This window comes from Geomonas sp. Red32 (assembly GCF_023652955.1).
Classification (GTDB): Bacteria; Desulfobacterota; Desulfuromonadia; order Geobacterales; family Geobacteraceae; genus Geomonas.
In genome coordinates, this window is the sequence record NZ_JAKLOY010000006.1 from 230686 (window position 1) to 338972 (window position 108287).

The window sequence follows — 108287 nt, forward strand, 5'->3', positions numbered from 1 at the left end:
CTATCCCTTGGCCTTCCTCTCCGGGTTCATGTTCCTCGGCATCATCTACCTCGAACGCTACGAGAGCCGGAACTGGTGCCGGAACCTCTGCCCGCTGGGGACCCTGCTCGGGCTTTTCGGCCGCTTCTCCATCTTCAGGAGGAGCCCTTCTTCCCTGTGTGATGACTGCAAGGCCTGCCGGGCCGTCTGCCCTTGCGCCTTCGAAGGGGAACTCCTGGAGCCGGACAACTGTCTTCTCTGCATGAAGTGCCAACAGGGGTGCCGTCAGCATCGGGTCTCTTTCGATCTTGCTCTGCCGGTTCCCGGACACGGGCCGTACCTTCCCGAGCGGCGGGTCCTCCTGGGTGGGCTTTTGTCGGGCTTTCTGCTGGCGGGAAGCTTCCGGTTCCGCAAACCGGAGGCCCAGGCCCGCCTGCTCCGTCCGCCGGGGACCGGGAGCGAGGACGAGTTCCTCAAGAAGTGTGTCCGCTGCGGCGAGTGCATGAAGGTCTGCCTTACCGGAGCCCTTTATCCAGCTGTGGCCCAAGGGGGGGTGGAGGCCGTTTTCACCCCGGTGGTCACCCCGCGCCTTGGCTACTGCGAGTACAACTGCAACCTTTGCGGCCAGGTTTGCCCGACCGCCGCCATCCCTTCGCTCCCCATCGAGGAAAAGCGGCGAGCCGTGATCGGCAAGGCGGTGCTGGATAAGAACCACTGCCTCCCCTATGCCAAGAAGACGAACTGCATCGTCTGTGAAGAGCATTGCCCCTTCCCCGAGAAGGCGATCAAGTCCGAGGAGGTCGAGGAGATCGACCGGCACGGCAACAAGATCAAGATCCTCCGCCCGTACGTGGTCGATGAACTCTGCAACGGCTGCGGGATCTGCGAGAACGTCTGCCCGCTGGAAGGGAAGTCCGGCATCGAGGTCTTCGCGGTCAAGGACAAGAGCCCGTTGAAGGCGGTGGCGATGGCTCCTGCGGATGACCAGCCTTCAGACCCCGGTGCGGGGGACGGGAGTGACCCGTACGGCGGTACCAGTGCAGGAAAGGTCGGTGATCCGTACGGTGGTGGCTCAGGGAAAGAGAGTGACGTGAATCGTCGGGCGGGTGCCGGGGACGGGAGTGACCCTTATGGCGGAGCCGGTGCGGGGAAGGAGTCTGATCCTTACCGCGGGGGAGCAGGGGAGGGGGGCGATCCTTATGGTGGAGCCGGTACCGGGGTTGGGCAGGAAGTGAAGTCTCCCGCCAGAAAGAAAGACGCCGGCCGGGGAGCCTCGGGTGACGCCCCGGCCGGCGCAGGTAACCGGCGTAAAGGGAATGATGGTGGCAAAGAGGTGTGGGAAGGGGAGAATCCTTACCGCTAATCCTCCGGCGGCTGGGACCCTGCCAGTTTGATCCCGTGGCGGGCCTGTTCCAGCGATTCGATAAGGCTGGCGTTGTCCACCGCCGCCTTACCGAAAATCGGGGTAAGGGCATCGATCAGTGCCGGGTTGAAGTTGCGGTCGAGCGCTTCGCAAATTTGCCGGATGTCGAACTGGTAGGCCCGCCAGTTATCCCTGATATCCCAGGCCTGGCCGTCGATCACGTTGTAGAAATTCCCCAGCCTCGCCGGCCGGGTCTGCACCGCGGGGGCGGCCCCGGGCAGCGGGCACTTCGCGCTGTTCACCTCGGGTTCCACCAGGTACCCCTCGCCTCGATAATGAATTCCCTCGGCATGTGTCACCAGGTTCTTTCCTTTCACTTCCATGTTGGCCGCTTCACCGCAGAAAACCTTATACGCCTGCGGGATGTCATGATCGGGTGCGAAGTACAGGTCGTGGAGTGCCCATTCCGTCGCCGCCGCCTGCTCCTCCGCGGCACGGTAGTCGTCCTGGACCTGGAGAAGGGTGGCGGTCGGGGCGCTGCTCCAGGATTTTCCAAAGAGCGTGCAGCCGTTGAAGAGGGTGATGGAGAGGAGAAGTAACGCCAGGTAAGGTAGGTATTTTAGAGATGACATTGGCAACCTCTAATTTGGTGGGATAGGGAAAGAATATAATCGGAGGACGTTCTGTCAATTGCCACCTCTGGTTGTTCGCTTACCCCTCCCCTTGAAACGCGAAACTTTCCTCGATTTGGTACTATGTTGGTATCGCAGTCTCGCCCGTCCCATTAAGCTGGTGCCTCACCGGCTGCTGCTTGCGGGATGAGGCTCACATTCAGGAGGTGGAAGATGAAAAAGTGGTTGTTTGCCCTGTTCCTGGTGCTCGTTGCCCAGGGCGTGGAGGCTAAGATGATTACCAAGACTATTGAGTACCGGCAGGGGGATACTCCGCTGGAGGGATACCTCGCCTATGACGACTCCTTCAAAGGAAAACGCCCGGGTGTGCTGGTGATTCATGAGTGGACCGGGGTGACCTCGTACGAGAAAGGGCGCTGCGAGCAACTGGCCAGGCTCGGTTACGTTGCCTTCGCCGCCGACATCTACGGCAAGGGAGTGCGCCCGGCCAATCCCCAGGAGGCCGCCAAGGAGGCCGGGAAGTACCGCGGCGAGGACCGTTCGCTGATCCGGGCGCGTGCCGCGGCGGGGCTTGAAAAGCTCACGAGCTTTCCGAACGTGAATCCGAAGAAGCTCGCGGCAATGGGATACTGCTTCGGTGGGACCGCCGCACTGGAACTCGCCCGCAGCGGGGCCAATGTGCTCGGCACCGTGAGCTTCCACGGCGGGCTCGATACCCCGAATCCCTCCGACGCCAGGAACATCAAGGGTAGGATCCTGGCCCTCCACGGAGGGGACGATACCTTCGTGCCGCCGGCCCAGGTGGCCGCCTTCCAGAAGGAGATGCGGGACGCCAAGGTAGACTGGCAGATGAATATCTACGGCGGCGCCGTCCACAGCTTCACCAATCCCAAGTCCGGCAACGACCCCTCCAAAGGGGTGGCCTACAACGAGAAGGCCGACCACCGCTCGTGGGAGGCGATGAGGCTGTTCTTTAAGGAGATCTTCAAGTAGGGCGTTATAATGCCCCCTCCCCCTGAGGGAGGGGGCGAGGGGGTGGGGGAGGCGTCAATGGAGTGATGTAGCCGGCAGGGCAAAAATCCCCCCTGTCCCCCCTTCGCAAAGGGGGGGACCTGCTGCTGGCCTTCTTTGACAGCCGGCCTCCCCCTCACCCTGGCCCCCCATTTCCACGGGGGAGGGGACCATGAACCCATCCTTTCCTCCCTCCTCCCATCCCCCCGCCATCGTTGACTTTCCCGACTCGATCTGTTACAGAAGTTGCTTTGGACTTCCCCCCCCCTGCATTAGGAACCCATGGACCAGTTTTTCTTCAAGCTTTCGATCATGCTGGTGCCCGCGCTGATGGCCATCACCTGCCACGAGGTGTCCCACGGATGGGTCGCCGACCGGTTGGGGGACCACACCGCCCGCAGCATGGGACGGCTGACCCTCAACCCGCTTCGGCACATCGACCTCTTCGGGACGCTGATGATCTTCATCGTCGGTATCGGATGGGCGAAGCCGGTGCCGGTCGATTACCGGAACCTCAAGAGGCCCAAGACCGACATGGTCTGGGTGGCCGCCGCCGGTCCGGTCACCAACTTCCTGCTGGCCACCGTCTCCGCCTTCGCCATGCGATTGATGATCCAGGCGGGAAGCGGCATCCCCGACGGGACCACGCTGGCCATGGTGGCCGATCCCATCACCCTGATGCTGGCCTTCTCGGTCTACATCAACCTGCTGCTCGGGATCTTCAACCTGATCCCCCTGCCCCCCCTCGACGGCGGCAGGGTGGCGGTAGGCCTTCTTCCCTACCGGCTCTCCCTCGGGCTGGCGAGGCTGGAGCCTTTCGGGATGATCATCATCATCGCCCTGGTCTTTTTGACCCGGATCTTCGATTACGTGATCTTCCCGGCCCTCAACTTTGGCGTTCATCTTCTGGCCGGAGCCGACAGCGGCCTCGTCTTCAACGTCACCCGCCTCATGATGCGGTGATGGATACTGAAAAGGAGCTTCAACCCATGAGCAACAATCGAATCGTCAGCGGCATGAGACCCACCGGTAAACTGCACCTTGGACACTACCACGGGGTGCTTTCCAACTGGCTGGAGTTGCAGAAGAACTTCCAGTGCTTCTTCTTCGCCGCCGACTGGCATTCGCTCACCACCGAATACGCCAACACCGACGGGATCAAGGAAAGCATCCGCGAGATGGTGCTCGACTGGCTCGCCTTCGGGATCGATCCCGAGCAGAGCGTGATCTTCGAGCAGAGCCAGGTTCCCCAGCATGCCGAATTGAACCTGATCCTCGGCATGATCACCCCGGTCTCCTGGCTGGAGCGGAACCCGACCTACAAGGAGATGCAGGAGAACCTCACCACCAAGGACCTCTCCACCTTCGGTTTCCTCGGCTATCCGGTGCTCATGGCCTCGGACATCATCCTCTACAAGGCTGCCCGCGTGCCGGTCGGGCAGGACCAGGTCCCCCACCTGGAGATCACCAGGGAGATTGCCCGCCGCTTCAACCATCTCTACCAGCCGGTCTTCCCCGAGCCGGCGGCGCTGCTCACCGAGACCCCGAAGGTGCTCGGCCTCGACGGCCGCAAGATGAGCAAGTCCTACAACAACGCCATCTTCCTCTCCGAAGATGCCGACACGACCAGGAAGAAGGTCCTCTCGATGGTGACCGACACCCAGCGCATCTACAAGAAAGACCCGGGCGAACCGGACCGCTGCGTCGCCTTCAACCTGCACTCCCTCTATGTGCCGCAGGAGAAACGGGACGAGATCGTGGTGGCCTGCCGCTCCGCCCAGTTAGGGTGCGTCGACTGCAAGAAGATCCTTGCCGACTGCATGGTCGAGACCCTGGCCCCGTTCCGTGCCAAGCGCGAGGAACTGGCCGCCGACGAAGGTCTGGTCGATAACGTTCTTGCCGAGGGATCGAAGAAGGCCGAGGTGGTGGCCCGCGAAACCATGAACGAGGTGCGCGCCGCGCTCAAGGTCTAGGATTCGATGCAAGACACCCTCTTCACCGAGGCGATGGAAAACGCCTACCAGGTACAGATCGAGCAGTTCGAGGGACCCCTCGATCTGCTCCTCCACCTCATCAAGAAGAACGAGGTGGACATCTACAACATCCCCATCGCGGCCATCACCAGGCAGTACCTGGAGTACATGGAGCTTTTGAAGGAGTTGAACCTGGACATCGCCGGGGAGTTCCTGGTGATGGCGGCCACTCTTCTGCAGATCAAGTCCCGCATGCTGTTGCCGGTGGAGCGCGACGACGAGGAGGCCGAGGTCGAGGACCCGCGCGCCGAGCTGGTGCGGAGGCTCCTCGAATACCAGCGCTACCGGGAAGCGGGCTCCGACCTGGTGGCCCGCGATCTTCTTGGGCGCGACGTCTTCGCAAGAAAGTTCGCCTCGTCCGAGCTTGCCGAGATGGCACCCGAAGAGGAACCCGCCGACGTCGAACTCTTCGAGCTGATCGAGGCCTTCCGGAAGGTGCTCTCCCGGGTCTCGGTGGATTCCTTCCACAATGTGGGCGCCGACGGGATCAGTATCGCCGACCGGATCAGCGAGGTCCTTTCGCTGTTGCACGAGAAGCGGACCCTTCGTTTCGACGACCTCTTCCACGACGGCATGAATCGCGACCTCCTGGTGGTCACCTTTCTCTCCATGCTGGAGCTGTGCAAATTGAAACTGATCAGGATCGTCCAGGTGGAAAGCCTCGGCGCCATCTGGCTCACCGCCACCTCCGAAGAGGGTGCGGTGCCGGAAAACGCCGATATTGAGAGCGATTTCGAAGGGGAGGCGTCGGTTGGCGGGTAAGTCGCTTAAAGCCATTGTGGAAAGTCTCTTGTTCGTGCACGAACAGCCCCTGTCGCTGGACCGGCTGGCCCTCATCCTCGAGGAGTTCGAGCGGGCCGACATCCGCCAGGCCCTGGAAGAGCTGGTCGCCGATTACGAGGGGAGCGAACGCGGGATCGTGCTGGTCCAGGTGGCCGGCGGCTATCAGCTTCGCACCCGTCCCGAGCAGGCCGACTACCTCCGTAGGCTCAACAAGACCAAGGGGGTGAAGTTCAGCCAGTCCGCCCTGGAGACCCTCGCCATCATCGCCTACCGCCAGCCGGTCACCCGCGCGGAGATCGAGTACCTGAGAGGGGTCGACTCCGGCGGGGTCCTCAAGAACCTGCTGGAGAAGAAACTCCTGAAGATCCTCGGCAAGAAGGACGTGCCGGGAAAGCCTCTCATCTACGGAACCAGCAAGGAATTCCTCGAGCTCTTCGACTTGAAGGACCTTTCCTCGCTCCCCACCCTGAAGGAGATCCAGGAGCTCGCCCCTCCCGATCCCTTCGCCGACCAGCCCGCCCTTCCGCTCGCCGCCGAGGAAACCTGAAGCCGACGGGCTCTGTGCTAAACTATCGATGTGGCTTGTCCCCCCCGGCATGATTCGTGCCGGTTGGTGAACGGCGGGCCCGAGGAGGGATGCATGGTACGTCAGCCGGCAGTGGCAGGAAAGTTCTACACGAATGAACCGGACCAGCTGAGAAAAGAGCTCCGTTCCATGGTGGTGGAGGGAGAACAAGGACGCGCGCTTGGCATCGTGGCGCCGCATGCCGGATACGTCTACTCCGGGATGGTGGCGGGCCGGGTCTACGGGGCCATCCGGGTTCCCGACGCGGTGATCCTCCTCGGCCCCAACCACACCGGGATGGGGTACCCCGCCGCCATCTCGCCTCTCGGGGAATGGCTGACCCCGCTCGGTGCGGTTCCGGTCAACGCCGCCCTTTGCGAGCTGGTGGTGAAGCATGCCCCCAAAGTGCGCGAGGACGCTACCGCCCACCGGTTCGAGCATTCGCTCGAGGTCCAGGTCCCCTTCCTGCAGTACCGCAATCCCAACGTCACCATTACCCCGATCTGCCTCTCCTATCTCCCCTTCGAGACCGTCACCGAGATCGGTGAGGGGCTCGCCCGCGCCATCACCGAGTACGGGAAAGAGGTGCTGATCGTGGCGAGCTCCGATATGACCCATTACGAGTCGGCCCAGACCGCGCGCGCCAAGGATGAGGCGGCCCTCGCCGAGCTGACCGCGCTGAACCCCCAGGGGCTCCTTGCCGTCTGCCGCGACCGGGACATCACGATGTGCGGGGTGATGCCCGCCGCCGTCATGCTGACCGCCGCCAACCAGTTGGGCGCCCGCCAGAGCTGGGTGATCAGCTACTCCAACTCCGGCGAGGTGAACGGCGACCTGAAAAGGGTGGTCGGTTACGCGGCCGTCGCGGTGAGCTGATGGATGTCATCACCACCCATGTCAACGCCGATTTCGATTGCGTGGGCTCCATGGTGGCCGCCAAGCGCCTCTACCCCGATGCCGCCCTGGTCTTCTCCGGCTCCCAGGAGAAGGGGGTGCGCGAATTCTTCCAGAAGCAGCCCCCCGACCAGCTGAACTTCCTCCGCCTGAAGGACCTCGATTTCACCACCGTCACTCGTCTGATCGTGGTCGATTGCCAGCACTCGTCCCGCATCTCCCGCTTCGGCGAACTGGCCAAGGGGGGAGCGGTCGAGCTCGTCGTCTACGACCACCACCCGTCCAGTTCCGGCGACCTCTCCCCCACCGGCGGGGAGATCCGTCCCTGCGGCTCCACCACGACCATCCTCACCGCGCACCTGCGCGCGCAAGGAATCCGCCTCACCCCCTACGAGGCGACCCTCATGATGCTCGGCATCCACGAGGATACCGGCAACCTCACCTTCCCCAATACCACCGCCGAGGACTACCAGGCAGCGAGCTGGCTCCTGGAGCAGGGGGCGAACCTCAACGAGGTGGCGGACTCGATCGGCAAGGAGCTGACCGTCGAGCAGGTTTCCCTTTTGAACGACCTCCTTCTCTCCCTGAAGACCACCTCGCTTAAGGGGGTGGACGTGTCGGTTGCCCACGCTTCGGTCGACCGCTACGTGGGGGACATCGCCGGGCTCGCCCACATGATCCGGGACATGGAGAACCTGCAGGCCCTCTTCTTGGTAGTCTCCATGGCGGACCGGGTCTTCGTGATCGCCCGGAGCCGGGTGCCGGAGGTGAGGGTAGGGGAGATCCTCAAGGATCTCGGCGGGGGAGGGCACGCCACCGCGGCCTCGGCCACCATCCGCGGACTTACCCTCATCCAGGTGCTCCAGCAGCTGGACGCCGTGCTCAAAAAAAAGGTCGATCCGAGGCGCTCCGCCCGCGACATCATGTCCTCGCCGGTCAAGACCCTCCCTCCCGGCTGCACCATCGCCGAAGCCCAGGAACGGCTGGTCCGCTACAACGTGAGCGCCATGCCGGTCGTCGACGACGGCAAAGTGGCCGGCATCATCTCCCGCAAGATCGTCGAGAAGGCCCTCTACCACGACCTGGGCCAGGTGCCGATCTCCGACTACATGCACTCCGAGTTCTACTCGGCCACTCCCGACACCCCGATCTCCGATCTCCAGACCTCCATGGTGGGGGGCGACGCCCGCCTGATCCCGGTCCTCACCGGGGAAGAGCTGGTGGGGGTGGTCACCCGCACCGACCTCTTGCGCTACTCTCTCTCCGGCGACGACATCTACGACCTCGCCCGCGATGCCAGCCTGGTCAAGAGCCGCGAGGTCGAAGGGCTCATGAAGAGATACCTCTCCCCGCGCTCGGTGCAGGTGCTGCGCGACCTGGGGCGGGTGGGCGATTCGCTGGAGGTGGAGGTCTACGCGGTGGGAGGCTTCGTGCGCGATCTCCTTTTGGGGAGCCAGAACATGGATGTCGACGTCACCGTGGACGGCGACGGCATCCTCTTCGCCGAGAGCTTCGCCTCCCGCTTCGGTTGCCGGGTCAAGAGCCACCAGAAGTTCCACACCGCGGTCATCGTCTTCCCCGACGGCTTCAAGGTCGACGTCGCCAGCACCCGGCTCGAATACTACGTTTCGCCCGGGGCGCTCCCCACCGTGGAACACTCCTCCCTGAAGACGGACCTCTACCGGAGGGACTTCACCGTCAACACGCTGGCCATCAAGCTCAACGACGAGGAGTTCGGGCACCTGGTCGACTACTTCGGCGCCTACCGCGACCTGCAGGCCAAGGTGATCCGCGTCCTCCACAACCTTTCCTTTGTGGAGGACCCGACGCGGGTCTTTAGGGCCATCCGCTTCGAGCAGCGACTCGGTTTCAAGATCGCCAAGCACACCGAGGACCTGATCAAGAACGCCGTGAAGATGGATTTCCTGGAGAAGCTCGGCGGCCGGCGCCTCTTGGCCGAGCTCGTTCAGATCCTCAGGGAGAAGGAACCGCTGCGCGGCATCCAACGGATGGCCTCGCTCGGGCTCTTCCGTTTCATCCACCCGAGCCTCGAGCTGACCGAGCCGCTGGAGGCGCTTCTCGAGGAGGTTCGCTACGTGGTCTCCTGGTACCAGCTCCTTTACCTGGAGCGCCCCTTCGAACAGTGGGCGGTCTACTTCCTCGCCCTGTGCGATCCGCTGAGCGACGAGGAGTTCACCGCCTCCTGCCTGAGACTCGCTGTCAATGAGCACCAGCGGGAGAAGCTCGCCACCGCGCGCAGGCAGGGGCACGAACTGGTGGCGGCCCTGGAAAAGCGCTTCCTCGAACAGGGGAGGGTGGAGAACGCCGACATCTACTTCTTCCTCCGGGCGCTCCCGGTCGAGGAGCTCCTCTACCTGATGGCCAAGAGCGGGAACCCCGAGGTGAAGAAGTGGATCTCCCTCTACTTCACCAAGCTCCAGCTGGTCAAGACCCAGATCGACGGCGGCGACCTCAAGAAGCTCGGCGGCCGTCCCGGTCCGCGTTTCCGCGAGGTTTTGGACGCCGTCCTGCACGCCCGTCTCAATGGTACGGTGGGAACCAAAGGGGAAGAGCTGGTAATGGCCAGGGATCTTTTGCAGGAGGTGTAGCTTTTTTGCTACATGCTGGTCATTTCGCGCACCCCCCGTAACTACCCGAAAGACGGTCATTTGCCGTAATTTGTCAGTGTAACTGCTGCAAAATTGTCACATCCCCCCTTTCTCTCCTCGTAACCATTAGAGTCCTCCATCCCGCTAAGTAATGATTCCAGCAGGTTTTACGAGTTACGCGACTCTTTCGCCATTATGGCCCGGGATTTGCTAATGGAATGGGCAGATCACCTGGTTATGAGAGGACGTCCCATGCTGACGATTAAACGAATCCTGGTTTCGATGCTTCTAGTGGCCACCCTTGCTACCCCGGCGCTGGCCGAGCAGCAGGAAAACGCCTTCAAAACCGTCTTCCAGGATGCCTTCTACGGCGGCCTCTCCGGGGCCCTGGTGGGTGCGGCGCTGCTCGCCTTCACCAAGCAGCCCGGCAAACACCTCGACTACATGGGGTACGGCGGGGCCGGCGGCGTGCTGGTGGGCGCCACCTACGGCATCGTCAGCGTTTCCCGCTCCCTGGCCGAAATCGAAAACGGCCGGGTGAAGTTCGCCATGCCGAGCCTCATGCCGGAGTTGAGGGAAGGAACCAGGGGAACCTCCTCCGTGATGGTTACCGCCCAGCTTATCCGCGGCAGGTTCTGATCGCGCCGCGTTTTTCCCAATGCAGATGAGGGGGCCCTTCGGCCCCCTTTTTTTTTGCCCCGCCCCTCCGCTCCCCTCATGAGATCGCTCACCTTGCCTTGCTGATGCCGCTGGTATACACTTTGATCGTTCCAAAAGTGTTCTCATGGGTACGGGGGTACAGCTTGACGCATAAGGAAGATCGGCAGGACCTGCTGACCTATACCAACTCTCTTTTGACCTGGGTCAGCGGCAGGGGAAGAATCCTCATCGTGGTGCACGATAATCCGGATCCCGATTCGCTCGCCTCCGCTATGGCACTTCGTCACCTCTTCGCGGTCCGCTTGAGCCGCGAGGCGGTGATCGCCTTCTCCGGCATGATCGGCCGCAGCGAAAACCTGGCCATGGCCAAGCTCCTCCAGATCCCTCTTACACCCTTCCCGCTGATCGACCTCAAGATGTTCCAGGTGATCTGCCTTTTGGACAGCCAGCCCCTGACCGGCAACAACTCGCTCCCTCCCGAGGCCCGCGTCGACGTGGTCATCGACCATCACCCGATGCGGGAAGCGAGCACCCACTGCCGCTGGGTCGACATCCGCCCTGAGTACGGGACCACCGCCACCATCCTCTACGACTACCTGAAGGTCCAGGGGGTCTCGCTGGGGACCAAGCTCGCGACCGCACTCTTCTACGCCATCAAGTCCGAGACCCAGGATCTCGGGCGCGAGGCCACCCGTACCGACCGGGACGCCTATCTCGAACTTTTTCCCCTGGCCAACAAGACTCTTTTGAACAGCATCACCCATCCCAGGCTCCCCAAGGAGTACTTCATCGCCCTGCATAACGCCCTCGAGAACGCCGTCGTCTACGGCACGGTCGCGATCGCCAACTTGCAGAAGGTCCAGTTCCCCGAGGTGGTGGCCGAACTCGCCGACCTGATCCTGCGGCTGGAAGGGGTGGAGGTGGTGCTTTGCATGGGGCAGTACAACAACGAGATGGTGCTCTCCATCCGGACCTCCAGCGAGGAGATCAACGCGGGCGAATTGATCCGGGCCATCGTGGCCGGGGTGGGAAGCGCCGGCGGCCACGGCATGATGGCAGGCGGCAAGGTCGACAATGTCGACGAATCGGCAGCCGAAATCTCGCGGGTGGAAAAACTCCTCACCGAGCGGCTCCTGGTCCGGCTCGGGGTTTCCTCTGCCTCCTACGAACCGCTCGCTCCGCAGTCCTAATTAGTCATGTCTTTTCTTCATGAAAGGGTTGCCAAAGCCTTTCTAAAGTGCTAGAAATTACCCCATGTCGCTCTTCCTGGATAACGCAGCAACCTCGTATCCCAAGCCGGAAACGGTATACCGGGCGATCGACGCTGCCATGAGGGAGATCGGCGTCGCCCCTGGGAGAGGAGGGTACCGGCAGTCGCTGACCGCTGCCCGCACGGTGTTCGAAACCCGCTCGACCCTGGCTGACTTCTTCGGAGTCCCGGACTCGTCCCGTCTCGTTTTCACCCACAGCGCTACCGAATCCCTCAACATCGCCGTCAGCGGTCTCCTGAAGCCCGGAGACCACGTGGTCACCACCAGCATGGAGCACAACGCCCTGGTGCGTCCGCTCCACCTGTTGCGCGGCCGCGGCGTCGAGGTTACCTTCGTGCAGGCCGACCGCGAGGGGAGGGTCTCCGAGCGGGAGATCGCCGCCGCCATGAGGCCCGGCACCCGGCTGGTGGCGGTGACCCACTGCTCGAACGTGAGCGGCACCATCCAGCCGGTCGGAGAGATCGGCAAGGTGGCCCGGCAGGGGGGAGCCGTCTTCCTGGTCGACGCCGCCCAGAGCGCCGGTTACCTCCCGATCGACGTCATCGAACTCGGCATCGATCTTCTGGCCGCCCCGGGACACAAAGGTCTCTTCGGCCCCCCCGGCACCGGCATCCTCGCCATCGGGGAGGGAATCGAGCTGGAGCCGCTCTTGGTCGGGGGCACCGGCGGCAACGCGAGCAGTCTGGAGCAGCCCGAGATCCTTCCCGAGCGCTTCGAAAGCGGGACCCTCAACACCCCCGCCCTGGCCGGTCTCAAGGCGGGCGTCGACTTCATCCGGGAGACCGGGCTGGAGGTCATCCGTGCCAAGGAGAAGCTGCTGGTAGGCATGCTCCTGGAAGGGCTTTCCGCCATGGAGGAGGCCGTCATCTACGGCCCCCGGGGCAACGATCACGGAGGGGCGGTCTCCTTCAACCTCGGCGGGCGCGACGCCTCCGAGGTCGCCTTCCTGCTCGACGCCGAGTACGGCATCGCCGTCCGCGCCGGGCTCCACTGCGCTCCCGAGGCCCATCGGACCCTGGGGAGCTACCCCGGCGGCACCGTGAGGGTGAGCCCCGGGTTCTTCAACACCGAGGAGGATATCGCCTTTTTCCTCCAATCGTTAGCTGGCCTGGCCCGTTCCTGACCGGCTGCGGACTTTTAAAACTAATTTCGAATCGTGGGCTTGATCCCCGCGATGGAGGCATACTACGCTGGCACACGCACTAACTGGCAGGCAGGGATTGACGGCGGCATCCATTCAAACCGAAGGCGCACCCGAGGTGGAGATGAAAAAGATCTACGTGCTGGACACCAACGTTCTGCTTTACGATCCGCAGGCCCTGACGAGATTCGAGGACAACGCGATCATCATCCCCATTACGGTGATCGAGGAAATCGACCGGTTCAAGAAGGACATGAACGAGACCGGCCGCAACGCCCGCCATGTCTCCAGGCTCATGGACTCCCTGCGCCAGGAGGGGTCTCTCTCCAAGGGGCTTCCGCTCGAAAACGGCGGCTGCATCCGGATCGAGATCTACGAAGAGCACGTGATGAAACGGCTTCCCCCTGAGCTTCGCCAGGAGCGCGGGGACAACCGGATCCTCGCGGTGGCGGTCGATCTCATGGAGACCGAGAAGGACCCGGTCATCCTGGTGACCAAGGACGTCAACCTGAGGATTAAGGCCGATGCCCTGGGACTCAAGGCCGAAGACTACGAGTCCGACAAGGTCGCCATCGAAGACCTTTACTCGGGTATGGCCAGCATCGACGTGGCCGCCGGCCAGATCGACACCTTCTATTCCCAGGGGTGGCTGGACCTCGAAGCGGGGCTCCTCCCGAACCAGTACATTACCCTGACCGAGTCCGGGAGCGAGTCGCACTCGGCCGTCGGGCGCTACGACGCCAATGCCCGGCGCATGGTTCCGCTCACCGCCATCGTCAAGGAGGGGGTCTGGAGCGTCTTCCCGAGAAACCGCGAGCAGTCCTTCGCCCTCGACGCCCTTTTGGACGACAACGTGAAGATCGTCACCCTGGTCGGCAAGGCAGGCACCGGCAAGACCCTCTTGGCCATCGCCGCCGGGCTTCAGAAGACCGCCGAGGAGAACGTCTACAACCGTCTGCTGGTCTCCCGCCCGGTCTTCCCGATGGGGCGCGACCTCGGTTTTCTCCCGGGGGACATCGAGGAGAAGCTCTCCCCGTGGATGCAGCCGATCTTCGACAACGTCGAGCTCCTTCTGAGCGGCCACGAAGGTGAGAGGCGCCACAACAAGGGATACAAGGAGCTGATGGCGATGGGGATCCTCGAGATCGAGCCGCTCACCTACATCCGCGGCCGTTCCATCCCGAACCAGTACCTGATCGTCGACGAGGCGCAGAACCTCACCCCCCACGAGATCAAGACCATCGTGACCCGCGCGGGCGAGGGGACCAAGGTCGTTTTGACCGGCGACCCGTACCAGATCGACAACCCGTACGTGGACGCCGAGAGCAACGGCCTCACCTACGTGGTCGAGCGTCTCAAGGGTGAGGCCATCTCGAGCCACATCACCATGATGAAGGGTGAGCGTTCCGAGCTGGCCGAGTTGGCCGCCAACCTCCTGTAGCAACCGGCAACGGCATAGCAGCTCCCGGTCCCGGGCTTGTCCCGGGACCGGGGTTTCTCTTTTTAAGCCCCATGACTTCCGACGGGCACTGCCTCAGTGCCCTTTGTTTTTTTTATGCTACTTCTCTCTCTCGAATCGTCGTGTGACGAAACCGCCGCCGCGGTGGTAAAAGACGGCCGCACCATCCTCTCCAGCGTGGTCGCCTCCCAGATCGCCGTACACGCCGAGTACGGCGGCGTGGTGCCGGAGATCGCCTCGCGCCAGCACCTCGAGGCGGTCTCGCTCGTGGTCGAACAGGCCCTGGATAAGGCCGGCGTGGCCCCGTCGCAGCTCGAGGGGATCGCGGTGACCCAGGGGCCGGGGCTCGCCGGTGCGCTGCTGGTCGGGATCTCCGCCGCCAAGGGGCTTTCCTTGGGGCTCGGCGTCCCGCTGGTTGGCGTCAACCACATCGAGGGGCACCTGTTGGCCGTCTTTCTCGAACAGCCGGTCGAGTTTCCCTTCATTGCCCTGGCCGTCTCCGGGGGGCATTCGCACCTGTACCGGGTGGACGGAGTCGGGCGCTACACGACGCTCGGCCAGACGGTGGACGATGCTGCCGGGGAGGCGTTCGACAAGGTCGCCAAGCTGATCGGTCTACCCTATCCGGGTGGCGTGGCCATCGACCGGTTGGCTGCGGAAGGCGATCCCAAGGCGATCAAGTTCCCCCGCCCGCTTTTACACGACGGCACCTTCAACTTCAGCTTCTCGGGCCTGAAGACCGCAGTCCTCACTCACCTTCAAAAGCATCCGGAAGCGCGCGGCGCCGGGCTCAACGATCTGGCCGCCTCCTTCCAGGAAGCGGTCTGCGAAGTGCTGACCAAGAAGACCGCCGCTGCGGTGGCGGCTACCGGGATCAAGCGGCTGGTGGTGGCGGGCGGGGTCGCCTGCAACAGCGGGCTCCGGCGCTCCATGCGGCTCTTCGCCGACAAGAACGGGGTCGAACTCTCCATCGCCAAGCCGGCCCTTTGTGCCGACAACGCCGCGATGATCGCGGTCCCCGGCGATTTTTACCTGCAACATGGCATAACGAGCGGTTTCGACCTCGATGCCTTACCGGTGTGGCCGCTCGACCGGCTGGCCGCCAGACTTGGGGAGGTCCGCTAAATGGACGGCATGCGCGCCAAGAAGGCGCTGGGACAGAACTTCCTGGTGGACAGCAGCGTTTTGACCCGCATCGTTTCCTGCGTGGCTCCCACCCCGGACGACTGCATCCTGGAGGTCGGTCCGGGACGCGGAGCGCTCACCAGGCTGCTCGCCGAGAGCGGGGCCCGGCTCGTCGCGGTCGAATGGGACCGGGACCTGATTCCCATCCTGAACGCCGAGTTCGGCGAAAACGGCCAGGTAGAGATCGGCCACGGCGACATCCTGAGGGTCGATCTTCCGCTGCTCCTCGGCTCGCGCGCGCCGGGGAAGAAGTGGAAGGTGGCGGCCAATCTCCCCTATAACATCTCCTCGCAGGTGCTCTTCCGCTTTCTGGAGTGTTACCAGCTCTTCGACAAGCTGGTGCTGATGCTCCAGAAGGAGGTCGGTGACCGGCTGGCGGCGCCTCCCAACTGCAAGGATTACGGGGCGCTCACCGTGCTGCTGCGGCTCAACTTCGACATCCAGCGCGAATTCATCGTAAAGCCCGGCTGTTTCCGCCCGATTCCCAAGGTGGACTCCGCGGTGCTGAGCTTCGTCCCGCTTCCCGCTCCCCGGGCCGAGGTGGGGGACCACCGGATCTTCACCCGCCTGGTCAAGGGGGCCTTCAATCAGCGGAGAAAGACCCTTTCCAACGCCTTGAAAGCGGCCGGTTTCGCCGAGGATCCGGAGCGGTTGCAGCAGGCACTCTCTTTGAGCGGCATCGACGGCGGACGCCGCGGAGAGACTCTGTCACTGGAGGAGTTCGCCGCGCTATCTCGGGAGCTTTCCGCCGGGAAAAGGCTGGCATAACTCCGGCCGTTTGTGGTATATAAAAACGCTAATCTTTCCCTGGAGGGTCACCGTATGAAGATCTGTGTCATTGGTTCCGGCTATGTTGGTCTGGTGGCCGGTACCTGTTTTGCCGAGAGCGGCAACCATGTTATCTGTGTCGACGTTGACGAGGAAAAGATCGAAGGTTTAAAGCGCGGTGTGATCCCCATCTATGAGCCCGGCCTGAAGGAGATGGTGCTCAGAAACTGCGAGGAGGGGAGGCTCACCTTTACCACCGACCTGGCCTATGCCGTCAAAGAGTCGCTGGTCAACTTCATCGCGGTCGGTACCCCGCCGGGCGCCGACGGCTCGGCCGATCTCCAGTACGTCATCTCGGTGGCCCGCTCCATCGGCCGTCACATGGACAGCTTCAAGATCGTCGTCGACAAGTCGACCGTGCCGGTCGGGACCGCCGACAAGGTCCGCCAGGCGGTGGCCGAGGAGCTCGACCAGCGCGGCGTCCAGATCGAGTTCGACGTGGTCTCCAACCCCGAGTTCCTCAAGGAAGGGGCGGCCATCGACGACTTCATGAGACCGGACCGGGTAGTGATCGGCACCGACAACGTGCGGACCGCCGAGATCATGAAAGAGCTCTACTCCGCCTTCATGCGCAAGTCCAACCGCCTGCTGGTGATGGACATCCGGAGCGCGGAGATGACCAAGTACGCCGCCAACGCCATGCTGGCCACCCGCATCACCTTCATGAACCAGATCGCCAACCTCTGCGAGATGATGGGGGCGGACGTCATGGCGGTCCGCGAGGGGATCGGCTCCGACTCTCGTATCGGCTACGACTTCCTCTTCCCCGGGGTCGGCTATGGCGGCTCCTGCTTTCCGAAGGACGTCAAGGCCCTGGTGAAGACCGCCGAGGAGTGCGAGTACGACTTCGTCCTCTTGAAGGCGGTGGAGACCGCCAACGAGCGGCAGAAGCGGGTCCTTTCCGAGAAGATCCTTCGCCGTCTGGGCGACGGCAAGGAAAAGCCTTTGGCGGGGAAATCCGTCGCCGTCTGGGGCCTTTCTTTCAAGCCGCGCACCGACGACATGAGGGAGGCTCCCTCCCTTACCATCATCAACCACCTCCTCGAACTGGGCGCCTCGGTCAGCGCCCACGACCCGGAGGCGATGACGGAGGCGAAGAAGCACTTCGGCAACCGGATCAACTACTGCGCGCAGTACGACGCCTTGAATAACGCCGACGCGCTGGTGATCATCACCGAGTGGAACGAGTACCGCAACCCCGACTTCGACCGGATCAAGTCTTCCCTGGTCAACCCGTTGATCTTCGACGGCCGTAACCTCTACGGCCCCGAGCGGATGAGGGCGTCCGGGATCGAGTACCATCCCATCGGCCGTAACGGCGGCGCTTGCTGCGAGATGGAGTAAGGGCCGCGATCGGCTGTCAATTCGGGGAGGTTACATGCGCATCCTAGTCACCGGCGGTGCCGGTTTCATCGGCTCCCACCTCTGCGAGCGATTGCTGGGGGAGGGGCACGACGTCATCTGCCTGGATAACTTTTTCACCGGGAGCAAGCGGAACATCGCCGGCTTGCTCGACCACCGGTCGTTCGAGCTCATCCGCCACGACGTCACCCAGCCGATCCTCTTGGAAGTGGACCGCATCTACAACCTGGCCTGCCCGGCCTCGCCGATCCACTACCAGTACAACCCGGTCAAGACCACCAAGACCAGCGTGATGGGGGCCATCAACATGCTCGGCCTCGCCAAGAGGGTGAGGGCCAGGATCCTCCAGGCCTCCACCTCCGAGGTGTACGGCGACCCGCAGGTCCATCCGCAGACCGAGGGCTACTGGGGCAACGTGAACCCGCTCGGCGTGCGGAGCTGCTACGACGAGGGGAAGCGGGTGGCCGAGACCCTCATGATGGATTACCACCGGCAGAACAAGGTCGACATCCGGATCGTCAGGATCTTCAACACCTACGGGCCGAAGATGGCCGAGAACGACGGCCGGGTGGTCTCCAACTTCATCCTGCAGGCTCTGAAGGGGGAGGACATCACCGTCTACGGTCAGGGGGAGCAGACCCGCTCCTTCTGCTTCGTCACCGACCTGGTGGAGGGGCTCGCCAGGATGATGAGCTGCCCGGACTTCATCGGGCCGGTCAACCTCGGCAACCCCTGCGAGACCACCATCCTGGAGTTCGCCCAGAAGATCATCGCCCTCACCGGTTCGCGCTCCCGCATCGTCCATAAGCCGTTGCCGGCCGACGACCCGAAGCAGCGCCAACCGGACATCTCGCTCGCCAAGGAGAAACTTGGCTGGGAGCCTAAAATCCCGGTCGAGGACGGACTGAAGAAGACCATCGAGTATTTTGACGGGATACTTTCCCTAGGTTAGTGCATGCAGAAAAGGCTGTTCCTTACACCGCTGGCGATAATCGTCTTCATCCTTTACTTCACCGTTTTCGGTGACCGCGGTCTCTTGCGGATTAACCACCTGCACCGCGACCGCGACGACATGCAGAAACGGCTGGCGGAGCTCAAGGATGAGAACGACAGGCTGAAGAGAGAGATCGCCGCCCTGCAGTCCGACCGGCGCTACCTGGAGAGCATCGCCCGGCGCGACTTCGGCCTCGTGCGGGGTAACGAGGTGATCTACCAGTTCCCGTCCAAGGACGGCACCGATCACCCGATCGCGAAGCAGCCTGCGGGTACCGCTCCCCAGGCTGCACCGGCGGCAGGGGGGAAGGCCCCGGGTAAGGCGGCGGCTCCGGCCAAGGCGGACCCTGCCAAGTCGAATTGATTGTTGTGACAGTTTTACCCCATCCTCACCCCGTCCCTCCTCTTGAAGGGGAGGGGGAGCCGGGAAACGGGTGCCGGGTCGTAAAAAAACAGAAATAACCTGATTGCAAGAAAAGGGGGATGGATATGAAGGAGCAGCTGCGCGCATGCATCCTGAAGGGAATCGAGGGGTGTTTCGCCGACGGCACGCTCACCTCGGGAGTGGTTCCGGCCATTAATATCGAAAAGCCGGCTCACCAGGAGCACGGGGATTTTGCCTCCAACGTCGCCATGCAGATGGCCAAGGCGGAAAGAAAGGCGCCGCGGGCTATCGCCGAGATTATCGTCAACAAGCTCGCCGGCAGCTCCGACCTCATCAAATCGCTCGAGGTGGCCGGCCCCGGCTTCATCAACTTCTTTGTCAAGGACGACGCCTGGCGGATGATCCTCCAGGATATCGATCAGGCCGGGGAGCAGTACGGCAAGAGCAAGGTGGGCGCCGGCCGCAAGGTCCAGGTTGAGTTCGTCAGCGCCAACCCGACCGGCCCTCTGCACATCGGTCACGGCAGGGGTGCCGCCACCGGCGATGCCGTCGCCTCCCTTTTGCTGGCCGCCGGGTTCGACGTCCAGAAAGAGTACTACATCAACGACGCCGGCAACCAGATGAACACCCTCGGCCTCTCCGGTCTTCTCCGTTACAAGGAGCTCCTCGGCGAAAAGATCGAATTCCCCGAGAACTGCTACCAGGGCGGGTACATGAAGGACATCGCCCGCGAGGTGATCACCAAGCACGGCGACCGCTTCCTCAATGTTTCCCAGGAGGAGGGGGTGGCCTTCTTTGCCAAGTTCGGCGGCGACGTGATCCTCAAGGGGATCGACGAGGACCTCCAGGACTTCGGCGTCCGCTTCGACAACTGGTTCTCCGAGCAATCGCTCTTCGACCAGGGGAAGGTCGATTCGGCGGTCAAGGAGATGCAGGAGAAGGGGCTCATCTACGAGCAGGACGGGGCGCTCTGGTTCAAGACCACCGACTACGGCGACGACAAGGACCGCGTAGTGGTGAGGAGCAACGGGGTCACCACCTACTTTGCCTCCGACATCGCCTACCACCGCGACAAGTTCGCCCGCGGCTTCGACTGGGTGATCGACGTCTGGGGCGCCGACCACCACGGCTACGTGCCGAGGCTCAAAGGGGTGGTGCAGGGGCTTGGCCGCAAGGCCGACGATCTCGGCATCATCCTGGTCCAGCTGGTGGCGCTTCTTCGTGACGGCGTGCCGGTCGCCATGTCCACCCGCAGCGGCGAGTTCGTGACCCTCAAGGAGGTCGTGGACGAGGTCGGCCGTGACGCCGCCCGCTTCTTCTTCCTCATGCGCCGCTCCGACAGCCAGCTCGACTTCGATCTCGAGCTCGCCAAGCGCCAGAGTGCCGACAACCCGGTCTACTACGTCCAGTACGCCCACGCGAGGATCAAGAGCATCTTCGAAACCGCCCGCGAGCGCGGCGTGGCTCCCGACTTCTCGGGAGGGGTCAACCTGCAGCTCCTCGAAAGTGCGGACGACCTCGCGCTGGTCAAGAAGCTCTCCCTGTTCCCCGAGACCCTGGAATCCGCCGCAGTCAACTTCGAACCGCACCGGATCACCTACTTCCTCCAGGACCTGGCGGGCGAGTTCCACAGCTTCTACAACAAGAGCCGGGTGATCATCCCGGAGGAACCGGAGCTCACCAGGGCCCGCCTGTTCCTGCTGCACTGCGCGGCCATCACCCTGAAAAACGCACTGACCGTGCTCGGTATCTCGGCTCCCGAGAGGATGTAGGCGGAGGTGGCCATGGTCATCGATTACAGCGAAAAGCGCCCAGGCGGCGTACGCGAGGGTGGGGAACGCCGCCCCGTGCAGAAAAACCGGCCCCGCAAGGAACCGGGCGGGCTCTTCGCGCTGATCGCGGTGGCGGTGCTGGCGGTAACCTTCGGTGCCGGGGTTTTTACCGGGTGGCTCTTGTTCAAGGGACGCAAGCCGCAGATGGTCCAGGCGGCACCGCCGGCGGTTAAGACGGTCGAGCCTACGCCGGCCGCTCCGCCTCCCCAGACGCCCGCTCCCGACACTCCGCTCACCTTCTACAAGACGCTTCCCGCCGGGGGTAAGGCACCGATGGGATCCGGCCTCAACCTTAAGAGCCCGGAGGCCCCCGCGCCGGCCAGCCGTCTGCCGCAGCCCGCCGGGAATGCCGCCGCACCGGCGGCCACCGCCCCGGCCGCCCCCGCTCCCCCCGTGGCACCCGCTGCCTCCGCTCCTACTGCGGGAGCGCCCGGCAAGGAGGAAGGGCAGGCGCACTTCGTGGTCCAGATCGCTTCCTACCGCAGTAAACAGGAGGCGGATGCCGCCCAGACCCAGCTGGGCTCCAAGGGGGTCGCCGCCTACGTGGTCGAATCGAAGGTCGCCGGAAAAGGCGTCTGGTACCGGGTGCGGATAGGCCACCGTCTCAGTAAAGCCGAAGCCGAATCCATTGCCGCCAAAAACGGGAAAGGATCCCTCGTTCTCCCCGAGTAGCCAAAGGACCTTCCCGCCCCTTTTAGGGAGAGGGTGCTAAAGGGCGGGTGAGGGTGGGCTTGATGCGATTCCCGACTCCGATGTTATAGTTTTCCATTAACGGAGGCTAACATGGAGATCAGGCCAAAGCTGGGCGAAATATTCGTGGAGAGCGGGATCCTGAGCCAGAGGACAGTGGACAGGATGCTGCAGGTTTCGAAGCGGCTCAACAAGCGTTTCGGGATCCTCCTGGAAGAGCTGGAACTGGTAACCGCCGACGAGCTGGCGGGTGCGCTTGCCAACCAGCATGCCTGCCGGGTCGCCAGCAACTTCGTCGGGATCTCGTTCCCCGCCGATCTGCTGGCCACCATCCCGGTGGAAATGGCGATGGAGAACTATCTCTTCCCGCTGAAGCTGGAACAGAACCGGCTGGCGCTGGCCATCGCCGATCCGACCGAGATGCGGGTGGTCAGGTACCTCTCGGTGGAGCGGGGTTTGAGCATCACCCCGTTCGTCGCCACCCGGCGGGAGATCTATACCGCCATCTGCAGGAACTACCTGAAGAAGGAAGTCCGCCCTTCGTCGGGAAAGACCGTGCTGATGGTGGAAGGGGACGAGCAGGTCGGCAGCGTCATCGCCCAGTGTCTCGGCAAAAACGGCTGCCGCGTGCTGCGTGCCCGTGACAGCCGCGAGGCGTACCAGGCGGTATTGACCGACAAGCCGCAGGCGGTGATCACCGACCAGGAACTGGCCGAGCTTCATGGCTGCGGTTTCCTCGACGCCCTGCGCGCCATGCCTGAGTTGAACCAGATCCCGATCCTGCTGGTGGCCGACCCGCTGGAAAGCGACCTCGAGTTGAAAGCGTTCGAACGCGGTTTCTTCGACGTCATCCCGAGGCCGGTACACGAAGCAACCCTGGTGGCCCGCGTGAAACGGGCGCTGCAGTTTCATCAGAAGAATCTCCGGATGATCTGAGTCCGTAAGCCGCCGGAATCCCTGGTAACCCAATCGACCCTCCAGCGTTTCGGCTCGACGCCGCGCTGGAGGTATTTGTTTTTCGGAGGTGGCATAATGTGCGCCGTCATGACCGTTAAGTGTCCGCATTGCCGGAAAGAGGCTTCCCTGCAGGACAACCCCTACCGGCCTTTCTGTTCCAAACGCTGCAAAATGATCGACCTCGGCACCTGGGCCAACGAAGGATACCGGATCCCCGGAGAGAAGGCCCCGGAGGAGGAGCCGGAAGACGAGGAGTAGCCACCCTAAAACCTTCCTCAACCGGCCTTCGGCCACCCTCTCCCAAAGGGGCGAGGGATAGAGGATTCGTAGTCCCGAACCATTCAATGAACCCTGAAAGGAGCGTTTCATGTCACAAGTCCGTCTTCGTTTCGCCCCCAGCCCGACCGGCTACCTCCACGTGGGGGGTGCCCGCACCGCCCTCTTCAACTGGCTTTTGGCCAGGAAGCAGCAGGGGCGCTTCATCCTCAGGATCGAGGATACCGACGTGGCCCGCTCCACCCAGGAGTCGGTGGACGCCATTCTCGAGGGGATGACCTGGCTGGGACTGGACTGGGATGAGGGCCCCTTCTACCAGTCGGAAAATTTCCCGCTCTACAAGGAGTATGTCCAGAAGCTACTGGATGCCGGCAAGGCCTACAAATGCTACTGCTCGGCCGAGGAGCTGGAGGCCAAGAGGGAGAAGGCGATGAAGGAGGGGGGGAAGCCGAAGTACGACGGCACCTGCCGCAACCTCCCTCCCCAGGAGGACGACGGCCGCCCCTACGTGGTCCGCTTCAAGGCGCCGCAGGAAGGGACCACCTCCTGGGTCGACCTCATCAAGGGTAAGATCTCCTTCGAAAACGTCGAGCTCGACGACCTGATCATCCAGCGCACCGACGGCACCCCGACCTACAACTTCGTGGTGGTCATCGACGACGCTACCATGAACATCACCACCGTCATCCGCGGCGACGACCACGTCAACAATACCCCGCGCCAGATCCTCCTCTACGAGGCGCTCGGGGTGCCGGTCCCGACCTTCGCCCACGTCCCGATGATACTCGGGGCGGACAAGGCGCGTCTCTCCAAGCGCCACGGCGCCACCAGCGTCATGGCCTACCGCGACATGGGCTTTCTCCCGGAGGCGATGGTCAACTACCTGGTAAGGCTCGGGTGGAGCTTCGGCGACGAGGAGATCTTCTCCCTGGAAGACCTGACCCAGAAGTTCTCCATCGAGAGCGTCGGGCGCTCCGCCTCCGTCTTCAATCCGGACAAGCTTCTCTGGCTGAACGCCCACTACATCAAGACCGGCGATCCGGTACGCCTGGCCGGCCTGGTAACGCCGTTTTTGAAGGAGCGCGGGGTTGACTCGGAAAAGGGACCCGGCCTGGTGGCGGTGGTCAAGACTCTCCAGGAGCGGGCGAAGACCATGCTGGAGCTCGCCGACGGAGCGGTGTTCTACTATAAGGACGGCTTCGAGTACGACGAGAAGGGGGCGGCCAAGAACTTCAACCCGGAGACCCCGGCGCTCCTCGAACTGCTGAACGCCAAGCTGGAAGGGCTCGCCACGCTGGATATGGAGAGTGTGGAAGGGGTGTTCAAGGGGATCTGCGAGGAGAAGGGGATCAAGCTCGGCCAGATCGGACCGGCCGTGAGGCTCGCGCTCTCAGGAACGACGGCATCTCCGGGAATCTACGAGATGATCGTGACCCTCGGCATGGCCGAGACCAGGAAGCGGATCGAACGGGCCATGGCCTGGATCCGGCGGTAAAAGAAAAGGGGAGGGCGAAAGCCCTCCCCTTCATCATTTGGATAAAAGGAGACCCGCGAAGGTAATCCCGCGCGGGTCATGGCACTGCAAACGTAGGCGCTTAATTAGGCAACGATAGCGTTGACCGGGCAGGTATCTACGCAGGCACCGCAGTCGATGCAGGTATCGGCATTGATGACCCTCTTGTCGCCAGCCTCAGAAATGGCGTTGACCGGGCAGGAGTCCTCGCAAGCAGCGCAGTTGATGCACTCATCAGTAATTTTGTGGGCCAAAGTATTCACCTCCTTTTGGGTATTTAGCGTGTAAACGCTAAGTTTTCGGGAGAACCTAGCATACCCGATTCAAAAAGTCCACCACTAAAGCTGACGGCTAAAATCCCCCTTGGCTCAGAGAAAAATGTTGAACTGTCGACCACTCTCCTGTATATATAAAAAAAGGTTTTATTTGTGATGGTTTTGCTGTCGACCAGGCAAACTATAATCTCAACGGGGGTCAATGTCTGATGGACATCTTGGCATTAAACTGCGGAAGTTCTTCTGTAAAATACCAGTTGTTTGATTGGGATAAAAAAGTGGTTGTTGCCAAGGGAATGGTGGAGAGGGTCGTTGTCGGCGACTCCTTTATCCTCCACGAGGTCCCTGGCCGGGAGACTTACCGCGAGAATTCCGACTGCCCGGACCATACGGTCGCCGTCGATCTCATCCTCAGGACCCTGACCTCTCCGACTCACGGCGTTCTCAAGGATATCAAGCAGATCTCCGCCGTCGGCCATCGCGTCGTGCATGGCGGGGAGAAGTTCACCTGCTCCGTGCTGATCGACAAAGAGGTGCTCGACGCGGTCACCGAGGTACAGCACCTCGCCCCGCTGCACAATCCCCCCAACATCGCTGGGATCATGGGTGCCCTGGAAGTTCTTCCGGACGTGCCGCAGGTCGCCATCTTCGATACCGCGTTCCATCAGACCATGCCGGAACACGCCTTCCTCTATCCGCTTCCCTACGAATGGTACGAGAAATACGGCGTCCGCCGTTACGGATTCCACGGCACTTCGCACCTTTACGTCTCCAAGCGCGCCGCTGCGCTGCTCGGGAAACCGGCCAATGAGTGCAACCTGATCACCATGCACATCGGCAACGGTGTGTCCCACTGTGCTATCAAGAACGGGGTTTCCGTAGACACCACCATGGGGCTCACGCCGCTGGAAGGCGCCATGATGGGTACCCGCTGCGGCGACATCGATCCTGCCATCCCGGCCTTCATGATGCAGAAGGAGAACCTCTCCGCCAAGGAGATCGACTCCATCCTCAACAAGAAGAGCGGCGTGCTCGGTATCACCGGCCGCTTTACCGACCGTCGCGACGTCATCGAGAACGCCGAAGCCGGTGACCGTCTTTGCGCCCTTGCCCTCGACATCGAGGCCTACCGGCTCAAGAAGTACATCGGGACCTACATGGCGGCCATCGGCAAGCTCGACGCCGTCATCTTCACCGCCGGCGTGGGTGAGATGGGGGCTCCGATCCGCGAGAGGGCGCTGCAGGGGCTCGATCATCTCGGCATCAAGCTCGACAAGGCGAGAAATGCCAGCGCCATGACCCGCAAGCGGGAGACCCTGATCACCACCGACGATTCGCCGGTCAAGGTGTACGTCATCCCGACCGACGAGGAGCTGGTCTTCACCGAGGACGTGGCCGCCATCCTGGACGGCACCTACACCGACCACATGCACTTCGAATACAGCTTTTCCAAACCCGAATTCGTCAGGAAGTAGGGGAGGGGAGCAAGCAGTGAAAAAGGCCGGTGGGGATATCTCGCCGGCCTTTTTTTGTCCGTTGGTCAGGTTATCGGACCCGGCGCAAGAAAGGCCGGCGGGGTTACCCCTGCCGGCCTTTGCTCTGCTCGTGTTGGTGAGGGTGGGGGGAGCGGTCTGCTACCCCTGGGCCTGCACCGCCGTGATGGCTGTCACGTCGACGATGTCCTGGACGGAGCAGCCGCGGGAGAGGTCGTTGACCGGCTTGCCGAGACCCTGGATGACCGGGCCGATGGCGGCGGCGCCGGCCAAGCGCTCGACCAGCTTGTACGCGATGTTGCCGGCGTCGAGGTCCGGGAAGACGAGGACGTTGGCCTGGCCTGCGACCGGGCTCCCCGGGGCCTTCTTGCCGCCCACGGCGGGAATCAGCGCGGCGTCGGCCTGCAGTTCGCCGTCGATGTTGAGGTTGGGATCCATCCCCTTGGCGATCTCGAGGGCCTTGAGGACCTTGTCGGCATCGGCGTGCTTGGCGCTTCCCTTGGTGGAGAAGGAGAGCATGGCGACCCGGGCGGGAACGTCGAGGAACGCGGTGCAGTTCTTGGCGGTTGCCACGGCGATCTCGGCCAGCGCCTGGGCGTCCGGGTTCGGGTTCACGGCGCAGTCGGCAAAGAGGATGACGCCGTTCTCGCCGAACTGCGGGGTCTTGGTGGCCATCAGGAAGAAGGAGGAGACGGTCTTGATGCCGGGTGCCGGGCCGACGGTCTGGAAGGCCGCCCTCAGCACGTCGCCGGTGGTGCCGGTGGCGCCGGCCACTTCACCGTCGGCGTCGCCTTCGCGTACCATCATGCCGGCGAAATAGAGGTTATCGGCGGCGGTCAGCAGTTCGCGTGCCTGCTCGGCGGTCAGCCCCTTGGACTTCCGCAGCTCGACCAGTTTCTCGATGTAGCCGTTTAGCTTGGAGGAGGTGGCCGGTTCGACGATCTCGACGCCGGCGGGGTTGATACCCTTCGCGGCGCAGGCCGCTTTCAGGGTTTCGGGGTTGCCTAGAAGTATAATTTTTGCCAAACCTTGTTCGACAATCTGCTGGGCAGCAAAAAGCATTCTCTCGTCGTAACTTTCCGGCAGCACTACGGTTTTAAGCTGTTTCCGAGCCTTGTCTTTGATCAGCTCTATCAACGACATATATCCCCTCCGCTTGGATTTAAAACCACGTTCCGGTTATAACCTACCAACCTGTTCCGGTCAACAGAAAAGGGTCAGCTCCCGCACTCGGCGGGGTCTCCCTGGATCTTGTCGACCGCATGGGGAATCGCCGCCCAGACGAATCCGAGGCACTCGGTGGCCCCTTTTGGGCTCCCCGGAAGGTTGACGATCAGGGTGGTTTTCCGGATGCCGGCCACCGCCCGCGAAATGATGGCGTGGGGGGTCTTTTTGAGGCTCTCCATCCGCATGACCTCGCCGAAGCCGGGGAGGATGCGGTCGAGGATCCGCTCGGTGGATTCGGGGGTTACGTCTCTGGGGGATACCCCGGTCCCGCCGGTGGTAAGGATGAGTTGGTAGCGTCCGGAATCGGCCCATCCGGTGAGGCGCTCGGAGATGAGCTCGGATTCGTCCGGGATCACCTCCACGGTGGCGACCGTCACCCCCCGCTCCTCCAGCCAGAGCTTGAGCGCGGGTCCGCTTCCGTCCAGGCGCTCACCGGTGGAGCAGCGGTCGCTTAAGGTAAGGATGGCAGCTATCATGATCTTCTCCTTCGGGGAGCACCTCCCCGGATCTTCACTCCGTGGAACGTTGGTATACGCCGCTCTTGCCACCTTCCTTGTAGAGGAGGGCGATATCCGAGATGACGATCCCCTTGTCGGTCCCTTTGCACATGTCGTAGACGGTGAGAGCGGCTACGGTGGCGGAGGTCATGGCCTCCATCTCCACGCCGGTCCGCTCGAAGGCCCTGACCGTGGCCTTGACCTCGATCCTCCCCGCCTCGGCGTCCAGGGAAAAGTCGATGGCCGCGTGATGGATGGCGAGCGGGTGGGAGAGGGGGATCAGCTCCGGAGTCTTCTTGGCGGCCGCGATCCCCGCGATGCGGGCGACCCCCAGAACGTCTCCTTTGGCGACCCTCCCTTCCACGATGGAACGGACCGTCTCCGGTTTAAGGGTGAGGACGGCACCGGCCACCGCGGTACGCATGGTGGGCGTCTTGGCGCTGACGTCGACCATGATGGCGTTTCCTGCTTCGTCGAAATGATTGAAGGACATCTAACTCTCCATGTCGAGTGAGTTGTCGAGGAGGTGAAGATCAACCTCCTCGCCGGCGGTGAAGTCGGTCCGCTCCGCCGGAAGGAGCGCCAGTGCGTTGCACCGGAGCATGGTCTTGATGGTTCCGCTTTTCTGGCTTCCCGCCGTGGTGGCGAGGTAGCGGCCGTTTTCCACGGTGACCGCCACCCGGAGAAAGTGCAGGGTTCCCGGCTTCATGCGCACCGGTTCCGATAGAAATCCCTTCACTCTCCGGCGAAACGGCTTGCCATGGCCGAGCATCTTCAAAAGGGCCGGCCGGACGAACTCCTCGAAGGTGATCATGGTGGCCACCGGGTTGCCGGGGAGGGAGAAGACCGGGACGGCCTCTTTGGTGCCGAAGGCCATCGGCCCTCCGGGCTTCACGCCTACCTTCCAGATTTCCTCCACCACACCAAGCTTCTTGAGGGCGGAGCGCACCAGGTCGCGGTCGCCGGCGGAAACTCCCGCCGAGGTGATGAGGACGTCGGCCTTCAGCCCCTCGGCCAAAAGATCGAGATGGCTCTCCATGGTATCGCGGGCGATCCCGAGCAGCAGGGGCTCGGCGCCGCAGAGCCGTACCGCCGCCGCCACTGCCAGGATGTTGCTGTTGATGATCTGGCCGTAGGCAGGCTGGGTCCCCAGTTCGACGAGTTCGTCGCCGGTGGAGATGATGGCCACCCTGGGGCGGCGGTAGACCGGGACCATGGCCGCCGAGAAGGAGGCCAGAAGGCTCACCTGGGGCGGGCCGATTACCGTCCCTGCCGTAATGGCGTTGCTGCCGGCTGCCACGTCCTCGCCCCGGACCCTGACGTTGGCCCCCTTGACGCAGCCCCTCAGAAGCGTAACCACTCCCTCACCGGAGTGAGTTTCTTCATGGGGGACGACCGAGTCGGCGCCGGGCGGGATAGGCGCTCCCGTCATGATGCGCGCGGCGCACCCGTTTTCCAGGGGAGCTCCCGGAGTCACCCCGGCAGGAAGGAATGAGGTCACCTTGAGCGTGGTGCCGGGAGCGCACTCCTCGGCCCTGACCGCGAAGCCGTCCATGGCGGAATTGTCCCAGGCTGGAATGTCCCACGGAGCGGTAAAATCGGCGGCCAGGATCCTTCCCACCGCATCCATCAGCGGGACGCGCTCCACTCCGATGGGAGCTACCTTGGACAGGATGGTCGCCCTGGCTTCTTCGTAGGTACTCATGGAATCCCTGTGCTTTGCCCCTTCACTCTCACGAGGAATGGGGGCGAATGGTATCATCGGAAAGGGATAGCACACCGGATGGGATTAGACAATTACTTTGCCCTCAATGATTATTGCTCGCACATGATATCTCCATTGCCTCGCTGGACAGAAAAAGGTATCTTTGAGAACGAATTTCTTCATCCCCGCGGATCTGTCTCCAGCAGGATCATCTTCATGGCTCTTATAGATACCTTCGGCAGGCGCATCAACTACCTCCGCCTCTCCGTCACCGATCGCTGCAATTTCAGATGCACGTATTGCATGCCGGCCGGTGGCGTCGAAAAGCTTTCCCACTGCGACATCCTTTCCTATGCCGATCTTTTGAGGATCTCCACCCAGGCGGTGGCGGCCGGCATAGAGAAAATCCGGGTTACCGGCGGCGAGCCGCTGGTGAGAAAGGGAATCGTCCAATTCCTCGCCCTTTTGTCCCAGTTGCCGGGTCTTAAGGAGCTGGTGCTGACCACGAACGGTCTGCTCCTCCCCGAAATGGCCCAGGGGCTTTGGGATGCCGGGGTCCAGCGGCTCAACATAAGCCTCGATTCCTTGAATCCCGAGACCTTTGCCAGGGTCACCCGCGGCGGCGATCTGCAAAGGGTCCTCGACGGGATTAGGGTGGCCGAAGAGGTGGGCTTCCCCCCCCACAAGATCAACGTGGTGGTCATGCGCGGGGTAAACGACAACGAGATCCTCGATTTCGCCCGGCTGACCCTCGAGCGCCCCTACTCGGTTCGCTTCATCGAGTACATGCCGACCTCGGGGGATGGCGACTGGCGCGAGCTCTGCGTGCCGGGGAGCGAGATCATCGAACGGATCAGCCGGGAGTACCCGATCGAGGAAGGGGGAAGTTCCGCGCGTTCCGGTCCCTCCAGGAACTTCCGCGTGGTCGGTGGAAAGGGATCGCTTGGGATCATCACCCCCATGACCGGACATTTCTGCGATGCCTGCAACCGCCTCCGGGTGACCGCGTCGGGTATGGCCAAGAGTTGCCTCTTCTCGGGGAGCGGCGTCGATCTGCGCCCCTTCCTCGCCACCGGCGACGATGCCATCCTGCAGGCGGAGATCCGGCGGATCGTGGCAGGGAAGCCGGGACGCCACCAGATGGCGGAGAAGGGGGAGGACCCGGCCCCGTTCGCCATGTCAGGGGTCGGAGGGTAGGCCGGTGTGCAGCCTGATAAGACGGTAAGACGGTAAGACGGTAAACAGGTGGGCGGTAAGCCGCCGGTGCCGAGAAACAAACCAAGGAGCATCCAGATGAAAGGTAAAGTGCTGGCGGTCAATGTCAGCGTCAATAAAGGGGAGCGGAAGACTCCCGTGGCGGAAGTAACCCTCCGGGAGGAGCACGGCATCGTCGGTGACGCCCATGCTGGCGATTGGCATCGCCAGGTGAGCCTGCTCGCCATGGAGAGCATCGAGAAGATGAAGGCGCTCGGCCTCCAGGTGGGGGAGGGGGACTTCGCCGAAAACATCACCACCGAAGGGGTGGACCTGGTGCATCTCCCGCTGGGGACCCGTCTCACCCTCGGCGAGACCTTGCTGGAAGTGACCCAGATCGGCAAGGAATGTCATACCCGCTGCGCTATCTACTACCAGGCTGGCGACTGCGTCATGCCCAAGGAAGGGATCTTCGCCCGCGTCATCACCGGCGGCGTGGTCCGTCCGGGCGACGATGTGGTGGTTCAGTAAGGTAATCTTCGAAAGGAGGGGAAATGGAAAAGATCGTGATGATAACCGGCGCCTCGTCCGGTTTCGGGGCCGCCTGCGCCCGGGCCTTTGCCAAGGCCGGGTGCCGCCTGGTGCTCGCCGCCCGGCGCATGGAGATGCTGGAGCGGCTCAAAGAGGAACTGGGGCCTGAGGTGCCGGTCCACCTGGTCAAACTCGATGTCCGCAATAGAGACGCGGTTGAGACGGCCTTTGCCGGACTTCCCGGGGACTACCGGGAGATCGATCTCCTCGTCAACAACGCCGGTCTCGCCCTCGGTCTCGAACGGGCACAGGAGGCATCGCTCGACGACTGGGACGACATGGTGGACACCAACAACAAGGGGCTCATATATTGCACCCGTGCGGTCCTGCCGGGCATGGTGGCCCGTAACCGTGGCCATATCGTGAACATCGGGTCGGTGGCCGGCAACTGGCCCTATCCCGGGGGCAACGTCTACGGCGCCACCAAGGCCTTCGTGCAGCAGTTTTCCCGCAACCTGCGGGCCGACCTGCTCGGGACCGCGGTGAGGGTGACCAATATCGAGCCGGGGATGGCGGAAACCGAATTCTCCACGGTCCGCTTCAAGGGGGACGAGCAAAAGGCCCATCGGGTGTACCTAGGTACCGAGCCGCTCTTGGCTGAGGATGTGGCGGATATCGTGGTGTGGGTCTCGTCGATGCCGGGGCGGGTCAACATCAACAGCATCGAGGTCATGTCGGTCAACCAAGCCTGGGGGCCACTGGCCGTGCATCGCCACGAAGGATAGACAAAGGTCCTTCTGGGACTCCGGGGACTCCTGGAATTCAGGTCCCCCCCCTTGTCAAAGGGGGGACAGGGGGGATTTGCCCCTCGCGGATCCAGAAGCAAATCCCCCTAAATCCCCCTTTAACAAGGGGGATTTTTTTATTCCGATACCCCAAACAAAAGCCCCCTCCCGGGGGAGGGGGCCATCTCGAGCCTATGCCGGTCACCGGTTAGTGGTGAGAGGACTTGCTGCCATGCGAGGATTTGCCCTGGCTCTGGCTCTGGCTGCGGCTCTGGCTTTGGCTGGAGCTTGATCTGCTTGAGCTGGAGCGGCTTTTGGATTCCTCTTCCTGGGGCTCGAAGCTTTTCATGACGTCAGCCATGCTGTTGTACTCTTTTTCCGGCATTTTCTGAATTTCGTCTATCACGACCTTCTCGGCGTGCAGTTGTTGGGCGTGTTTGATCAGGTCCTGCTTTTCGGCCGGGAAGTCGATCCCTTTAAGGTGTTTGGTCACATTGGCCGACGAAGCACCAGTTTCTCTTGTTGCCATAAGAACCTCCTTTTACTTCTCTCCAGCTTTTGCTTCCTATTTAATTGTAAGCTGCATATATTCTGCCAGCAATTGAAAAACTAACATACTTCCATAGTTGCGGCATTATAATTAGCCTCTTGCTCTCTCTCCCATAATGATCATCCTTTTAACAAAGTACTGCCAAAAGCTCCCCTGGTTACCTGAACTCTAACGAAACCACCAGCATGGCTGCCAAGCCTACCACCAGCCAGACGACGTAGTCGCCGATGTAGCCGGAGTGGATGGCCCGCAGCAGGCCGGTCAGCCGTTTCGCCGCCCCCTTGACTCCCCGTGCCCAGGGCTCCGGTACCGGGTACCTGTGGACCATGAAGGCTCCCTCCTGCCGCCGCCCGGCCAGGTGGAGGATGAGCGTCTTCAGCAGGAGCCAGCTCTCCGACAGCATCGCCACCGGTATCCGCCAGAGAAGGAGCAGCCATACCGGCTTGATGAGCACCGTCCTCTTGAACCGCCCGCCGAGGAGCCGGACCAGTAAGAGCGAGGCCGTAGCCGCCACGGCACCGACCACCGCCTCGCTCACGTTGACCTTCCCCGCCAGCGCATCAGCTTTCCCTCCTCGTCTTCAACCAGCAGCGCAAGGTTTCCGCCACGCTCCAGGCCTGGGCGATGCATCCGCGGGGGTCGTAGGGGGATTCGGCGTCGCAGATCTCGCTGATGGAGCCGACGCATTGCTCTCCCAGTTGGGTGGCGAGCCCCTCGAGAAAGCCGCGGGCGTCGGCGGCCCGGCCGGGATTGAGCCTCAGCCAGGCGTCCACGAAGGGGCCGATGAGCCAGGGCCAGACGGTCCCCTGGTGGTAGGCGGCGTCGCGCGCCCGGATGTCGCCCGTATAGGTCGCCTTGTAGTCCGGGTGCCCCGGCGCGAGCGTCCTCAAGCCGACCGGGGTGAGGAGCCGCTCTTCTACGATCTTCATTACCGGCTCCCATCTCTCCCGTTCCAGTACCGGGTGGTCGAGCGAGATCGAGAAGAGCTGGTTGGGGCGGCAGGAGGCGTCGTCACCCGCTTCCCCGTCGACCACGTCATAGAGATAGCCCCCCTCGCCATACCAGAAACGTTCGTTGAAGGAGCGGTAGCACTGCTCGGCAAAGCCCCCGAGCTGCTGCGAGTAGGGGAGATCCTCCTCGGCAACCCACCCCTGCAGCAACCTCAGGGCGTTGTACCAGAGGGCGTTGATCTCCACCGCTTTGCCCCGGCGCGGCGTCACCACCCAATCGCCGACCTTGGCGTCCATCCAGGTGAGCTGGTACCCCTTGGCCCCCTGCCTGAGGAGGCCGTCCTTGGGATCCACCCCGATGCCGAAGAGGGTCCCCGCCAGGTGGCGGTCGACGATCTGCCGCATCTGGGGAAGGATCAGCCTCAAGGTCGCCCTGTCCCCGGTCACCTCCAGGTAGCGGTGCAGGGCGTGAAAGAACCAGAGGCTTGCGTCGGCGGTATGGTAGAGCCCCTCGCTTTGCCCTTCGGGGAAGAGGTTGGGGATCAGGCCGTCCCTGACATAGTGGGCGAAGGTGCGCAGGATCCAGCCGGCTTCGTGATGGCGGCCGGTGGCGAGGGTGAGCCCCTCCAGCGAGATCATGGTGTCGCGCCCCCAGTCGGTGAACCAGTGGTAGCCGGCGATGACCGTGCAGACCTCGTCCCCCATGGCGTGGGCCCGGACGGCGTCCTCGAGCCGGCCGGCCGGGGAGATGATGAACTGGTCGGCGGCCAGTACCAGCTCGGCCGGTACGCCGTCGAGGGCGTCCTGGGTTGCGGCCGTGAGGAGGCGGCGGCGCTCCCTCTCGGTCATCAGGGCCTCGGCCGGGGAGAGGGCGCGGATGGTCTCCCAGCTCTCGGTGGAGGCGGTCAGGGCGGCGTCCTGCCCGGGGGCAAGGTCGACCGCGAAATAGCCGGGGCTCCAGAGGCTGCCGACCGACTCGTAGCCGCGGGCGTCCTCCAGCGAATAGAAGACGTTGGAGGTGTTGCGCTCCTCCAGGGTGAAGGTTCCCCTTCCTCCCGTGATGACCAGGCGGAGCTGGGGAGCGTTGGGGCCCGAGGAGATCTGGTAGCGGTTCTCCACCGCCGAGAAGATGTAGGGGTGCTCTTCCTTCAGGTCGACCGGGGAGTCGTGGGGGCGAAAATGCAGGGAGGGCTGGAGCTTCAGGCGTACCTTTCCCTCTCCCTCCACCATCCGGTAGATGAGGTGGGCGGTGTTCTGCCGGTGGGCGAGGACCAGCTGGCGTTCGATGACCGTGCCGCCGATCTGGTAGCGCCAGATGGGAAGCCCGTCCTCCAGGCGGAAGCCGGCCAGGTGCTCCATGCCGTGGAACTCCAGGGCGCCCCCTTCTTTCTGCAGCCCGCCCAGGAGGGTGGCGCTGCCGTCGGGAAACCTGATCACCTCGGTCACCCGATTGAGGACCACGATGCGGCCCAGCGGGGCAGGGTAGGCGGCGATCAGCCAGCCGTGGTAGCGCCTGGTGAGCGCCCCGCAGACGGTCCCGGTGGCGTAGCCTCCCAGCCCGTTGGTCACCAGCCACTCGAGCTCCATGAGCTGGCGGTTCCTCTTCTTGTTCTCTTGGTCGAGGACGATCTCCCGGGTCACGGTGGTCATTTCGCTTCTCCCTCCGGCACCTGCTTAAGCACCACGGCAGCGTTGCCTTGAACGATCCAGAAACGGTCGGTATCGAGTTCCGCCGGGGTACCCGATCCCCCGTATTCGATCCGTTCGCTGGTCCAAAGCACTTCCCACCGGCACCCTTCCGGCGGGGCCAGCATCGGCTCGGGAGCCGGGGCGAGATGGAGCTCGCGCCCCAGGTTGAAGAGGAGGAGCCGGTACTCGTCCTTCAACTGGTAGCGGAGCAGGAAGGCGGCTCTCCCGAGCACCGCCCCCTCGATGAAGGCGTTGTATCCCTCACTGAAGACAGTGTCGCTCTTTCTGAGCCGGATCAGGTCCCGGTAGAGCGCAAAGACCTTGACGTTGCGGGCCCGCTCGGAAAGGTCGAGCCGGGACTGCTCGAAGGTCGACTGGTCGTACGGCTTGTCGATCGCCTCGATGATGTGGGGATTGTCGATATTGGTGAACTGCTTGAGGAATTCGATGCGGCCGATGTGTACCTGCTCGGAGATCTCTGGGCTCAGGTCGGCGAAGTACTGGAAGGGGTTCGAGGCGGAAAACTCCTGTCCCTGGAAGATGAGGGGCGTCTGCGGGGAGAGAAGGAGCAAGGTGGCCACCGCCCGCAGCGCGCCGGGATTGGTGAGGGTGTGAATCCTCGCCCCCCAGGCGGAGTTGCCGATCTGGTCGTGGTTCTGGATGTAGTGGACGAACCGGTTTCTCCCTTTCCCCGCCGTCGGCGAACCGCGGCGCTTCCCCTGCCAGTAGAAGCGTTGTCCCTGGTAGAGGTACCCCCACTTGATGCTGGAGACCAGTTCCTGGGGGGAGCCCAGGTACTCCATGTAATAGGCGTCGTGGTAGCCGGTCAGGGCGACGTGGGCGGCATGGTGGAAGTCGTCGTTCCAGACGGCGTCCATCCCGAAGCCACCCTGGCCGGCGGGGAGGAGGCAGCGCCGGTCCTGGGGCTCGTTCTCCGCGAACATGAGAACCTTCCTTTTGTCGGCCGCCGCCCTTGCGGCATCGGTGATGTCGCCCAGGATGTGACGGGGGGAGCGGTCCAGGATGGAATGGGTGGAGTCGAAGCGCAGACCGTCGAAATGGTACTCGTTCATCCAGTAGGCGCCGTTGGCGACGAAGTATTCCCTCACCGGGCCGCAGTTGTTTTCGTCGAAGTTGATGGCCCGCCCCCAGCCGCTCTCCTCGGGGCTGTAGTAGTCGTGGGAGAATTTCTCGAGGTAGTTTCCCTCCGGACCGAAGTGGTTGTAGACCACGTCCAGCACCACCCCGAGTCCCACCTGGTGGGCGCGGTCGACGAAGCGCTTGAGGTCTTCGGGTGCGCCGTAGTTGCGGCAGGGAGCGAAGTGGTTGACGCCGTCGTAGCCCCAGCCGAACCTCCCGGGGAAGTCGGCGACCGGCATGATCTCCACCAGCGTAACCCCGAGGTCGAGCAGGGCGGGGAACTGTTCCATGGCGGCCGCCCAGGTGCCTTCCCTGGTGAAGGTCCCGGTGTGGATCTCGTAAATGACGTGCCCGTCGAGCGGTATCCCTTTCCACTTGGCGTCCGTCCACTCGAACCCGGAAGGGTCGATCACCATGGAGGGGCCGTGGGGCCCTTCGGGCTGGTAGCGGGAGGCGGGGCAGGGGAAGCTCTCGCCGCCGTCCAGACGGTAGCGGTAGAGCGAGCCGCTCCGCGCCTGGCCGGTTACCCCTGAAAAGTATCCCCCCTTCTCCGGCTTGAGGTCGACGGCCGCCATCTCCGGATGGTTCTCTTGCTCACCCAGGATGACCGCCTCCACCTTGCGGCAGTTCGGCGCCCACACCCGGAAACTGACCCCTTCCGGTACGATTTCGGCCCCGACCGGATATCTCCTCGCCGTCCCCTGTGCCTTCGGCATGCACTACCTCTCTCCTGAAATTAATAGCAATTAAGGTAGCATACTTTCCCTGTTTGAAAACCTGGCGGCCGGATCCCCGGAGGCGACCGCCAGGCCACCCACTGGGGAGGCCAGCGATGGTAACTCCTTACTAAGACAAAATATTTTCAGAGGCACATTTGACAGCAAAGTCGCCGCTGCTAATATTTAGAAATTATTAATTTAAATAAAAATTAATCATATTCATTAGGGACTGCGGCGGCCTAAGTGATGGATTTGAGGAGGGTTGCGTACTGATATCCGGTGGGGCGGATTCATTGGATCGCATCTGGCCGACGAACTGCTCCGTCACGGCCGGCAAATCGAGAGCGCTACCGGGTTGGAGGCTATCTGATGGGAGAGACCATGCAGGCTGCGGTGATCGCCGCTCCCGGCCAGGCGGGAGTTTTGGAAGTCCCCCGGCCGGCCGCGGGAGTAGGGGAAGTGGTGGTGCGTCTGGAAGGGTGCGGCGTCTGCGCGTCCAACCTGCCGCTTTGGCAGGGAAGGCCCTGGTTCAGCTACCCGGCGCTCCCCGGCGCCCCCGGCCACGAAGGATGGGGGCGGGTGCAGGAAGTGGGGGAGGGAGTCACCGGATTCTCCGCGGGGGACCGGGTCACCTTCCTTTCCTACAACGCCTACGCCGAGTTCGACAAAGTACCGGGTAACTCCCTGGTCAAACTCCCCGCCTCGCTGGACGGGATCCCCTTCCCGGGTGAGCCGGTCGGCTGCGCCCTCAACGTGTTCCGCAGAAGCGACATCGAGGCGGGGCAGGTCGTGGCGGTGATCGGCGCCGGTTTCCTCGGTGCCATCGTCACCTCCCTGGCCCAGTCCCGGGGCGCTCGGGTGATCGCCATCTCCCGCCGAGCTTCCTCCCTTGAAATTGCCCGCCGCTACGGCGCCTGGGAAACCGTCCCGCTCGACGACCACCAGACGGTCCTGGACCGGGTCCGCGAGCTGACCGGCGGCAAGTGGTGCGACCGGGTGGTCGAGGCGACCGGCTATCAGTGGCCGCTCGACCTGGCTGGGGAGCTGGTCAAGGAGCGGGGGAAGGTCATCATCGCCGGCTTTCACCAGGACGGTGCCCGCCAGGTCAACATCCAGCTCTGGAACTGGAAGGGGATCGACGTCATCAACGCACACGAGCGGGAGGCCAAGGTCTACCTGGAGGGGATCCGGCGCGGCATCGCCGCCGTGGAGAGCGGCCTTTTCCAGGTCAACGACCTGATGACCCACGCCTTTAGCCTGGACGAGCTGGCGCAGGCCTACCAGGCGCTCGAGCAGCGACCCGACGGCTTCATCAAGGGGATGATTCTGCTTTGACCGGTGAAGATGGAGCAAGAGGAGGGAATCCCGTCATGCAAACCACCACGAAACAACGACTGCGTGGTCCGGCTCGCCTGCTCCTGGAACATCTCCGCCGGGCAGGATGCCGTCATCGAGACGACCTTTTACGGAACGAAAGGGGGAGCCTCCTTCCGCAATGTGGAGGGAAGGGGGCGGTGGCCTGGGCCGGCAGGCTCGGTAAGGACGGTCCGGGCTTCGATCCCGAGGGGGAAAAGCTCGTCCGGGTGACGGAATTGCTCGATGCCGCCTACGGAAGGTAGATTGCCATGACGATGCCCTTGATCCACGTAGACAACCATACGGCGCTGGAGCCGCTTCCCAGGCGGATCCTGATGACCACCGACGCCATCGGCGGGGTCTGGACCTATGCGCTCGACCTCTGCCGGGGGCTCGCCGAGTATGGTGTCGAGGTCGCGCTGGCTACCATGGGGCAGCCGCTCACCGTACCGCAGCGGCGGGAGGCTGCCGACGAGGAGAACATCACCCTCTACGAGAGCTGCTTCCGCCTGGAGTGGATGGACGATCCCTGGGACGACGTCCGCCAGAGCGGGGAGTGGCTTCTTTCCCTGGAGGCCAAACTCCGGCCCGATCTGGTCCATCTCAACGGCTACGCCCATGCCGCGCTTCCCTGGTCCGCCCCCTGCCTGGTGGTCGGCCATTCCTGCGTCCTTTCCTGGTGGGAGGCGGTTCACCACGAGGAGCCTCCAGCGACCCTCGATCCCTACCGCCAATCGGTGGTCCGGGGGCTGGCCGGGGCAGACCTGGTGGTGGCCCCGTCGTCCTCCATGCTGCAGGCGCTCGGAAGGATCTACCGGCCGCTTCCCAACTGCCGGGTGATTTACAACGCCCGCGGCCGGACCCGTTTTACACCGGGCAGGAAGAAGGAGTTCATCCTCTCGGTCGGGAGACTGTGGGACGACGCCAAGAACATCGGTACGCTCGCCAGGACCGCCTACCGGCTGCCGTGGCCGATCTACGTGGCCGGAGAGCAGAAGCACCCCGGTGGCGGCACTGCCGCCTTTGACGGTGTCAACCGGCTCGGCTTTCTCTCCCCCGAGGCGCTCGCCCCATGGTACTCGGCGGCCGCCGTCTACGCGCTCCCCGCGCGCTACGAGCCGTTCGGGCTCACCGTGCTGGAGGCCGCCCTTTCCGGCTGCGCCCTGGTCCTCGGGGATATTCCGACCTTCCGGGAACTCTGGGACGATGCCGCCCTCTTTGTCGATCCCGAGGACGAGGAAGAGCTCGCCCGGGAACTCCGCACCCTCTGCATGGATTCCACCCGGCTTTCCGACTTCCGCGAACGGGCCCTGCTCCGGAGCCGCTCCTTCAGCCTTGGCAAGATGACCGCCGGCTACCTGGCCGCCTACCGCGATCTCGAGCCGAGGCGGCAGATCGATCTCGACCAGGAGACTTAGGCGTCGTGAAAACAGGCGGCAACCCCATGCGGATCGCGCTGTTTTACCACTCCATTCTCTCCGACTGGAACCACGGAAACGCCCATTTCCTGGGGGAGTGGTCACCGAGCTCATGAGTCGGGGGCACCACGTCCAGGTATACGAGCCGAAAAACGGCTGGAGTTACACGAACCTGATGGCGGAGCGGGGACCCGGCGCGCTGAAGGAGTTCAGGAACGTGTACCCGGGGCTCACGGTGACCTGGTACGAGCCGGAAAAGCTCAACCCCGGCGCGGTCACCGAGGGATGCGACCTGGTGCTCGTGCACGAATGGAACGAGCCCGGCCTGGTGGCGAGGCTCGGGAGGTATCCGCGAGCTCTACCTGGCCCACGGATGGGCCCGGCGGGTCTGGGTATGGCACGAGGCGGCCGACGTCCGGGTTTTCCACCCGCTGGCCCCGGAGGAACAGGAAGCCGACGTGGTCTGGGTGGGGAACAGGGGAGACGAGGAGCGCAGCGAAGAAATCATGGAGTTTTTCGTCGATCCGGTGGCGAGGCTTCGCCTGAAAGGATCGGTGTACGGGGTCAGGTACCCCGGAAGGCGTCTTCTGGGATGTCGACGCCCCCGCCACCCTGGAGCGGATAGGGGGAACAGCAAAGACCCCTTCAGGAGATTGATCTCCAAGTACGACCTGGTCCTTACCTACGGCGGCGGGCTCCCCATCGTGCGGGCCTACTGCGGGTTCGGGGCCCGGGCCTGCGTTCCCATCTACATGCACGGTCCGGCCCCTTCAAACGGGGGCGAAGGCCGGATTAGGAAAGGTTGGGATGCCGTTATGCCATTCAATGTCATTGATCGGGGGACCCCATGAACATCGTCGTCTTCGGGTTGTCCATCACCTCATCCTGGGGAAACGGGCACGCCACCACCTACCGCGGTCTTTTGCGGGAGATGGCCGGACGCGGTCACAGCATCCTCTTCCTCGAGCGCGACGCGCCCTGGTACGCGCGTAACCGCGACCTACCCGAACCGGGATTCTGCCGTACCGTCCTCTACCAGTCGCTCCCCGAGATGATGAGCGAGTTCGGCCGGGAGGTCCGCGAGGCCGACTGCGTGATCGTCGGCTCCTACGTCAAGGAAGGGGTGGAAATCGGTAAGTGGGTCACCGGTGAGGCCAAAGGGATCACCGCCTTTTACGATATCGACACCCCCGTGACGCTGGCCGATCTCCAGGACGGCACCTGCGCCTATCTCACTGCCGATCTGATCCCGCGCTACCGGCTCTACCTTTCCTTCACCGGCGGACCGACCCTCCGGGTGCTGGAGCGGCAGTTCGGCTCGCCGATGGCCCGTCCCCTGTACTGCTCGGTCGATCCCGATCTCCATTACCCGCTGGTGGAAAAGCCCACCTGGGACCTCGGTTATCTCGGAACCTATTCGAACGACCGGCAGCCTAGCCTGGAAAGGCTCCTCTGCAAGCCTGCCACCCGGTGGCCCAAGGGACGCTTCGTGGTGGCCGGTGCGCAGTACCCGGCCGAGATCCGGTGGCCTGCCAACACGGATCGGATTGAGCATCTGGCCCCCGATCACCACCGCGGCTTTTACTGCTCCCAGCGCTTCACCCTCAACCTGACAAGAAGGGCGATGCGGCGGGCCGGTTACTCCCCGAGCGTCCGGCTCTTCGAGGCGGGTGCCTGCGGCGTGCCGGTGATCAGCGACCCTTGGCCGGGGTTAGATGAATTTTTCACTCCGGGGAAGGAGATCCTGGTGGCGACCGAGGCGGACCAGGTACTGGAGATCCTCCGCTCGTACCCTGACGAGATCCGGCGGACGATGGGTGAGCGCGCACGCACCCGCACCCTGCAGGAACATACGGCATCCCGGCGTGCCGAGGAACTGGAAGGGTATCTGCTGTCGGCCTGAGAGCCGGCACGCGAGGCAGGGATGGTGAAGAGATGAACGATCGGCTACAGAGCGAGATCCAGGAACTCTCCCCTGGTTCCACAACCGAAAACCGCTTTGCCGGCGCCCCGCCAACTGGTGGATCGCCAACCACGCCGGGGAGGAGGCGATGCTCCGCTCGGCTGGTTTCCTGATCACCGGTCATTCCGGTGACGAGATCTACCTTTGCGAGCCCCACCCCGATTCCCCCTCCTGCATTGCCACCTGGAACCGCGAAGAGTATCTCTCAGCAGCTCATGTGACTGAACCTGAGTGATATTCCGCACTTTTTGGCGATTTGACCCACATCTCTTTTTGCTCATCAGCGGTCCCTATGCTATACATATCCCCCAAGAGAGGAGGCCCATGACGTCGATCGGGGTATCACTCTCATATCTATGTCTGGAGGAGGGTCAATGAGCCTATCTCGAAGAATACTGTCTACACTTTCCGCACTGCTGATCCTGTCGGTAATGTCAGTTCTGCCTGCCCTTGCCGCGGACAAGCACCCCACGTTGATTCTGGCCACCACTACCAGTACCCAGGACTCCGGTCTCCTGGACGTACTGGTCCCCATGTTCGAAAAACAGACCGGTTACTTCGTGAAAACCATCTCGGTCGGCAGCGGTCAGGCGATGAAGATGGGGGAGCGTGGCGAGGCCGACGTGCTCCTCGTGCATTCTCCCGAGGCGGAGAAAACCTTTATGGCCCAAGGGTTCGGCAGTGACCGTAAGCTCGTGATGCACAACGACTTCCTGATCCTCGGCCCCAAGAAGGACCCCGCCGGTATCGCCAAGTCCAAGACCGCCGCCGAGGCGTTCCAGAAGATCGCCAAGAGCGGTGCCCTCTTTCTTTCCCGTGGGGACAACTCCGGTACCCACGCCAAGGAGAAGGCACTTTGGAAGACCGCCGGCATCAACCCGGAGGGGCAGAAGTGGTACCAGCAGACCGGTCTCGGAATGGGCGACACCTTGAACGTGGCGGCCGAGAAGGGGGGATACCTGCTGGCGGATCGCGGCACCTACCTGGCGCTGAACAAGAAGCGGCACCTCGGCCTGGAGATCCTCGTGGCCGGCGAGCCGAAACTGCTCAACATCTACCACGTCATCGTGGTGAATCCCGCCAAGTGGCCTAAGGTCAACAATGCGGGGGCCAAGGCTTTTTCGGATTTCATCGTCTCGCCCAGGGTGCAGGCGATGATTTCCCGTTACGGCGTGAAGGAGTTCCGTGCTCCACTCTTCTTCTCTGACGCAGGGAAGAAACCGGAGGCACTGGGCCTCTAGATGGATCTTATCCGGGACGGTTTCATCACGGCCTTTCGGCTCCTTTTCTCGCTGGACGAGGAGGTGCTGGGGATCGCCCTCCTTTCCTTGAAGGTGTCGGGGCTCGCCACCCTGATCAGCATCGTGATCGGGATCGGCATGGGGACCGTCGTCGCCCTCACCAGTTTCCCGGGGAAGAAGATCCTCGTCAGTCTGGTCAATACCGGAATGGGCCTGCCACCCGTGGTGGTGGGCCTTTTCGTCTCCATCCTGCTCTGGCGTAACGGCCCCTTGGGCTCGCTGGAGCTTCTCTACACCCCCACCGCCATGGTCATCGCCCAGTCCGTCATCGCCACCCCCATCGTCATGGGGATCACCATCGGTGCCATGCAGCATCTTCCCCCCGGTCTCCGCCTGCAGATCCTCGCCATGGGGGCGACCCGCACCCAGATGGTCGCCATGCTGATCAGGGAGGCGAGGCTTCCCCTCATGGCCGGCGTCATGGCTGGTTTCGGCGGCGTCATCTCCGAGGTCGGGGCCTCGATCATGGTCGGCGGCAACGTCAAGGGATACACCCGGGTGCTGACCACAGCGACCGTGATGGAGACCGGCCGGGGGAACTTCGACATCGCCATCGCCTTGTCGGTCATCCTCCTGGTCTTCTGCTTCGCCATCAACTACGTTCTGACCTGGATCCAGCAGAGGGAGCGGCCGCGATGACCACGGGCGCGACCCTTTTGGAAATCTCCGGCCTCAAGGTGGACCGGGGTGGCGTCCAGGTGCTGGATGTGGCCGGTTTCTCCCTGAGAGAGAACGAGTTCGTCTCCCTCATCGGCCCCAACGGTGCCGGGAAATCGACCCTCCTCCTCACCCTGATGGGACTGCTGAAGGCGGGGGAGGGGAGCATCTCCTACCGCGGGCGCCACGTGGGCGCCGGCCGCGACTGGCTGGACGTGCGGCGCAAGATGTCCATGGTGCTCCAGGAGCCGCTCCTCTTCGACACCACCGTCTACGACAACGTGGCCAGCGGCCTCAAGATCCGCGGGCTCTCCCGCACCGAAACAGCGGGACGGGTGGCCAAGTGGCTGGAGCGTTTCGGCCTGGCCGGGATGGCCGGACGGTCGGCACGGAGGCTTTCGGGAGGGGAGGCGAGGAGGGTGAGCCTGGCCCGCGCCTTTGCTACCGAGCCGGAGATCATCTTCTTTGACGAGCCGTTCTCCAACCTCGATGCTCCCACCCGGCAAGCCCTCACCGAGGACATGGACCGGATACTGCGGGATGCTTCCATGGCGGCGGTGCTGGTCACCCACGACCAGTCCGAGGCGCTCAGGATGTCCACCCGGATCGTCGTCATGAACGGCGGGGAGATCATCCAGTCCGGGTCGCCGGCCGCGGTCATGAATGCACCGGTCAACGAATTCGTCGCCAACTTCGTCGGCATGGAAACCATTCTCGAGGGGGAGGTGGTGGCCAACGTCGCCCAGCAGGTGACTGCGGCAGTGGCCGGGGTAGAGATCGACGCGGTAGGCCCCTACCAGCCCGGCGAAGCGATCTACTGCTGCATCCGTCCCGAGAACGTCACCATCGCCCTCAGGACTCCCTCCGGTCCCACCAGCGCCAGGAATCTCTTTCCCGCCAAGGTCATCGAAATCTCCTCTCTCGGCCCCTTTCTGAAAGTCCGCCTCGACTGCGGCTTCCCGCTGACCTCCTACGTGACCAGGGAGTCATTTACCACCCTGGAGCTGTATGTAGATAAGGAAGTCTTCGCCTCCTTCAAGGCCACCTCCGTTCACCTCATCTCCCAGAGGCGGAACTGATTCCCACGAACATACTTTCTCTTTGCCGTCTCTGTCACAACCTTCCCCTTCAGCCATAGTGTGGTAAATTGGTTTACGTTAATTGTGTAGCTGTGTCTGCCGGGACGCCGCCTCAGTCATCCTGGCTGTACGTGGAGGTGCTCGTGAACAAGGAACGGGGATGGTTTGAAAGTATCCGGGGGAGGGTAGGCGTACATCCTCGTGTGCCTGCTTCGGCGCCTTCCTTCGTCCGCGCGCTCTATCAACGGCACCGGAAGGGGCATCACAGCTCTCCCGTTGCCGACCGCGTGCTCTTTTCGGGCAGGCTGCAATGGGCCTCCTTCTTCCCGCGGCCCGCTCCGGGCCATCCGGTCAAGCCTTACCTCGAGAGGCCGATGGCGGCGGAAAAGGTCTTCAGGCACCTGCTGGAGCTCGACCGCCGCCTGAGCTGGGCGGCTGAGCGCGGGGCGAGGGGAGGGGGGGACGCTATTGGCGGGATGAAGGGGACGAGGGGGCAAGCCGCGCAGAGCCCGCGGCCGCCATTCTCCGCTCATGACGCCGATCTCCGGGGAAGGGTGGTCGAGGTGATGAGGCTCGCCATCGACCTATGGGCGGAATCGACCGGGAGCACCAGGGCCGAGCTCGCCCGTAAAAGCGGCCAGTGGTCGGTCTACGTCAACGAGGATGGGTGGGAGCGGACCCAGGGGCTCGACCGCTACCTCGACACGATCACCCTCCCGCCGCACCCGAGGATCCGGAAAGTCCTCTCTACCGCCGACTTCGTCGCCGCCAGCTGTCTTGCCCCGGTCCACCTCCGGGACCGTTTGCAGGATTCACTGGCCGGTCTGCGCGACGCCTGTTCGTCCTGCGCCTGAGACCCCCTCCTCGTTCACACTGCTGCTGCGGCGTGCCAGCCGTCTTTCATTAGGCTTCCGGCTACGCAGGCACCTTCGTATCCATCCCCCACCTGCCGATCCAACCTCCTGGATTCTTAGATACCTTTTCCAAACTCGCCTTCGCCTGGCATTTCAATCGTAACAGTTATAACGGTAAAGCTTCATTGGTTTCTATTAATAGCCGTTTAAACTTTTGCGAAGGAAGGAGCCGCCCCGGTATCCCGGTCTCGGCCCCTGCACCCCTCGATATCACCCCTGATGAGGCACGTCTGGAAGGAGGAAACATGTTCAAGCGAACAGTCGTACTGCTTTGTCTGCTGCTTTGGCCGGTGATCGCCAACGCATGGACCGTGACGTTCACCGTCAACGACCCGGTGCAGGGAGCCCTGTCTGGGAGTCTGAGCCAGGAAGTTGCCAACCAGGGCTCCACCACCCAGGTAACCGCCACAGCCAGTCCCAACTACCACTTCGTCGATTTCACCGGTACCGGTTTCACCACCACCAACACCAATCCGCTCATCATCACCAACGTCACCTCCAACCTCAACATTTCGGCGAACTTCGCCCCCGACCGTTACGACGTCATCACCCACGGGCTTCTCGACGTGCAGGACTTCAAGGGTGGCGCCTCCCACTCGGTGGTCCTCAAAAACGACGGGACGGTCATCGCCTGGGGGGGAGGCGACGGCCAGAGCAACATCAACGGCGATACTTCGGTGAAGAGTATTGCGGCCGGCGTCTACCATTCGCTTGCCGCGAGGACCAACGATACCCTGGCGGTTTCCGGGAACTGGTACGACAACACCAATGCCGCTACGCCGGTGACCGTAACACCGGCTGTGACGGCATTCATCACCGCGAATAACGGGGTCAAGGCACTGGCCGGAGGTTACGGGCACTCGGTCATCCTTTCCAACAACGGCACCGTCTTCGTTTGGGGCAACAACGACTACTACACCCAGCTCGACTTTCCCGCCGCATTGAGCGGGGCGACCATCACCGCCATTGCCGCGGGCCATAACCACACCCTGGCGCTCACCTCCGACGGGCACGTCATCGCCTGGGGGATGAACGACGTCGGGCAGTCCACGGTTCCCGACGGCCTGTCGGGAGTAGTTGCCATCGATGCCAAGGCCTATCATTCGGTGGCCCTCAAAAGTGACGGGACGGTGGTCTGCTGGGGCGCCAACGAGGCCGGACAGAGCACCATCCCGAACGGCCTCACCGGCGTCGCCGCCATCGCGGCCGGCGGACATCACACCATCGCCCTCACGCTGAACGGCACCATCGTCACCTGGGGGGACAACAGCCACGGGCAGCTCAACACGCCAAACGGGCTCAACGGCATCACCGCTATCGCAGGCGGTACCTATTTCACCCTGGCGAAAAAGGGGAACGTGGCCCTGATCGGGTGGGGGAACAATGCTTCCGACCAGTGCAACGTCCCTGTTACCGCCTACCTCGGCGTGACCGGAGGTATCCTGACCTGCGATCCGGGTACCGTCGACTACCTCGGCAGCTCCACCTGCAGCATCGCCCCTGCAGGGACCTACGGGCTCTCCAGCCTCTATATCAACGGCATCGATTCTCTCGCGGGGGTGATTTCCGCTCCGACCCTCGGGAAGAATCCTTCCTTCGTCCTCACCAACATCCCGGAATTCCGGACCATCACCGGGGTCTACTCGACCGCACCGGGTGCGCCATCCATCGCCTCGGTCGCCGCAGCAAACGGGCAGGCGACCGTCACCCTCAACCCGGGCCCCGACGGCGGCAGTCCGGTCACCCGGTACACGGTCTCCACCACCCCGCTGGGCGGGGTAGACGGCTCGGCGGCCACGGCCACCACCCGGCTCATTACCGGCCTCAACAAGGGGACCCCGTACACCTTCACCGCCTACGCCACCAACATGGTTGGGGACAGCGCCTCGACGACTTCGGGGACCTTCACTCCGATCGGTACGGCAACCATCCAGCTCGGGAACCTTACCCAGACCTACAACGGGAACGCCCGGACGGTCACCGCCACCACCACCCCGTCCGGCCTCTCGACCTCGATCACCTACAACGGCTCCACCACCGCTCCAGTCAATGTGGGGACCTATGCCGTGGCGGCCACCATCACCACGACCGGCTATACCGGGAGCGCAACCGGCAGCCTGGCCGTCAATCAGGCCAGCCAGTCCATTACCGTGACCACGCCCGCACCCGGCACCGCCCAGTACAACAGCACCTTCCCGGTCGCCGCCACCTCGAGCTCCTCGCTGCCGGTGGCCATCACCGCTACCGGGGCGTGCCAGCTCGCCAGCGGCGGTTCGGCGGCCGCGGTCCTCCGCGTCACCGCCTCCAGCGGAACCTGCACGGTTCACTTCAACCAGGCCGGGAACACCAACTACCTTGCGGCCACCGAGGCCACCTCCAGCGCCACCGCGGCCATCGCCTCGCAAACCATCACCTTCGGCACCCTTTCCGACCGCACCTTCGGCGCCGCTCCCTTTACCGTCAGTGCCACCTCCTCCTCCTCCCTCACCGTCGGCTTTGCCAGCCTGACTACCTCGGTCTGCACGGTTTCCGGAACCACCGTCACCCTGACCGGGGTCGGCACCTGCACCATCCAGGCCTCCCAGGGGGGGAATACCAACTATGCCGCGGCGACCTCGATCAACCAGTCGTTCCAGGTAGCCTCGGGGCCGCTGGATCATTTCCTGGTCACGGCCAGCGGTCCGCAGACGGCAGGGACTCCCTTCAGCATCACCGTGACCGCCCAGGATTCGGGAAACCATACCGTGACCGGGTTTAGCAGCAGCGTCAACCTGACGGCCACCGCTGGGCTGGTGACACCTGCCACCATCGGTCCCTTCGTTAACGGCACCTGGACCGGCAACGTCATGGTGACCACCGCCGGAACCGCCAAGACCATCACCGCTACCAGCGCCGGCAGCGGCCAGACCGGGACCAGCCAGCCCTTCACCGTCCAGGCAGGGACCGCTACCGGCTTCTCCGTCCAGTGCCCGGCCAGCGCTGCTGCCGGGGCCCCGTTCACCGTGACCGTCGTGGCCAAGGACGCCTACGACAACGTGGCGACTGGGTACCAGGGGACCGTCCGTTTCGCCTGTAGCGACCAGAAAAGCGGGGTTATTCTTCCGGCCGATTACAGCTTCCTCCCCGGGGATAACGGCAGCCACAGCTTCTCTTCGGGCGCCGCTCTGCAAACCGCCGGCCACCAGACGGTAGATGCCAGCGACTCCACCGCCGGGATCACCGCCACCAGCAACACCATCACCATCAACCCCGCGGGCGCGGCCAGGCTGCTCGTGGCGGGACCGGCTACCGCTACGGCGGGCGCACCCCTTTCGGTGACGGTGACGGTTAAGGACGGCTACGACAACACCATCGCCGATTACGCCGGTACCGTTCACCTTTCCTCTACCGACGGCAGGTCGGTACTTCCGGCCGATTACACCTTCACCACCGGCGGATCCACCACCGACAACGGCGTCCATACCTTCACCGACCTGGTCACTCTCAAGAGTTCGGGTGCCCAGACGGTTACCGCAACCGATACCGCAGCCGGTACGGTCGAAGGGGCCAGCGGCAGCGTGACCGTTTCGCCGGCCGCTCCCGCCGCCCTCGAGTTCGTCCAGCAACCGGCCACCGTCACCGCGGGTGCGCCGATCGCTCCTGCCGTCAGCGTCCGGGTGGTGGACCAGTATGGCAATACCGTGCCCGGCAGCACTGTCCCGGTGACCGTAGCGATCGCCAACGATCCGGCTGGCGGAGTTCTCGCGGGGACCACCGTCCAAGATGCAGCGGCGGGGATCGCCACCTTCGGCGACCTCAGCATCAACCGGAACGGCTCCGGTTACACGCTGGCCGCCACCGCCGATTCGCTCGCCCCGGCAACCAGTGCCAGCTTCGACGTCACCGTGGGGGCACTCGATCACTTCGACGTATCGACGGTGGGGACCGGGACGGCCGGAACCCCGTTCGCACTGACGGTTACCGCCAAGGACGCCTCCGGCAACACCATCCCCGACTTTACCGGCACCGCCTCGCTCGCCGTCTCGGGCGGATCAAGCATCGCTCCGGCAACTACCTCCGCCTTCACGGCCGGTGTCTGGAGCGGTGAAGTGAGCGTCCTCACCTCCGGCACCGGCCGGACCATCACGGCCACCAACAGCCTGGGGAGCCAATCCGGGACCAGCAACGCCTTCGACGTCGTCAAGGCGGCTCAAAGCATCCAGATCGCCACAGCTGCTCCGGCCACAGCCGCCTTCCAGGAATCCTTCACCACCACGGCGAACGCCACGTCCGGCCTTCCGGTAGCCATCAGCGCTTCCGGGGCCTGCAGCGGGGCGGGGAGCGGCAGCGCCGTTATCACCATGACCAGCGGAAGCGGAACCTGCAGCATCAGCTACCTTCAGGACGGAAATGCCGACTTCGAGGCCGCCACTGTGGCGAGCAGTTCCTCCACCGCCACCAGGCTTTCGCAGGGAATTACCGTCACCACGACTGCCCCGGTCTCAGCCGGCTTCGGCACGAGCTTCACGGTGGCGGCCACCGCCCCGGGTGGGGCGGTAACCTACGTAGCGGCGGGCGGCTGCACCGGCAGCGGGGCCACCTTCACCATGACCAGCGGCACCACGCCGTGCACGGTCACCTACGAGCAGGCGGGGAATCTCGATTACCAGGCCGCGCCCCCTGTCACTTCGAGCACCGCGGCGGTTAAGGCAGACCAAGTCATCACCGTCACCACCGCGGCTCCTTCCAGGACGGCACTGGGGTCGAGTTTCACCGTGGCAGCCACCGCTCCCGGCGGGGCGGTCTCCTTCGCCAGCGCCGGGGGGTGCACCAACAACGGCGCCACCTTCACCATGACCAGCGCAACTACCGCCTGTACCGTCACCTTCGGCCAGACGGGGAATAACGACTATGCGGCCGCTCCGCAGTACGCCGCCGAGACCGCGGCCACCCCGGCCGTCCCGGGGAGCCCGGCCATGGGTGCCGCCACTGCCGTTAACGGGCAGGCCTCCTGTTCGTTCGCCGCCCCCGCCTTCGACGGCGGCAGCGCGATCACGACCTACACGGTGACCTCCACTCCAGGAAACCTGACCGCCACCGGGACCGGTTCTCCCATCGTTGTCACCGGGCTCACCAACGGTACGGCCTACACCTTCACCGTCCACGCCACCAACAGTGCCGGGAAGGGGAGTGAATCCAACGCCTCGGCCTCGGTCACCCCTCTTCCCAACGGCGATATCAACGGGGACGGCGTGGTCGATATCCGCGACGCCCAGCTGGCACTCAAGGCCGCGGCCGGCGTACCGTCAGTCACCCCGGCGATGATCGCCCGGGCCGACGTTGCTCCGCTCGCCGGTGGCATCCCGCACGGCGACGGGAGAATCGACGTTGGCGACGTCACCGTCATCCTGCGGCGGGCGGTCGGGCTGGTGACTTGGTGATGGTAACGATAACGGAAAATATCCCACAGCAAGGAGCTAACACTATGACAAGACTACTGTACGCGTTGATCGGATGCCTTTTGCTAGCCCTGGCCGGTTGCGGTGGTGGCGGTAGTGGTAGCGGTGGCGGGACAACCTCCACGGTGTCGGGTACCGCATCCAAAGGATTGATCAGAAACGGTACTGTGACCATCTACGCCCTCAACCCGGACGGTACGCAGGGGGGGCAACTGGCCACGGCGGACACCGACTCCAACGGCCACTACAGCGCCACCTTGACCAACTACAGCGGGCCCATCCTCGCCGTCGCCTACGGGAGCTACGTCGACGAGGCAACCGGCCAGACCGTGACCCTTACCGCGGCCAACCCGCTGAGGGCGGCGCTGCCGTCGGCCAGCGGCACGGTCTCGCTTCCCATCACCGGCCTCACCGAGCTCGCCGTTCGCCAGGCTGGAACACTGACCCCCGCGCACATCACCGACGCCAATGCGGTGATCAGCTCGGTCTTCAAGGTCGACATCCTCGCCACCTCCCCGGTAGATGCGACCCCCTCAGCACTCGGCGCGGCTGGCGTCACCGCCGGGCAGCGGGATTACACCCTTGCGCTGGCCGCCCTGTCCCAACTCGCCAGCACGAGCTCCGGGGGGACGCCGGGACAAAAACTCGAAGCGGCCCTTGCCACCATCTCGCAAGGGATCACCAGCAGCAACATCAGCAGCCAGACGGCTTCCACCTTCGTAAACGCCCTGGACAGCTACCTTTCGACTAACGGCGGGGTCAACGACGTTGTGACCAGCCACGGCGGAAGCGCCTTGGTAAGCGTGGGAAGCCGCAGGGCGGTGCTCACGGTGGCGGTTTCCGGTGCCGGCCCCGGGATAAACGGTGCCGAATTCAACATGAGCTTTCCCGCCGGGGTCACCGTGAAGTCGCAGAGCGACGGGCTGACCGATAACTGCGTGCTGGGAGCCACCGCGGGCACCTCCGGAGCCCTTCTCGCCGGCAGCTTTACTGCAGCCTCCGGAAGCACTCCCGGGGTCCTCCGGGTGGTGCTGGTTTCGGCCACACCGGTGATCGACGGCACCATCCTGGTCATCAATGCGGATGTCGCCGATGGACTCACCCCGGCCATGGCGGATTTCCCCATCTCCTTCGTCTCAGTGGTAGGGGCTGACGGAGCTCCGGTCAACGGTGCCACGGTGGCAGTGACCGGGGTCAGCGTCCAGTAACTCGAACTATTCATACTCTTTGCGCTCTCCCCCGATTCCCTCAACAACGACCGGCTACCCAGGCAGGAGCGTCTTCTCCGGCGCTCCCGCCTGGTAGCCCTCTGTCGCACATGACAGCGGCGAAGCCCGGCTCTCTTAAAGGAGGTGGCAATGCCTCGGAACCTGGTCGTCTTACTGCTAGCTTTTTGCCTATTTATGCCCGGTGTCAGCCGGGGAGATGTCCTTACCTATTCGGCGGACCCCAACGGCAGTGTCAGCGGGCCCACACCACAGGCGGCCGCCAGCGGAGAACTGGCCCAACCGGTCACCGCCTTGCCGGTCACGGCCGGCTACCGCTTTTACAATTGGACCTGGCCCAGCTTGACCGGTGACGGGACCATTTTCGGAACGACAGAAAACCCCGTGGTATTCAGGGCGGACGGTGCGGACCATGAGCTGTTGGCGAATTTCGTCGCCGATACCCCCATCAAGGTCCGTGTCAAGATGTCCTCACAGATCCTGAAACAGATTGCCGGTGGGGCGACGTTCACCGTGGTGTTGACGGACGACACTGCAAAGGCCTTCGGGTTCGACACGGACCTCAATTATTACGGCGACAACGCGACTAACTGGGGATCCGTCGAAACGATAGGGGCGGGGCCTACCTGTGCGGTCTTCTCCAAGCTCGACCATTCGTTCCGCGCATCAGGCAGGTGGCGCGACCCGGCCACGAACACGATGGTGGTGCTCCCCGATCCCGCAGATTACCAGGCCTTTTCAACCACCCATGGCGGGACGAAAAAGTTCGCGGTCGGGTCGGGGCACCTCGCCGCCCTCATGAACGACGGCACGCTTTACTTCATGAACGTGGACAACACGTACGGCCAGGGGGAACAGCCACCGGAGCTGAGTGGCGAAACCGTCACCGACGTGGCTGCGGGAGATTATTTCACCGTCGCGCTGACCGCCAGCAACAAGCTCATAGCCTGGGGTAAGAACGACCATGGACAACTCTCCCTCACCGCGGACGGGATAGCCGCGTCTGGGCTGGCCGGAGTGACGGTCACTTCTGCGGGAACCACGGCCAAACCGGTCATGGTGACCGAGGGGCTTCCAACCCTTTCCAAAGTGGAAGCGAGATCGTCCCACACGGTTGTGCTGACCGGGGACGGCAGGGTCCTTTGCTGGGGAGCCAACGAGTATGGCCAGAGCACTCCTCCGGCCGGATTGGGGCCGGTGACCCAGATCGCTGCCGGCAGTCATCACACGGTAGCTCTTTTGGCCGACGGGACCGTTGCCGGTTGGGGTGACAACAAGTACGGGCAGATTGCCTTTCCGGCGCTGGAGGGGATAACCCTGATCGGAGCGGGCATGGACCACACCTTCGTCTCCAGGTGGGATCGAGCGATGGCCGGATTCGGACGCAATCAGTACCGCCAAATTTCGCCCCCCGAGGTGTTCTTCGAAAGTACCACCTACATGAGCTGTACGCCGGACACGGTGAGTTACAACGGGAGTACGGTCTGCACCATCCTCGATCTCAATCCCGCTAACAACCCCAGGAGCATGTTTGCCAACGGCGTCCCGATCAACATGGCGGGCAATTCTTTGACCCTCGACCACATAACCGGCGACCAGACCATCATCGTTATGGTCTCTACCGTTCCGGCTCCGCCGGTCGGCGTGACCGCGGTGAAAGGGGTCCGGAGTGCCATGGTGTCGTTCACCCCTTCCCCGCGCGATACCGGGGGGACTATCGGTTACACCGTGACGTCCAAACCGGCCGGCGGGACCGACACCGCTGCAGACACTACCTCCACCAACCATTACATAACCAACCTGACCAACGGTACCCCGTACACGTTCACGGTGGTGGCCCGCAATATAAACGGCACCGGTCTCCCTTCGTTTCCTTCAAACCCGGTGATCCCCCAGGGTGATCAGGCCATCACGGTGACCCAGTCCCCCGCCAGCGCCGTTTACGGGGACAGTTTCACGGTGGCCGGGACCGCCCCCGGCGGAACGGTGGTCTACGCCACCTCCGGGGGGTGCACCAACGTGGGGGCCACCGTTACCATGACCAGCGGGACCACCCCCTGCACCGTCTACTTCGACCAGCCCGGAGGGGGAGCCTACAACCCGGCCGTGCAGGCAACGAGAACGGTGACCGCGGTCAAGGCCGATCAGTCGCTTAATATCTACCAGCCGGCACCTCTCAGCGCGCCGTTCGCCACCTCCTTCTCGACCTGCGCGTCGGCTCCTGGCGGGGCAGTAACCTATGCAGGCGCCGGGGGGTGCAGCAACTTCTCCGGGACCTTTACCATGACCAGCGGCAGTACCGCCTGCTCGATCACCTACGCCCAGGCGGGTAACGATAACTACAATCCGGTCCAGCAGACGGCCTCGGTGCCAACCTCCAAGATCGCCCAGATCCTCACCGTTACCGGCGCTCCTCCCGGTTCCGCGGCCTACGGCACCTCCTTCACGGTGGCGGCCTCGGCCCCGGGTGGCGATCTCGCATACAGCGCCTCGGGAGGTTGCAGCAACAACGGCGGGACCTTTACCATGACCAGCGGGATCGGCGACTGCACCGTCAGGATCGACCAGGGCGGAAACGGCAATTACCTGCCGCTGTCCCGAACCTTCACGGTGACCGCGAACCGGGCGGCCCAGAACTTCACCGTGGTCGATCCGGCGCCACAACAGGCGGTGTACGGTACGAGTTTCCCGGTCAGCGCGACGGCTCCGGGCGGGGCGGTCACCTACAGCAGCGCCGGCGGCTGCACGAACAACGCCGGGATCTTCACCATGACGAGCGGCACCACCTCCTGCACGGTCCGCTTCGACCAGGCGGGTAACCAGAACTACCTGGCCGGTTCGTCCAACATCACGGTAACCGCGGGCAAGGCAGGGCAGGCCATCGCGGTCTCCACTGCGGCCCCGGCCACCGCGGTGTATGGGGACAGCTTCACCGTGGCCGCCTCGGCGCCTGGCGGGGCCGTCTCCTTTAGCAGTTCGGGGGGGTGCAGCAACAACGGGGCGCTCTTCACCATGACGAGCGGTACCACCCCCTGTACGGTCCGGTTCGACCAGGCGGGCGACGCGGACTACGGCGCCGCAGTGAGAATCACCTCCACCACCACGGCAGCCAGGGCCGATCAGTCAATCACGGTCACCACCGCCGCGCCGGTGACCGCTCAATTTGGCATCGGCTTCAACGTGGCGGCGACCGCCCCGGCGGGAAACGTCACCTTCGGCAGCTCCGGCGGGTGCTCGAATGCTGCGGGGATTTACACCATGACGAGCGGGAGCTCCTCCTGCACCGTCACCATCGACCAGCCGGGGGACGCCAACTACTACCCGGCGGTCCGGAAAACCTCGGTCACTGCCGCCACCAAGGCTCCCCAGGGGATCACCGTCACCGCGCCGGCTCCTTCTTCCGCCCCGTTCGGATCGGCCTTCACGGTGGCGGCCACCGCCCCTGGCGGCGGGGTCACTTACAGCGCGGCGGGGGGGTGCAGCAACAGCGGCGCAACCTTCACCATGACGAGCGGATCCGATCCCTGCACGGTCTACTTTGACCAGACCGGCTCGGCGGACTACGGCGCCGTCAGGGAAAGCCTGGTCACCACCGCGGCCAAGGGATCCCAGGCCATCACCGTGGTGACTCCGGCCCCGGCCAGCGCCGCGTACGGGGCGAGCTTTACGGTGGCCGCCAACTCTCCGCTGGGGACGGTGACCTATTCCAGCGGCGGTGGATGCAGCAACAATGGCGCCGTCTTCACCATGACCAGTGGGACCTTGCCCTGCACGGTCCGCTACGATCAGGCGGCGGGAGGTAACTATCTGGCCGCGCCCCAAGCCACCTCAACCACCACCGCGGCTAAGGCGGCGCAGGCGATCTCGGTCGCTACCGCCGCACCGGCCACGGCCGCCTTCGGGTCGAGCTTCACGGTGGCGGCCAGCGCGCCGGGAGGGACGGTCGGCTACAGCAGCGCGGGTGGGTGTAGCAACAGCGGGGCGGTCTTTACCATGACGAGCGGCACCACGCCCTGCACGGTGCGCTACGACCAGCCGGGGAGTGCCAACTATGCAGCGGCGAGCCAGGTCTCCTCGACGACGGTGGCCACCAAGGCGGCCCAGTCGATCGCGGTAAACACCCCGGCACCCGTATCCGGGACGGCTGGGGCGTCCTTCACGGTCGCAGCGAGCGCACCGGGTGGGACGGTGGGCTTTGCCACCTCCGGCGGGTGCACCAACAGCGGAGCTACCGTCACCATCACCAGCACGGTCCCCTGCACCGTCACCTACTCGCAAGAGGGAAGTGCCAATTACAGTGCCGCTAACCCGGTAAGCTCGGTCACCAACTCCGGCAAAGCCGACCAGGCGATTACCGTGACAACTCCGCCCCCCGCCGTGGCCCCGTACGGCACAAGCTTCACGGTGGCTGCCACCGCACCGGGAGGCCCCGTCGTGTACAGCAGCTCCGGCGGGTGTACCAACTCCGGCGGGACCTTCAGCGTCATCGACGCCGGTACCCCCTGCCTGGTGATCTTCGACCAGGAAGGGAATGCCACCACCAATCCGGCCGTCCGGGTTACCAGTAGCACCTCGACCCAGAAGGCCGATCAGGCCATAACCATCGTGACACCGGCTCCGGCGGCCGCGCAGTACGGAGCGAGCTTTACGGTGGCCGCCACCGCCCCGGGTGGCCAGGTGGTCTACGGAAGTTCCGGCGGGTGCAGCAACAGCGGCCCCACCTACACGGTGACCAGCGGCACCGCCCCCTGCACCGTCCTCTTCGACCGCCCCGCGAGCACCAACTACGACGCGGCGCCCCAAAAGAGCTCGGAGGCCGCCGCCGCGAAGGCCGATCAGACCATAACCATTACCAATCCGGCACCGGTATCCGCCGCCTTCGGAGCGACCTTCACGGTGGGTGCCACCGCGCCCCGGGGGGCCGTCGTCTATGGAAGCCAAGGCGGCTGCACCAATGCGGGGGCGACTTTCACCATGACCAGCGGATCGCTCCCCTGCACTGTCCTCTACGACCAGTCGGGCGATGGCGATTATGCCCCCGCTCCCAGGCGGAGCTCGACCACCGCCGCCGCCAGGGTGGAGCAGGCCATCACCGTTACTTCCCCGGCACCGGCGTCCGCACTCTTCGGAGGGACCTTCACCGTTGCCGCCACCGCCCCCGGCGGCCAGGTCACCTACGGGAGCTCGGGGGGGTGCACCAACAACGGCGGCGTGTTCACCGTGACCAGTACGTCGGCCCCCTGCACGGTCACCTTCGACCAGGCTGGAGACGGCAATTACGCTCCCGCCCCCCGCAAGACCACCGGTACTTCCACGGTTCCGGCCCTGCCGGGCTCACCGGTGCTCGGTGTCGTCTCGGCGGTCAACGGCGAGGCGGCCGTCAACTTCTCAGCGCCGGATTTCGACGGCGGGAGCGGGATCACCGGCTACACGGTCACTGCCAACCCGGGCAACATCACTGCCACCGGCAGCGGCAACCGGATTACGGTAAGCGGGCTCACTAACGGCACTGCCTACACCTTCACGGTCAGGGCCAGTAACAGCGCAGGCACCGGTGGAGTATCTGCGGTGTCGGCACCGTATACCCCGTATCCCAACGGGGACGTCAACGGCGACGGGGTGGTCGATCTGGCCGACGTCCTGCTGGCCCTGAAAATGGCGGTAGGGGGGACGCCATCCTCTTCAGGGCACCTTGCGCGTGGAGACGTGGGGCCCCTAGCGGCCGGAAAACCTCACTGCGACGGGAAGATCGATATCGGCGATGTGACTGTTTTGCTAAGAAAAACGGTGGGTCTGGTGAGCTGGTAAGACGGTAAGCAGGTAAGCAGGTAAGAGGCGAGTGATTCAAAAAAAGGGAGATGGGCGTGTTGCCCATCTCCCTTTTCTATTGCGGTCAGGGGAGGGGAGTGACCGGTTCGCCCGGTACCACGTACCGCACGTAGGCATCCCGCAACCGCAGAAGATGCTTGCGGATGTACGGTTCGCTCAGGCGGTCGCGGTTGAAGAAGAGATTCTCGGTGCTGAAGGGGGGCTCCAGCCGGGCTCCGATCGAGGTGCCGAGCCAGTTGAGGCTGTTCTTCTTGGCGATCGACGTCTCCTGCGAATAGGTCCAGTCGTCTGTTCCGCGCAGCTGCACCAGCCCCGGCTTCATATCCTTTCTGAAGGTGAGGGGAAGGTCGAACTGGATGCCGGCCGCCTGGTGGTTTCTGTTGTCGGTGGCGACGGCGTTTTTGTAAAAGACCGTGAGCGAGGTGTCGCCCCAGAAGCGCTTGATCTCGAAGGTGGCTCCCCGGTCCTGGGTCATGAACTTCCCTGCGGTGCCCTGGAGGTAGAGATCGAGGGGGGTGTAGAGATAGCGGTAGCTTGCCAGGTACTCCTGTTTCTTGTCCTGTTTGTCCTGTCCGGTCGTATAGACGTGGAGGAGCCGGAAGCGGTGGGTGCCGTCGCCGGGTGCCCAACTGACCTCGTTGGCGGTGCCGTAGCTTTCGGTAGTGACGAGGCCGGCTCCCAGCATCATCATGACCGTGTCGGCGGGTTTGATCGCCTGCAGCACCATGACGCGCTCGACGCCTGCGCTGTTGCGGTCGGAACGGAAGGCCTTGCCGTCATCGAAGTTCCGGGACCAGGTCACCGGGATGTCCGCCCGCATGTCCAGGAAGGCGCCTTTCCAAAGGTTCACGTAGAAGTCGGGTTTTACTGAGATGAGGTAGTCGTAGACACCGACTTCGGTGCCGACGTAGGCCTTGAGCCCGGGATAGACCCAGAGCGAGGTGGTCAGGTAGGAGCTGTTGCCGCCGCCTGAGACGAAGGTGAAGCCCGTGGTATCGGCTACTTCCCGGGAGATCTTCAGGTTGTCCTGGAGCCTTTCCAGGTTGCTGGCGTCCTGGAAGAAAGCGCGCAGTACGGGGATGGGGGCCTCGATCTGGAGGACGGAGATGCCCTTTTTCCGCTCCACCATCCGCACGGTCTCGAAGGGTGCCGGGGCGTCCAACTGCACGTACCCCATGACCACACCCATGGCGTCCAGCTCGTTGTGGTCGTAACGGGCGTTCTCGTACTCGACCAAAAGCAGCGTGCCGAGGTAACCGACCCTGACGTTCTGGAAGCCGTCACCGGTCAGGCTTTTCACCAGCCGCTCGAGACCGGCAGCGTCCGCCGGGGTGGGAGCCGCTTTTACTGCCGCGGGAATGGCAGGCGAGGGGGCCTCAGTCTGCTTCCCATCCGGGGCCGGGGTGGGGACGGGGATCGGTTTGGTGTAGTTGTGGTCCAGCCCGAGCGGGAGTTGCAGGCCGGCGGCGAATTCAGGGTGCAGCGGTTCGTGGTCGAGCGAGCTCTTGACGGTTAGATGGATGTGGGCGGGAAAGCCGAACACGCTTGGGGAGATGAGCCTGACGCCGACGTTCTTTTCGGTGGTGTCGTCCTCAGCGAGAAGGTAGAGCCAATCGGCTGCCTTGAATTCCACGCCGCCGAAGGTCCCTTTCATGCGGTCGGGCCCGGTTCCGTATCCCAGGCTGAAGCGGAACCTCCAGAGCTCCTCGCTGGCGACCGCGTACTTGGTCTTCAAAAAGGAAGCGTTGTGTCCGCCGTAGACGTCCTGGATGCCGACGGCGAAAGTCGGGATGTAGGGTCCGCGGGGGATGAAGGGGATGCGGAGCTTTGCGTTGCCGGAAAGGTCGCGGCCGTTGCCGTAGGGACGGGCGTCGAAGAAGCGTCCGCTCAATTCGACGCCGTCGTAGATCCCCAGGGCGAGGTTGACGCTGTCCTCGGAGGTTATCCGGTAGCGCCGCTCGGGTTCCTTCTGGTTCGAGTACGTCAGGTAGATGGTCCCTTCGTCAATGGTCTCGGCATTGGGGGTGTTGAGTAGGCCGGTGAACCCCTGGAGGGAGAGGGCGTTATGAAAGTCTGAGCCCCAGGACAGTGAAGGGAGCAGGAGCAGGAGAACGAGCGGAATGCATCTCAACAGCATGGACATAATCGGTACCTGGCGCGACTGGTCTGATCGGAAGGATCGGGAGGGGAGAAGGGGGACAATGTTTCACTAAAGGGCGGCCAATAATAGTAGTAGGGTAGGATTTCGTCAACTAAATATTCATTAAGATTAACACCTTCCGCGGGCTGGAGGGGGCGGCCAGGTGAGGCAGGAAGAGGCAGGAAGAGGCAGGAAGAGGTGGGGAAGGAGGTGGGGAAGGAGGTGGGGAAGGAGGTGGGGAAGGAGGAGGGGAAGAGGAGGGGAAGAGGAGGGGAAGAGGAGGGGAAGAGGAGGGGAAGAGGAGGGGAAGAGGAGGGGAAGAGGAGGGGAAGAGGAGGGGAAGAGGAGGGGAAGAGGAGGGGAAGAGGAGGGGAAGGCCGCTGTTCAATAAAGGGTACGAGCTGTTCAGGGGACGGTACCGCGGATAATGATTTTCAACTCCTGGAAGGAGGCGGATAGTTGGATATTGCACAGCCATTTTAGCGACTTATAAAATAATCCGTATCCGGCAAAAAGTGGATAACTTCTTGAAAGTTCATGATTAAGACAACCAAAAGGGGGCCTTGATCATGGCTAAGATAGAAAAAATAGTAACCTCGATGGCGGCAGCTTTTGCGATCTCGATCGCGGTGCTGGGAACTCCGGCGGGGGCCGTCGCAGGGGAAACATCGGTATATATTAAATCGGGCTGGTACAACTGGCGGGAGACCCTTAATGGCAGTTCCTTTGTCAAGGAAAGCGGACTCATGCACGGGGTGGGGGCGGTCAGGAAAGATACCTTCGAACCGGTCACCCTGCGGGAGAACCTGGAACTTTGGGGGGGCAACCTGGACTACGACGGGCACGACATCACCGGCACGGTCCCCTTGAAGTCCGACACCTCCTACCTGGGAACCCGCGAGGAAGTGGCGCTCTCCCTGCCGGTGGCGGTGGGAGGGGGCGTAACGGTAGAGCCCTTTGCCGGTCTTGGACACAAGTTCTGGATCAGGACCCGTTCGAGCGAGGACTGGAACACCTTCTACTCAAAGGTAGGGCTGGGCGGCGAGGTGGTCGCCAGGGATCTCAGGATCTTCGCCAAGGGTGGGGCGCTCATTCCGATCTATACCCGGACCCACGTGACACTCAGCGATGCCGGTTACCAGGACGTCGTCACCGAGCCCCGGTCCCAGCCCTCAGCCTTCGTCGAGGGAGGCGTAAAAGCGGGATCCTTCGTGTTGAGCGTGGAGTACGAAGGGATGAATTTCGGAGAATCCTCGCGGGTGCCGACCCACTCCCTCGCTTCGGGGCAGGGGGCGGCAATCGTCAACGGTTTCGCCTTCCAGCCGAAATCCCACTCCGATTTCGTTTCCTTCAAGCTCGCCTACCAATTTTAGGTGCCGATGCGAATCATTCTCTGGCAAAAGGCAAACTGCCGCCGGTCTTTCGGGCGGCAGTTTGCCTTTTCTACTGAAGGATAGTCTGGACCACCAGCGCTAGTGTCAGCACGATCATTACTATCACCGTGATCCAGGCTATGATGTTGAAGCTCTTTGAGTTTACATACTCTCCCATGAGTTCCGTCTTGTTGACTAGGATCAGCATGAAGATCAGTACGAACGGTAACAAGGCACCGTTGACCACCTGGGAGAGCAGCATGATGGCGATCAGTGGAGCGTTGGGGATCAGGATGATTAAGGCGCCGAGCACGATCAGGCCGGTGTAGAGCCACATGAACTGCGGCGCGCTCTTGAAGTCGTGGTCGACCCCCGATTCCCATCCCATCGCCTCGCAGACATAGTAGGCCGTAGCCAAGGGCAAGATGGAGGCAGCAAAGAGGGACGCATTGGCGAGTCCGATGGCGAAAAGCGCAGATGCGTACTTGCCCGCCAACGGAGCCAGCGCCACGGCGGCATCCTTCGCGTCTTCGATGTGGACCCCCTTCACGAACATGGTGGCGCCGCAGGCGACGATGATAAAGAAGGCGACGACGTCGGTCATGATGCACCCTACGATGACGTCCAGGCGGGAGGCCTTGTACTCCTCGACGCGGATCCCTTTTTCGACGACCGCGGACTGGATATAGAACTGCATCCAGGGGGCAATGGTGGTCCCTACCACGCCTACGATCATCATCAGGTAGGACGGCTTCAGCTCGAAGGAGGGAGTAACCGTCGCCAGCATGATCTCTCCCCAGGGGGGGTGCGCCAGCACGGCGGAGACGATATAGGTCAGGTAGATGGTGCAGGCAAAGAGGAACACCTTCTCGACAAACTTGTAGCTTCCCTTGACTACCAGCCACCAGACCAACAGGGCTCCGATCGGGACCGATATGTACTTGCTGACGCCGAAGATTTCCATGGCGGATGCCCAGCCGGCAAACTCGGCCACGGTGTTGCCGAGGTCGGCCAGCAGCAAAAAGAGCATCAGGTAGGCGGTCACCTTCACCCCGAAGTTTTCCCGGATCATGTCGGCGAGCGACTTTCCCGAAACCACCCCCATGCGAGCGCACATCTCCTGGACCACAACCAGGGCGACGGTGATGGGAATCAGCGTCCAAAGGAGCGAATAGCCGAAGGTCGCCCCGGCCACCGAGTAAGTCGCAATGCCGCCTGCATCGTTGTCGACGTTGGCGGTGATCAGTCCCGGCCCGAGGACAGACAGGAACAGGAGGATGGATTTCTTATTAATTTTCATAGCCTCTCTCCAGGCGCAAAACGTATAGGCCCCGCATTAATAGCCGGGGTGGCGCTTGAGTTTAAGGTCAAGCGGCAGGAAGCGCTCGAGAATGTCGTCGACGGTGACGATGCCGACCATCTTCTCCTCTTCGTCGAGGACCGGGACGGCGACCAGGTTGTACTTTGCGATAATCTCTAGTACCTCCTTCGGCTCGTCATCGATGGAAACGGTTTTCAGATTGGCAGTCATGATGTCTTCCACCGGAAGAAAGCCGTCGTGGAGGATCAGTTCCTTGAGAGATACCACCCCTAAAGGCCGTTCGTCCGGGTCCAGCACATAGGCATAGTAAACGGTGTCAACCTCGCTGGCCTGGATTTTTACCTCGGCCAGCGCTTCCGCTACCGTCAGGTCCAGTGGAATGGCGATGAAGCTGTTGTTCATGATGCCACCCACCGAATCCTCCTCGTGCTCGAGCAATTCCTGGATCTCCTCGGCGTCTTCAGGTTCCATGAGGCCCAAAAGTTCTTCGGCCTTCTCGGCGGAGAGATCCCCCAGCACGTCTGCCGCCTCGTCCGGCGACATTTCCTCGAGGATGTCCGAAGCACGTTCGCTGTCGAGCTCAGTCATGACCCTGCTCCTCAAGTCAGGATCCAGCTCGTGAATCGCCTCGCCGGCGGTTTCGTCGTCAAGCGAGTTCAGCACGTTATGCAGGTTGGGACGGGGGACCCGGGAGATGATGTGTGCCAGGTCGGCCGGATGCATGTCCGAGATCTGCTCCCTGGCCATGGTGAGGGTCAAGCGGGCCGCGTTGGCTTCGAGGTGGCCGACAAACTCCCAGCTGATCTCCCGCGCGGGAATCTCCTTCTGGACCATTCCCCACAACCTCTCGTATCCCATCCGGCGTAGCAGGCCGCGGAAACCGACGTCGACCGCCAAGAGGCAGAGGGCCTCCTTGTGGCGGCCGAGCTTCAGGTCGTTCACCCGCACCACCTTGGCGCCGTTGACGTCGACGATCTGCTTATCCAGGATGTCGCGGCGGACATGGATGTCGCCGCCGGTCTCACGGTACCCCTGCAGCTCCTTGACCGAGCTCCTCACCGAGATCACCGAAGGGTTGAAGAGAACGACCTTCTCCCAGGCCACCGCGAAGGTGGAACCCTTGCGGCGCACCAGTATCTGGCTGACGATGGGAAACTCCTCGTCGGGGGTGATGGCGAGATCGTGAACCTTGCCCAGGACGGCACCGGTGACGTCGATGAGCGGCTTATCGAGAACTGCGCTGAGGTACATCTGATGTGGGGTCATTCCATGCTCCTTCCCCGCCGTGCGCGCGGCCGCGCACGAGGCTCCGCCTGTCCCGTGGTGCGGGCAGGTGAGATGACTGCTGGTGAGGCTGGAAAGGGTGTGACGAGGACACCTTCCGCCGGCTATTCATTTTTCCGCCCATCGAACGGAAAATAACGGGGCCGGCAGGAGGCAAAGGGGGATGCTCGGCGTTATCCGTTGTGCGAGGGGGGAATGCTGCTATGGGAGATGCAACTGGGACTGTCCAAAGTGCTAAACTACCTCCGTAGCTGGTCCTGCCTGGACGTGACCGTGAAAATAAAAAAGGCCGCGGGAAATCCCACGGCCCTTCAAAAAAAGGTCCTGGCTGATTCCCCTCTCGTAGATTTTCGGCAGTGCACAACGTAGGTTAGTTAAAACCAGCTACCTTAGGTAAAGCCTTATGCCGACAATACCTGGTCTACCCATTGGCGTCTTTCGACATTTCTGGGCAGTAGCTTCTGTTTGTGCAAACGCCTCATGCTAACGAGGAACTTGATAGAGTAGGTAACTTGGCGTTTTCAAAAGAGTTTTCCCACGCCTCATTCCTGCTAAATGTTCAAGATTTGTATCAGCTTTTTTGCAACGTGGCAAGCTAAAAATGCCATCTGTATAGTGTTTGTCTCCACCCCCTGCGACCACCCACCGACCCGCACCACGTCTGCGTATAACATTCAGATTTAAATATATTCAAGAAACTATATGGGTGATATTGAACCATCCCCTGCATAGCTTCCCTCATTCTCACGTCTGTTCAGGTCCTACAACCAGGACCACCGGCACCGCGCCTGCTCTAAACGCCATTTACCGGCGCTCCCTCCTCCTAAATCTAAAACGTAAATACCGCCCTAGAAAAGTTCACAACCACCTTGAGAAAAAGTGATTATTAAAATGTACATAATATAGTAGGGGGCAAAATTTACCCCTGACCAATTCCCACAGTCACAGGTGCTCCCCTATGCCCGATTGTCAGATTCACCACCTCTCCTTCACCTTACCGCAGCCACTCACCGACGTAGACCTCCCGCAGCTCATGCAGGAGCTGTTCAACATCGAAGGACTCGACCCGGCAGCGGTCAAACTCCCTCGTGGTCGGAACGGCTACCGGGAGGCGTACTCCCTCACCGGAGAACACGGCTCCGAGCTTATCAGCATCCAACTCGCTGGCGTCGCCGGTAGCCTCAAAGGAACCTCCCACATCGACGTGCACGGGGACGCCCTGAACGCTGGGGGCTTTGACGTTCACCAGCTCTGCAAGGCGATCATGGCCCGGCGTGGCTGGGTGACGCGGGTGGACCTCGCCGCTGACGATACCGACAGCTTGCTTCCGTGGGCGGAGATCGTCGAATGCAGCCGGGCCGACCAGTACGAAAACCGCATCACTACGACAACCTGCCGCCCCAGGAAGGATCGGCAGACAGGGAAGATGGAGCCAAACCCGCCCACGTACATGAGGGGCGCAGGGGAAACCATTTACTACGGGGAGCTTGACTCCGATCTGTCGATCTGCGCTTACACCCGGCGCGGCCCGGTGCGCATCGAAACCAGGATTAGGAACCGCGCCGCCGCCACCGACGTTATCCGCCGCATTGCCGAGGGGGAGGTGCTACCCGAGCTGATGCTGGGGGTGCTTAGGCGGAACCTGATGTTCCACGCCAACGGCATGAAGAGGAAGGACCGCCGCCCCGTGGCGTCGTGGTGGTCCGAGTTCCTGAACTCCGCCGCAGCCGTGAAGCTCCCCAGGAAACGACCTGAAGCCCACCGCTCGCCGTGGTTCGTGCCGCCGACTCGCGCCGACCGCTTTGTAAAGGCATTCAAGCGTAACCTCGTGGGAGCGACGCCGGAGGAGATCCAGGGGCTTGCCGAGATGCTTTACAGCCTTGCCGGAACCTCACCAGTACCCGCGTTTTAGATTCCACTTTGGAAATGGACCCTTATGATTATCTATCACCCATTTCCACACCCTCAATAATCCTAGCAACTTACACAACACGCCCAAAGGGCACCCAGGAGACCACCCATGAACACCATCGACCAGCTCAACGACCGCATCGACGCCATCCACGACCAGTACGACCGGACCTCCCCGGAGTACAAGACCATCCTCGCTCTCAATGGCCACCTCTTCCGCGTGCTCAAGCCCGAGGCCCGCCCTGAGGCCCGCGACAGCATCAAGGCCCTGCTTACCGCTCACCTCGACCAGCCCACCCTCTACAAGGACATGCTGGGGATCGTGGAACTGTTCACCGGCATGGTGGAAGCCGCCCAGGACGCAGCCTAACAACTTTTGCGGCGCCTCCTTACGTCCCGGCAGGGTAACCGGACCCCGCCCCCGAGGGTGCAAGAATCGGGGGATACCTAAACTCAACTCACAGGAGATCATCCGCATGAATACCAGCCTCGACTTAGACAGCATCCACAGCCAGCTCCGCGACCTCGCCACCAAGAGAGCCGCAGGCATTGCCGAGTACGGCACTGAGTACCGGCTTAACGGGACAGAGCGCACCTTCCGCGCCATCCTCGACAAGGACGCCAAGGGCGCCATGTTCCAGGCTGACGCACCCCTCCAACCCGGCCAGCTCTACGAGTCCAAGACCGGGACCATCATCATCCTTGCCGCCCAGGACTTCCCCGGCTGCAAGGCCGCGACCGTCGCCGAAGTTGTAGGCAGTGCCCAGGTGCTCCAGAAGACCGCGACCAGCGGCCCCCAGGGTGCAGCCGTGATTCTCACCTCCACCGCTCAGACCACTCCCATCCTCTCCCACTCCTCCACCAAGGGCGACGAGGTGACCGTGCCCGTCCGGTTCGCGTCGATCAAGGGCCGGGTGCTGAAGACCGCATCGGGGCAGCTCCTGGAAGTGACCGCCGCCCGCATTGAAGGGCAGGTAGCACACCTGAAGTGTGAGCCTTACCGGGAGCCGGAAACCAAGTCACTGAAGTGTGAGCCGACCCCGCCCAGGTGGGTGACCGACGCGCCCCAGAAAGCGCCCTGGCACTCCTCCAGCTCCTACAACGGCTGGTAGCAAATGGGAGGGCGCCGCCCCTGGCGCCCTTCACCTCACAACATGATCCCAAAACGTGGAGGATGCCCCACGGCGGGTTTTCTCCGCTAACCCCTACCCACCCCCCTGCACCACGAGGACACAATGATTAGGAATCTCATCGACCTGCACCCCAGGATGGACCACGAGGAGTGGTTGCAGCTACTGGGGAGTTGCTGGTTGACCTCTGCCATTACCCCGAGCCTGTACCAGCTCATGCAGATCATGGGTACTGACGGCCCCCTTCTCCCCATGATGACCGACCAGGAGCAGGACGCTTACAACTCCCTCCCCGACAGTATCACCGTCTATCGCGGCGGGTTCGCCTGCAACATTCACGGCGCCTCGTGGACTCAGAACGCGCTTGCCGCCGCCCTTTACCCTTTCGAGCACATCAAGCGGGGCACGTATCCAGACTTGGAGAACGACCGGCCCTTGCTGGCGACCGCCACGGTGGGTAAACGGAACGTAATGGCCGTCAAGATCTGCGAGCAGTACACCGGGTTTACTGAGATCATCACCTTCTCTGCCCAGATTCAGCGCGTGGAACTCCTCACCACGCATGAGGAGATGTTGCTGAAGTGGCCATTTAAGGACTTCACCGGAGGAAAAGCATGAACGTCTTTACCATGACCTGCTCCACCACGCCTGACGGGATATACGGGAACATGCTGGCGCTTAGGACGCTCAGGACCGGCTTTCCTACCGCCAACATCACCGTAACTGATAACGCCTCTTGCTGGGAGGCTCGTCATCTGTTCGGGGAAATGTGCAGCCGTTACGGCTACACCTTCCGCACCATCGACATCCGCATACGCCATCACGAGTTCATCGAAGATGTGGTCGCCACGACCACCGGCCCCCTTGCCATCGTTGACCCTGACTGCGTGTTCTGGGAGGACTGCGAGCCTCTTGTTAAGGCGGAACCCGGTGTATTGCTCCGAGGGCGCCTCTTCCCCGCCCTGGAGATCATCCGCCCGAACATCTTGCGCAAGATAGTAGTACCCCGGCTGCATACCTCCTTCCTGGCGATCCCTGACGCCCAGAAGTTGTACGTCACGCTGGCCGCGACGGGAACCCCCGCTATCTGGCAGCAACACCTACTCAGAATCACCGGCCCTGACACCAACGTCCTCCAGGACACTGGTGCAAGGGTCTATGAGCTGTTAGGGACTCAGGCCCAGCCGTTCCGTGAGGCCGAGCTGGACCGCTACGACCACTACATAAACGGCACTACCGGAGGCCCGGTAGCACTCACCACCTACCCGGATGTGTGGGACTGCACAGCCGATTACCAGCACCTAAAGGGCGCCTGGAAAATACAAGAGGAGTCCTTCAGCTCTTACCAAGTATCGGAGGAATGGGAGCGCCGTAAGACGCAGCCCAGGGAGTTCATAGCGACCTGCACCGACCGGGGGATGGTGGAAGAGTGATCGAGCACCACATACACCTCCCAAAACAGCACCGGGCGATCCCTGCACCGCCTGCCGGACACCGCACCGCCTGCCCTTTCTGTAGCGACCCGAAATTTAAAGCACCCGGCCCCTGCCGATCTTGCGGCACATCGGGATACTCGACCGGCGAGCCGCCCGGCTATCGTCCCCAGCGACGGCAGGTAGACCACTCCGGTGAGATCGACCGCATAGGAGAACACCATGCACACCTATAACGACCTTGTCGCCCAGCGCGTGGCCCAGGACGCCGCCGCCTACGTTAAAACCAACAGGCAGCTCGCGGAGGACTTCTTGACTGCAACCCAGGGCGATCCCCGCGCCGCAGTCGGAATTGCGAAGCACTACGTCAAGGCACTGCACCCCGGCTTTATACCGCGCCGGAACATCGGAAGCCCAGCGGAGCGGGTGTACTCCAACCTGCAAGCCGCCGTCGCCCGGTGTGCCAAGACCTGGACGCCAGTAGTGTGAAATGAAATTCGCATGTGAATACAGGTAGTTATGTGTTGAAAGTGTGGCCTCTACATGATACCATCCGAACATCAAATACGGCGCCCGGCGCCCACCTGGAGGGGAATGTTGTGACTTGTGTAGTAGCCACCTGCAATGCCTGCCCTAATAACATGCAGAACCTGCCCGAACTGAATGAGGCTGCACTGGCCCTGCCACCTGACCAGTACCTATCGGTCCAGATTGGACTCTGCGACGGGTGCCCCCTAGCAGCGGAATAGGGAGGCTGTTGTGGACAGGGAAATATTGGACCTGGAGGACGTGACCACCATGCTCAACGTCAGTCACATGACTATCTACCGCCTGGAGAAGCGCGGCGAGTTTCCCGCCCGTCGAAAGATCACCGGCAAGAAGGTTGGATGGTTGGCGTCTGAGGTGCGGGAGTGGCTGGCGGCATTGCCGAAGGTTGAAGCCTGAGGCAGCTAAGCAGAGGTGACCAAGACAGCAGGAAGATCAAAGCCCCCACCGGATATACCCGGTGGGGGCTTTGTCGTTGTATCTGGTGCTCCAGGTGACTTTCAGCCACCATAGGGCTTACCCGGTATCTATGGTATATAAGGTCCGCCGAGAACGGCGGTGATATTCTACCATGAAAGTGGATTCGGTGTCAAGAACTAAATGATATTCAAAATCAAAAAAGTGGGCACTCCCCTTTCGCTCTGGAGCCATCGCAGGATCTGGCGGGTGGGGTAGGGTGACCCCGGAAGAGATCGGGGCTTGTAGGGCAACGTCGTAAGCCCAAAAGGTAAGGGCGGGTTGCCCCGCCCTCCTGTTATGCCGCTGCCGTCCTAGCCATCGCATTCTTGACCGCCTGCGCGGTCCAGGTCTTTCCCCGTGGCGTCTTAACGTCCATCCGGTTCAACTCAGCAGCGATCTGCCGGAGGCTCAGGTTAGCAGCCACCAGCCCGTTCAGGGTGGTCCGCACCTTCTCTGCGTTGCGGTCGGCGATCTGCACTTGCGTCTCGCGGCCCTTGTCCTGTTTCTCGGTGTCCATCGCCTTACCCAGCACAACGCCACGAGCTTTAGCTGCCTTGAGGCCCGCCGTGGTCCTGAGGGAGATCATGTGCGCCTCGTGCTCCGCTACCGCTGCCAGTACGTGAATCGTCAAGCGGTTCGCTGCCGGGAAGTCTGCACACACGAAGTCAACGCCGGACTCCATGAGCATCGAAACGAACGCTACGTTACGCGCCAACCGATCCAACTTCGCCACGACCAGGACCGCCTTCTCCTTCTTGCAGAAGGCGAGGGCCTTCAGTAGCTCAGGGCGATCCTTGCGCTTGCCAGACTCGACTTCGATGAACTCGACAGCCGGGACGTACTTTGCGATAGCTGCCCGTTGCGCGTCGATGCCGTAACCGTCGATGCCTTGTTTCGCCGTCGAGACCCGCAGGTAATGCGCGTACTTGGTAGCTGTCCTTTCCATCGTGCCCCCTGTCTAATCGGTGTTTCCATTCGGTGATTGAACGTACACCAATTTTACATGGGGCCGCTACGAATTGCAAGCCCTTTATTGATCTGGTGAAAAGTGATATATACAGCGTTTAGGGAGGGGTTTTAGATGAGTGAGACCACGAAGATCATTCTGGGCGTTATCAGCGGCATTGTCGTTACCATCATCGGGCAACTCACCGCAAAGTTCTTCATTGAACCGCTTCACGACCTCTTAAAGGTCATCGGGGAGGTTCGCTTCCATTTGTCGTTTCATGCACCGACCATTCACACACCGATAGGCCGGACGAAAGAAGCGTCCGATGCTGCCAAAGAGGCCCTGTTGAAAAGTTCAAGTGACCTCCTTTCAAAGCTCCATGCGATCCCGGCTTACGTGCTCACCTGCTTCATCCCACTGCACGACCTCCCTGCTCAAAAGGATGTAGAAGCTGCCGCCGTCCATCTACGAGCACTCTCAACCCACGTTCACGACACTGGCCCCGAGGCCCTCGCAGCTCTTGAACAGGTAAGGAAGCGGGTTGAACTAGTTGAACGACTCCTTCACCTCAAGCCCCTAGAGTAGCACGAAGACCCAGGTGGGGGCGGAGGTAAAAGTTTTTCCATTACCCCTTCGCCTGTACCCATGCGCTGACGCCCTTGGGGCCGTTTTGGGAACGTATATACTCACATTTGTGCAGCAGCCTCGCGTTCTTTCCGCTCCTTCGCTTCCGTTCTCACCTTCTCCGCTGGTGTCTCCACCTCCACAATCCCGTGATCTAGTGTGTCGTAAGTCGCATCGAACCTTACGTGGATATGCTCCAAGTCCCACCTCGCCTTGAAGGAGTCGAAGTGAGCGCCCAGCCGGTTTTGCACAGTTATCTTGTCTATTCCGGTAGGGGTGCCGTACTTCTTCGTTAGGGCACCCAGCACCTCTTGGGCACTGTCGATCCCAGTGGTGCCGAATTGGACGTTGGCGACCTTGCCGTCTATAACCCTAACAAGCAAGGTGCCTTCCCCTCTGATGAAGCTTGGTTGCTTTTCAGAGGAGAAAGAAACCTCATGTACCTGCCCAGCTTCAAAGGCGTGTGCCTTGGGGTGCCTGCACATGGTCTTTTGACTCGCATCAGAAAAAAACCGTTCCCCGATCCTCTGCCCAGAGCACTCAGGAAGTCGGAGAGGTGAGTTGAGGTCAATACCAAAAATGTCGGTCTGCCCAGCCAAGACCGTGCCCGGCAGCAACAGGAGTAACCCGAGTGTTAAACGTTTCATTGTGCCTCCTTTAAGTTAATGAGGGCCAACGTATAACACATAATGGGTAATTGGTCATCTTTAAAGCAACGGCCCGCAGTCCTACGGATACAGCACTGTGATCTCGTTCAACAGGTAATCCCGCAGCCGGGCGAAGTCCAGACGGTAATCAAGTTTCTCGACAGCCTCTTGGAACATCGGCATTTCATCAACGAGCTGGTGCACGTAAAGCGCATCCATTCCGGACAGCGTGTGGCCCATTAGAGTTTTCCGTGTCGAATCCGGAATCTTACCTGCCAGCTTGCTGTCAAATGTTGCGCGGCAGGAGTGGAAAGTTTTTTCCCCGCGACCGCCTTTCATGCCCAGCTCTTTCAGAATCTCGGTGTGGCGTTTCCTGTAGTTGCTCACATCCACTCTGAAAATCTTATCCCTCTGTTTCCTCGCGAACTGCATGAACCCCAGCTCAACAAGCTTACTGTGCACCGGTACCATCCTGATTGAAGCAACGTTTTCCTTTGTTAGTTCGGTGAAGTCGAAATAATCGACGCCTTCAGCATTTTTAATCTTTCCCTTGGTAAATGATACCTGCTCTGAGCTTCTGAATCCGGTGTAGACAAACATCAAAATCAGGTACGCCAAGCTCAGTTGACTTTTTCTATCTCTCATCTTGACAGGAGTGTTATTGATTATGTAGTCGAAAAAATCGTTAAGCTCCTTGTTTGAGTACGGCAGGTTAGCAGTCTTTATTTTTTCGGTGCCCTGGAGCTTGGGATAAGTGATTGTCGGTTCCCGGTCTGTGTGCTCAAAATCTTTGAGCCATTTGAAAAAGAACTTGGAAAAGCGAAGTCGGGTTTTAGCCGACCCTTTTGAGAGCTTACTACCCGTGGTCATCATAAACACAGTAAAATCCCTGTAATCGAGATCCAGCAAAGCCTCTATTGGCGTATCTTTCCCTTGCCACCGTTCAAGCTGCTTGAGCGCCTGTTTTGAGCTATCAATGGTAGAAGGTTGAGCGGGCTTGTAATGCACCGTGTCCTCTGGCGCCTCCAGGTGCTTCAGCCACAGTTCCCCAGCCCGTCGCAACGTCAAGGCAGGTTTGGGCACCAGGGAAAGAACCTTAGCGGGACCACGTGGAGGGGCAGGGGCAGGTGCAGCCCCCCATTGAGCACCGACCCCGACGAATACCCAGTCCCCAGCTTCATCAAGCTGCCAGCCCTCCTCAAGCCGTTCCTGGATCTTGACCAGGGCAGGCGTCGGCACCTCCCGGTATCCCTCGTGAACTACCCAGGGAGGAAGGCCCCGCGTTACCTCTACCGTCTCGTGTGTGTCGAGTCCGGGGTACAACCTACGGAATATGGCGACAGCTTCAGAGGTTATCGTCGGTGGTTTTGTCATCTTGCCAGTCCTCAAGTCGTTAAAGGTGCCCATGATCCCCGAGAGTATCGACGGCGCCATACGTCGCGCCTCTGATAGTTGCCGAGTTCGCAGGGACCGTTTTAGCTCCCTGGTGGTGAAGTGGTCGCGGAGATCAAGCGGCACTACCACCCTAAGGTAGTACATCTGATTGATTCGCAACAGGTAGGACATAGATACCCCGCTTTGCACCGACTTTGTGCAAAAATTTGGTCAAGCAGGGTTTTGAGGGGGAAAACGGGGTTTGCTGGGGTAATAAAAACGGTGGGTTACCTACTAAATCCGCCTCATGCTAACGAGGAACATCTCCATATACCTTTCTCTCTCATGAATTGTCAAGCCTTTTTCAGTCGTTATCGGCGATTACCTTGCCAAGGATGAGCGATATTTTCGCGTTTCCGGCGGCCATGCTTGGTGCCGCTCGAACCGGGCGTCCATCCCCCATCCCAGGGAGGGGGACGGGGAATGGGGGATGGACGTGGCCCCCGCTGCCGCTTTTTTCAGCAGGCGGAGCTGCCACGCGGGCTTCTTCCGTGGCACGATCTGCTCTATCCCTCCGATCCCACCGCGTTAAAGGCCGAGTCCATCGAGATGGAACGGAACCTGCTAGAACCTCACTGGTGCCCCGGCGCCAATCGACGGGAATCTTTGCTTTTCCCGGACGCTGCGTGGTATATAAAAACGTCTATATCGTAACCCGACGCCAGGATCCCTCATGTCTCTTCTTACCGCCGCCGATTTGGACGCCATCAGGATATCGGTCAAGGTCGCCCTGGCCGCCACCGCGGTCACCCTCCCGTTCGGCTTTGTATTCGCCTACCTGATGACCTTCGGCCGCTTCCGCGGCAAAGCGGTCGTCGAGGTCTTCATCAACCTCCCCCTGACTCTTCCTCCGGTGGTCATCGGTTACCTCCTTCTGCTTGCCCTCGGGAGCCACGGTTGGCTCAGTCCGCTGTTCGAGCTGTTCGGCATCCGGCTCATCTTCACCTGGAAAGCGGCCGTGGTGGCCTCCGCAGTGGTCGGCTTCCCCCTCATGGTCCGCTCCATCAGGCTCGCCATGGGGGCTATCGACCACCAGTTGGTCCACGCCTCCCGCACCCTGGGGGCAGGCAAGCTCGACACCCTCTTCTCGGTCATACTCCCCCTTTCCCGGTCCGGGATCGTCGCCGGGTCATCGCTCATGTTCGCCCGCAGCCTCGGGGAGTTCGGCGCCACCATCATCGTCGCAGGCAACGTTCCCGGCGTCACCCAGACCATTCCCCTGGCCATCTACGACTACGTTTCGTCACCGGGCGGGGAATCGGCCGCGCTCTCCCTTTGCGTGGTAGCCATCTCCATCTCGGTGGTGGTCCTCTTCTTTCACGAATACCTGGGCGCCCATCTGGCGAGGAGAGACTGATGGAACTGGTCATGGATGTCAGGAAAAAGTTCGGCGACTTCCAGCTCGATGCCGGTTTCTCGCTGGCAGGGGACCACGTCGGGATCTTCGGAGAGTCCGGGAGCGGCAAGTCCACGCTGGTGGGGATGCTCGCCGGGCTCATCCCACCCGACGACGGGGAGATCAGGCTGGACGGGGAGACCCTCTTCAGCAGCCGGGACAGGATCGCACTCCCCCCCGAACGGAGGAGGATCGCCATGGTCTTCCAGCACGCATCCCTCTTTCCGCATCTGGACGTGGAGGCGAACCTTATGTACGGGTTCAGGCGCTGCGAGAAGGCCAACCGTAGGATCACCCTTGCCCCCCTGGTGTCGGTCCTCAAGCTGGACGGGCTCCTCAAACGCGGCGTCAACAAGCTCTCGGGAGGAGAGCGCCAGCGGGTGGCCCTGGGGCGTGCCATCCTCTCCAATCCGCGCCTGCTCCTCATGGACGAGCCGCTCTCCGCCCTGGACGATTCCCTCAAGTACCAGATCATGCACTACTTGAAGAGTGCCAGCGAGGAGTTCGGAATTCCTTACCTGTTTATCTCCCACTCGCTTTTGGAGATCAGGCTGATGACCAGCCGCGTGCTGGCGGTCGGCGGCGGGCGGGTCCTTCGCCAGGCGACTCCCGAGGAGGTGGCCCGCGAACGGATGGGGCAGAGCCAGGTTGGTTACATTAACCTTCTCCCGGCCGAACTGGTGCGGCGAATCGACGGCCTCTACCAGTACCGCTGGGGGAGCCAGGGACTCTTCATTTCGGCCGGGACCGAGAACCCTTCCGCGATGTTCGAGCTTTCCTCCCGCGACATCATTCTCTTCAAGAAACATCCCGAAGCGATCAGCGCGAGGAACCTGTTGCAGTGCAGGGTGAGCGAGATTTTCCCTTCCGGGAACAAGGTGGGGGTGGAGATGAGCTGCGGCGGGATGCCGCTGGTGGCGGAGGTGGTCCGGCCGGCCGCCGAGGAGCTGGATATCCGGGCGGGAAGCGAGATTTACGCAGTGGTAAAGGCCTCATCCTTCCGAAGGCTTGGCTAGCAGCGGGGGGCCGCAGCCTGGCCGCCGCGGGTAAAGGGTAAAGGAAAGGGGAGGGGACCGTGTGGTCCGCCTCCCCTTTTTCGTGCGTTCGATCAGGTCGAGGCGATCCAGCCGCCGCCGACCACCCGGACCCCGTCGTAGAGGACCACCGCCTGTCCCGGGGTCACTCCTTGCTGCGGCTGTTCGAAGTCCACCTGCAGGCTTCCGTCGGGAAGCAGCACCGCCTGGCAGGGGACCGGCCGCTGACGGTAGCGGATGCTGCAGCTTCCGGTGAAGGTTCCCGAGATGGGGCGATCGGTCCAGGTGGGCTCCACGGCAATGAGGCGGCTCCGGTTGAGCTCTTCCCTGGGCCCTACTACCACACGAGAGGCGGCGTGGTCGATGGCGGTGACGTAGAGCGGCTCCTTCCAGGCGATGCCGAGCCCGCGCCGCTGTCCCACCGTGTAGTTGTGGATACCCTTGTGGGTCCCCAGCCGTTTCCCGTCCCGGTCGACGATTTCGCCCGGGATGGCGGCGACACCGTTCTCCTCGAGGAAGCGGACGTAGTCGTTGTCGGGAATGAAGCAGATCTCCTGGCTTTCGTTCTTCTGGGCCACCGGTAGCTCGAACCTGGCGGCCAGCTCCCGCGTCTGCCGTTTCTCCAATTCACCCACCGGGAAGAGGACGCGGGAGAGCTGATGCTGCTGCAAGGAGAACAGGAAATAGCTCTGGTCCTTTCCCGGATCGTCTCCCTTGATGAGCTGGTAGCTCCCGCCCGCGTCGCGCTCGATGCGCGCGTAGTGGCCGGTGGCGAGCAGTTCGGCCCCCAGCGAGTCGGCGATCTCCATCAGGAGCCCGAACTTCACCTTTTGGTTGCAGCGGGCGCAGGGGTTGGGAGTCCGGCCGGCCGTGTATTCGGCCACGAAATAGTCCATGATCAGTTCCTTGAAACGCCCCCTGAGGTCGACCACCTCGAAGGGAATTCCAAGCTTCTTCGCCACCCGGCCCGCATCCAGCACGTCGGTGAGCGAGCAGCAGGTCTTGCCGCCCGGGTCCATCGTTTCCGGCCGGTCATAAAGCTGCATGGAGACGCCAATCACGTCGTATCCCTGCTCCTTCAGCAGGGCGGCGCTCACCGAGGAGTCCACCCCTCCGCTCATGGCCATCAGTACCTTGGTTGCCATTATTTTGCTATTCCTCGCCCTTTTCCAGGGTCAGTACGTAGTGCCCGTCGACCTCTTTCAGGTCGAGCAGTTTGTGCCCATCCGCCTTCAGGCTGCGGGGGACATTTTTCACCGCTTCGCCGTCGTCCAAGAGGAACTCCACCATGGTTCCCTTGCCGAAATCTTCCAGCGCCAGCTTGGCTTTCACGAAATTGGTCGGGCAGCAGACGCCGCGCAGATCGACTGTTTCCATTTCTCTTAGTTCCTTTCTTTAGACGGAAGCCGGGGCCCCGGTGCAGGGGATGAGGGCGTCCACTTCGTCGTGCAGTTCGGTAATTGACGGGCGCTCCCCGCAGATGGGGCAGTCCGGGTTCCGCTTGATCGGGACCTCGCGAAACCGCATCCGGAGCGCGTTGTAGGTCAGGAGCCTTCCCGTCAGGAGGTCGCCGGTGCCGAGCAGATGCTTGATCGCCTCGGTGGCCTGCAGGGTGCCGATGACCCCCGGAAGCACCCCGATGACTCCCGCCCGCGAGCAGGCCGGAACGACCTCCTTCGGTGGAGGCTCGGGGAATATGCAGCGGTAGCAGGGGGATTCGCCGGGCTTGACGGTCATGGTCTGGCCGTCGAATTGGAGGATGCCGCCGTGGGAGTACGGTTTCCCGGTCAGGACGCAGGCGTCGTTAATCAGGAATTTGGCCGCGAAGTTGTCGGTGGCATCGATGACGAAATCGTAGCCGGAAATGAGGTCCAGGATGTTGCCGGCGTTGACCACCGTCTGGTAGGGGTGGATCTCGATCCCCGGGTTGAGGGCGAGCATCTTCTCCCGGGCCGACTCCACCTTGGGCCTCCCGAGGTCATCCGTGAAATGGATCACCTGGCGCTGAAGGTTGGAGAGATCCACCCGGTCGCCGTCGGCGATCCCGATGGTGCCGACGCCGGCGGCGGCGAGGTAGAGAGCGATGGGAGAGCCGAGCCCGCCGGTCCCGATCACCAGCACCCGTCCCTCCAAGAGTTTCTGCTGTCCCTTTCCCCCCATCTCCTTCAGGAGGATATGGCGCGAATAGCGCTCGATCTGTTCGTCGGTGAGTGTCACCCTCTGCTCCTCGGTCGTGCTCTCCCGGGTACCCTCCGCCGCTAATGTGGTAGCCAGCCGGTGGAGTATCCAGGTTCGGAAAGGTTATGTTTGTGAAGATAAAAAGTCAAGAATAAGTAACCGGCTTGGCGAACGCTAATATTTTTTTGCCGGACGGCTGTTAAACGTTAGAAAATTGTTATAATCGACCTTCGTTGAGGCCGGCACGCTCCCGCCGCAGGGGGGGGCACGGCATCGCGGCCGGGAAACTGCTGGCCAACACTCTACTAAATTGGTCGTATAGAGGGAGCATCCATGGGGGTAACTTCGGGGCGCAGGTCCGTTCTCCCCGGCTTCGGGCCGACCCTTGGCTTTACCGTCTTCTATTTGAGCCTGGTCGTGCTGATCCCGCTATCGGCGCTCTTTCTGAAAAGCGCTTCCCTGACCTGGAGCGAGCTCGTAGCCGCCGTCACCTCGCCCCGGGTGGTGGCCTCCTACCGGGTTACCTTCGGTTGTGCGCTGCTGGCGGCCATGGTCAACGGCGTCTGTGGCGTGCTGGTCGCCTGGGTGCTGGTCCGCTACCGCTTTCCCGGGCGCAAGGTGGTCGATGCGCTGGTCGATCTCCCCTTCGCCCTGCCGACCGCGGTTGCCGGAATCACCCTCTCCAGCATCTACGCATCCAACGGCTGCCTCGGCCGTCATCTCGAGCGGTGGGGAATCGAGGTGGCCTTCAAGCCGCTGGGGATCATGGTCGCCATGGTCTTCATCGGACTTCCCTTCGTGGTGCGCACCGTCCAGCCGGTCCTGGAGGATCTCGACCAGGAACTGGAAGAGGCCGCCTGCTGCCTGGGGGCCGGCCGCTTCGACACCTTCAGGCGGGTCCTTTTGCCGCTTATCCTGCCGGCCACCATCACCGGCTTCGCGCTCGCCTTCGCCCGGGCGGTGGGAGAGTACGGTTCCATCATCTTCATCGCGGGCAACATGCCGATGGTGTCCGAGATCACCCCGCTGCTGATCGTCACCAAGCTCGAACAGTACGACTACGCAGGCGCCACCGCCATCGCCACCGTAATGCTCGCCGTATCTTTTCTGCTCCTCTTGTCCATCAACCTTCTGCAGCGCTGGAGCAGGAGGTTCTCCTCCTGATCTGTCCGCTGCCGCCGCGAGGAAGCCATGCCCTTTACCGTACTCTGCCAGGCCACCAGTGGCTGCCGCGACACCAGCGAACCTGCGGCCGTGAGGCTGCTGCTGGTGGCGGTGGCGCTCGGGTTTCTGGCGCTGTTCCTTTTTCTTCCCTTGGGAGCGCTCTTCGCCCAGGCCTTCGCCAAGGGGTGGGACGCCTACCTTGCCGCACTGGGCGACGATGAGACCCTCTACGCCCTGAGGCTCACCGGCCTGATCGCCGCCTGCTGCGTCCCGGCCAACCTGGCCTTCGGCATCGCAGCCTCCTGGGCCATCGCCAAGTTCACCTTCCCCGGCCGGAGCCTCTTGGTGACGCTGATCGATCTCCCGTTTTCCGTGTCGCCGGTCGTCTCCGGCCTCATCTACGTGCTGGTGTTCGGGCTCCAGGGGTGGCTCGGCCCCTTCCTCCAGGCGCACGATCTCAAGATCATCTTCGCGGTGCCGGGGATGGTGCTCGCCACCGTCTTCGTCACCTTCCCCTTCGTCGCCCGCGAACTGATCCCGCTCATGGAGTCTCAGGGGAACGACGAGGAGGAGGCCGCCCTGACCCTGGGGGCGGGCGGTTTGCAGACCTACCTGCGGGTGACCTTTCCCCGCATAAAGTGGGGGATCATCTACGGGGTCATACTCTGCAACGCCAGGGCGATGGGGGAATTCGGCGCCGTATCGGTGGTCTCCGGCCATATCCGCGGGGCGACCAATACCGTCCCGCTGCAGGTGGAGATCCTCTACAACGAGTACAACTACACCGCCGCCTTCGCCGTCGCCTCGGTGCTGGCCCTGCTTGCCCTGGTCACCCTGGCGGTAAAGAGCATGGCCCAGTGGAAGATCCACCAGCTAAAGTGACGAAGGGGGAGGGGAGGATACATGAGCATCGCGATCGAGAAGGTCTGGAAGAGTTTCGGAGGGGTGCCCGCCGTCAAGGGGGTGAGCCTGCCGGTTCCTTCCGGCGAACTGGTGGCGCTCCTCGGCCCCTCGGGGTCCGGCAAGACCACGCTGTTACGGGTCATTGCCGGTCTCGAGCGCCCCGACAGCGGCCGTGTCTTCTTCGACGGGGAGGAGGCCACTTTCCGGGCAGTCCGGGAGCGGAAGGTGGGCTTCGTCTTCCAGCATTACGCGCTGTTTCGCCACCTGACCGTCTTCGACAACATCGCCTTCGGGCTGGCGGTCAAGCCGAGGAAGGTCCGCCCCGGGAAGCGGGAAATCGCGGAGAAGGTGAACGCGCTTCTCAAGCTTATCCAGCTCGAACAGATGGCGGACCGCTACCCGGCCCAACTCTCCGGCGGTCAGCGTCAGCGGGTCGCCCTGGCGCGGGCCCTGGCGGTCGAGCCGCGGGTGCTTCTGCTCGACGAGCCTTTCGGTGCCCTCGATGCCCGCGTCCGTCAGGAGCTGCGGCGCTGGCTCAGGCGGCTGCACGACGACCTGAAGATCACCAGCGTCTTCGTCACCCACGACCAGGAAGAGGCCCTCGAGGTGGCGGACCGGATCGTGGTCATGAACGAAGGGGAGATCGAGCAGGAGGGTACCCCGTTGGAGGTGTACGATCATCCGGCCACCCCCTTCGTTTTCGATTTTCTCGGCAAGGTCAATCTCTTCAGAGGGAGGGCGTCCCACGGCAGGTTTCCCGCGGGCGAGCCCCCCGTTCCCGGCCTTCTTCCCTCGCTCAAGCTTCCCAAGCTTTGCCCGGCCTCTTTCCGCGACGTCGATATCGAGCACCAGCCAGTGGATGACCGGGCGGTACCGGCCAAGGTCAGTTTTCTCCTCCCCGTCGGTCCGCTGGTACGGGTTGAGCTCGTCTTCGACGGTTTCGACTCCTCGCTGGAACTGGACCTCCCACGGGACACCGCGGACCGCCTCGCGCTCCGGGTAGGGGATGTGGTCTTTGCCTTGCCTAAACAGGTGGAGTCCGTGACCGGCGATTATCAGATTTAAGCCCTTTTCAGCAGATGCCCGCCTAATGAGGTATTATTTCCTACCGTCAGCGGTAAAACTTCCACGGCCGGTTGGTCCCCGTCCCGAAGACCATTTTTCAAAAGCACACCACTGTGGTCAAGTAGGCTCGAAAAATACTTGACAAAGATACAGGATGAATATAAACATACCGTATCCGATTGCTATCGTTCCCACTTGCCGCGCTGGCACAACCTGAGAATACCAACCGAAAGGAGCAAGCCCATGTCCCGCATCTTCCTAGACAATTCCCAGTCCATCGGCAACACGCCGCTGGTCAAGCTGAACCACCTGACCAAAGGTGCCAAGGCCACCGTCCTCGCCAAAGTCGAAGGGCGTAACCCCGCGTACTCCGTGAAGTGCAGGATCGGCGCCAACCTGATCTGGGATGCGGAGGAGCGTGGCGTGCTGAAGCCCGGCATGGAGATCGTGGAACCGACCAGCGGAAACACCGGCATCGCCTTGGCCTACGTCGCCGCCGCCCGCGGCTACAAGCTCACCCTCACCATGCCGGAGACCATGAGCATCGAGCGCCGCAGGGTGCTGGCCGCCCTGGGTGCCAACCTGATCCTCACCCCCGGCTCCGCCGGCATGAAGGGTGCCGTCAGCCGCGCCGAGGAACTGGCCGCCTCCGATCCCAGCCGCTATTTCCTCCCGCAGCAGTTCAAGAACCCGGCCAATCCGGCCATCCACGAGAAGACCACCGGCCCCGAGATCTGGAACGATACCGACGGCGCCGTCGACGTCGTGGTCTCCGGGGTGGGCACCGGCGGCACCATCACCGGCATCTCCCGCTACATCAAAAACACCAAGGGGAAAAAGATCATCACCGTGGCGGTCGAGCCTACCGAGAGCCCGGTCATCACCCAGAAGCTTGCCGGTGAGGAGCTGAGGCCCGGCCCCCACAAGATCCAGGGGATCGGCGCCGGTTTCATCCCCGAGACCCTCGACCTTTCCCTCATCGACCGGGTCGAGCAGGTGGACAGCAACGAATCGCTGGAAACCGCCCGCCGGCTGATCAAGGAGGAAGGGCTGCTGGTGGGGATCTCCAGCGGTGCCGCGGTCGCCGCCGCGGTCCGTCTCGCCAACCTTCCGGAGTTCGCCGGGAAGAACATCGTGGTCATCCTTCCCGACCTGGCCGAACGTTACCTTTCCACCGCGCTCTTCGAAGAGGCCTGATCCGGCCTCCGTTTCGCACCTCGAAGCCCCGGAGCCTTGCGCCCGGGGCTTTTTCGTGTCCCGGGTGCGGCATCCCGGCAAAACTCCTACGAAAACAGAGCAATTGCATTGCATCATTCAATTTGGTAGGATACCGGACGATTTCCTTTCTTCCTCATGAGGTGCTCCCGTTTGAGAGTAGGACGTTTCCTGACTACCGTTCTTTCGTGCTTTTGCCTGGTGGCCCTGGTCCATCCGGCGCCGCTCCACGCCGAGACCCCGCCCCAGGTGGTGGAAGGGCTGGTGGTCGGGGTGGCCGAGGGGGACCGCATCACGGTGAACTCCTTCGGGACCGAGATTCACGTCCAGCTCTACGGCATCGCCGCTCCCCAGCCTGCCCGCATGGATAAATACACCGGATGGTACAAGCCGGGTCAGCCCTACGCCGAGGAGGCTTTCCGGGCCCTCTCCAGCAAGATTCTCCACCAGGTGGTCAAGGTCGAAATCCGTCGCAACATCGTGCTCAAGAACGACCAGGTCGCCCTGGCAGTCGTCTACCTCGATCACCGCAACATCAACCTCGAGATGCTGGCGGAAGGGTGGGGGTGGGCCTACCGGAGGTTCCTGAACCGGGCGGATCACGCCCATTACCTCGGAGCCGAGAAGTACGCCCGCTCCAAGAAAACTGGGCTCTGGTCCCAGGACAATCCCCAGGCTCCTTGGGATTACCGCCCCAACGTCAGGTTGCGCAGACACACCGGCGGGTAACGAGAAGCGCCACCTCCGTCCACCTCCGTCCACCTCCGTCCACCTCCGTCCACCTCCGTCCACCTCCGTCCACCTCCGTCCACCTCCGTCCACCTACGTCCACCTACGTCCACCTACGTCCACCTACGTCCACCTACGTCCACCTACGTCCACCTACGTCCACCTACGTCCACCTACGTCCACCTACGTCCACCTACGTCCACCTACGTCCACCTACGCCCACCTACGTCCACGCCGCATCCCACCCCTCGTTGTTCTCATCCATGCCTTGGTTCGACCGTCTCTTTATAAAAGATCGCTAACCTGCTGATTGCACGCTTTTTCCCTTCGCACCCGCCTTCCGGGGGCGTGTTATAATGAAGCATCGCCGGGGCCGGCGCTCATGGCTGGCTAAAGCGGTAAGGACTTATGACCATGACGGGGAATAGAGGAGCCGAGGTATCCACTCAGGCCACCATCCTGGTGGTCGAGGACAGCCTGACCCAGGCGGCCATGCTGGAGCGCCTGCTCACGGAGCGGGGGTACCGGGTCGAGGTAGCCAGAAACGGCCGCGAAGGGCTGGAGAAAGCCTTTGCCTCCATCCCCGACCTGGTGGTCAGCGACATCGTCATGCCGTTGATGACTGGGTTCGAGCTCTGCAAGGAGATCAAGAACGCCCCCCGCCTCAAAGAAACGCCTGTCATCCTCCTGACCTCGTTGAACGATCCCACCGACGTCATCCGTGGCCTTCAGTGCAAGGCCGATCATTTCCTGACCAAGCCGTACGACGAGGAGGTGCTCCTCGGACGAATCCGGCAGGTATTACGCGCCCGGCGGGAACAGGTCGAGGACGACCCCCGGCTCGGCACCCCGGTCGAGTTCGCCGGCGGCAAGTTCCACATCGACGCCGAAAGAAAACAGATCCTCGGCCTGCTGCTCTCCACCTACGAGACGGCGGTGGAAAAGAACGCCGCCCTCCTGACAAGCCAGCAGTCACTCAGGGAACTGAACGAACAGCTCGAGGAACGGATCCAGGCACGCACCGCCTCCCTTCTCCAGGAAGTCGAGGAACGGACCAAGGCCGAGGAGCGGCTGGGAGAGGTGACCAGGCGGCTGCAACTGGCAGCCGATTCCGCCCATCTCGGCATCTGGGACCTCGACGTGGCCGCCGACCGGCTCATCTGGGACGAAAGGATGTACCAGCTCTTCGGCGGCAATCCGGGAGACACGGTTGGTATCTCGTACTGGAGAGAGCGGCTCCACCCGGCCGACCGCGACCAGGTGATGAAGGCTTTCGACGACGCCCTGGCCGGCAGCCGCGAGTACGATCTCGAGTACCGGGTGCTGCAAGCGGACGGCACCCTCCGGTGGATCAAGGCCAACGGTACCGTCATCCGGGGCGAAGGGGGCGAGGCGGTCCGGATGATCGGCGTCTGCCAGGACATCTCCGCCCGCAAGAACCTGGAAGATCAGCTCAGGCAGGCCCAGAAAATGGAGGCGGTCGGCCAGTTTGCTGGCGGCATCGCTCATGATTTCAACAACATACTGACCGCCATCGTCGGCTTTGCCAGCATGGCGCAGCTCAAGATGCGCGAGGACGATCCCCTGCGTCCCTTCCTCGACCAGGTCCTCTCCGCCGCCGATCGGGCCGCCGGGCTCACCCAGAGCCTGCTCACCTTCAGCCGGAAGCAGCCGATCAATCTCTCCCCGGTCAACCTGAACGACCTGATCAAGAAGGTCGAGAAGTTCCTCGGCCGGATCATCGGCGAGGACATCAAGCTGATGATGGTCTTCAAGGAAGACGAGATCGTCGTCCAGGCCGACGGCGGGCAGATCGAGCAGGTCCTCCTTAACCTGGCCACCAACGTGCGGGACGCGCTTCCCCACGGCGGCACCCTCTCGATCGTGACCGAGACCGTGGACATCGACCAGGAGTACGTCGATTTTTACCGCAGTGGATCCCCCGGACGCTACGCCCGTATTTCGGTTTCCGATAACGGGATCGGGATGGATGCCGAGACCAAGAAGCGGATCTTCGAACCGTTTTACACCACCAAGCAGGTGGGGAAGGGGACCGGCCTCGGCCTTTCCATCGTCTACGGCATCGTGCAGCAGCACAAAGGGTTCATCAACGTCTACAGCGAAGTGGGCCGCGGCACCACCTTCAGCATCTATCTCCCGCTGGCCGTCGGCGTCCAGCTTCCCAAGCCAGGCCAGGGAGAGCTTGCACCGCCGGTAGGGGGCGACGAGACGATACTGCTGGCGGAGGACGACGCCGTGGTGCGCGAGCTGTCGAGGACCGTGCTGGCGGACTTCGGCTACCGGGTGATCGAGGCGAGTAACGGCGAAGAAGCGGTCGAGAAGTTTCGCGAGCACCGCGACGAGATCGGCCTCCTCCTCTTCGACATCGTCATGCCGAAGAAAAACGGCAAGGAGGCTTTCGACGAGATCCGGAGCCTGAGCCCGCACGTCAAGGCGCTGTTCCTGAGCGGCTATCCTGCCGAGATTATAAGCAATACCGGGCTGATCGAAGAGGGGGCGTCCCTGATCATGAAGCCGGTCCATCCCCAAGACCTCCTGCGCAGGATCCGGAGGGCGCTCGACGAGCCGGATAGGGAGGGGGGGGACCGATGAGAACCCTCTCCGACCAGGAGCTTGCCCGCCTCTGCGACCTTTTTGCCCGCCACATGGGGCTCTCCTTCCCGAAAGAGCGGTGGAACACCCTGGACTCCTCCTTGGCCGCCGCCTCACGGCGCTTCAATTTCGGCGATCCCCGCGCCTTTGCCGCCTGGCTCCTCTCCTCCCCCTTGAACCGCCAGCAGGTTGAGGTGCTGGCCGGTTACCTGACCATCGGCGAAACCTACTTTTTCCGCGACCCCCGCACCCTCGACGTGGCCCAGAAGGAGCTCTTTCCTCCCCTGATCGCGGCCCGGCGCTGGCGCCAGCGGAGGCTGAGGATCTGGAGTGCCGGCTGCTCGTCGGGCGAGGAGCCGTACACCCTCGCCATCCTGCTCGACCGGATGCTTCCCGATATCGCCCGCTGGAACATCACCATCCTGGCCACCGATTTCAATCCCAACGCCCTTGCCAAGGGGGTCGGCGGCCGCTACGGAAAATGGTCCTTCCGGGCCACCCCCGCCTGGTTCCGCGAGCAGTATTTCGAGAGTCAGCGGGAAGACGAGTACCGGGTGGCCGACAGGGTGAGGCGGATGGTTTCCTTCGCCTACCTCAACCTGGCGGACGACCGCTATCCCTCGCTGGTCACCAACACCAACGCCATGGACGTCATCTTCTGCCGTAACGTCCTCATGTACTTCACCCCGGATGTCGCCCGGGAAGTCGCATCCAAGCTCGAGCGCTCCCTCGCCGACGACGGCTGGCTCGTCCTGGGGCCCGCCGAGAGCCTCCCCCGCGGCTTCCTCCACCTGAAGCCGGTCAGCTTCGGCGGCATCGTCGCCTACCACAAGCGCCCGCGTCAGGCAGCGGTTCCGCCCACCCCCGAGGCCCCAAGGGAGTTTTCCGAAGCGGTCCCCGGTGCTGCGGTGAGGGAGGAAAACCTTGCCGTGGCCAAGTCCCCGCCACCGGCCTTCTCCGCTGCCGCGAGCTTATTCCGCCTCGGCGAGTATGCCGAAGCCGTTGAACAACTGGAAGGTGTCGATAAAGCCGGAGGGCTCACGCCGGACGGGCGCTTCCTGCTGGTCCGCGCCCTGGCCAACGGCGGTCGTCTCGACGAGGCTCTGGCCGCCTGCGACGCGGCGCTGTCCGAGGAGAAGCTGGACCCGGCCCTGCACGTCATGCGGGCCGAGATCCTTCAGGAAAAGGGGGACGGGACGGAGGCCCAGGTTTCCTTGCAACGGGCCCTCTACCTGGACCCGGAGCTGGTCCCCGCCCATTTCGCCCTCGGCAACCTTGCCCTCTGGAGCGGCGATATCCCGGGAGCCTGCCGCCATTTCGACAACGCACGCCGGCTCCTCGACCGCCTTCCCGCCGAGGCGGAGGTCCCGGGTTCGGAAGGGATGAGCGCGGGACGGTTGAGGGAAGTGCTGGACTCGATGGCGATCTGCACCGGGTCAAGAACGGGAGGCCGGTGATGGCCAAAAGGTCTCTCTTCCCGTTCCGTATCGACGACCGCCACTTCGCCCTCGACATCGCTGCCGTGGACCGGGTAGTCGGGATGGTCGAATTCCACTCCCTTCCCTATGGGGCCGCCGGCCTTTTGGGGATGGTGACCGTACAGGGGGATCTCTTGCCGGTCGCCGACCTGCGGCCGCTCCTGGGACTTGCCGCCCGCCCCTTAACCGTGAGCGATGTGCTCATCTTCTGCCATGGCGGCGGCTCCCGCTTCGCCATCGCCGCCGCCGAGGTCGAAGGGGTGCTCGACGTTGGCTCCGGGGAGATCCAGGATGCCGGAGATCATGCCGGTGGCGGAGCGATTGCCGGGCTGATCCACCGGTTCGACCGGCTGCTGGTCCTTCTCGATCCGGTCGGGATCGCTTCCCGTTGCTCCATGGAACCGGAAGGCGAAGGGACGCCGCCCGAGCGGGGTGCCCTGGTCGAGCTGGCCGGTAGCGGAGGGGCGCCCCGGGAAGAGGCGCGGGCCAGGATGGTGCTGAGGGAACGGACCCGGCGGCTTGCCGGGGTGGAGAACAGGGGGGCAGGGGGAGAGCTGCAACTGGTCGAATTCACCCTGGCCGGCCAGCCGTTTGGCCTGGAGACCCAGTTCGTCAAAGAGGTCGGACAGCTGCGGCAACTTACCCCGTTACCCGGTACCCCGCCTTTCGTAGCCGGTATCGTCAACCTGCGCGGGACCATCGTCTCGGTGGTGGACCTGCGGAGCCTTTTTGAGCTCGATGCTGCCGCTGACGGTTCTCCCGGGAGAATCATCGTGCTCGGCGACGGCGGGATGGAATTCGCCCTGCTGGCGGCCTCCATCGTCGGGGTGCGCGGCGTCGCCACCGCCGAGCTGAAGCCGTCCTTGCCGACCCTGACCGGCTCCCGGGGAGAATACCTGAAGGGGGTGGCCGGCCAGCGGGTCGCCGTCCTCGACGGAGGCAAGCTTCTCGCCGACCGCCGCCTGGTGGTCAATCGCGACGTCTGAAGGGGGAGAAGGGAGGTTTCCACCATGAGATGGTTCGAGAAAGTGGTAGCCGGCACCATGGCCGGGTCGGAGTTCGTCAGGAACCTGATCGATATGAGCCTGGAACCGTTGATGGTCCTCGGTCCCGATGTCCAGATAGTGGAAGCCAACGAGGCCTTCCTCAAGGTGACCGGTGCCGCCAGGGGACGGCTGAGGGGAAGCGATCCCGGCTCCTATTTCGCCGATCCCGAAACGGCACGGGAGGGATTGCGCCAGGCAGTGGAGAAAGGGTACCTCGCCGATTTTCCCCTCTCGATCCGGCACCGCGATGGTTCCGTCGTCGAGGTGCTGCTCGACGCCACCTCCTACCGTGACCACGACGGCAAACTGCTCGGACTCTTTGCGGCCGCCCGCGACGCCACCCCGCGGCACGACGGGGAGGAGAAGTTCAAGGCTCTTTTGGAGAACGCTCCCGACGCCATCGTCATCGTCAATACCGACGGGGAAATCGTGATGGTCAACGCCCAGACCGAGAAGCTCTTCGGGTACCGGCGGGAGGAGCTCCTCGGCAACCAGGTCGAGATGCTGGTCCCGCCGCGCTTCCGTGACGAGCACCCGCTGCTGCGCGGAAAATACTTCTCCGACCCGAGGGTGCGGCCGATGGGGGCCGGGCTCGAGCTTTTCGGCCTCAGGAAGGGTGACGTCGAGTTCCCCGTCGAAATCAGCCTGAGCCCGCTGCAGACCGAGGAAGGGCTCCTGGTGAGTGCCTCCATCCGGGACATCACCCAGAGAAGGAGGGCCGAAGACAAGTTCAAGGGGCTTCTGGAAGGGTTCCCGGACGCGGTGGTGATCGTCAACGGCCAGGGGGACATCGTCATCGTCAACGCCCAGACCGAGTCGCTCCTCGGCTACCAGCGGGACGAACTCCTCGGCCAGAAGATCGAGACCCTGGTGCCGGAACGCTTCCGGCCGCGCCACCTGAAACACCGCGCCGGGTATTTCGCCGATCCCCGCATCCGGCCGATGGGGGCGGGCCTCGAGCTTTACGCGCTCAGAAGCGACGGCACCGAGGTCCCCGTGGAGATCAGCCTGAGCCCGCTGCAGACCGAGGAGGGGGTGCTGGTCACCGCCGCCCTGAGGGATATCACCAAGCAGAAGCAGGCCTCCCAGTACGTCCGTAGCCTGATCGAGGCGAGCCTGGACCCGCTGGTCGCCATCAGCGGGGACGGCAAGATCACCGACGTCAATGAGGCGGCCATCAAGGTAACCGGCCTCTCCCGCGAGGAGCTGCTTGGCACCGACTTCACCCGCTACTTCACCGATCCCGACCAGGCAAGGGAAGGGTACCGGCTCGCCTTCCAGCGGGGTGCCGTGACCGACTATGCCCTCACCATCCGGCACCGCGACGGTTCCCTGGTGGACGTGATCTTTAACGCCTCGGTCTACCGCGACGCCAACGGCACCGTCCAGGGGGTCTTCGCCGCCGCCCGGGACGTCACCCAGCGCAAGCGGATCGACCAGGAGCTGAAGGAGCTGAACCGCACCCTCGAACAGCGGGTCGCCGAGCGGACGGCCAACATCGCCCGCCAGAACAAGGAGATCCTGGAGGCCGCCGAGATCCTCGCCGCCTCCTCGAGCCAGATCATGACCTCCATGAGCCAGATCGCCTCCAGCGCTGCGGAAACGGCGGCTACCGTCAGCGAGACCAACAGCATCGTCGAGGAGGTCAAGCTGACCGCCGAGGTGGCCAGCCAGAAGGCAAGGAAGGTTTCCGATGCAGCCCCTAAAACGGTTTCCGTGGCCCACAACGGCCGCCGTTCGGTCGAAGAGACCATCAACGGCATGGGACGCATCCAGGAGCAGGTCGCCTTCCTCACCGAGAGCATCGTCCGGCTCTCCGAGCAGAGCCAGGCGATTGGTGAGATCATGGCCACGGTAAGCGACCTGGCCGAACAATCCAACCTCCTTTCCGTCAATGCCGCCATCGAGGCGGCCAAGGCGGGCGAGCAGGGCAAGGGATTCGCCGTGGTCGCCCAGGAGGTGAAAAGCCTGGCCGAGCAGTCCAAGGAGGCCACCGGCCAGGTGCGTGCCATCCTGAGCGACATACAGAAAGCCACCAACACGGCTGTAATGGCAGCGGAGCAGGGGAGCAAGGCGGTCGAGGAGGGGGTGCGCCAGTCCCGCGAGGCAGGAGAGGCGATCCGGCTGATGGGGGAAAGCATCGAGGAGTCGGCCCAGGCCGCGGTGCAGATCAGCGCCTCCAGCCAGGAACAGTCCTCCGGCATGGACCAGGTCGCCCTGGCCATCGGCGACATCAAGCAGGCGAGCGAGCAAAATGCCACCGGGATGAAGCAAGTGGAGGGGGCGGTCCAGAATCTCCACGAGCTCGGCAGGAAACTCAAGGAGCTGGTCGAGCAGTACAAGGAATGAGCCATGGAACGGGACGCCGAATTCCAGAGGCACCTTTTGGAGACCTTCAGGCAGGAGGCCGACGAGCACCTGGCGGGGATCGGCTCCGGCCTGGTCTCGCTCGAGCGCGGGGGAGAACTGCCGGGTGAGGAGCTTCTCGAAACGGTCTTCCGCGAGGCCCATAGCCTCAAGGGCGCGGCCCGGTCGGTGGGGAGGGGCGATATCGAGGCCCTCTGCCAGGCCATGGAGGGGCTCTTCGCCTCCCTCAAGCACGCCACCGTCCGGACCTCTCCGGAATTGTTCGATCTTCTCCAGCAGGCCGCCGACCTGCTCCAGTCACAGGTTACCGGCGGGGGGGACGAAACCAAGGCGGGAGTCCAACGGGAAATCATCCGGCGCCTTGGCCAGGCAGCCCGCGGTGAGGCGTTCGATAGCGGGGCGGTTGAGGGGCAAGCGGCCGAGGCGCCGGCGGCTCCGGGTGCATCGCAGGCTCCGGCTGCCCAAGCCAAGGCTCAGGCCAAGGCCAAGGGCCAGAGGACGCCCGCTCATCGGGCGGCGGCGCCTTCGCCGGGGCGGGGGGCGGAAGGCCGGGCACCCGGGACTGAGACTGCCGGGGCGATTGGGCAAACGCTCCGCCCCGAAGGGGATGCCCCGGGGGCAGCCGCTCAACCGGGTGGAGAAGGGGAGGGGGGGCACCGCGAGAACGGCGCGGCCGCCGCTCCCGCCGCTCCCGAGACCGTCCGGGTCTCCTGGCACAAACTCTCCACCGTGCTCCTTCTGTGCGAGGAGATGCTGGCCGCCAAGCTCTCCGCCCGCCAGCGCGCGGCAGGCCTGCGGCAGCTTCGGGCTTCCTTTGCCGAGTGGCGCAAGCAGTGGATGCGGATCGGCCCGGATTTCCAGCGGATTCGCGCTTTGGCAGCCATCGACGAGAATGGGGCAGCGGGGCAGACCGAGATGCGCCGCCTCCTCGATTTTCTCGACTGGAACGAAACCTTCCTGGCCACCCTCGAGACCCGCTACTCCGGGCAGAGCCGGGAATCCGACCTCGAAAGCCGCACCCTGGCCGCCCTGGTCGATTCCCTCCTGGGCGAGGTCCGCAAGGCGATGATGTTTCCGTTCTCCACCCTGCTGAAAGCCTTCCCCAAAATGGCCCGCGACCTGGCCCGGGGGAGCGGCAAAGAGGTCGATCTCCTCATCAAGGGGGAAGAGATCGAGATCGACCGCCGGATCCTCGAGGACATGAAGGACCCGCTCACCCACCTCCTTCGTAACGCCATTGGGCACGGGATCGAGCTCCCCGAGGAGCGCGAGCGGCTGGGCAAGCCGAGGCGGGGGACGGTGGTTTTCGAAATCGCCTCCCGCGACGGGAAGGCGGAGATCGCGGTCAGCGACGACGGCAGCGGCATCGATCCGGAGCGGGTCCGGGAGGCCGTGGTCCACCTGGGGAGGTTCTCGGCGGGCGAGGCCGCCAACCTCTCCGGCAGCGAGCTCCTTCCCCTGATCTTCCTCTCCGGGCTCTCTACCAGCCCCGCCGTCGACGAAATCTCCGGAAGGGGGCTCGGGCTGGCCATCGTACGAGAAAAGGCCGAAGAGCTCGGGGGGGCCGCTACCGTGGAGAGCCTCCCGGGGCGGGGAACGATCTTTCGCGTGGTGGTGCCGGTCTCGGTGGCGACCTTCCGGGGGATTTTGCTCCGCATCGGGGACCGGAGCTTCGTGGTTCCGGCTACCCACGTGGACCGGGTCCTCCGCCTGAAGGGGCGGGAGATCCACCGCATCCAGGAGGCCGACACCATCGCGGTCGACGACCGGCCGGTCCCGCTCGTTTCGCTTGGCGAGCTGCTGGGGATACCCCTTTTCCTCAAGGAGCTGCCCCGCCTGCAGGCGGTGGTGGCGACCCTGGCCGGACAGACGCTTGCCCTGCTGGTGGACGAGGTGCTCGGCGAGCAGGAGGTCCTCCTGAAGCCGCTCGGTCCCCAGCTCGAACGGGTCCCGTGGGTGACCGGGGCGGCACTCCTGGGATCGGGGAACGTGGCCCCCATCCTGAACCTTGCCGACCTTTCCAAGAGCGCAACCGGGACGAGAGCTCCCTCCGGGACCCCGGCCGCCTCAGGTGCGGGGAAGGTGGGGCGGATCCTGGTGGTGGAAGACTCCATCACCTCCCGGACCCTTTTGAAGAACATCCTGCAGGCCGGCGGATACCAGGTGACCACCGCCTACGACGGGGTGGACGCCCTCTCCAAGCTCGACGAGGACGGCTTCGACCTGGTGGTTTCCGATGTCGACATGCCGCGGCTCAACGGCCTCGACCTCACCGCCGCCATCCGCCGCCATCCCCGCCACGGCCCCCTTCCGGTCATCCTGATCACCGCGTTGGGGAGCCGTGAGGACCGGGAGCGCGGGATCGATGCCGGAGCCAATGCCTACCTCGTCAAAAGCCGCTTCGACCAGGACGACCTCCTGGCGGTGGTGCGGCGTTTCTGTTAGGAGGCGCCATGATCAAGGTACTGGTAGTCGACGATTCCAAGGTGGCACGGGAGATGATCACCCACATCCTGACCGCCGACCCCGGCATCAAGGTGATCGGGACCGCAGCCGACGGCTACCGGGCGCTGGCCGCCATGGAACGCCAGCAGCCCGACGTCGTCACCATGGACGTCCACATGCCGGGGCTGGACGGGTTCGCGACCACCAGGGAGATCATGCGCGAGCACCCGGTCCCGGTGGTGATCGTCACCGGCACCCTCGACCCCAAGGCCGATACCGCCGTTTTCCGCACCCTGGAGGCGGGCGCCCTCGCCATCATCCTGAAACCTCCGGGGTTCGGGCACCCCGACCATGCCCGGGCGGCGGCGGAACTGCTCCAGACCGTCCGGCTGATGTCGGAGGTCAAGGTGGTCCGGCGCAGCTATCGCGAATCGCGGCTGCCGTCTCCGGTCAAGCCAGAAGTCACCGCACCCCCCAAGCTGGTCGCCGTGGGCGCCTCCACCGGCGGCCCCGTGATCGTCAAGAACATCATCTCCTCCCTCCCGGCCAGCTTTCCGTTTCCCGTCCTGGTGGTGCAGCACATGGCCGGCGAGTTCCTGGCCGGTTATGCCGAATGGCTCGCGGGGGCGTGCGAGCTGACGGTAAAACTTGGGGAGCCGGGGGAGACCGTAAAGGGGGGAAGCGTCTATATCGCGCCGGGGGGCGCCGACATGGGGCTCGACGGCAGGGGACGGATCGTGCTGACCCCGGGGGCCCCGGGTCAGCTCCTCTGCCCCTCGGTGAACCATCTCTTCAGAAGCGTCGCTATCCAGTGCGGCAGGCACGCCGTAGGGATACTTTTGACCGGGATGGGGAACGATGGCGCCGCGGGGTTGAAGGAGATGAGGGACGAGGGGGCGCTCACCATCGTCCAGGACGAGGAGAGCTCGGTCATCTTCGGCATGCCCGCCGAGGCGATCCGGATCGGGGGCGCCCGGCAGGTCCTCTCGCCCGGCAATATCGTCGCCCTGCTGAAAGGGTTGGCAGGGCGGTTGGTGTAGATGAGGATTTACGATACACTCTTCATGCTAAGGCTTTGATTTCAGTCGTTGATAGTGCTATTTTGCATCACCTGTTTTCTATCTGACCACCCGAAGGGATCCCCGATGCATCGTCATCTCCCCCCGACACCACATCCGCACGCCGGGCCATTCCCGCCCCTCGACCAGAGCGAACAGGAGTTTCGCACCCTGGTTGACGGGATCCCGCAGCTGTGCTGGATCGCCCAGGCCGACGGTGCCGTGATCTGGTACAACCGCCAATGGTACGAGTTTACCGGGACCGCTGCCTCGGAAATGGAAGGGTGGGGATGGCAGTCGGTTCACGATCCCGCGGTATTGCCGCAGGTGCTGGAGAGGTGGAACGATTCCATCGCCACCGGCGAACCGTTCGAAATGACCTTTCCGATCAGGCGGGCCGACGGTGTATTCCGGCACTTTCTGACCCGTGTGCTGCCGCTGCGCAACCAGGGCGGCCGGGTGGTCCGCTGGTTCGGCACCAACACCGACATCACCGAGCAGCGCGAGGCAGAAGAACAGCTGCGCCGGGCCCATGACGAGCTCGACCTGCGGGTGCGGCAGCGGACCGAGGAGCTCGACGCCACCGTCCAGTCCCTTATGCACGAGATCGGGGAACGGCAGCGGATCGAGCAAAATCTGCGCCGCCTCAACCGGCTCTACGTCGTTTTGAGCGAGTTCGACCAGGCCATTGTCCGGGCCAAGAACCGGGGAGCGCTCTTCAGGGATTTCTGCCGGATCGCCACCGAGGAGGGTGGCTTTCTGCTGGCCTGGGTGGGGCTGGTGGACGGCAAGGGCGACGTCAAGGTCACTGCCGCCAGCGGAGCCACCGGCTACCTCGACGGGATGACGGTCTCCTTGACCGGGGAATCCGCCAAGGGCCCGACCGGCATCGCCATCCGGAAAGGGACCTATTTCATCTGCAACGATTTCCAGAGTGCCGAGTGCACCCGCCCCTGGCACGAAAGGGGGCGCTCCTTCGGGATCGGCGCCTCCGCTTCCATCGTTCTCAAGGAGGACGGCGCCGCGATAGGTGCGCTGACCCTGTACTCGGCCGAGAAGGAGTTCTTCGACGACCAGCAGGTGGCCCTGCTTCGCCAGATGGGGACCGACATCTCCTTCGCCATGGAAAACCTCAAGCGCGAGCAGCGGCGGCGCGAGGCCGAGAAGGCGCTGCAGCAGGAAACGCTGGAGCGGCTTTGGACCATGGAAACCCTCAGGGAGAAGGAGCGGATGCTGATTCAGCAAAACCGCCAGGCCGCCCTTGGCGAGATGATCGGCAACATCGCGCACCAGTGGCGGCAGCCGCTCAACTCCATCGCCCTTTTGGTGCAGGAGCTCCCCATGACCTACGATGCGGGGAGTTTCTCGCGGGAGTACCTGGATAAGACCGTGGCGACCGTGATGTCGGTGATCCACCACATGTCGCACACGATCGACGACTTCCGGAATTTCTTCCGGCCGGACAAGGAGAAGGTGACCTTCCCGGTGCGCCAGGTGGTCGATAACGTCATCGGGATCGTCGATGCCAGCCTCCGGTCGCACGGGATCCGGCTCGAGGTGACCGGCCATGGCGATCCCCAGATCCTCGGCTATCCCAACGAATATTCCCAGGTGGTCATGAACGTGCTCCTCAACGCCCGCGACGTGCTCACCAACCGGGCCATCGAGGATCCCCAGATCCAAGTGGAGTTCGACTGCGAGGGGGAGCGCACCGTGGTCACCATCCGCGACAATGCGGGAGGGATCCCTCCGGAAATCGCCGACAAGATCTTCGACCCGTACTTCACGACCAAGGGCCCCGACCAGGGGACCGGCCTTGGGCTCTACATGTCGAAGGCGATCATCGAAAAGAGCATGAACGGCCGGATCACGGCCAGTAACGCAGGGGAGGGGGCCGAGTTCCGTATCGAGGTGTAGCTTATCGGACGTATCACAACCAGCCGGGAGGAGGAGCCTTATGGAACCCAAGACGGTCAGATTGAGCGCGAAAATCGCAGTGGTTGGCGTCATCTTTGGCACCGGATTCTTCTGCGGGTCGGTGACCCAGCGAAACGCAGATGCCCAGATGGAAGAGGTGGGACAGTCGCTTTTAAAAAGAGCGGCCGGAAGCGGCGGCCTGGTCGGGACCGTGGCCCAGCTGGGAACGACCATCGCCGACATGGAAAAACAGGTGAACGGCCTGCAGAAAAACCTCGATGTCTTGAAGAAGGTCAAAGGTTCCCTCTCGGGCGGATCGCAATAGCCTAATACACGCCGGAACCGGGCCGGCGGGCGGGGCGGGTTGCACAATGGTGGCTCCCGTGCTAATTCTAGGGGAGCCATTCCAATGAGAACGGAAGTACCAGCTTAGTGAACGAATCCAACAACCTCGCCCGCCGGCTCCTGCTGACCGCCTGCCTCATCAGCTTCTGCTGTTTCCTCGGCTCCTACATGCGGATCCCGATCGTGCCCCTGCTCGCCACCTCGCTCGGGGCCGACACTGCCCAGGTCGGGATGATCAACGGGGCCTTCATGCTGGTGGCCGGGGCGATGTCCATCCCTTCCGGGCTTCTCTCCGACCGCCTCGGGCGCCGCGTCCCGCTGCTCGGTGGGCTCACCCTGCTGGCCCTTTCCTCGCTGTTACTGTACTGGAGCCAAAGCCCGCTGCAGATGGGGCTCATCTACCTCTTCTTCGGGATGGGGCTTTCCGCCTTTTCTCCCACCCTCATGTCGTACGTCGCGGACGTCACCCCGCCGGAAACGATCGGCCAGGCTTACGGACTTTACACCATGGCGCTCTACGGCGGGATGACGCTCGGCCCGGCCGCCGGAGGTTTCGTCGGCACCGCGCTGGGGCTGCGGACCGTTTTCCTGGTCTCCGCCGGGATCATCTTCGCCATGCTGCTGGTGGCCGTCTTCTTCCTCCCGGTCCAGCCGCCGCACCGGCACCACGAACGCCCGGCCCTCCTCCCGCAGCTGCGGGAGCTCATGGCAAACCGCCGCCTTTTGGCCTGCCTGGCCGGCACGGGCGGCGGCTGCATCGGCTTCGGCATGTTCGTCACCTTCATGCCCCTGTACATCAGGAGCCGCGGGCTGGGGACCATGGAGGTCGGCGCCGTCTTCGCCACCCAGGCCCTCTCCAACGCGCTCTCCCGCGTCCCCTCCGGAAAACTCTACGACAAGGTGCAGGACAAGAGCCTTTTGGTCAGTGGCGGCCTGGCGATCTTTGCGGTAGCGCTGGGCTCGTTCCAGTTCTTCGGAAAAGTCCTCCCGCTGGTGGCCGTAGCGGCGGTCATGGGGGTCAGCATGGGGGTCGCCTTCACGGTGATCGGTGCCCTCATCGCCGATGTGGTCGCCCGTCCCTTGCGGGGGCTCGCCATGGGGTGCTATAACACGAGCGTCTACGCCGGGATGATGGTCAGCTCGGTCGGCGTCGGCCACGTCATCCGTGGCTACGGTTTCAACGCGGGGTTCTCCCTGAGCGCGGCCGCGGTCGCCGTCGTCATGCTTCTCTTCGGCTTTCTCTATCACCGGGCCGCCTAAAGCCCAGGATGTTCGCCATGTTTCCCGACCGCTCGACCTATCAAGCCATCTACGCCGTCGTTTCCCGCATCCCCGCCGGCACCGTCGCCACCTACGGCCAGGTCGCGGCCCTGGCTGGGCTTCCGCGCCGCGCGAGACTCGTCGGCTATGCCTTGAGCGCCCTGACCGATAAGAGCGTGCCGTGGCACCGGGTGGTCAACGCCAAGGGTGAGGTCAGCCACCGGAGTTCCGGGTCGGAAGGGGGAGAGATCCAGCGGCTGGCCCTCGAACGGGAAGGGGTGGTCTTCGACTCCCGCGGCAGGATCGATTTCGCCCGCTACCGCTGGCGCCCGGAACCGATATCACCTGATCATCAATGAAGAGTCCCGTCTCCTCATCGCCAATGAACCCCGCAAATCCGTCCACTCCCCGGTTCGATTTGCGGCTGGCCGCCTTGCTGATCGGCGTGGTCCTTTCCACCGTCGACTCGAGCGCCCTCAACCTCGCGCTTCCGTCGCTGGCTACCCACTTCGGGACCGATGCCGCTGCCGTGCAGGGGGCCGCCTCCCTCTACCTGATCGGCTCCGCGCTCGCCTTTCTTCCGCTCTCCGGCCTGGCCGGAAAGATCGGGACCGTCCGCGTCTACCGGTGGTCGCTCGCCGCCTTCGCCGTCATCTCCCAGTTGCTCGCCTTTTCTCCCAGCCTCCACGCGCTGCTCGCCCTCCGCTTCATCCAGGGAGTGGCCGGGGCCGGCATCGTCGGGCTCGTTCCCGGCATGGCCGCCGCGACCTTCAAGGAGCACCGGGGATGGGCGCTCGGGATGGTCTCCGGATCGGTCGCCGCCGGCACCCTGATGGGGCCGCCTTTGGGGGGATTCCTGGTCGAGTGGTTCGGGTGGCGCTCCATCTTCTACATCAACCTCCCCTTTGGCCTTTTGGCCCTCATCCTCTCGGGGCGGCTCACCGAGCTCGCCGGAGTGGGCCTTCGGGAGGGGCTCCGCCAGCTCATACGGCTCCCCCGTTTTCTGCTGGCGCTCCTCTCCACCGTCTGCTTCTTCATCCAGTCGTTCGGCACCAACCTGCTGTGGCCTTTCTACCTGGAGGCGGGAGGGATGACTCCCAGCCGGGTCGGCGTCCTTTTGCTGGTTCCCCCGCTTCTTTTGATGCTGCTCGGCCCGGTCTGCGGACGGCTCTCCGACCAGCGGGGATACGACCGGGTGAGTTGGCTGGGGGCCGCACTGCTGATGGCGGCTTCGCTGGTCCAGGGGGTGAGCGGATCGGTGCTGGCCGGCCTCGTCGGGATCGGGCTGGGGCGGGCTTTGTTCCAGGCCGCCAACAATGCGGCGGTCCTTTACCAGGCGCCCAAGGAGGCCGGGAGCGTTGCCTCGGGACTTCTCTCCATCGCGCGGGTGACCGGGCAGGCGCTGGGGAGCATCCTGGCCGGAACCCTCTGGGGGATGCTCGAGCACGGCGGCATCCGCCACGCCTTCATGGTCATCAACCTTGTGATGGCCGCCGTAGCCGCCTGCTCCGGCCTGTTGATCTTGGGGAGGGGAAGAATCGGGACCGGCGAGTGACGGTGGCGAAGCGCCCTGAATTGGTGGTGGCTTTGTCCTTCCCCGCTATGGTATTCATGCACATCCGCTGCTATGGGATGGAGGAGATAGACGCAGATGAACTTGGTATTGATTGGGTATCGGGGGACGGGGAAAAGCCGGGTGGGGCGGGTGCTGGCCCAGCGCCTTGGTATGAGCCGGGTGGCGATGGACGACGAGATAGAGCTAAAGGCCGGGAAGACGACGCCGGAAATCGTCGCCCAGTGGGGATGGCCGAAATTCCGCGACCTGGAGACCGAGGTGGCACGGGAGCTGGCCGGCCGGGACGGACTGGTCATCGACACCGGCGGCGGCGTGATCGAGCGCCCGGAGAACATGGAGGTTCTTTCCGCTAACGCCCTGGTGGTCTGGATGAGGGCTTCGGTGGAGACCATCGTCTCCCGGATCCAAGGGGGGACCAACCGGCCTGCTTTGGTGGACGGCAAGAGTTTTACCGAGGAGGTCTCGGAGGTGCTGGAGCGGAGAACGCCGCTGTACCAAAAGGCCGCCCATGTGGAAATCGATACGGACGGCCTGGCGCCGGACGAGATTGCCCGCCGGATCATGGTGGCATGGAGAGAGCGGGTAGGGAACTGAGGTGTTTAGGTAAGTACCTGCGTGTCTATTTACGGCTGAACCGGTAGCCGACGCCGCGGACGGTCTGGAAGAAGATGGGACGGGAGGGCTCCGGTTCGAAGTACTTCCGAAGCCTGACGATGAAGTTGTCGAGGGTGCGGGTCTCCGCTTCGGAGGAGTACCCCCAGACGATCTCCAGGATTACCGCACGGGGTACCGCCTCGCCTTCCCGCCGGAAAAACAGCGACAGCATCTTCACCTCGAGATCGGTGAGATCGATCTCCCCCTGCCGGGTGCGCGCACGGTAGGAGAGGAGGAACACCTCGTTGTCGCCGAAACGGTACCCTTCCTCCACCGGCTCCGGGCGGTACCAGGCCGAACGCCTGAGCATCCCGGAAACCCGCAGCAGAAACTCCTTCAGGTTGAACGGCTTGATGAGATAGTCGTCGGCCCCCTCCGCCAGCCCCTCCACGCGGTCGCGCTCCTCCGAGCGCGCAGTCAGCATCAGCACCGGCACCCGGGTATCCAGTTTCCTGATCTTGCGGCAGACCTCGAAGCCGTTGATCCCCGGGAGCATCACGTCGAGGATGATGAGGTCGAATTTTTCCACCTGCACCTTGTCCAGCGCTTCCTCGCCGCTTTCCACGTGGCTGATCAGGTACCCTTCCTGTTCCAGGTTGAAGCTGATGCCGCGGGCGAGATGGATCTCGTCCTCGACCAGAAGAATGTGCGGTTTCTGTTCCGACATCCGGTTATCCTTTTTGCTGGCTGCCGGTCAGCGGCAGCACGATCCTGAAGGTACACCCCTTGCCGATCCCTTCGCTTTCCACCGTGATCTTGCCGTTGTGGGCGTTCACCACCGACTTCACGATGTACAGGCCGAGACCGGTCCCCCTGATGTTCTCGCCAGGGGTGCGTACCCGGTAGAAAATGTCGAAAATCCTGTCGAGCTCGTTCTTGCGGAGCCCCTTGCCGTTGTCCTGGACTTCCAGGACGCAGTGCTTCCCCTGGCGGCGCAGCGACACCTTGATCTCCGGGGCGGCCGGGGAATAGAGGAGGGCGTTCTCGATGAGATTCCTGATCGCCATCTCCATCGCCTCGGCGTCGATGACCGCACCGATGCCGCTCTCGACCTCGGCCGTCAGGCGTCCCCCCTCGGGGAGATCGGCCCGCTTCTGTTCCAGATACTCGGCGAGGAACTTCGAGAAATCGATCCGCTTGGCCTTCTCCCCCAGCTGCCGGAACTCGATCCTGGTCGCCATCAGAAGGTTACTGATGAGGACGTTGAGCCGGTCGGTGTCCGCGAGCATGGTGTCGATGAACCCCTCGAGCTTATCCTTCGGGAGATCCCTGAGCTTCACGGTCTCCAGGTGGAGCTGGATGGAGGCGAGCGGGGACTTCAGTTCGTGGGTGAGCTGGGAGATGTAGCTTCGCTGCTGGAGGTAGAGCTTGGCCTGGCGCCGCCAGTAGACGAAGATCACGTAGACCCCCACCAGGATGGCCAAGAGCATCAGGAGCCCTTCCACCAGCACCACCCACTCGAGCCCCCGGGAAACCAGTTCCGGCTTGTAGCGAAGGGCGAGGTCGCGGAACTGCTTGTTGCGGCCGATGAACCAGTAAATCCAGCAGACCACCACCACGACCCACATGGCTTGGATGCCGATCAGGACTATCAGCGGCTTTGACATGACCCGGTGAAGTTTCATGAGCACTTCTCTAGCATCGGCCAGCACTTTTTGCAAGGGCGTAGTGGCGGGGGAGGGGACAAGGTGCTTTTACATTTCTATTACAAACGTAGAAACCGACTTCTGTTATGGTCTATTAGCCGTTGTCCCCGCACTCTAGGAGGTGTACATGTTTGGACCGTTACGAATCGGGAAGTATGAGGCGCGTTATCCGTTGATCCAGGGTGGTATGGGGGTCAGGATCTCGGCCGGGTCGCTGGCTGGACACGTCGCCAAGTGCGGCGGGATCGGCTTGGTCGCTTCTCCCGGTATCACTCTCAACAGTGGCCTCTTCGACGGAACCAACTATTTCCAGTCCAACCCGCTGGCACTCAAGGAAGAGATCCGCAAGGCCTACGAGATCGCCCCCGACGGCATCATCGGGGTCAACGTGATGGTCGCTCTCTCCGATTTCGAGGAGCTGGTGGTCGCCTCCGTGGAAGCCGGGGCCAAGGTCCTCGTCTGCGGAGCCGGACTCCCCATGACCCTCCCCGGGCTGACCGCCCACGCCCCCGACGTCGCCCTGGTCCCCATCGTCTCCTCGGTGCGGGCAGCACAGCTGATCGCCAAGAAGTGGGACAAGGCCTATAACCGCCTCCCCGACGCGGTCGTCGTCGAGGACCCGGAAACCGCCGGTGGCCACCTCGGCGAGAAGATGGAGAACATCGGCAAAGGCGAGTACGACCAGTACGAGACGGTCCGCGGGGTCAAAGAGTTCTTCCGCTCCGAGTACGGCCTCGACATGCCGGTTATCGCCGCCGGCGGCATCTGGGACCGCGCCGACGTCATGCACGCTCTCGCCGAGGGCGCCGACGGGGTGCAGATGGCCAGCCGCTTCGTCACCACCGTCGAGTGCGACGCCGATCCCGCCTTCAAGCAAGCCTACCTGGACTGCAAGAAGGAGGACATCGGTCTCATCATGAGCCCGGCCGGTCTCCCGGGACGCGCCATCCTCTCCAACCAGGAGTCGATCGCCAGCTACGACCACGACAACGCCACCTTCTGCGCCCACGGCTGCCTCAAGAAGTGCTCCTACAAAGAAAGCGGCGAGCGTTTCTGCATCGTGAGCGCTCTGGACCGCGCCCAGAAAGGGGAAGTCGAGACCGGCCTCATCTTCTGCGGCACCAACGCCTGGAAGGCGAACCGGATCGAGACCGTCCAGGAGATCTTCGACGAGCTCTTTGCCGAAGAAGAGGCCAAAGTGATAGATCAGGCCGCCTGACCGCCGCTCCCCATTAATGACCGAACCGAATCCCCCTGGCGCTACCGGTGCCAGGGGGATTTTTTTTCGAAATGGAGTTGCGGACCGCCGGGCAGTATGCTATATCAAGAAAACCTGATTTAATAAAACCCCCAAGGTTGATGCGATGCTCGAAGTACTCAAAGCCCTGGCTGATCCCTGCCGACTGCGGCTGGTAGCGGTGTTGTTGCGCGGCGAATTTACCGTGCAGGAGCTTCAGCGCATCTTCAACATGGGGCAGTCCCGCATCTCCCGCCATCTCAAGATCCTCACCGACGTAGGGATCCTTTCCGTCAAGCGGCAGGGAACCTGGAGCTACTACCGGGCAGGCGACGACAACCCGTTTTTCCGGGGAATCCGTCCGGCCTTCGATGCCGGGCTGGAAAAGCTTCCCGATCACCACGACGACCTGGCGGCGCTGGCGCTGGCCCTGGAAGCGCGCCGCAAAAGGAGCCAGGAGTTTTTCGACAGCCACGCCCGCCAATGGGACAGGCTCTCGCGGACGCTTTTGCCGGTACCCGACTACCTGCCGGCCCTGCTTTCCCTCACCCCGGAAGTGGATACCCTGCTGGAGATCGGGGTCGGGACGGGATCGCTCCTTCCCGATCTGGCAGCCAAGGCCCGGACGCTGATCGGTGTCGACCATTCCCCCGCCATGTTGGACGAGGCGAGAAGGAGAATGGGAGAGCTCGGTCTGAACGGGATCGAGCTTAGGCTCGGGGAGATGACGCACCTTCCGGTAGCCGACGGAGGTACCGGTTGCGTGGTCACCAACATGGTGCTCCATCATGCCGCCCATCCCCAGGAGGTGCTGAAGGAGATCGCGCGGGTGCTCCGTCCGGAAGGGGTGCTGGTGCTGGCCGACCTGTCGCGGCACGACCGCGAGTGGGCACGGGAGCAACTGGCCGACCAGTGGCTGGGGTTCGAGGAAGAGGAACTAAGCGAATGGCTTCAGGGGGCCGGCATGGCGACCCTGGAATTACAGAGGATATCCGGTTCTCAAGGACAGGAAGAGGTAGTACTGATCAAGGCCGTCCGTTCGGCCTAGAGTTACCAGCAAGAAAAGAGAAAAGGAGAAAACGACTATGGCAGGAAAAGACTACATCGTTAAGGACATGTCGCTGGCCGATTGGGGCCGCAAAGAGATGGTAATTGCCGAGACCGAGATGCCGGGCCTCATGGCGATCCGCGAGGAGTACGCCAAGTCCCAGCCGCTCAAGGGCGCCCGCATCGCCGGTTCGCTCCACATGACCATCCAGACCGCCATGCTGATCGAGACCCTGACCGCGCTCGGCGCCGAGGTCCGCTGGGCTTCCTGCAACATCTTCTCGACCCAGGACCACGCCGCCGCAGCCATCGCGGCCGCCGGCATCCCGGTCTTCGCCCACAAAGGCGAGAGCCTGGCCGAGTACTGGGATTACACCCACAAGATCTTCGAGTGGCACGACGGCGGGGCCCCCAACATGATCCTCGACGACGGCGGCGACGCTACCCTGCTGCTGCACCTGGGTTCCGACGCCGAGAAGGATCCCTCCGTGGTGGAGAACGCGACCTGCGAGGAGGAGCAGTACCTTTTCGCCGCCATCCGTAAGCGGCTGGCCGAGCAGCCGGGCTGGTACTCCAAGACTGCCGCCTGCATCAAGGGTGTCACCGAGGAAACCACCACCGGCGTGCATCGCCTCTACCAGATGCACGAGAAAGGGAAGCTCAAGTTCCCGGCCATCAACGTCAACGACTCGGTCACCAAGTCCAAGTTCGACAACATCTACGGCTGCCGCGAGTCCCTCATGGACGGCATCAAGCGCGCCACCGACGTGATGGTGGCCGGCAAGGTCACGGTCATCTGCGGCTACGGCGACGTCGGCAAAGGGTGCGCCCAGGCGATGCGCGGCCTCCAGGCCCAGGTCTGGGTGACCGAGGTCGACCCGATCTGCGCGCTGCAGGCGGCCATGGAAGGGTACAAAGTGGTCACCATGGATTGGGCCGCCGACAAGGCCGACATCTTCGTCACCACCACCGGCAACATCGACGTCATCACCCACGACCACATGAAGGCGATGAAGCACAACTCCATCGTCTGCAACATCGGCCACTTCGACAACGAGATCGAGGTTGCCAAGCTGCGCCAGTACAAGTGGGAGAACATCAAGCCGCAGGTCGATCACATCATCTTCCCGGACGGGAAAAGGATCATCCTGCTGGCCGAAGGGCGCCTCGTCAACCTCGGCTGCGCCACCGGCCATCCGTCCTTCGTGATGTCCTCCTCCTTCGCCAACCAGACCCTGGCGCAGATGGAGATCTTCTGCAACCCGGAGAAGTACCCGGTCGGCGTCTACACCCTGCCGAAAGAGCTCGACGAGAAGGTCGCCCGTCTCCAGCTCAAAAACCTCGGCGCCATGCTGACCGAGCTGTCCGACGCCCAGGCCGCCTACATCGGCGTGCCGAAGCAGGGCCCGTACAAGTCCGCTCACTACCGCTACTAATACCCGCCAATCTTCACCCTCTCCCTCCCCTTCAACGGGGGGGGAGAGGCTGGATTTTTTATCCCGCCAATCATCTCCTTTGACAACGCCCCCACTAGTCTATATATTTCCCCTAATTTAAGCCGGCCGCCCCGTTTCTTCATGAGCTTCTGTCCGCTACATAGTTGGCGAGAAGAAAGGGAACTTCAATGACACCAATAAATCTTCGTAGGTCTTTGGATAGCTACGTCCCGAATCCCTAAAAACAGACGCGGCGGATGAGCGGACCCGGTCAATAACTTGTTGGATGGGAAAATGAAAAGTCGGGGGATTGATCAATGTTTAAAGTAGCCGTATGTATTCTTTTGCTACTAGCGTTCATTACAAACGTACAAGCTGAAATTTTCCGGTGCGAAGACAGGGAGGGCAAGCTTCACTTCACCGATATTTTGCCATTTTCTAATCAGTCATCATGCACCTACAATGAAAAGGATCAGGCCAAAATTGATAAGATATTAAAAAAACAAGAAGAGAAAGAAAAAAAACTGGAAATGATGCGGATGAAAAAATACTGTAAAGACTATTGCTCGTCCTTAGAGGCTCAAGGAATTGTCATAAACCAGAAGAAATGTTTCAGTAATTGTCTAAAAATTAAGAAATGAATAATGTACCCGGAGCGAGGTGTCAGGCACCATTTAATGTATCCAGAATTTGAAGGACGGATTCCAACAAAGCAGGTGGACCGGACTCGGAGTGGTGGAGAGCGGAAGCGAGTTGATAAAAGTCGTGTGCTCGCCGGTCACCTCGGTGTTGTCCAAAGGATGAAATGGAATTACTTCACAATATAATTCAAAACCCTTTGCTCCGACAGATCCATGACCGTAGACGCTCGGAACTCAAAAAGATCTTTTCGGACCTGGAAGATTGCCCTCACAAGCATTTTCTTTCCCTCCACAAATACTTGAAGGGGACACCTCAACGATTTTATTGCAAATCCAGTTACTCGAAATACCTTAAATGGCTGGAAAATGTCGATCTTAGTCAAAGGAACTTACTTCAAGAGTATTGCCGAAATTCAATGGTTGAAATAAATCAAGCTTTTCTTCATATAACCGAGATTAATCAATTCGATTGGCACGATCAGCTTGATACGAGTGACAACTATGAATTAATCCGATTTATTGATCAAAACATACATCCAACATATCTGAGGTTGGTAGAAGCCGTATTCAGTCCGATGCTTCGCATACCGGCATACTTTTCACGTTTAAACCGCGGAAAAGGAACGGAAAAGCTGGATGTATTTAACATAGTTGATGAAATTAAGGCTTCTTTTTTAGATGAATTAACAATAGCCTATCGCCATGTGGTCAGAAATGGCATAGCTCATGGAGGTATCAGGTTTTTAGATAATTCAATATTATACAAAGATAAGCAAGGTAACGAAGAAGTGTTATCTGACAGAGCAATGGTGGGTGCCTGTGATAACTTGATTGATATCTGCAATGCTGTTGTATTGGCATTCTCAGTGTTTGTTATAGCTAACCAGCATCTCGGGTATGAAATTCCGAATCAGCTTCTCATTGACGAACTTAAAGAAGAAACGAAAACGCCGTGGTGGGAGATCATCGGCTGCACACCCTCCGAGTATACAGCCCTAAACCAGCTAATTGTTCATGTCCGGGCGAGAACATACGACTTTTTTAAGGTACAGGTATCGGTGTTCCAGTCCGGATACCTCGCTGAATTTTTTGCACCCGGATACAGCCGATATTTTTTCTCAATTCGTTCTAAGGAATCATGGCCCGGCTTTACGGCCTTTGACGGTGAAAAGCTAAGACAATTGAGGCAATCAGGGTCTACTCGCCTTGAAGATTACCAAGGTGTTGTAATGGAAAATTTAATATTTTATGTACCTCGCCTAAAACTACCGAGATTCATACATCGAATTGGAACAATGTATTCTTTCTTCCGGGTTCATATGCCTTTAATTACAGCTGATTTCAGAAAAAGTTTGCACCTACCGACGCTCGAAGTCCGAGAGGCTAAGATTCACCGAAACGCATGGGGGGTGGTTCTGGCTGGAACTGTCCTTATTCAGGACCAATCAGAGGACTTAAGCAGCGACATAAGAAGGGTCTTACGTAGCATTATTAGCAAATCTCTGTCACATGCACGGGAACAGACATCTCGTCTGGACGTTGTACGTTATTTGCCATTGGGCTTTGCACGTATTTCTGTATATTGTGCTGACCATCGACGGCGACAATTCAGTGGGCTCGGAAAGGATCTGGTGTGTACAGTGCAAGTACAGCGAATCAGACGTATTCAAGCACCAGATATACTCGGATCGACAATCGAAAAGCGAGGACGCTACCGAATTGCATGGAACCGCGAGTGGTTAGAGGACATAGACGGCCAACCAACGGGTTGAGCTGTCTTCGCAGCTCCCCCCAACCCCGTTGGAAGAAATCGAAAATACAAACTAACTTAAGCAACTCGGCCGTCAGGAGACTCCGATAGGGGGGCCGTGGGGGACGCCTATGCTATTCATGCGTTTCCCGGATGAATGGATCGCATGAGGAGAACGAGGACCGCGCGCGGCGAGAAACGCATGGGACGCATAGGCGTCCCCCTTGTTTTCCCCGCAGGAATCGTAAAGGAACATTCTTGCCCACCATTTGGGCAGATGACCGGACCCGGTCAATAACTTGTTGGCAAGGATAATTCGTGAGCACAAAAAACCACTCAACCAAAAAGGAAACAGCAATCATGCGACCGTATTGGAAGGTGGTGGCCGCATTCATGTTCATGTCCTTTTTGTTGAACTGCTTGTTTTTGTGCACCGTTTTAACTCACTTCAATACATTTAATGGCGCGCCATTAGCTGA

93 protein-coding genes and 1 riboswitch (1 of these 94 running past the window's edge) are annotated in these 108287 nt (G+C 62.5%); of the genes, 72 read left to right on the forward strand and 21 right to left on the reverse strand.

The window, feature by feature from the left end:
* On the forward strand, positions 1-1342 hold the 3' portion of the coding sequence (locus L4X63_RS16670) for a 4Fe-4S binding protein (RefSeq protein WP_250679777.1). 569 nt of this gene lie to the left of the window's left edge; the window shows 1342 of its 1911 coding nt (coding positions 570-1911); its start codon lies off the left edge, out of view; it ends in the stop codon at positions 1340-1342.
* On the opposite strand, the gene L4X63_RS16675 is transcribed toward L4X63_RS16670, so the two are convergent.
* On the reverse strand, positions 1339-1974 hold the full coding sequence (locus L4X63_RS16675) for a hypothetical protein (protein ID WP_250679778.1): 636 nt from the start codon (positions 1972-1974) through the stop codon (positions 1339-1341). The genes L4X63_RS16670 and L4X63_RS16675 overlap by 4 nt on opposite strands.
* Positions 1975-2187: 213 nt before the next feature.
* Here L4X63_RS16675 and L4X63_RS16680 point away from each other — a divergent pair, with 213 nt between their 5' ends.
* From L4X63_RS16680 to gltX, 21 genes are all read left to right on the forward strand, one after another.
* Entirely contained in the window at positions 2188-2967 is a 780-nt protein-coding gene (locus L4X63_RS16680) for a dienelactone hydrolase family protein (RefSeq protein ID WP_250679779.1), read from the forward strand.
* 300 nt (positions 2968-3267) lie between these two features.
* A complete protein-coding gene (locus L4X63_RS16685) occupies positions 3268-3948 on the forward strand; it encodes a site-2 protease family protein (protein ID WP_250679780.1) in 681 nt (226 codons plus the stop codon).
* 26 nt (positions 3949-3974) lie between these two features.
* Entirely contained in the window at positions 3975-4958 is a 984-nt protein-coding gene (trpS, locus tag L4X63_RS16690) for a tryptophan--tRNA ligase (protein ID WP_250679781.1), read from the forward strand.
* Between the two features lie 6 nt (positions 4959-4964).
* A complete protein-coding gene (locus tag L4X63_RS16695) occupies positions 4965-5780 on the forward strand; it encodes a segregation and condensation protein A (protein WP_250679782.1) in 816 nt (271 codons plus the stop codon).
* Entirely contained in the window at positions 5770-6348 is a 579-nt protein-coding gene (scpB, locus tag L4X63_RS16700) for an SMC-Scp complex subunit ScpB (protein WP_250679783.1), read from the forward strand. The genes L4X63_RS16695 and scpB overlap by 11 nt, the downstream gene beginning before the upstream one ends.
* Positions 6349-6441: 93 nt before the next feature.
* Positions 6442-7242, forward strand: a complete 801-nt coding sequence (gene amrB / locus L4X63_RS16705) for an AmmeMemoRadiSam system protein B (RefSeq protein WP_250679784.1) — start codon at positions 6442-6444, stop codon at positions 7240-7242.
* On the forward strand, positions 7242-9869 hold the full coding sequence (locus L4X63_RS16710) for a CBS domain-containing protein (protein WP_250679785.1): 2628 nt from the start codon (positions 7242-7244) through the stop codon (positions 9867-9869). The genes amrB and L4X63_RS16710 overlap by 1 nt, the downstream gene beginning before the upstream one ends.
* A 252-nt stretch (positions 9870-10121) precedes the next feature.
* Complete coding sequence (locus tag L4X63_RS16715; protein ID WP_250679786.1) at positions 10122-10508, forward strand: hypothetical protein; 387 nt, start codon at positions 10122-10124, stop codon at positions 10506-10508.
* Between the two features lie 164 nt (positions 10509-10672).
* The gene (locus L4X63_RS16720) at positions 10673-11719 is read left to right on the forward strand and encodes a DHH family phosphoesterase (protein ID WP_250679787.1); all 1047 of its coding nucleotides are present in this window, start codon (positions 10673-10675) and stop codon (positions 11717-11719) included.
* 64 nt (positions 11720-11783) lie between these two features.
* A complete protein-coding gene (locus tag L4X63_RS16725) occupies positions 11784-12923 on the forward strand; it encodes an aminotransferase class V-fold PLP-dependent enzyme (protein ID WP_250679788.1) in 1140 nt (379 codons plus the stop codon).
* Positions 12924-13065: 142 nt separating this feature from the next.
* Positions 13066-14382 carry a PhoH family protein gene (locus tag L4X63_RS16730; RefSeq protein ID WP_250679789.1) on the forward strand — a complete coding sequence of 439 codons (1317 nt, stop codon included), beginning with the start codon at positions 13066-13068 and terminating at the stop codon, positions 14380-14382.
* A gap of 114 nt (positions 14383-14496) precedes the next feature.
* Positions 14497-15525 (forward strand): tRNA (adenosine(37)-N6)-threonylcarbamoyltransferase complex transferase subunit TsaD, encoded by a 1029-nt coding sequence (gene tsaD, locus L4X63_RS16735; protein WP_250679790.1) that lies wholly within the window; start codon positions 14497-14499, stop codon positions 15523-15525.
* Entirely contained in the window at positions 15526-16353 is an 828-nt protein-coding gene (rsmA, locus tag L4X63_RS16740) for a 16S rRNA (adenine(1518)-N(6)/adenine(1519)-N(6))-dimethyltransferase RsmA (RefSeq protein ID WP_250679791.1), read from the forward strand.
* 54 nt (positions 16354-16407) lie between these two features.
* Positions 16408-17757, forward strand: a complete 1350-nt coding sequence (locus L4X63_RS16745) for a UDP-glucose dehydrogenase family protein (RefSeq protein WP_250679792.1) — start codon at positions 16408-16410, stop codon at positions 17755-17757.
* A gap of 34 nt (positions 17758-17791) precedes the next feature.
* Entirely contained in the window at positions 17792-18727 is a 936-nt protein-coding gene (locus tag L4X63_RS16750; protein ID WP_250679793.1) for a UDP-glucuronic acid decarboxylase family protein, read from the forward strand.
* Between the two features lie 3 nt (positions 18728-18730).
* Positions 18731-19132 (forward strand): FtsB family cell division protein, encoded by a 402-nt coding sequence (locus L4X63_RS16755; RefSeq protein ID WP_250679794.1) that lies wholly within the window; start codon positions 18731-18733, stop codon positions 19130-19132.
* A gap of 125 nt (positions 19133-19257) precedes the next feature.
* Positions 19258-20925 (forward strand): arginine--tRNA ligase, encoded by a 1668-nt coding sequence (gene argS / locus L4X63_RS16760; protein WP_250679795.1) that lies wholly within the window; start codon positions 19258-19260, stop codon positions 20923-20925.
* Between the two features lie 12 nt (positions 20926-20937).
* On the forward strand, positions 20938-21657 hold the full coding sequence (locus L4X63_RS16765; RefSeq protein ID WP_250679796.1) for an SPOR domain-containing protein: 720 nt from the start codon (positions 20938-20940) through the stop codon (positions 21655-21657).
* A 111-nt stretch (positions 21658-21768) separates the two neighbouring features.
* Positions 21769-22611, forward strand: coding sequence for a response regulator (locus L4X63_RS16770; protein WP_250679797.1), 843 nt, complete (start codon positions 21769-21771; stop codon positions 22609-22611).
* Positions 22612-22707: 96 nt separating this feature from the next.
* A complete protein-coding gene (locus L4X63_RS16775) occupies positions 22708-22890 on the forward strand; it encodes a DNA gyrase inhibitor YacG (RefSeq protein WP_250679798.1) in 183 nt (60 codons plus the stop codon).
* Positions 22891-22999: 109 nt separating this feature from the next.
* Positions 23000-24403: a glutamate--tRNA ligase gene (gltX, locus tag L4X63_RS16780; protein ID WP_250679799.1), complete on the forward strand. Its 1404-nt coding sequence runs from the start codon at positions 23000-23002 to the stop codon at positions 24401-24403.
* A 104-nt stretch (positions 24404-24507) separates the two neighbouring features.
* Here the strand turns inward: gltX and fdxA are convergent, their stop codons facing one another.
* Positions 24508-24675 carry a 4Fe-4S ferredoxin gene (fdxA, locus tag L4X63_RS16785; protein ID WP_250679800.1) on the reverse strand — a complete coding sequence of 56 codons (168 nt, stop codon included), beginning with the start codon at positions 24673-24675 and terminating at the stop codon, positions 24508-24510.
* A 230-nt stretch (positions 24676-24905) separates the two neighbouring features.
* On the opposite strand from fdxA, the gene L4X63_RS16790 reads away from it, so the two are divergent.
* Positions 24906-26171: an acetate kinase gene (locus tag L4X63_RS16790; RefSeq protein WP_250679801.1), complete on the forward strand. Its 1266-nt coding sequence runs from the start codon at positions 24906-24908 to the stop codon at positions 26169-26171.
* Positions 26172-26330: 159 nt separating this feature from the next.
* Here L4X63_RS16790 and pta read toward each other — a convergent pair whose 3' ends face one another.
* The 4 genes from pta to L4X63_RS16810 form a co-directional block, all read right to left on the reverse strand.
* A complete protein-coding gene (pta, locus tag L4X63_RS16795; RefSeq protein WP_250679802.1) occupies positions 26331-27332 on the reverse strand; it encodes a phosphate acetyltransferase in 1002 nt (333 codons plus the stop codon).
* A 74-nt stretch (positions 27333-27406) separates the two neighbouring features.
* Positions 27407-27892: a MogA/MoaB family molybdenum cofactor biosynthesis protein gene (locus L4X63_RS16800; protein ID WP_250679803.1), complete on the reverse strand. Its 486-nt coding sequence runs from the start codon at positions 27890-27892 to the stop codon at positions 27407-27409.
* A 34-nt stretch (positions 27893-27926) separates the two neighbouring features.
* A complete protein-coding gene (gene moaC / locus L4X63_RS16805) occupies positions 27927-28406 on the reverse strand; it encodes a cyclic pyranopterin monophosphate synthase MoaC (RefSeq protein ID WP_250679804.1) in 480 nt (159 codons plus the stop codon).
* On the reverse strand, positions 28407-29618 hold the full coding sequence (locus tag L4X63_RS16810) for a molybdopterin molybdotransferase MoeA (RefSeq protein ID WP_250679805.1): 1212 nt from the start codon (positions 29616-29618) through the stop codon (positions 28407-28409).
* A 216-nt stretch (positions 29619-29834) separates the two neighbouring features.
* Between L4X63_RS16810 and moaA the strand changes: the two genes are divergently transcribed.
* From moaA to L4X63_RS16825, 3 genes are all read left to right on the forward strand, one after another.
* The gene (gene moaA / locus L4X63_RS16815) at positions 29835-30815 is read left to right on the forward strand and encodes a GTP 3',8-cyclase MoaA (protein WP_250679806.1); all 981 of its coding nucleotides are present in this window, start codon (positions 29835-29837) and stop codon (positions 30813-30815) included.
* A gap of 96 nt (positions 30816-30911) precedes the next feature.
* The gene (locus L4X63_RS16820) at positions 30912-31343 is read left to right on the forward strand and encodes an MOSC domain-containing protein (RefSeq protein WP_250679807.1); all 432 of its coding nucleotides are present in this window, start codon (positions 30912-30914) and stop codon (positions 31341-31343) included.
* Positions 31344-31366: 23 nt separating this feature from the next.
* Positions 31367-32128, forward strand: a complete 762-nt coding sequence (locus L4X63_RS16825; RefSeq protein ID WP_250679808.1) for an SDR family oxidoreductase — start codon at positions 31367-31369, stop codon at positions 32126-32128.
* A gap of 208 nt (positions 32129-32336) precedes the next feature.
* Here L4X63_RS16825 and L4X63_RS16830 read toward each other — a convergent pair whose 3' ends face one another.
* The 4 genes from L4X63_RS16830 to treZ form a co-directional block, all read right to left on the reverse strand.
* Positions 32337-32657 carry a DUF2795 domain-containing protein gene (locus tag L4X63_RS16830; protein WP_250679809.1) on the reverse strand — a complete coding sequence of 107 codons (321 nt, stop codon included), beginning with the start codon at positions 32655-32657 and terminating at the stop codon, positions 32337-32339.
* Positions 32658-32835: 178 nt separating this feature from the next.
* Positions 32836-33216: a hypothetical protein gene (locus L4X63_RS16835; RefSeq protein WP_250679810.1), complete on the reverse strand. Its 381-nt coding sequence runs from the start codon at positions 33214-33216 to the stop codon at positions 32836-32838.
* 22 nt (positions 33217-33238) lie between these two features.
* A complete protein-coding gene (locus tag L4X63_RS16840) occupies positions 33239-35278 on the reverse strand; it encodes an amylo-alpha-1,6-glucosidase (protein WP_250679811.1) in 2040 nt (679 codons plus the stop codon).
* On the reverse strand, positions 35275-37173 hold the full coding sequence (gene treZ / locus L4X63_RS16845; RefSeq protein ID WP_250679812.1) for a malto-oligosyltrehalose trehalohydrolase: 1899 nt from the start codon (positions 37171-37173) through the stop codon (positions 35275-35277). The genes L4X63_RS16840 and treZ overlap by 4 nt, the downstream gene beginning before the upstream one ends.
* Before the next feature lie 372 nt (positions 37174-37545).
* On the opposite strand from treZ, the gene L4X63_RS16850 reads away from it, so the two are divergent.
* From L4X63_RS16850 to L4X63_RS16905, 12 genes are all read left to right on the forward strand, one after another.
* Positions 37546-38511 (forward strand): MDR/zinc-dependent alcohol dehydrogenase-like family protein, encoded by a 966-nt coding sequence (locus L4X63_RS16850; protein WP_250679813.1) that lies wholly within the window; start codon positions 37546-37548, stop codon positions 38509-38511.
* 35 nt (positions 38512-38546) lie between these two features.
* The gene (locus L4X63_RS16855; RefSeq protein ID WP_250679814.1) at positions 38547-38795 is read left to right on the forward strand and encodes a hypothetical protein; all 249 of its coding nucleotides are present in this window, start codon (positions 38547-38549) and stop codon (positions 38793-38795) included.
* A gap of 6 nt (positions 38796-38801) precedes the next feature.
* Positions 38802-39950, forward strand: a complete 1149-nt coding sequence (locus L4X63_RS16860) for a glycosyltransferase family 4 protein (protein ID WP_250679815.1) — start codon at positions 38802-38804, stop codon at positions 39948-39950.
* A gap of 847 nt (positions 39951-40797) precedes the next feature.
* Positions 40798-41853 (forward strand): CgeB family protein, encoded by a 1056-nt coding sequence (locus tag L4X63_RS16865; RefSeq protein ID WP_250679816.1) that lies wholly within the window; start codon positions 40798-40800, stop codon positions 41851-41853.
* Positions 41854-42001: 148 nt separating this feature from the next.
* Entirely contained in the window at positions 42002-42148 is a 147-nt protein-coding gene (locus L4X63_RS16870; RefSeq protein WP_250679817.1) for a hypothetical protein, read from the forward strand.
* 196 nt (positions 42149-42344) lie between these two features.
* The gene (locus L4X63_RS16875; protein WP_250679818.1) at positions 42345-43154 is read left to right on the forward strand and encodes an ABC transporter substrate-binding protein; all 810 of its coding nucleotides are present in this window, start codon (positions 42345-42347) and stop codon (positions 43152-43154) included.
* Complete coding sequence (locus L4X63_RS16880; RefSeq protein ID WP_250679819.1) at positions 43155-43853, forward strand: ABC transporter permease; 699 nt, start codon at positions 43155-43157, stop codon at positions 43851-43853. It begins immediately after the preceding gene.
* Positions 43850-44950: an ABC transporter ATP-binding protein gene (locus L4X63_RS16885; protein ID WP_250679820.1), complete on the forward strand. Its 1101-nt coding sequence runs from the start codon at positions 43850-43852 to the stop codon at positions 44948-44950. Before L4X63_RS16880 ends, L4X63_RS16885 begins: the two co-directional genes overlap by 4 nt.
* A gap of 203 nt (positions 44951-45153) precedes the next feature.
* Positions 45154-45804, forward strand: coding sequence for a hypothetical protein (locus L4X63_RS16890; protein ID WP_250679821.1), 651 nt, complete (start codon positions 45154-45156; stop codon positions 45802-45804).
* A 305-nt stretch (positions 45805-46109) separates the two neighbouring features.
* Positions 46110-51284: an MBG domain-containing protein gene (locus L4X63_RS16895; RefSeq protein WP_250679822.1), complete on the forward strand. Its 5175-nt coding sequence runs from the start codon at positions 46110-46112 to the stop codon at positions 51282-51284.
* A 44-nt stretch (positions 51285-51328) separates the two neighbouring features.
* Entirely contained in the window at positions 51329-52510 is a 1182-nt protein-coding gene (locus L4X63_RS16900) for a hypothetical protein (protein ID WP_250679823.1), read from the forward strand.
* Positions 52511-52660: 150 nt separating this feature from the next.
* The gene (locus tag L4X63_RS16905; RefSeq protein ID WP_250679824.1) at positions 52661-58336 is read left to right on the forward strand and encodes a fibronectin type III domain-containing protein; all 5676 of its coding nucleotides are present in this window, start codon (positions 52661-52663) and stop codon (positions 58334-58336) included.
* A gap of 85 nt (positions 58337-58421) precedes the next feature.
* Here the strand turns inward: L4X63_RS16905 and L4X63_RS16910 are convergent, their stop codons facing one another.
* Positions 58422-60494, reverse strand: coding sequence for a YjbH domain-containing protein (locus L4X63_RS16910; protein WP_250679825.1), 2073 nt, complete (start codon positions 60492-60494; stop codon positions 58422-58424).
* A gap of 166 nt (positions 60495-60660) precedes the next feature.
* On the opposite strand from L4X63_RS16910, the gene L4X63_RS16915 reads away from it, so the two are divergent.
* Positions 60661-60888, forward strand: a complete 228-nt coding sequence (locus L4X63_RS16915) for a hypothetical protein (protein WP_250679826.1) — start codon at positions 60661-60663, stop codon at positions 60886-60888.
* 178 nt (positions 60889-61066) lie between these two features.
* The gene (locus L4X63_RS16920) at positions 61067-61870 is read left to right on the forward strand and encodes a hypothetical protein (protein ID WP_250679827.1); all 804 of its coding nucleotides are present in this window, start codon (positions 61067-61069) and stop codon (positions 61868-61870) included.
* A gap of 70 nt (positions 61871-61940) precedes the next feature.
* Here L4X63_RS16920 and L4X63_RS16925 read toward each other — a convergent pair whose 3' ends face one another.
* A complete protein-coding gene (locus tag L4X63_RS16925; protein ID WP_250679828.1) occupies positions 61941-63170 on the reverse strand; it encodes an Nramp family divalent metal transporter in 1230 nt (409 codons plus the stop codon).
* 36 nt (positions 63171-63206) lie between these two features.
* Positions 63207-64457 carry a magnesium transporter MgtE N-terminal domain-containing protein gene (locus L4X63_RS16930; RefSeq protein ID WP_250679829.1) on the reverse strand — a complete coding sequence of 417 codons (1251 nt, stop codon included), beginning with the start codon at positions 64455-64457 and terminating at the stop codon, positions 63207-63209.
* A 346-nt stretch (positions 64458-64803) separates the two neighbouring features.
* A riboswitch (M-box (ykoK) riboswitch) is annotated at positions 64804-64973 on the reverse strand.
* A 535-nt stretch (positions 64974-65508) separates the two neighbouring features.
* Here L4X63_RS16930 and L4X63_RS16935 point away from each other — a divergent pair.
* The 7 genes from L4X63_RS16935 (at position 65509) to L4X63_RS16965 (ending at position 69894) form a co-directional block, all read left to right on the forward strand.
* Positions 65509-66387, forward strand: a complete 879-nt coding sequence (locus L4X63_RS16935; protein ID WP_250679830.1) for a replication initiation factor domain-containing protein — start codon at positions 65509-65511, stop codon at positions 66385-66387.
* A 108-nt stretch (positions 66388-66495) separates the two neighbouring features.
* Complete coding sequence (locus L4X63_RS16940; protein WP_250679831.1) at positions 66496-66756, forward strand: hypothetical protein; 261 nt, start codon at positions 66496-66498, stop codon at positions 66754-66756.
* A gap of 106 nt (positions 66757-66862) precedes the next feature.
* Positions 66863-67498 (forward strand): hypothetical protein, encoded by a 636-nt coding sequence (locus L4X63_RS16945; protein WP_250679832.1) that lies wholly within the window; start codon positions 66863-66865, stop codon positions 67496-67498.
* Between the two features lie 123 nt (positions 67499-67621).
* Positions 67622-68134, forward strand: a complete 513-nt coding sequence (locus tag L4X63_RS16950; RefSeq protein WP_250679833.1) for a hypothetical protein — start codon at positions 67622-67624, stop codon at positions 68132-68134.
* Positions 68131-68949, forward strand: coding sequence for a hypothetical protein (locus tag L4X63_RS16955; protein ID WP_250679834.1), 819 nt, complete (start codon positions 68131-68133; stop codon positions 68947-68949). Before L4X63_RS16950 ends, L4X63_RS16955 begins: the two co-directional genes overlap by 4 nt.
* Before the next feature lie 222 nt (positions 68950-69171).
* Positions 69172-69438, forward strand: a complete 267-nt coding sequence (locus L4X63_RS16960) for a hypothetical protein (RefSeq protein WP_250679835.1) — start codon at positions 69172-69174, stop codon at positions 69436-69438.
* 270 nt (positions 69439-69708) lie between these two features.
* Positions 69709-69894 carry a helix-turn-helix transcriptional regulator gene (locus L4X63_RS16965; protein ID WP_250679836.1) on the forward strand — a complete coding sequence of 62 codons (186 nt, stop codon included), beginning with the start codon at positions 69709-69711 and terminating at the stop codon, positions 69892-69894.
* A 355-nt stretch (positions 69895-70249) separates the two neighbouring features.
* Here L4X63_RS16965 and L4X63_RS16970 read toward each other — a convergent pair whose 3' ends face one another.
* Positions 70250-70900, reverse strand: coding sequence for a recombinase family protein (locus tag L4X63_RS16970; RefSeq protein ID WP_250679837.1), 651 nt, complete (start codon positions 70898-70900; stop codon positions 70250-70252).
* Between the two features lie 135 nt (positions 70901-71035).
* Here L4X63_RS16970 and L4X63_RS16975 point away from each other — a divergent pair, with 135 nt between their 5' ends.
* A complete protein-coding gene (locus L4X63_RS16975; RefSeq protein WP_250679838.1) occupies positions 71036-71488 on the forward strand; it encodes a hypothetical protein in 453 nt (150 codons plus the stop codon).
* 101 nt (positions 71489-71589) lie between these two features.
* On the opposite strand, the gene L4X63_RS16980 is transcribed toward L4X63_RS16975, so the two are convergent.
* Positions 71590-72174: a hypothetical protein gene (locus L4X63_RS16980; protein WP_250679839.1), complete on the reverse strand. Its 585-nt coding sequence runs from the start codon at positions 72172-72174 to the stop codon at positions 71590-71592.
* Between the two features lie 81 nt (positions 72175-72255).
* Positions 72256-73740, reverse strand: coding sequence for a DUF6538 domain-containing protein (locus L4X63_RS16985; protein WP_250679840.1), 1485 nt, complete (start codon positions 73738-73740; stop codon positions 72256-72258).
* Between the two features lie 541 nt (positions 73741-74281).
* On the opposite strand from L4X63_RS16985, the gene modB reads away from it, so the two are divergent.
* Both modB and modC read left to right on the forward strand, forming a co-directional pair.
* Positions 74282-74965 carry a molybdate ABC transporter permease subunit gene (gene modB / locus L4X63_RS16990; RefSeq protein ID WP_250679841.1) on the forward strand — a complete coding sequence of 228 codons (684 nt, stop codon included), beginning with the start codon at positions 74282-74284 and terminating at the stop codon, positions 74963-74965.
* Positions 74965-76020, forward strand: coding sequence for a molybdenum ABC transporter ATP-binding protein (gene modC / locus L4X63_RS16995; protein ID WP_250679842.1), 1056 nt, complete (start codon positions 74965-74967; stop codon positions 76018-76020). Before modB ends, modC begins: the two co-directional genes overlap by 1 nt.
* A gap of 92 nt (positions 76021-76112) precedes the next feature.
* Here the strand turns inward: modC and mnmA are convergent, their stop codons facing one another.
* From mnmA to L4X63_RS17010, 3 genes are read right to left on the reverse strand one after another with little or no spacing between them, the layout of a single operon-like run.
* Positions 76113-77183 (reverse strand): tRNA 2-thiouridine(34) synthase MnmA, encoded by a 1071-nt coding sequence (gene mnmA / locus L4X63_RS17000; protein WP_250679843.1) that lies wholly within the window; start codon positions 77181-77183, stop codon positions 76113-76115.
* Between the two features lie 7 nt (positions 77184-77190).
* A complete protein-coding gene (locus tag L4X63_RS17005; RefSeq protein WP_250679844.1) occupies positions 77191-77415 on the reverse strand; it encodes a sulfurtransferase TusA family protein in 225 nt (74 codons plus the stop codon).
* Between the two features lie 18 nt (positions 77416-77433).
* Positions 77434-78255, reverse strand: coding sequence for a HesA/MoeB/ThiF family protein (locus L4X63_RS17010; protein ID WP_250679845.1), 822 nt, complete (start codon positions 78253-78255; stop codon positions 77434-77436).
* A gap of 294 nt (positions 78256-78549) precedes the next feature.
* On the opposite strand from L4X63_RS17010, the gene cysT reads away from it, so the two are divergent.
* The 17 genes from cysT to L4X63_RS17095 all read left to right on the forward strand — a co-directional run bounded on the left by cysT (position 78550) and on the right by L4X63_RS17095 (position 99991).
* Entirely contained in the window at positions 78550-79380 is an 831-nt protein-coding gene (gene cysT, locus L4X63_RS17015; protein WP_250679846.1) for a sulfate ABC transporter permease subunit CysT, read from the forward strand.
* A gap of 27 nt (positions 79381-79407) precedes the next feature.
* Positions 79408-80262: a sulfate ABC transporter permease subunit CysW gene (gene cysW, locus L4X63_RS17020; RefSeq protein ID WP_250679847.1), complete on the forward strand. Its 855-nt coding sequence runs from the start codon at positions 79408-79410 to the stop codon at positions 80260-80262.
* 21 nt (positions 80263-80283) lie between these two features.
* Positions 80284-81348 (forward strand): sulfate/molybdate ABC transporter ATP-binding protein, encoded by a 1065-nt coding sequence (locus L4X63_RS17025; protein ID WP_250679848.1) that lies wholly within the window; start codon positions 80284-80286, stop codon positions 81346-81348.
* Positions 81349-81591: 243 nt separating this feature from the next.
* Positions 81592-82545: a cysteine synthase A gene (gene cysK / locus L4X63_RS17030; protein ID WP_250679849.1), complete on the forward strand. Its 954-nt coding sequence runs from the start codon at positions 81592-81594 to the stop codon at positions 82543-82545.
* A 171-nt stretch (positions 82546-82716) separates the two neighbouring features.
* A complete protein-coding gene (locus L4X63_RS17035; protein WP_250679850.1) occupies positions 82717-83292 on the forward strand; it encodes a thermonuclease family protein in 576 nt (191 codons plus the stop codon).
* Between the two features lie 414 nt (positions 83293-83706).
* On the forward strand, positions 83707-85905 hold the full coding sequence (locus tag L4X63_RS17040; protein WP_250679851.1) for a response regulator: 2199 nt from the start codon (positions 83707-83709) through the stop codon (positions 85903-85905).
* The gene (locus tag L4X63_RS17045; RefSeq protein ID WP_250679852.1) at positions 85902-87362 is read left to right on the forward strand and encodes a CheR family methyltransferase; all 1461 of its coding nucleotides are present in this window, start codon (positions 85902-85904) and stop codon (positions 87360-87362) included. The genes L4X63_RS17040 and L4X63_RS17045 overlap by 4 nt, the downstream gene beginning before the upstream one ends.
* Complete coding sequence (locus tag L4X63_RS17050) at positions 87362-88369, forward strand: chemotaxis protein CheW (protein WP_250679853.1); 1008 nt, start codon at positions 87362-87364, stop codon at positions 88367-88369. The genes L4X63_RS17045 and L4X63_RS17050 overlap by 1 nt, the downstream gene beginning before the upstream one ends.
* 24 nt (positions 88370-88393) lie before the next feature.
* A complete protein-coding gene (locus tag L4X63_RS17055) occupies positions 88394-90778 on the forward strand; it encodes a methyl-accepting chemotaxis protein (RefSeq protein WP_250679854.1) in 2385 nt (794 codons plus the stop codon).
* A 3-nt stretch (positions 90779-90781) separates the two neighbouring features.
* A complete protein-coding gene (locus tag L4X63_RS17060) occupies positions 90782-93241 on the forward strand; it encodes a hybrid sensor histidine kinase/response regulator (protein ID WP_250679855.1) in 2460 nt (819 codons plus the stop codon).
* An 8-nt stretch (positions 93242-93249) separates the two neighbouring features.
* Positions 93250-94281, forward strand: coding sequence for a chemotaxis-specific protein-glutamate methyltransferase CheB (cheB, locus tag L4X63_RS17065; protein WP_250679856.1), 1032 nt, complete (start codon positions 93250-93252; stop codon positions 94279-94281).
* A 105-nt stretch (positions 94282-94386) separates the two neighbouring features.
* Positions 94387-96216, forward strand: coding sequence for an ATP-binding protein (locus L4X63_RS17070; protein WP_250679857.1), 1830 nt, complete (start codon positions 94387-94389; stop codon positions 96214-96216).
* A 40-nt stretch (positions 96217-96256) separates the two neighbouring features.
* Positions 96257-96541, forward strand: coding sequence for a hypothetical protein (locus L4X63_RS17075; protein WP_250679858.1), 285 nt, complete (start codon positions 96257-96259; stop codon positions 96539-96541).
* Between the two features lie 107 nt (positions 96542-96648).
* Positions 96649-97821 carry an MFS transporter gene (locus L4X63_RS17080; RefSeq protein ID WP_250679859.1) on the forward strand — a complete coding sequence of 391 codons (1173 nt, stop codon included), beginning with the start codon at positions 96649-96651 and terminating at the stop codon, positions 97819-97821.
* Positions 97822-97829: 8 nt separating this feature from the next.
* The gene (locus tag L4X63_RS17085; RefSeq protein ID WP_250679860.1) at positions 97830-98180 is read left to right on the forward strand and encodes an MGMT family protein; all 351 of its coding nucleotides are present in this window, start codon (positions 97830-97832) and stop codon (positions 98178-98180) included.
* Positions 98181-98203: 23 nt separating this feature from the next.
* Entirely contained in the window at positions 98204-99376 is a 1173-nt protein-coding gene (locus L4X63_RS17090; RefSeq protein ID WP_250679861.1) for an MFS transporter, read from the forward strand.
* A gap of 96 nt (positions 99377-99472) precedes the next feature.
* Positions 99473-99991: a shikimate kinase gene (locus L4X63_RS17095; protein ID WP_250679862.1), complete on the forward strand. Its 519-nt coding sequence runs from the start codon at positions 99473-99475 to the stop codon at positions 99989-99991.
* 25 nt (positions 99992-100016) lie between these two features.
* Here L4X63_RS17095 and L4X63_RS17100 read toward each other — a convergent pair whose 3' ends face one another.
* Both L4X63_RS17100 and L4X63_RS17105 read right to left on the reverse strand, forming a co-directional pair.
* Positions 100017-100718, reverse strand: coding sequence for a response regulator transcription factor (locus tag L4X63_RS17100; RefSeq protein ID WP_250679863.1), 702 nt, complete (start codon positions 100716-100718; stop codon positions 100017-100019).
* A 4-nt stretch (positions 100719-100722) separates the two neighbouring features.
* Positions 100723-101658: a sensor histidine kinase gene (locus L4X63_RS17105; protein WP_502799919.1), complete on the reverse strand. Its 936-nt coding sequence runs from the start codon at positions 101656-101658 to the stop codon at positions 100723-100725.
* 166 nt (positions 101659-101824) lie between these two features.
* Between L4X63_RS17105 and L4X63_RS17110 the strand changes: the two genes are divergently transcribed.
* The 5 genes from L4X63_RS17110 to L4X63_RS17130 all read left to right on the forward strand — a co-directional run bounded on the left by L4X63_RS17110 (position 101825) and on the right by L4X63_RS17130 (position 107830).
* On the forward strand, positions 101825-102916 hold the full coding sequence (locus L4X63_RS17110) for an NAD(P)H-dependent flavin oxidoreductase (RefSeq protein WP_250679865.1): 1092 nt from the start codon (positions 101825-101827) through the stop codon (positions 102914-102916).
* Positions 102917-103061: 145 nt separating this feature from the next.
* Positions 103062-103982, forward strand: a complete 921-nt coding sequence (locus L4X63_RS17115; protein ID WP_250679866.1) for an ArsR/SmtB family transcription factor — start codon at positions 103062-103064, stop codon at positions 103980-103982.
* Between the two features lie 37 nt (positions 103983-104019).
* On the forward strand, positions 104020-105417 hold the full coding sequence (gene ahcY, locus L4X63_RS17120) for an adenosylhomocysteinase (protein ID WP_250679867.1): 1398 nt from the start codon (positions 104020-104022) through the stop codon (positions 105415-105417).
* Positions 105418-105734: 317 nt separating this feature from the next.
* Complete coding sequence (locus tag L4X63_RS17125) at positions 105735-106058, forward strand: DUF4124 domain-containing protein (RefSeq protein WP_250679868.1); 324 nt, start codon at positions 105735-105737, stop codon at positions 106056-106058.
* A 416-nt stretch (positions 106059-106474) separates the two neighbouring features.
* Entirely contained in the window at positions 106475-107830 is a 1356-nt protein-coding gene (locus L4X63_RS17130) for a hypothetical protein (RefSeq protein ID WP_250679869.1), read from the forward strand.
* The last annotated feature ends 457 nt before the right edge of the window (positions 107831-108287 follow it).

Excerpts from the sequence above, each read along its gene's own strand:
- L4X63_RS16675 (WP_250679778.1), bottom strand. The coding sequence starts at position 1,974 with ATGTCATCTCTAAAATACCTACCTTACCTGGCGTTACTTCTCCTCTCC.
- L4X63_RS16680 (WP_250679779.1), top strand. The coding sequence starts at position 2,188 with ATGAAAAAGTGGTTGTTTGCCCTGTTCCTGGTGCTCGTTGCCCAGGGC.
- L4X63_RS16685 (WP_250679780.1), top strand. The coding sequence starts at position 3,268 with ATGGACCAGTTTTTCTTCAAGCTTTCGATCATGCTGGTGCCCGCGCTG.
- trpS (WP_250679781.1), top strand. The coding sequence starts at position 3,975 with ATGAGCAACAATCGAATCGTCAGCGGCATGAGACCCACCGGTAAACTG.
- L4X63_RS16695 (WP_250679782.1), top strand. The coding sequence starts at position 4,965 with ATGCAAGACACCCTCTTCACCGAGGCGATGGAAAACGCCTACCAGGTA.
- amrB (WP_250679784.1), top strand. The coding sequence starts at position 6,442 with ATGGTACGTCAGCCGGCAGTGGCAGGAAAGTTCTACACGAATGAACCG.
- L4X63_RS16710 (WP_250679785.1), top strand. The coding sequence starts at position 7,242 with ATGGATGTCATCACCACCCATGTCAACGCCGATTTCGATTGCGTGGGC.
- L4X63_RS16715 (WP_250679786.1), top strand. The coding sequence starts at position 10,122 with ATGCTGACGATTAAACGAATCCTGGTTTCGATGCTTCTAGTGGCCACC.
- L4X63_RS16725 (WP_250679788.1), top strand. The coding sequence starts at position 11,784 with ATGTCGCTCTTCCTGGATAACGCAGCAACCTCGTATCCCAAGCCGGAA.
- L4X63_RS16730 (WP_250679789.1), top strand. The coding sequence starts at position 13,066 with ATGAAAAAGATCTACGTGCTGGACACCAACGTTCTGCTTTACGATCCG.
- tsaD (WP_250679790.1), top strand. The coding sequence starts at position 14,497 with ATGCTACTTCTCTCTCTCGAATCGTCGTGTGACGAAACCGCCGCCGCG.
- rsmA (WP_250679791.1), top strand. The coding sequence starts at position 15,526 with ATGGACGGCATGCGCGCCAAGAAGGCGCTGGGACAGAACTTCCTGGTG.
- L4X63_RS16745 (WP_250679792.1), top strand. The coding sequence starts at position 16,408 with ATGAAGATCTGTGTCATTGGTTCCGGCTATGTTGGTCTGGTGGCCGGT.
- L4X63_RS16750 (WP_250679793.1), top strand. The coding sequence starts at position 17,792 with ATGCGCATCCTAGTCACCGGCGGTGCCGGTTTCATCGGCTCCCACCTC.
- L4X63_RS16755 (WP_250679794.1), top strand. The coding sequence starts at position 18,731 with ATGCAGAAAAGGCTGTTCCTTACACCGCTGGCGATAATCGTCTTCATC.
- argS (WP_250679795.1), top strand. The coding sequence starts at position 19,258 with ATGAAGGAGCAGCTGCGCGCATGCATCCTGAAGGGAATCGAGGGGTGT.
- L4X63_RS16765 (WP_250679796.1), top strand. The coding sequence starts at position 20,938 with ATGGTCATCGATTACAGCGAAAAGCGCCCAGGCGGCGTACGCGAGGGT.
- L4X63_RS16770 (WP_250679797.1), top strand. The coding sequence starts at position 21,769 with ATGGAGATCAGGCCAAAGCTGGGCGAAATATTCGTGGAGAGCGGGATC.
- L4X63_RS16775 (WP_250679798.1), top strand. The coding sequence starts at position 22,708 with ATGTGCGCCGTCATGACCGTTAAGTGTCCGCATTGCCGGAAAGAGGCT.
- gltX (WP_250679799.1), top strand. The coding sequence starts at position 23,000 with ATGTCACAAGTCCGTCTTCGTTTCGCCCCCAGCCCGACCGGCTACCTC.
- L4X63_RS16790 (WP_250679801.1), top strand. The coding sequence starts at position 24,906 with ATGGACATCTTGGCATTAAACTGCGGAAGTTCTTCTGTAAAATACCAG.
- pta (WP_250679802.1), bottom strand. The coding sequence starts at position 27,332 with ATGTCGTTGATAGAGCTGATCAAAGACAAGGCTCGGAAACAGCTTAAA.
- L4X63_RS16800 (WP_250679803.1), bottom strand. The coding sequence starts at position 27,892 with ATGATAGCTGCCATCCTTACCTTAAGCGACCGCTGCTCCACCGGTGAG.
- moaC (WP_250679804.1), bottom strand. The coding sequence starts at position 28,406 with ATGTCCTTCAATCATTTCGACGAAGCAGGAAACGCCATCATGGTCGAC.
- L4X63_RS16810 (WP_250679805.1), bottom strand. The coding sequence starts at position 29,618 with ATGAGTACCTACGAAGAAGCCAGGGCGACCATCCTGTCCAAGGTAGCT.
- moaA (WP_250679806.1), top strand. The coding sequence starts at position 29,835 with ATGGCTCTTATAGATACCTTCGGCAGGCGCATCAACTACCTCCGCCTC.
- L4X63_RS16820 (WP_250679807.1), top strand. The coding sequence starts at position 30,912 with ATGAAAGGTAAAGTGCTGGCGGTCAATGTCAGCGTCAATAAAGGGGAG.
- L4X63_RS16825 (WP_250679808.1), top strand. The coding sequence starts at position 31,367 with ATGGAAAAGATCGTGATGATAACCGGCGCCTCGTCCGGTTTCGGGGCC.
- L4X63_RS16830 (WP_250679809.1), bottom strand. The coding sequence starts at position 32,657 with ATGGCAACAAGAGAAACTGGTGCTTCGTCGGCCAATGTGACCAAACAC.
- L4X63_RS16840 (WP_250679811.1), bottom strand. The coding sequence starts at position 35,278 with ATGACCACCGTGACCCGGGAGATCGTCCTCGACCAAGAGAACAAGAAG.
- treZ (WP_250679812.1), bottom strand. The coding sequence starts at position 37,173 with ATGCCGAAGGCACAGGGGACGGCGAGGAGATATCCGGTCGGGGCCGAA.
- L4X63_RS16850 (WP_250679813.1), top strand. The coding sequence starts at position 37,546 with ATGGGAGAGACCATGCAGGCTGCGGTGATCGCCGCTCCCGGCCAGGCG.
- L4X63_RS16855 (WP_250679814.1), top strand. The coding sequence starts at position 38,547 with ATGCAAACCACCACGAAACAACGACTGCGTGGTCCGGCTCGCCTGCTC.
- L4X63_RS16860 (WP_250679815.1), top strand. The coding sequence starts at position 38,802 with ATGACGATGCCCTTGATCCACGTAGACAACCATACGGCGCTGGAGCCG.
- L4X63_RS16865 (WP_250679816.1), top strand. The coding sequence starts at position 40,798 with ATGAACATCGTCGTCTTCGGGTTGTCCATCACCTCATCCTGGGGAAAC.
- L4X63_RS16870 (WP_250679817.1), top strand. The coding sequence starts at position 42,002 with ATGCTCCGCTCGGCTGGTTTCCTGATCACCGGTCATTCCGGTGACGAG.
- L4X63_RS16875 (WP_250679818.1), top strand. The coding sequence starts at position 42,345 with ATGTCAGTTCTGCCTGCCCTTGCCGCGGACAAGCACCCCACGTTGATT.
- L4X63_RS16880 (WP_250679819.1), top strand. The coding sequence starts at position 43,155 with ATGGATCTTATCCGGGACGGTTTCATCACGGCCTTTCGGCTCCTTTTC.
- L4X63_RS16885 (WP_250679820.1), top strand. The coding sequence starts at position 43,850 with ATGACCACGGGCGCGACCCTTTTGGAAATCTCCGGCCTCAAGGTGGAC.
- L4X63_RS16895 (WP_250679822.1), top strand. The coding sequence starts at position 46,110 with ATGTTCAAGCGAACAGTCGTACTGCTTTGTCTGCTGCTTTGGCCGGTG.
- L4X63_RS16900 (WP_250679823.1), top strand. The coding sequence starts at position 51,329 with ATGACAAGACTACTGTACGCGTTGATCGGATGCCTTTTGCTAGCCCTG.
- L4X63_RS16905 (WP_250679824.1), top strand. The coding sequence starts at position 52,661 with ATGCCTCGGAACCTGGTCGTCTTACTGCTAGCTTTTTGCCTATTTATG.
- L4X63_RS16910 (WP_250679825.1), bottom strand. The coding sequence starts at position 60,494 with ATGCTGTTGAGATGCATTCCGCTCGTTCTCCTGCTCCTGCTCCCTTCA.
- L4X63_RS16920 (WP_250679827.1), top strand. The coding sequence starts at position 61,067 with ATGGCTAAGATAGAAAAAATAGTAACCTCGATGGCGGCAGCTTTTGCG.
- L4X63_RS16925 (WP_250679828.1), bottom strand. The coding sequence starts at position 63,170 with ATGAAAATTAATAAGAAATCCATCCTCCTGTTCCTGTCTGTCCTCGGG.
- L4X63_RS16930 (WP_250679829.1), bottom strand. The coding sequence starts at position 64,457 with ATGACCCCACATCAGATGTACCTCAGCGCAGTTCTCGATAAGCCGCTC.
- L4X63_RS16935 (WP_250679830.1), top strand. The coding sequence starts at position 65,509 with ATGCAGGAGCTGTTCAACATCGAAGGACTCGACCCGGCAGCGGTCAAA.
- L4X63_RS16940 (WP_250679831.1), top strand. The coding sequence starts at position 66,496 with ATGAACACCATCGACCAGCTCAACGACCGCATCGACGCCATCCACGAC.
- L4X63_RS16945 (WP_250679832.1), top strand. The coding sequence starts at position 66,863 with ATGAATACCAGCCTCGACTTAGACAGCATCCACAGCCAGCTCCGCGAC.
- L4X63_RS16950 (WP_250679833.1), top strand. The coding sequence starts at position 67,622 with ATGATTAGGAATCTCATCGACCTGCACCCCAGGATGGACCACGAGGAG.
- L4X63_RS16955 (WP_250679834.1), top strand. The coding sequence starts at position 68,131 with ATGAACGTCTTTACCATGACCTGCTCCACCACGCCTGACGGGATATAC.
- L4X63_RS16960 (WP_250679835.1), top strand. The coding sequence starts at position 69,172 with ATGCACACCTATAACGACCTTGTCGCCCAGCGCGTGGCCCAGGACGCC.
- L4X63_RS16970 (WP_250679837.1), bottom strand. The coding sequence starts at position 70,900 with ATGGAAAGGACAGCTACCAAGTACGCGCATTACCTGCGGGTCTCGACG.
- L4X63_RS16975 (WP_250679838.1), top strand. The coding sequence starts at position 71,036 with ATGAGTGAGACCACGAAGATCATTCTGGGCGTTATCAGCGGCATTGTC.
- L4X63_RS16980 (WP_250679839.1), bottom strand. The coding sequence starts at position 72,174 with ATGAAACGTTTAACACTCGGGTTACTCCTGTTGCTGCCGGGCACGGTC.
- L4X63_RS16985 (WP_250679840.1), bottom strand. The coding sequence starts at position 73,740 with ATGTCCTACCTGTTGCGAATCAATCAGATGTACTACCTTAGGGTGGTA.
- modB (WP_250679841.1), top strand. The coding sequence starts at position 74,282 with ATGTCTCTTCTTACCGCCGCCGATTTGGACGCCATCAGGATATCGGTC.
- modC (WP_250679842.1), top strand. The coding sequence starts at position 74,965 with ATGGAACTGGTCATGGATGTCAGGAAAAAGTTCGGCGACTTCCAGCTC.
- mnmA (WP_250679843.1), bottom strand. The coding sequence starts at position 77,183 with ATGGCAACCAAGGTACTGATGGCCATGAGCGGAGGGGTGGACTCCTCG.
- L4X63_RS17005 (WP_250679844.1), bottom strand. The coding sequence starts at position 77,415 with ATGGAAACAGTCGATCTGCGCGGCGTCTGCTGCCCGACCAATTTCGTG.
- cysT (WP_250679846.1), top strand. The coding sequence starts at position 78,550 with ATGGGGGTAACTTCGGGGCGCAGGTCCGTTCTCCCCGGCTTCGGGCCG.
- cysW (WP_250679847.1), top strand. The coding sequence starts at position 79,408 with ATGCCCTTTACCGTACTCTGCCAGGCCACCAGTGGCTGCCGCGACACC.
- L4X63_RS17025 (WP_250679848.1), top strand. The coding sequence starts at position 80,284 with ATGAGCATCGCGATCGAGAAGGTCTGGAAGAGTTTCGGAGGGGTGCCC.
- cysK (WP_250679849.1), top strand. The coding sequence starts at position 81,592 with ATGTCCCGCATCTTCCTAGACAATTCCCAGTCCATCGGCAACACGCCG.
- L4X63_RS17040 (WP_250679851.1), top strand. The coding sequence starts at position 83,707 with ATGACGGGGAATAGAGGAGCCGAGGTATCCACTCAGGCCACCATCCTG.
- L4X63_RS17045 (WP_250679852.1), top strand. The coding sequence starts at position 85,902 with ATGAGAACCCTCTCCGACCAGGAGCTTGCCCGCCTCTGCGACCTTTTT.
- L4X63_RS17050 (WP_250679853.1), top strand. The coding sequence starts at position 87,362 with ATGGCCAAAAGGTCTCTCTTCCCGTTCCGTATCGACGACCGCCACTTC.
- L4X63_RS17055 (WP_250679854.1), top strand. The coding sequence starts at position 88,394 with ATGAGATGGTTCGAGAAAGTGGTAGCCGGCACCATGGCCGGGTCGGAG.
- L4X63_RS17060 (WP_250679855.1), top strand. The coding sequence starts at position 90,782 with ATGGAACGGGACGCCGAATTCCAGAGGCACCTTTTGGAGACCTTCAGG.
- cheB (WP_250679856.1), top strand. The coding sequence starts at position 93,250 with ATGATCAAGGTACTGGTAGTCGACGATTCCAAGGTGGCACGGGAGATG.
- L4X63_RS17070 (WP_250679857.1), top strand. The coding sequence starts at position 94,387 with ATGCATCGTCATCTCCCCCCGACACCACATCCGCACGCCGGGCCATTC.
- L4X63_RS17075 (WP_250679858.1), top strand. The coding sequence starts at position 96,257 with ATGGAACCCAAGACGGTCAGATTGAGCGCGAAAATCGCAGTGGTTGGC.
- L4X63_RS17085 (WP_250679860.1), top strand. The coding sequence starts at position 97,830 with ATGTTCGCCATGTTTCCCGACCGCTCGACCTATCAAGCCATCTACGCC.
- L4X63_RS17090 (WP_250679861.1), top strand. The coding sequence starts at position 98,204 with ATGAACCCCGCAAATCCGTCCACTCCCCGGTTCGATTTGCGGCTGGCC.
- L4X63_RS17095 (WP_250679862.1), top strand. The coding sequence starts at position 99,473 with ATGAACTTGGTATTGATTGGGTATCGGGGGACGGGGAAAAGCCGGGTG.
- L4X63_RS17100 (WP_250679863.1), bottom strand. The coding sequence starts at position 100,718 with ATGTCGGAACAGAAACCGCACATTCTTCTGGTCGAGGACGAGATCCAT.
- L4X63_RS17105 (WP_502799919.1), bottom strand. The coding sequence starts at position 101,658 with ATGTCAAAGCCGCTGATAGTCCTGATCGGCATCCAAGCCATGTGGGTC.
- L4X63_RS17110 (WP_250679865.1), top strand. The coding sequence starts at position 101,825 with ATGTTTGGACCGTTACGAATCGGGAAGTATGAGGCGCGTTATCCGTTG.
- L4X63_RS17115 (WP_250679866.1), top strand. The coding sequence starts at position 103,062 with ATGCTCGAAGTACTCAAAGCCCTGGCTGATCCCTGCCGACTGCGGCTG.
- ahcY (WP_250679867.1), top strand. The coding sequence starts at position 104,020 with ATGGCAGGAAAAGACTACATCGTTAAGGACATGTCGCTGGCCGATTGG.
- L4X63_RS17125 (WP_250679868.1), top strand. The coding sequence starts at position 105,735 with ATGTTTAAAGTAGCCGTATGTATTCTTTTGCTACTAGCGTTCATTACA.
- L4X63_RS17130 (WP_250679869.1), top strand. The coding sequence starts at position 106,475 with ATGGTTGAAATAAATCAAGCTTTTCTTCATATAACCGAGATTAATCAA.